Below are 90,302 nucleotides of genomic sequence, written 5' to 3' on the forward strand. Positions count from 1 at the left end.
GTATACGGCCGCCCCCGGCTACCTGATCCAGTCGGACGTGCTGGCGGTGCTGGGCAACATCCTGACGACGCGGGACGATACGTTTACGGTGCGCGCCTACGGGGAGCTGACCAACCGCGAAGGGGTGGTGCTGTCGCGCGCGTGGTGCGAAGCGGTGGTGCAGAGGGGGATCAACTACGTGGATCCGGTGAACAGCCCGGAAACTCCTGCCCGGAAGGTCAACATGAAGAGCGGAGCGCTGGAGGATACGGAGCTGAGCGCCGTGAACAAGGCGTTTGGAAGAAAGTTCAATATCGTCTCCTTCCGCTGGCTGTCCCCGGAAGAAGTGTAGCAAAGGGAGCGCGTTCCCATTCCGTTTCACGCCGCTTTTCCTTTCCCGGGAAAGCGGCGCTTTTGCGTCCGGAGAGCGGGGGAAGATATCAGGGCTGGATGAACGAAAGACGATTTTCCCCTGTTCCGGGGATAGTGGGGCTTTCTTCCCTTTTCCCCCTGCTTTGGACATCTTCGGGAGTTTCGATAAGCCCGGGAAAAACCGGATCGACTTATTGAATACGGAGCCGACGTTTATTTCCTTTTAAGTTCAACAATAGCTCCGTAATGCAACACATCAAATTCGGCCGGGGCAATTTCAACAAGCAGTTTCATATGCTCCTGTTCCCATACGGCCGTTTTCCTGAAATTCAGCCCCTGACCTGCATGGATGATCTGCGCCGCCTCTCCGCGCAACTAACCACAAACCTTCTTATCCGCGCGGCCGCCGTCCAGGCATTTGCTCCACCACGCATGGATAAGACTGACATTTGATGATGCTCCTTGCCTATATCCTTTCCTTAAAAAAGAAATCCCATTGTCTTTAGGAATTTTATCCCAGGCATCCCTACTTTGAGCTTGCACGGACATCTTCATTCATGTACTTCACAAAGGATATCAAAACTATTGGAACCATCAGCGCACGCTGCTGCACGGTTCAATGGATTTTCCCTCCGCCTTTTTCCCGCGCGGTTATCCTCCAAGGGTCACTGCCGGGGAAACCAAAACACTCTTTTCCTCATTCCACTTCCCAAAATATATGCGTATTTTACCCCTCCTGGCCTTTACCTGCCTTTTCGGAAGCATCTCCTTCGCCCAAGGACAAAGCCGCGCATCCTCCAGGCCGGAACCGGCCCAGCCGGCGGCCAATGCCCCGGCGTCCGATACTGTGGACAAATCCCTGTCCCCCGCCGCCGTCAACGGCATCCGGTTCGTCCTGAAGGAGCCCATGTCTCTTCCTTCTCCCATTTACATGCCTATTGATTCCAAAAGGCTGGAAAAAGTGGAAATCCGCGCCGCCCTTCCGGGACGCCGCAGCGTTTACCCCAGGAGCAAGATCATTACCCTGTTCGGTGGCCTGGACCAGAAAGGCATGCCGACCGATAAACTCGTCAGCAAGCCCCTGCCGGCCGATCTTGGCTCCAAAACCCTGGCTCTGGTGGGCAAAAACAGTAAAGGGGAATTGACGCTGGATTTTATTAATGAGTCGGAATTGCCGCTGAACTGCGTTTACATCCAGAACCTGACCGGCCGCACGTTCACCCTGGAGCTTCCCAAGCCTCCTTCAGGAGAAAAGAGCGCAATCGAACTGCCCAGCAAGTCCACTTACATTTTCGGCAAGAATGCCACAGACAGCAGTATTTCCCGCACTACCCCCGCCAATTTGACGTACATGACCCGTTTGAAGAACGGCAAAGTCGTCAAGGTGAAGGACAGAGGCATGATGCTGACGACCTACCCGGGACGAAAAGTAGTCATGATTATTTCCCCGGATTCCACCGGGCGCACCGTCGTTTTGACGGAATTGATGATTTTCAAGGAAAGACCGGGGGCAGCTTCCTCAGACAAGTAAGTTCTCTTCCAATATCCGGGAAGCCGGAAGCGGCTCTTGAGCATATCCGGATTATTCAGAAAAACGGGCATTTCTGCCCGTTTTTTATTTCTCGTTTTGCTTCCCCAGCCGCTACTGATCGAGGGAATAAACCACTCCGGACATTGTTCCGGCACGGGAACAACGCCCTCCATATTTCCCGCGGCTCCAATGCGGCAGGCGGACTGTTCCTGACGCCGGAAACGGTTCCCGCAAAAAAGCCAACGGAACCCCAATAGGGAGACAGGGCATTCCGCCTATGCTCCCATACGAAGAAAGAGGTCCTGAAGCCAGACGGTTCGCCGGAAGGTTCACTCGTTGCCCTCCGGCATCCGGGCAGGCTTAATAAACTTTGGGCACCAGGCCCTGACGGCTCATCTTATCTTCCACTTTTCGCCGGTTTTCCTCCAGACGCCGGGCGTCATAGGAATCATCCACAGGCTGGGCCTCCGGAATGTTTTCTCCGCGTCCCGCCTTGTATTGCTGCACCTGCGGGAGCACTCCTTCCACCAGTTCCCTGCATATCCAGGAAGGCAGGATATAGGTCTCCGTGCGTCCGGCCCGGCTCAGGGCCAACCCCACAAATTTTCCGTTGACGTCAATGACCGGGCATCCGGCCCGTTCCGGGAACAAGGTCATGTCCGACTGGATGACCAAAGGGAACTCATCCCTTTTCAGGCTCATCCGGTTGCCCATGGAGTTCATCATATCAAGGCGCTTTTGCGGGAATTTCACCACTTTGGGCCTGGGCCCCGTGAGGAGTTTTCCCTCCACCACCTGGTTCCGCCGCCTCACTTCCACGGGAACCGTCTCACCGGGACGCACCCCGACCATGGCGGCACGGATGGAGTACATTCCGTCCACCGGCTTTCCATTCAGCTTCATCAGCACATCGCCGGCCATCAATCCGCTGCGGTGCGCGCCGCTGCCGGCTTCCACGCCGCCTATCATGACCCCCTCCCCGTCCCAGCGGGGATCGGAAACGATGCCGAGATAAGGCTGGTCATCCGCCCTCAGGCTGCGCTGGGCCACGGAAACGACTCCGAAGTCGCTAACATGCCCCGTGGGCGATACGGCTGCAATCACGTCCCCTTCCTTCGCCTGCACATAGGAATTCAAGTCAATGGGAGGAGCGGGAAGCCCCGGCACATCCATCATCAGCAGATCATGCTCCGGAAGGGCAAAGAGCACCTTGGCGTCATAAACCCGCCCGGAAGAATCCACCAGCATGACCGGACGCCGCTCCTTCTGGAGATCGCTCAATTTGGTGAGGACCTTTCCCTTCCCCACAACCGTTCCCAAAGCCACCTGGGTATTGCCGGCAACCAGCGCCACCACGGACTGCCCCACCGGAACAGCCACTTTGTCCCATTCCCGGAAAATCTCCTTGGCCTGGCTGTCCAGCACGCTTTTGTCCTCCGGCGCAATCATCTGGTCCGGAGGCAGGGGAGAAGCTATTTCCTGGGCACACGCGGAAGCCGCCGCGAATGCCGCCCATAAATATTTCATCATCATCCTTGAGTTTGTTCCTGGTATTTCAGGCCGGACATCAGGTCGCCGCGCCTGCCGAATGTAAGATCCGCCTTGTAAGCCGTACCTTTCCTCACTACCACCAAGGGAACGGTTTCCCCCGGACGGTGCCTTCCCAGTTCACGGAGCATATCCCGCACGGAACGCAGGCTCCGGCTGTCCATGTGGGTAATGACGTCCCCCGGCCGGATGCCGGCGGCATCCGCCGGAGAATTCACCACAACATCTTCCACCACCACGCCGTCCACGCCCAGCACGTCCATCATGGCAAACCCGAGCACAGGAGATTCGGGGTCCGCCATGGGATGAAGGCCCAGCTGGCCCCAATGCCTGCCGGAGAGCAGTTTGTCCCAGTCTCTCCTGAAAACGGAAACAGGGACATGGTTGTTGATTTTCAACATAGGGCCAATGGAGGAATGGATGCCAACCAACCTGCCGGACAGGTCAAAGAGGGGACCGCCGGAATCTCCGCCAATCAGCGTGCATTCCGAAATAAGGAAGCGCTGCTTTCCGTCCGTGCACAATCTTCCCATGCGGATGGGCGCGCGGCGTTCCGGGTCAAATCCCTTGGAATGGCCCAGAGCCACCACAAAATCCCCCACATGAAGACTGTCGGATTCCCCCAGTTCCACATGGGGATAGTTTCCTCCGTCCATGATTTGCACCATGGCGGCATCCCGCGTGAAGTTGGCTCCCAGCACCCGGCCCTTGACTACGCGCCCGTCGGCAAAGACCACACGCATGATTTCATCGCCGCCCACTACATGGGCCGCAGTCAAAATCAGGCCCTGCGGAGTGACAATGACGCCGCTGCCCGTCTCCCCCCCGTCGGAAACCAGAGCCACTGTAGCAGCCGTAACGCTGGAGGCCACTTTATGCACATGTTTCTGCAAATCCGCCATGGAAGAAACATTCCCCGCAAGGCCCGCCCCTCCCAACAACAGGGACACAAGCCCCCCAACGACCAAGTAGCGAAAACTCGTCATTCTCAATAATGATATCATGAAATTACCGATAATCGAATGATAGGACATATCCTACTGTATAAACGTTCAAAACGGCAGAATTTTGTCTATGGATTGCGACATGACGCCTCATCTTTTGCTTAGACCATTCCGGTTATTTATGATAAAGTCCATCCCACGGATGGGGTTAAACGACAAATCAAGGAAACGACATGACGCCTCCTGGAGGGAACGCATCCAAGATGGAGAAATGTCTTCCCGTTCCCGGACGGAACGCAAAAAAAGGCCCGCTCCCCGTCCATCCTACCCCGGGCTGCCGCAGGAAGATCCTGAGCCGGCCGTCATTCCCGGCCCTACCCGCAGAACGGGGAATTCCCGCAACGATCCTTCCCGGTATGACACGCCGCCCCAGCGACGAGCCTCCCGCTCGTCTCCGAAGGAAGATTTTGAAGACAGTCCGGAAAGAGAAAAAGAAAGCCGTCCCGCGCGCGCAGGAACCATGCGCAAGCCGCGTTTCACGCTTTTCGGAGCCCTGCTGTTCGTCCTGCTGATGCCGTTCCGCTTCATCGGCTCCCTGACGCGGAATATCCGCTGGTTCATCTGCTGGCCTCTGCGCATCCTTCTGGGATGCTGCTTCGTCGGCATCGTGATCGGGTCCATCTTGGTGTTCCTTTACGGCGCCATTTCCAACCGCTATGACATTTCCGAGGTAAAGAGCAACATTCCGGAACGCACGGTGATTCTGGACCGTAAAAACCGCACCATCGGCACCCTGCACGGGGAAAACCGCAAGCGGGTATCCCTTCAGGAAGTTCCTCCCATTTTTATTGATGCCCTGCTCCTGCGCGAAGACAACCGCTTTTACGACCATGGCGGCGTGGACTGGATAGGCGTGGGTCGCGCCTTTGCGCAGGTGCTCAAGCACAAGAGAGCTACGCAGGGGGCTTCCACCCTGACGATGCAGCTCGCTAAAATTACGTACAACCACCGGGAGCGCAACCTGCATTCCAAACTGACGGAAGTAGCTCTGGCGAAACGCATTGAAGCCACTTACACGAAGGATGAAATTCTGGAGACTTACATCAACCGTATTTTCTGGGGGCACACCTTCCTGGGCATAGCGGCGGCGGCGCGGGGATATTACGACAAGGAACCCCGGGATTTATCCCTGGCGGAATGCGCCACCCTGGCCGGCATTATTTACGGCCCAAATGACTTCTCCCCCATCAAACACCCGGAAGAAGCCAAAAAAGTGCGCGATATCGTCCTTGGCCTGCTGAAAAACGAAGGCAAGATTACGGAAGTGCAATATCAGGCGGCCCTGGCGGAGCCTATCGCCACCCGGACGCCCCAGTCCCGGTCTGAGGAGAATTACGCCATGGGGCTCGTGCGCCGGGAGCTGGACGCCATTCTGGAGGAAGAAGACATCCGCCTGGGAGGGCTGGTGGTTCACACCACATTGGACCTTGATCTGCAGAACGCCACGCTGGACGCCATCAACAAGCACATGGACGCGCTGGAAGCCCGCAAGGATTTCAAGAAGCACCTGGCCTCCCTGCAGGCCAGGCGGGAAAAGAGAGGCATCCTGAAAAACAAGCTGACCACCAAGGCGGAATATGAGGCATCCCTGGCCGCCTGGAAGGCGCTCCCTGCGGAACAGAAGGAAAAGACGCAGCCGCCGATGCCTAATTACATCCAATCCGCCGCCGTAGTCATGGACAATGCCACAGGGGCTCTTCTGGCCGTCGTCGGCGGCCGGGACGCGGAAGAATCCAAGCTGAACCGCGCCATTCAGTCCAGGCGGCAGACCGGTTCCCTGTTCAAACCGTTCATTTACGCCACGTTTTTCCAGCAGGGCAATTCTGCGGATACCCGCATTTCGGATGACAGGATTGCGTACGGGGAAATACGCGGAGCCGCCAACTGGTCCCCCCGCAATTCGGACGGAACGTATCGGGGCATGAAGCCGGCCTCCTTCGGCCTCATCCTTTCCCGCAACACCATGTCCGTGCGCATCGGCAACCGCGCCGGCTTGTCCAATGTCATTCAATCCGCACAACTGGCGGGCTTTCACGGAAATATTTCCCGCACCCCGGCCCTTTATCTGGGCACGTGGGAAGCGTCCCCTCTGGACATCGCCAGCGCCTACAGCGTTTTTGCCAACGGGGGCGTACGCCCCACGCCATACATCATTGACCATATTACGGATTCGCAGGGCCAGCCGCGCTTCGCCATCACCAAAAGCAAGCGCACCGTCTATTCCCAGCGGGCGGCGAACATAACCTCTTCCATCCTCCAGCAGGTCTGCAAGCCCGGAGGCACGGCAGGAAAAATTACCGCGCTGGGCTTTAAATCCCCCTGCGGCGGCAAAACCGGAACCACGAATAATTATACGAACGCATGGTTCGCCGGATATACGTCCAACCTCACCTGCAGTGTCTGGGTGGGGTTCGATTCCTCCACCAAAATTCTGGAAAAAGGCTACGGAGGCACCCTGGCCCTGCCTGTCTGGGTGGATATTATGCTTGCCGCCCAGAAGGAAGGCTATCCCGCCAACGCCATCCGTACGCGTCCCGGTTCGGAAGGGCAGGCCGTACTCGTCTGCCGGGAATCCAATCAACTGGCCCATTCCGGCTGCCAGTACGCCAAGACTGCGTATTTTGAAACCTCCGCAGGCTACCAGGCCCCCGCCAACATGTGTGAACAGCACATTCCCATGGCGGAACCGGATTCGGAAGAAAGCATTCCCTATGCGGAACCGCTGGACGGCAGCGACGATAACATCCCCCTGGCCGAACCCGTGGAAGAAACGGACGGCATCCCCTACGCCACCCCCATTTAATTGCTTATTTTTTCCTTATGATTTCCCCATTTTTTCCCTGGTTCCTGGCCTTTTTGCTGCTGATCGCCTGCGTGGCGCTGCTGGTTTTGCTGCTGCGGTACCGGGACCGCTCCGTCCGCCTCGAAGCGGAATCCCGTTCCTGGCAGGAACGGGCGGAAGACAGAACACAAATGCTCCGCCGGGCGGAAGAAGTGCTGAAAGATTCCTTCGCCGGCATCAGCGCGGAAGTCCTCCGGAACTCGGAAAAACAATTCCTGAATCTGGCGGAAACGCGTCTGCAAAGCCAGCGCCAGCAGGCCAATCATGACCTGGATTCCCGCAAACAGGCTATTGAGTCCATGCTGAAGCCGGTGAGCGAATCCCTGAAACTGGTCCAGTCCCGGCTGGGAGAGATGGAAAAGGAACGCGTGGGTGCCTATACGGACCTGAAAACGCAAATCCGCTATATTCTTTCCGGCAATGAAGCCCTGAAAAATGAAACCGCCAGGCTTTCCCAGGCTCTGCACCACAACAGCGTTCGCGGCCAATGGGGGGAACTCCAGCTGCGCCGCGTGGTGGAACTGGCGGGAATGGTGGAGTACTGCGATTTCACGACTCAGGAAACCCGTTCCAGAGAGGAGGAACGGATACGGCCGGACATGGTCATTCACCTTCCTGGAGGCCGTTCCATCATCATTGACGCGAAAGCGCCCATGGCTTCCTACCTGAATGCCGGGCAGACGGAGAATCCGGAAGAGCGCAGCCAGTGGATGGCACGCCATGCCGCAGACGTCAGGAGGCATTTGCAGCAATTAAGCGCCAAGAATTACTTTGCCCAGTTTTCCCCATGCCCCGAATTCGTCATTATGTTCCTGCCCGGGGAATCCTTCTTCCAGGCGGCTCTGGAAGCAGACCCCACCCTGATTGAATTCGGCGCGGAGAATAGGGTCATTCTTTCCACTCCATCCACCCTGATTGCCCTGCTGAAAGCCGTCGCTTACGGCTGGAAGCAGGAGCAGCTGGCGGATAACGCCAAGAAAATTTCGGAAGCGGGCGCGGACCTGTTCAATACCTGCTCTATCCTTTCCGGCCATTTTTCCTCTCTGGGCAAGAGCCTGAACCAGGCGGTAGCCCAGTACAACAAAACCGTTTCCTCTTTTGAACACCGGTTCATTCCCCGGGCTCAGAAGTTGAAAAACCTGGGCGTCACCTCCACGAAGGAACTTCCCCGCGCCCTGGAAGACATTACCGAACAGGCCAAATCTGCGGACATTCCGTCCTGAAAGAGCAACAACCATGCGGCTTTCCCTCTCTGCCCATTTCCGGGCCGGGAAAATACAGCCCTAAAGAATCCCCCGCAGACGTTTTCCTGCGCCTGAAAGAATCTTGATGATACAGAGGAATTCGGTTTCCGGAACTCTGCCCCAGCCGGAAATTTCAAGAATTTTTATGAGCGGGAACGGGAGACGGCAGGCTGTTTTCATCATGCAGCCGGGCAGATAATTCCCCCGCAGAGGCGCACACCGGCACCCGGAAAGCGTCCAGAGCGGAACGGGAGCTGTAGCCCCACCCCACCAGAACAAGCCGTGTTCCGGCGTTCACGGCCGTGTTGCCGTCATGGGCGGAGTCCCCCACCATGCACACCTGCGCAGGAGCCCTGCCCCAGGAGCGGATGATGGACAACAGGGAGTCAGGGTCCGGCTTGCGCGGAAAACGTTCGGAAAATCCCATCACTTCCCGGAAGGGAATTTCAGGCAGGATATGGCGCACCAGCGGCACCGTAACCGCATGGGGCTTGTTGGATAAAACACCCAGAGGATGGCCTTCTCCGGCCAGGGACAGAAGCATTTCCCGGATGCCGGGGTACGGCACCGTACCCTCCTGCCAGGTGTGCGGGTATTCGCGCATGAATCCCCGGTGCACTGCTTCAAAAGCTTCCTCCGGCACATTTCCATTGAAATAGCCTTTCAGGGAAGCCAGGCAAAGCTCCCGGGCCCCCTTGCCCACCATTTCCCGGATGGCGTCCACGGAATGCTCCGGATACCCCAGCGCTTTCAAGGCCAGGTTCAGGCCGCGGGCGATACCGGGAATGGAGTCCACCAGCGTCCCGTCCAGGTCAAAAACAAAACCCGTTTTCATGGATTCAATGGCAGAACCCCCGTTCGGAAGTTTCCACGAACTGGATGATTCTCCTCAGGCAGGCATTTTCCGCATAATCCGAATGCCGCAGTTCCTCCAGAGCTTCATGAACGGTCAGCTTTTTATTGACGAAAAGCTTTTTATAGCACATGCGCACGGCTTTCAGGTCTTCTTCGGAAAAGCCGCGCCTCTGCATGCCGATGGAGTTAACGGACCGCGTTACGGCCGGATGGCCTTCCACGATCGTGTACGGCAGCACATCCTGGCTCACGCGGGCCATCGCCCCCACCATGGCATGTTCTCCAATGCTCACAAACTGGTGTACGGCGCAGCATCCCGCCAGAATAGCGTAATCCCCCACCGTAACGTGGCCGGCGGCAGTAGCGAACCCGGAAAAAATCACATGATTGCCGATCTGGCAATCATGCCCGGCATGGCAGGAAACCAGGAAAAGGTTGTTATTCCCTATCCGCGTTGCGCCGCCAATATCCGTAGCCCGGTTGATGGTGGCGTTTTCCCGGAAGACATTGTTATCCCCCACTTCCAGATAGGTCGGCTCCCCCTTGTATTTCAAATCCTGGCTTTTCAGGCCAATGACGGAAAACGGGAAAAATTCGTTGCCGCTGCCAAAGGAGGAAGGACCGTCGATAACCACATGGCTGTGCAGCACGCAGCCGGGCCCCAGTTTGACATGTTCCCCGACAACGCAAAAGGGACCGATTTTAACATCATCCGCGATCTCTGCAGTAGGATGCACTACTGCCGTTGGGTGTATTTCTGGCATAGCTGAAACAAGTATGAAACAAATTCAGGTGATTAAAAGCCTAAACCCCGCACGACCGCCTTTTTATCACATTTGGCCGGAAGCGGCCGCATAAGCCTCCATCTCAGGCAGCCAGGGAATCAGCAGAACGTAGATGAGTTGAAGGCACAGAATAACCAGCGCCAACGTCATCACCACTTTGCGGGGCGTCAGGGGGCTGTTCAGCACATCCGTAGTCCCCAGCTTCCTGTCCCAGGGAGTGAAGCCGAAGCGGCGCACCCACCACCAGGAAAAGAACAGGGCCAGCAGCATCAGGGAAGGAGCAAAACACCCCAGGCCAAGCACCATGACGAACAGGGAGCGCCGGAATGCCGTGGGGAAAGAAAGACGCCCTCCCCGGTAGTCCCTGACGGAAACGCCCAGCATGGCTTTTCCCGGGGTTGTTCCCAATGTACCAAGAAAGGCGGTTTCAACGAGAACCATCGGGAGGCAGAGGTAAAGCAGAGCTTCATAGGAACCAGGAAGGAAACCAGGATTGAAAGCCAGGCCGAAAACTCTGAGCACGGACAAATACAGCGTCATGTGCATCATGATATCCGCCATTCTGCCGAGAAAACGGACGTACGCATACGGAACCACCAGCGGCGCTCCCTCCTCCGAGGCCGTCCCCCCTTCTTCCTGCGGGCAATCCGCATCCGCGGCAAGCGCCGGAGCCTGCGCTTCCCCTGCGTTTTCCAGTCCCTCTTCCTCCCGGTTCCGCCGTTCTCCTTCTCCCCTGCTGACGGCGCCTGCCCCCTTCAATGCCGGAAGGTCACGGATACATACCCATTCCGGGCACCCGGCATGCCACGCCCGGGCGTTTTCCGGAATGAGGCCCGCCTCCAGCATGGAAATGACCTCCACTTCCGGCAGAGGCCCCTTCTGTTCATGACCCTGAATCCAGTAAATATCCATAGGCGATTCCTGTTACATGCTGCGCAGGGAGCGGGCCGGATCCTGGCGCGCCGTGATCAGGGCAGGAATGATGGATGCCACCACGACCATGACAAAAGCTTTCACCGCCTGCCATGCCAGCTCCGCCCAGTCAATCACCACCGGGATATTCGCCGTGCCGTGGAAGGCCACGGGGAACGGGTCAAAGCCTATTCCCGCCAGAAAACCCTGAATCTGCATACGGTATTCCAGTACCAGCAGCCCCAGCCCTACCCCCAAGAGGGCTCCCACAAAACCGATGATGACGCCCTGCCACAGGAAGACGCGCACCACCTGGAACGGCGTGGCTCCCAACGCCTTCATCACGGCGATTTCCTTTTTCCTCTGGATGGAAACGGTAAACATCACCGCCATAATGCAAAAAGCGGAAATCAGGGAAATGAAGGACAGGACAAAGCTCATCATCATGCGCTCCTTCTGCATCAGTTCAAACCACGCGTTAAAGCGGTCATGCCAGGTTTCCAGCGTCCATGCGGAAGAAGGCTTCTCCTTTTCCAGCGCCTGCATCACGGGGGCCAGCATTGTTTCCACATGGTAAGGGTCTTCCACGCGCAGGGCCACGGCCTGCACCACGTCATCCTCATACCCCAGCAATTCCTGGCCGATGACCAGCGGAATGAACAAGTCAGGGCTGGGCGTATGCTGGGAAGCCCGGTAAATTCCAATCACCTCCAGGTCCTTCGGCATCACCAGCTCCTTGATCTTGCGGAAACATTCCATATCCGCCTCATTCCTTGCCCCGGCCTTGAAACCGCTCAAAACGGTTTCCCATTCCTTCCGCGTGCCCTGCGGAAAGGCCACCCTGCCGTTGTCCGCAAGCTCTCCGTCGTTCAGCACGGCAAGCAGATCCATCAGGCAGGAACGTTCCGCATCCCTGCGCGGGACGGACAACAGCCCGTTAAGCAGGGAAAAGGCCCTGTCCACGGAGGCTCTGTCGGCCGTTTCACGCTCTCCCTCCGTCTTCAGGGATTTACCCCACTCCTTCAAATCCTTGAGTTCCTGCGCGTTTTTCTCCGCCAGCATCGGTAGCTCCGTCTGCTGGTAGGCGTGGGAAATTTCCTGGAAATTGCGGGTCGTATAAACCCGGATAACATCCCCCACCTTCAATCCCATATTCTCCGCCACAATGGAGGAAACCACAGCTTTTTCCCCCATGTCCAGTTCCGCATCGCCGGCGACCACCAAACGCTTCAAATCCTCCAACTGGGCGGCGTTTTCCGTATCAATGGCCCGGAAAAAGCAGGGCCTCTGCCGCCCCTGCACATCCGCCAGCGCATAGTCTTCTATCAGGGCGTAGGCGGACTGGACGCCGGGAACGTGCCTGAGTTTCTCCCCCAAATCCAGCCAGTCCGGAATCACTTCCCTAACGCCGAAGTCGTTCCGGTAACATACCTGGACGTGCGGGGAGTGCGCAAACAGATTCCCCTGAATTTCCTTCTGGAGGCCTCCCATGACGGACAACACGACGATGAGCACCATTACCCCCAGAGAAACGCCCAGCAGGCAAATCAGGGTAATAATGGAAAAGAAAGTCCGCAACGGGTTCAAATACCGCAGCGCCAGGCTCAGGCTGATGTACCGGCTCAATAGGTTCTTCATGAATAACGCGGCACACCTTGCCTGATTGCGCTCCCCTTTCCAAGCCTAAAACATGTTCCGGAAAACGGGCGGCCTTTCTTCTGCCGCGCAATCAGGCAGAAAAGGGACATCCCATCTTTTCCTGCGTTGGGAACTTTCCTGTGCCCCGCGCCCGGAAACCATCCCGCGCCAGAATTATTCCCTGCATGCAAACGGATGGGAAAAACAGGAGAAAATCATCATATCCTGTTGACTTCTATTTTTATAGGTGTATCCATAGGTTTAATTGCTAAATGGCGCACCTTATCACAAAATTATTGTTGATAAACAGAAATTATTTAAAGATAGCCAATTAGAATGAAATCTAACTTTTCCATCTGCAACAGCGTCCGGGGCAATCATCATCTTGGTTTTACCGTTACGCCGGTTTTACAGAAGAGGGAGGGCGAATCGTCCGTCTCCTTTTCCTATAATCATGCCGCTCCGTCCTATCCCGGAGACGTGATGCCGGAAACCTCCAAACAAATTCAAGTAGGGGAAGGCGGAGGGGATACCCGTCTATACGTACTGACGGCCACCGGCACGGTGGATGACCAGGCCACGATTTCAGTAGCGGGGCAAAGCTATACGTCACCCTCAGGCGCCGGAGTAAGAATTAACGGCAGCTTCCCCGGCATCAAGGCCGGGTTTTATACAGTGTCCGTCTCCCACATCAACATTGACTATCCTCCCAGGGGGAACGTCTCCTTCCTCAGTTGCACCGTAGGCCCAGCCAGCGCCATCTCCATCACGCCTGAAGAGAACGACCCGCCGCAGGAATGCGATTGCGACTGCCCGCCGTGCTCCTGCAATTCGGACGGTGAAACTGCTCCCGGAGGCGCCCCCTTCAGCAGCGGCGCCCCAGTCAGCGGCCGCTCCTCCCTGCGCCGTTTCTTTTCCGATCTGACCTCAACCTCCGGAGGCAGCGGGGTGATGCGGCAATCCTCCGTTAATGACATGGCCTGGTCGGCGCAGTTCGGCGTGTTCCGCGGCATATCCCACATGCCGGCGGGACGTCTGGAAATTTCAGCCCACCGCTCTTTCTCCCCGGATTTATCCTCCCCGGCAGGCTTGGCCCTGCGGCATCCGCTAGCCACCTTCCTCGCGCTGCCGGAAGGGGGCATGGCGCCCAACATGCTGGTTGCTCTGCTGGATGGGGCCAGTTACACCAACTACATGCTTGACGGCACGGGAAGCGCGTTTTTCCCGGTAGGCGCATCGGGCATCACAACGACCATCCTGGCCCCCGTCCCGGCCATGAGCAGGGAAGCGGAGGCATGCAGCCTTGAGCAGGCCGCCTTCATCCGCGCTTCTTATGCGGGCGGAGGCGCCGCCTTTTACTCTCTTTCCACAGGGCAATGCGAAGGCTATATCTCCGCGGGCGGGTATTTGATGACCGCATCGGAAGGCGAAAATTACCTGGCGATTGTTCGTGGCGAACACGGCGTTATCCGTCAAATATGGAACACCTGGGATGGGCTGGCGGATGTGCTCCCCCTGGAAGGAGGAGGGTATGCCATCAGCATTTATCCGCCCGCGCAGGTCATGGAACCGGAGGAAGAAGGAGCCCTGTTCACCGTTGAAGGGACTCCGGCGAAAATCTTCACAGTGACGGGAGACGAAGCTTTGCAAACCCTCGTCATCTCTGAACGCGACAACACGTTGCCGGCCACTGTACCCGACTTCGTGACCAAATGGACATGGTCGCAAGAAGCCTGGAGCATGGCGGAAGGAACAGGAGAAGATGCCGTTGAAACGCGGAGGGAACGTCTTCAACCGGAGGAAGATTCGCAGGAAAACCGCTACCGCGTCCTCACCCGTCTGATGAAAAACAATGTGGTGGCCTCCTGCACGCTTGAGGAATATGAAACGACCATCACCGGAGAACACCTGCTGAGCCGCACGGAAGGGTACGGAGCCGAAGGGGCGTTGACTACTGTTTACTCCTATGATGACTCCGGCCGGCTTATCTCCTCTGCTTCTCCCAACGCGGGGGAACATAAAACCGTCTACGATGCCGCAGGACGCCCGGTGCTGGAAAACAGCCCATGGGGAGCCAACGGATTGCGGACAGTAAGCACAAAGTACCGTGACAGCGCCGCAGGCTACACCAATGAACCGGCTGAAATAAAAATCCAGCTCTCTACCGTTTCCGCAGTCAACACGTTAAGCCTTGCGGTATATACCTATGCGGAAGAAAACCATGTCAAACGCGTGGAAAAGCGTGAAACGGCGGCAGGCTCTTCCGTCACGCAGCTCAGCGTTACGGAAACCTGGCTGGCCGGCGCGCCGAATGCCTTCGCGGCGGGACGCCTCAAGATGGAACAGGCCGTCAACGGCGTACAGACTCATTATACCTACGCCCCAACCACAGATCATGGGGCCCTCTACAGCGTCACGGCGGAAACGCGCATCAACGGAGAACCCGTTCCCGGCCAGTCAACCCGCCGCGTCAGCTACATCACCGCTGAAGGAAACACCGCAAGGGAAGAAAACCTCGTCCTGCTCCCCACGGGCGAGTGGAGGCAAACCGGCGGCGCTTCCTACTCTTACGACCTTCTCAACCGCCGTGTGGAAACGGTGCGCGACAATGGCCGCACTTCTTCCCGCGCCCTGACCTGCACAGGAGAACCCCTTTGGGAAGTTGACGAAGATGGCGTACGAACGGATTACGCTTATAACACCGCCCGGCAGCTCATTGAAACCACGCGCAGCGAAATAAACGACGGGACTGACGTCGTCACTCCGGAAACGATCACGGCGTATGAACGCGATGCGGCAGGACAGATAATAAGCGCGACGACCCACATCGGGCCGATGCGGACAACCGAGGAAACTGCCTATGACCTGCTGGGCCGCGTGACCCGCAAAACCGATGTGCTGGGCCGCGTCACAACAACCAGTTACAGCGAAGACGGACTGACGGTTACGACAACCACGCCATCAGGGGCGACGCTCGTCAATACATACAACACAGACGGGAGCATCGCGCATGAATCCGGCACAGGGCAAAGGGAGCTCTACCACATTTATGATTTTATCAGAGGCCTGCGCCACACTACCCGGCTGGCAGACAACACAACCATCCTGAAACAGGACATTCGGGACGGCCTCGGACAAACCATTACGCTGACTTCTCCCACCACCCTGGAAAACACCTATCTCTATACCCGCAGCGTTTACAATGCGCTGGGCCAGCTCACCCGCCGCACGGAAGGGACCCAGGCTCCGGTGGAGTATGAGTATGACAGCATGGGAAATCTGGCCAGACAAACCGTTGTGCTCGACTCGGCGTCTCCGGCGGATGCGGCAAAAAACCGCATCCAGACTTTCCAGACAGCCTGGGAAGAACGTGAGGACGGCGTCTATCAAAACGTCGCCGCTGCCCGCAACAATACGGCGGGCAACATGTTAAGCAGCGCTGTCAAACGGCTGGTTACGGAATCCGCCGTTCTGCAAAACAGGCAAATCACCATCGACGAACGCGGCCATGAAAGCATCCGGTGGACCGAATATGGGCAGGGCGCGGTGCGCGTGGAAAAAAGCAGCGTGCCCACCTCCGACATTACAGCTTCCTCTACCGTCGTGGACGGCTTCACAACTTCAGAAACGGATAATCGGGGAATCGTCACCGCCTTCACCCGCCGCTACACGGAAACCGGCCTCGTCCGGACGGTCACGGATGGCAGGGGGAACACTTCCACCACTCATACGGACATTGCCGACCGCCCGATTGCCGTAACTGATGCTGCCGGCAATACGACAACCACGACCTATTGCGCGACCAGCGACAATCCCGCTGTCGTCACAAATGCCCTGGGCAACACGGCCAACTATGCCTACGATATCAGGAACCGTAAAACAGCGGAATACGGCACGGCCATCCAGCCAGCCCTGTTCGCCTGGGACGATGCAGACCGCCTTATCAGCCTCACCACCTTCCGCATAGACGAAGAAACGATCATTTCCGACCCATCCGATCTTTCCGGCGGAGACACTACCGTCTGGACTTACCATGACGCTACCGGGCTGGAATTGGGCAAGACTTACGCCAACGGCCGGGGAACCGTCCGGACCTACGATGCCAACAACCGCCTTGCCACGGAAACGGACGCGCGCGGCATCGTCACTACCTATACATGGAACGCGGCGCAAGGCCTTCTCACAAGAATCGGCTTTTCCGACGGCACGCCGGAACAGGCCTTCTCCTACAACATCCTCGGCCAGCTCACGCAAGTGACGGACGCCTCAGGCATACGTACCTTCTCTTACAATGAATACAGCGACCCCGTACAGGACAGCGTCACGGTGAATGGCGCCGTCTTCCCTCTCGTGGAAACCCTGGACGACTACGGTCGCAGCATCGGCTACGTCCTCAAACGCGGCGCCAGCGGCAATGCCCAAATCGCCTCCTGGGGCTACGCGCCGGACGGGCGCATCAACAGCGCGGGCTTCATGCACAGCGGACAGAACCGCATCTTTGAATATAACTATCTGGCAGGAAGCAATCTGCTGGAAACCTTGACGATGCCCAACGGCATGACGCTGGAACAAAGCTATGAAGCCAAACGTGACCTGCTGGCGGACATGGACTATAACCGCGGAACAACCCTCGTCTCCCGCCGCGCCTATGCCTATGACGCCCTGGGGCGGCCAACCGCCCGCACCCTCATCCGCCAGGGAACCACACGCCGCGACGTCTTCTCCTACAACGGGAGAAGCGAGCTTGCCGCGGCCACCCTCGGCACGGACGCTTACGCCTATGACTATGACAACATAGGCAACCGTAAGACAGCGCGGGAAATAGAGGAGGAATTCGCTTACACGGCCAACGAACTCAACCAGTACACAAGTATTGAGCAATCCATTCCCAACTCTTCCCTCTCCCCCCGGGAACAGCCTTTTGTCCCCACCTATGACGCTGACGGCAACCAGACGAAAATCAGAACCGCTACCGGCGTCTGGACGGCGGAATACAACGCGCTCAACCGTCCCGTGCGCTTCACCCGCACGGCGGAGGACGGCACGGTGACCACTGTCACCGGCGACTACGACTACATGGGACGCAGGATCTTCAAAAAAGTGGAAACCACCGTCGCCGACCCTGAAACGGGAGAAAGCACGACATCCGTCATCCTGAACCACCGCTACCTTTACCGGGGCTATCTGCAAATCGCGGCCCTCGATCTCACGCGAACGACGCTCAACGCCTTATGGTACATCCTGTGGGACCCGACGGAACCTGTCGCCACGCGTCCGCTGGCTATCCAGACGGCGGGCAGCTGGTTTGTCTACGGCTGGGACTTGACCAAAAACGTGATGGAACTCTACAAGAGCAACGGAACCATCGCGAATTCCTACTCCTACGCCCCCTTCGGCGAAGTCACGCAAAGGGGCAACATCACCAATCCCCTTCAATGGAGCAGCGAGGCATATGATGCCGAGCTGGGGATGGTATATTACAACTTCCGGTTCTATAATCCCAGAGAGGGGAGGTGGATAAGTAGAGATTTCCTGACAACTCCCAATCTTGTCGATTTCGTGTTTAATTCACCCATCAGCATTATTGATGTACTTGGTGCATGGGGGAGTGGTACTCAAGGCGACCCTTCATCAAAAGAACTCCCTGGACATTCCGACTTAGGTAGTCTATCAGGATTTGATTACGCTAAAGAAGATGATGGGCTTACCAATCCTTATATACAACCATGGCGACACTTCAAGCACTTGGCAGAAGCAGAAAAGGAACTTCTCAATGCTACGCGAAGCTGCGATAAAAATAAGTTCGAAAGTTATATGCACCAAATGCAAGACTTTTATTCGCACTATGCTAATGGATATCGATGGTATTTGGGAGGGCACATACTGGATGGAACAAAACCCGATAATCCCCATAAACATTCAACAGCTTTTCAAGAAGCCAAGAATCGGACCCTTATGTGGGAAGGAAATTGGTTGGTATGTTGCTGCAAAAATGAAAAAGGAGACTGGATTAAAAATGAAAAAAATAAAACTCAATGCGAAAGGCTGGAAATTCCTGAATCGGCCTATCCCATCAAGGAGGAACCGCCCGGTCCCATTCAAAAGTTAGGAGAACGTATTGGAGAAGCTACAAGAACAATGCCTATAACGACTGGAAAGAACTTACTGATAACACGATAAATTCCTATGATTAAAGGTTTACTTGTTTATTTGAAAATTCATTTCATAGCCAGTCTTCTTTTTTGCTTGATTGGCAACATTCAGGGTGTTCTTTTCGGAATACCCCTTTATGGTGTATTTCAATCTTATATTTTGATTCTTGCAATCAAAAAAGAAATATGGAAGATTTATCCATGGATACACAAATCAGACTTATTGCTTGCCTCGTTTTTCATGGTTGTTTTCACTATTTCTATTATACTGAACATCTTATATATGTTCTGTAAAAATTATTTTCCAACTTTAGAAATGCTTAATTCGTGTACTCATGTGCTATACTTTGGATTATGGGGAACCGTGATTTACATACTTGTTACCCTTCCTCTGATTATTAGAATTTTTGTAAGGAAGTTAAATGATAACTTCTAGGCGTAATTTTCATCTTATGGAATAGATTCATCAAGAAGATTTGATTAATTTATTTTGTCAAGAATAACACCTCCAATGGCATTTCAAATATGTTAACATTGGAAACCTTCTCAGAATCAAGAAAATTATAGATTATTTCCGTGATACTTTCGAGTTACGTCGATATACTTGAGAAGGGTAATTGGAATTGGTATTCATAAATCTGAAAGCGAAGCTAATAATCTTGCAAAAAAGATACTCAAAAGAATACCCCTATGGAATGCCAAGAAAAAACACTTAAATGTTAAATGTATAAAACATTAATATGGAATTACTTAACGAATATCTTTTACTGCCTAGCTTAGAGACAGGGCAAATGGAGTGGCTCAAACTGGAACTTTATTTTGATCAAAAAAGTGGTTATATCTATCCAAAACTATACGCAAGGGATAAATTTCTCGTTAAACGTGATATTAATAAAACGAAAGAGACCAAAGAATGGCTTTGGTTTGAAGAATGTGGATGGTTCTTTCCTTTAGATTCGTATATTCTTACAGACTCCGAAACTGAAGCTTTGAATGTGGTTAAACAATATATAGAATGTAAATGGAATGGAAACAACATTCCGATAAACATAATTGATAAAATAAAAGAATCTACATGTTAATCTTAAAAAAGAAAGACTGTTGCATGAAGCTTCATGATGGTTGCTACATGCGAAACATTGTCTATGCAACTAATCGAGAACAAGAAGTTGTCGTAATAACAGAAGTTCTTGTGGATCTTCTTCTTTCGCCTACAAGTGTCTCCTATGAGAGTTCATGCCCCTGTTGGTTAACCAAGAGTATTCTAAAAAAGAAGATTTCTGACAAAGCGTATGGTTAACTAAAGTTTGTAAGGCTAATCTTCTTTCCGTAAGATTGATCTGAAACTTTCAATTACATTTCGATAAGTCGCCCTCCATATTCCGATATCTTGATAGGAACGCTCGTTATTGTAGTGATGTATATATGTACATCTAACGAGATTCGACGCCCCCCCGCTGGCTATCCAAACGGCGGGCAGCTGGTTTGCCTACGGCTGGGACTTGACCAAAAACGTGATGGAACTCTACAAGAGCAACGGAACCATCGCGAATTCCTACTCCTACGCCCCCTTCGGCGAAGTCACGCAAAGGGGCAACATCACCAATCCCCTTCAATGGAGCAGCGAGGCATATGATGCCGAGCTGGGGATGGTATATTATAACTTTCGGTTCTATAATCCCGTGGATGGAAGGAGGACTTCGAGAGATCCAATCGGGGAATTAGATGGAGGTGTAAATTTATATATCATAGCAGCAAATTCCATACTTAATGATTTTGATATATTGGGGAATTCTTGTTTTTCTGATTGCCTTAATGACCATGATTACACATCGTTAATAATAGATAGTTTATTGGCTTACATGCTGGGAGGACCATACCTAAATCATGGGTACCAGCTCTTTTCGATGTTATGGGTTATCCAAATTTAGCACGTCGAGCTAGGGTGGGCATAAAAATGGGGAAAAAGACTATAACGACAATACCAAGTACATTATCGGTTACCCTAAGGGCTGGTGGCAGAAGTTTATTGCGAACCATAGGCCGTGTGGTTTCTCCTATTGCCGTTCTTATGACGGCCTTGGACGCTATCATAGCTGGGTACTGTGGGTGGCATTGTTTTTGGAATGATTGTTATAATAAAAAGACTGATAACATGTGGGATAGGATTTATAATAAAATAAACGAAATATTTAGAAATATGTAAAACATTAGTATTTGATTCTTTAGATTCGTTATGAAAAAACACCGAAAAGTAATTTCATATTATATAGAACTTTTCAAGGCTAAACGTTTAGACCGCTGGTATAGGAGAACTCTGCAAAAAAGATCATACACTACTTTTATTGAACAATGGGAAAAACAGAATGGAAAAGCAGATTATGATCTTCTGAAAAAATTTGCAAACATAATGGAATTGCCTAATTATTATATTTTCCCGATGGATAGAATGCATATTCTTTTTTGTTCCCCTTATTCCGATCTGAGAGAAGTAGAAGCAATTATTCTTTTAGAAGAAAATGGCATTAAAGATTTAACAGTTGAAACAATAAACACAAAATATAAATATGCTAAATATATTTTTAGCAAATGCCAAATGCAATCATCGCAATAGCAAAACCACTTATTTTTTGTTATCTCTCCTCAAACCCATATGAGAAGAAAGCTTCTATTGGCGTGGGACAGAGACACTCATTCTCATCATCATTTTACGGAATTTTTTACTTCAGTATTATTTCACCAATCTCCCTCTGTTGCTCATCCAAGCAATGCGCTGAATATCAAAAGCCAGAATCTTTTGAAAATCTGACGCCAAGACTATTCTGCATTATTCCGTTATTCTTTTCCGGCGGCAGGCTTCCACTCCATGCACAGCCAGCGGGCCATGGAAGCGATCATCCGGTCACAAGCGGATTCAGAATCCTTTGAATCCCTGATGAACATGGAAACCGCCATTTTCCGTCCGTTGGGAAGAACAATGATTCCGACGTCATTGCGGGCGGTAACGCCACCCCCCGGAAGCGAGAATCCGGACCCCGTTTTATGCGCCACCACATAATCCCGCGGCAGCTGTCCTTTCAGACGTTCATGGCCCGTAGAACAACCGGCCATGATGTCCCAAAGAACATGTTGTGTGCCTTTTTTCAGAATTTTACCTTCGTCAAACGCGCGGAGAAGAGAGTTCATGGCCGACGGGCGGCTTGAGTTGGCATACTGCAAGTCGCGGTTCCGGTGTATTTCATCTTCCGTAAACCGGACATTAATGCCGTCAATACCCCATTCCGTCAAATCCTTCTGCACGGCCTGCGGCCCTCCAATAAGGCTAAACAGGAGGTCGCAGGTATTGTTGTCGCTTTCCTGGACAGTCACCTTCAGCAGTTCCTTCAGAGAAAAATCGCCGCCTTGCGGGGAACGCTCCCGGAGAGGGCTCCAGGTATCTTTCACCAGTTGTTCCGGACGGATGCGGATGATCTGTTCCAGATTCATGACGCCCTGGTCCACCCGCTTCAAGACGGACAAGGCCAGCACGAATTTGACGACGCTCTGCATGGGATAGGCCGCCTCATCCCCCACCGCGACGGTTTCCCCCGTATCCAGCATTTCCGCAGCCATGCCCACACGGGCTTTCAGGGAATGAGCCAGTTCTTGAACGGCGGAGGAATCCGCTGCGGAAACGGAAGCCGGAGAAGACATGCCCCCCTGAGAAAAAACACCAAAGAGCATGATGCAACCGCATAGATAAGCACCGGTGGAAATCATGGACACCATTCCATACCACGCCCACAGCAACCGCAACAACAATCTATCCCCCCTTTTTTCCTTTCCACGTCATCCGCAAGCCGGGCACAAACCTTGCCTCCCGCCCGGCTTCCTGATAAGAAGGAAAGCATGCCCCATCTCCTTTCGGAAACCCTCGTCTGGTGCGTCACCCTGCTGTTATTCGGCATGGGGCTGATCGGCACGCTCATCCCCATGCTTCCCGGCATTATCATCATTGCGGCCGGGTGCGTCTGGCAGGGAGTCATGGGAAAAGAGAATCTGGCGTGGTGGGAATGGACCGTCCTGGCGCTGCTGGTGGCGGGAGGCATGGTCATTGACAAGCTTTCCGGAGGCATGGGCGCCAAAAAATTCGGCAGCACTGCCGCCGGAATCTGGGGAGCCATGATCGGCGCCGTGGCGGGGAGCCTCCTTTTCTCCCCCATCGTAGGCCTTTTGTTCATGCCGTTCCTGGGAGCGCTGCTGGCGGAACTTACCTTTGCCAGAAAGGATATCATGGACGCCTTCAGGGCCGGTTCCGGAGCGGCGCTTGGGATGCTTGCCGGCCTGCTGCTGGAATTTACCTGCGGCCTGCTCATCATCGCCTGGTTCTGTTCCTGCTGTTTCCTGTTTTAATGTCAAAAAGAAACCGTAACCGTACCCTGCGGAAGCCGTCGGCAGGAACAACGGAGTTTCTCCGTCGCTGAAAGAAACACAGTTTCCCCAACGTATTCCGCAAAACGCCGCCTCTCCCGTCCGGTCGAACGGCTAGGTTCTCTCATTCCCCCATTTTGCCAGCTTATGGATGCACCTGTTCCTATACCCGTCGCCATGATGGCAGGTTTCATGATTCTTGGCGTCATTCTTTCCATGGGGAAATGTTCTTTCCTCATCACAGGCTGCAACATGATGAGCAGAGAGCAAAAAAGACAGTATGATGAACAGGCGCTGTGCCGGTTCATGGGGAAAATCATGTACTGCCTCGCCTTCACCATGCTGCTCTGGCTTGCCAGCATCCTTCTCCAGAACTCCGTGCTTCTGTCCGCATCCCTGTGCTTTCTGGCGGGAAGCATTGCGTTTGCGGTCATTTACGCCGGCACCGGAAGCCGATTAAAAAAATAACGCTTTTTACACCAGCTTTCTTTTACTTTTATCATACGCAATATTCATCTTCTCTCATGAACATCCCTGCAACCTTGAAACATTCCTTCCTCCTCTGCCTTTTCGCCGCAGCCGTCCCCCTCCGGGCCATTCCGGCCCCCATGCAGGTCACCGCCTCCACCCCCGCCCGGGTATGGACGGAAGGATACGGCACGGGCAACGGAAGGTTGGGCATCCTCTCTTTCGGCGTTTTCCCGAAGGAAACCGTCGTCCTCAATGAAGGAAGCATTTTCGCAAAGAAAAATTTCCAAATGAGGGAAGGCGCCGCGGAAGCTCTGGACAAGGCGCGCGAACTTTGCAAGGAAGGAAAATACCGCAGTGCGGACCAGCTATTCCGTAAGAATATCCTTCCCCCCGGCAACATTGCGGGGGATTACCAGCAGGGGGGGCGTCTCCAGGTGGAATTCCAGGGGCTCCCCTCACCTTCCTCCTATCAGCGTACGCTGGATATGCGGCGGGGCAAGGCAACCACCCGCGCCCAATTCGGCACTGGGGAATTGACCACAGAAATCCTGGCGGCTCCGTCCAGCGACTGCGCCGCCTACCACATTGCCTGCACAATGCCGTCCGGATGCCGCGTTTCCCTGAATCTGGAACACCCGGATCCGGCTTCCCGAATTGTTGCGCAGCCGAATGGCTGGACGCTGGAAGGACAGGGAAGCAACGGAGGCACCCGGTTTGAAAACACGGTGGTCATCCTGGCTCCCGGAGCCTCCATTACCCGCAAAGGCTCAACAATTATTCTTGATTTCGCCCGGGAAGTGCTGGTGCTTTCATCCATTTCCACAGATTACAATATCCGGAAGCCGGAAGCTCCCCTGACGCATTCCCTGGCGGCTAAAAACGCGCGAATCCTGGCAAAAGCGCAAAAGGCGGGATGGAAAAAACTGGCGGCGGAAACGGAAGATTATTTTTCCCGGCTCATGACGCGCTGCCAGGTGGATCTGGGAGATTCCCCAGCCGGGGTCTCCGCCATGACCACCGCCCAAAGACTGGAGCGGGTCAAACAGGGAAAGAAGGATCCGGATCTTCTGGAACAGCTTTTCCAGTTCGGCCGCTTCTGCACGATTGCCCACACCAGGCCGGGGCAGCTTCCCTGCGGTTTGCAGGGATTATGGAATCCGGAGCTGAGGGCGGCGTGGATGGGCTGCTATTTCCTGAACATCAACAGCCAGATGAACCAGTGGCCCTCCCATGTCACCGGGCTGGGAGAATTCCAGAACTCCTATCTTGATTTTGTCCGCAGCCTGCGCCCCCACGGAGAGGAATTCGCGCGCTTCATCAAACGGGACGGCTTCTGCTTCGGCCACTATACGGATTGCTGGAAACGCACCTATTTTTCAGGCAACAATCCGGAATGGGGGGCCAGCCTCATGAACGGGGCGTGGGCATGCGCCCACCTGGTGGACAGCTACCGTTTCACCGGAGACCGGGAAGACCTTAAAAAATCGCTGCCCATTCTGGAATCCAACGCGCGTTTCATCATGTCCTGGTTTGAAGATGACGGCGAGGGCCGTTACCTTTCCGGTCCCGGCGTATCGCCGGAGACCGGATTTTACGCGCCGGACGGCACAGGCCCCAACGTGCTTTCCTATGTTTCCAACGGCGCTTCCCATGACCAGCTTCTGGGCAGGGAATCCCTCCGCAATTACATTTACGCCTGCGGGGAGCTGGGCGTACAAACGCCTACTCTGGTTAAAGCCATTCAATTCCTCAGGAAAATTCCCCAGCCTGCCATCGGCCCCGACGGAAGGGTACAGGAATGGAGGCAGCCTTTTGAAGAAATGCAGAAGGGCCACCGACACATCAGCCACCTTTACGGCCTGTTTCCCGGCACGGAATGGGACGTTCTCAATACGCCGGAATACGCGGGGGCTGTACGCAAGTCCGCCGATTTCCGGCGCAAGTACGCGGATATGGGAAACAATGGCATCAGGACGGGATGGAGCACGGCGTGGCTCATCAATCTTTACGCCGCCCTGGGCGACGGAAACGCCGCAGAGGACAGGATGTACACCATGCTGAGGCACTACATCAACTCCAACCTTTTTGACCTCCATCCCCCGTTCCAGATAGAAGGAAACTTCGGCTTTTCCTCCGGCGTGGCCGAATGCCTGATCCAGAGCCGGGTCATGCAGGACGGGTTCCAGGTTATCCTGCTGGCCCCGGCCCTGGCAGACGACTGGAAGAAGGGTTCCGCCACGGGATTGCGCACGCGGGGCGGGCTTAAGGTGGATTTGTCCTGGCAAGACGGCCGGGTGCAGGCCACGGCTACCGCTACGCGTCCGGGCAAATTCCGGTTCATGCATCGAGGCCGGAAAAAGGATTTGTCCATGAATAAGGGAGAAACGGCGCGTCTTGATTTTCCTCCGCTTTCCCATTAGGATTTTCTTCCTGCATGACTTTTCCAACTTCCGCCATGCATTTCTTTTCCATGACCTTCAGGCTCAGTCTGCTCATGGCGGTGGTCTGCATCGCCCTCAGCTCCTGTTCCAAGCTTTTTTCTCCCCGCGGAAGCGGAGAAATACCGGACACGGACCAAACGGAAACGCTCCTGAAAGCGCATGTATTCCACCTGGCGGATTCCATTGGTGAACGGAACGTCTACCACCCCGGCGCCATGGAGCGTTCCGCCCGCTACATTGAACAAAAACTGGAGGAAATGGGTTATGCCGTCACGCGCCAGGCTGTCCATATCCCACCCTCCGGAGAATTCGGCGCCGTCAAGGACTGGACGGCATATAATCTCATCGCCATCAAGAAAGGGACCTCCCCCCGGCCAAAAACGCTCATCGTCGGCGCGCATTACGATACCAAAGTGGGCATGGACAACTGGCACGACCACGGCCCCGCCCGGCCTTCCCGCACCGGAACGCCGGGAGCCAATGACAACGCTTCCGGCGTAGCCGCCCTGCTGGAAACGGCACGCGCCCTTGCAGCAACTTCCACCCTCCACGATGTTTGCCTAGCGGCCTACGCCAATGAAGAGCCTCCCTTTTACCAGACGCCCGCCATGGGCAGCGCCGTGCATGCCAAATCCGTCTCCCTTCATCCGGGCAGGGAAAAAATCATCGGCATGATTGCTCTGGAAACGCTGGGCTGCTATTCTCCCCGGGTGAATAAAAAACGCCAATCCGCCGTAGTTGCCGGATTGGCCGGCCTGCCGGACCGCTGCGACTATGTTGCCTTCCTCTCCACCAACACGGGCCGCAAACTGGCACGCTCCTGCGCGGAGGAATTTTCCACTTTAAGCCGTTTTGCGGTGCGTTCCGCCGTGTTCCCGTATTACGCCCGCGGCGTTTCCTGGTCTGACGACTGGGGATACATGAAGGAGGGCATCCCCTCCTTTGCCGTCACGGATACGGCCTTCCTCCGTTGCGACGATTACCATGAAACCAGCGATACGGCTGAAAAGCTGGACTATCCCCAGTTTGCAAAAGTAGTGCAGGGACTTTCCAAACTCATCATTTCACTCGCCAACAAACCATGAACATGAACCCGGTATTCTTCTCCGCTTTTTTTCCGGCATTCGCCTGCGCCGCAGCCGTACCTCCTGAACCATCCGCGCTGGAGGCCATCTGCCCGCCCTCAGAGGGAAAAGCCTTTCACTCTGGATGGATTTCCCTGGGACTGAAAGCGGCGGATCTGAAAGAAAAACAAGTCTCCGCCGGACACATTACGGATGTGGGGGAAGCGCAGGTTCTGCTTCACTTCCCCGCCGGATGGAAGCCGCAAGACAGGCGCACGGCCCTGTGTATCTTTCCGGGAGGGGGGTATTCCATCCAGGCCATTGAAAAGGAAGGCAGCCGCATTGCCGGCTGGGCGGCGGAACACGGCATGGTGGGGGTTGTCGTGAAATACCGCGTTTCAGGAACCAGCAATGCCTTGGGGAAGTTTCCCGGTCCTCTGCTGGACGCCCGCCAGGCCCTGAGGACCGTGCGGGAAAACGCCTCCTCCCTGGGAATTGACCCTCTCCGCATCGGCGTCATGGGCTTTTCCGCAGGCGGCCATCTGGCGGCCATGACCTCTACGCTGTGGAACCGCACCCTGCCGGAAGAAGCGGAAAATCCGCTGAAAAACATTTCCGCCCGTCCGGATTTTTCCATGTTCATCTATCCCGTCATTTCCATGGCGCCCCATACAACCCACGGGGGAACGCGCAACAAAATATTGGGCCCCCATCCCTCCCCGGCCCTGGAGGAGATGTGTTCCGCGGAGCGGCAAGTGACGAAACAGACGCCCCCGGTCTTCCTCGTCCACGCTCTGGATGACGGCGTTTCCTGCGCCAATAGCAGGTTGATGGAACAGGCCTGCCGGAATAAGGGGGTTCCCGTCAGCCTTAATCTCTATCCCACGGGAGGCCACGGGTATGGCATGGAAAAACGCGGGCATCCCACGGATCAATGGCCGGATGCCGCCGAACAATGGCTCAGGGAACAGGGGTTTCTTCCTTCCCCGGCTTCTGCCCGCGGGGGCGCTCCTTCCGGCGCCGTCCCCTCCTCCGGAACACGGCGGGAATGAATGCGCTAGGACCCAGGTGTGCCGCACCGCAGGGTTGACCGGAACCGGGTCCAGTGGTACTTTTTCCGGGCATGAGTGCGCCCGAAAAGAATTATAAAGACACCATCCTGTTACCGGAAACCGGCTTCCCCATGAGAGGGGATCTGACGAAAAACGAACCCGTACGCCTGAAAAAGTGGGAAGACACCGGGCTGTACGAACGCATTTTGTCCCGCAGGATGGCCCAGGGCGCACCCCGGTTCCTCCTTCATGACGGGCCCCCCTTCGCCAACGGGGATGTGCACATGGGCACCGCCCTGAACAAAATTCTCAAGGATCTGGTCCTGAAATCCAAAACCATGGCAGGCTACGCCGCCCCCTATGTTCCGGGCTGGGACTGCCACGGCCTTCCCATTGAATTCAAGGTAGTTCAGAAGGCCCGTGACCTGGATGCGGCTGAAATCCGTCGGCGCTGTGCGGAATTCGCCAAAGGATTCATTGACATTCAGCGCACTTCCTTCCGCCGCCTGGGCGTGTTCGGCGACTGGGAGAATCCCTACCTGACCATGAAGCCGGCGTATGAGGCCAACATCCTGCGCGTGTTCGCCAAACTGGTGGAAGACGGAGCGGTGTACCAGAGCCGCAAACCCGTCCAATGGTCCTATGGGGCCTATACGGCGCTGGCGGAAGCGGAAATAGACTACAAGGAAAAGGTCAGCACCTCCGTTTTCGTGCGCTTCCCGCTTCTGGACAATCCCCTGGGGCTGAAAGCCTCCATGGTCATCTGGACCACTACTCCGTGGACGCTGCCCGCCAACGTAGGTCTCGCCCTCCATCCGCGTTTCACCTACGTGGCAGGCAGGTTCATGAAGAACGGCCAGACGGAAAACCTCGTCATCGTCAAAGAGCTGCTGGATGCCTTCGCTCAGAAAACGGGCTGGGCTCTTGCGGAAACCATCCGTGAATTCAAGGGAGCCGAACTGGAAAACTGCGAAGCCCGGCATCCCTTCCTTTCCCGAACGTCAACAATCATCCTGGCGGATTTCGTCACCACGGACACCGGAACCGGCATCGTCCACATCGCGCCCGGCCACGGCGCGGACGACTATAACGTGGGACGCCAATACGGATTGCCCGTCCTCTCCCCCGTGGACGACGACGGCAAATACACGGAGGAAGTGGGCGTGCCCTCCCTGGTGGGCAAACATGTCTTTGACGCCAATAAGGACATCATTTCCATGCTGGAACAGGACAACAACCTCTTCGGCGTGGAAGAATACCGCCACCAGTACCCGCACTGCTGGCGTTCCAAGACGCCTATTATTTTCCGGGCCGTGGAACAGTTCTTCATCTCCATGGACAAGCTCCGCCCGCAGGCCCTGGAAGAAATAGACAAGGTGCAGTGGCTGCCCTCCTGGGGCCGCAACCGCATTTACGGCACGGTGGAAGCCAGGCCGGACTGGTGCATCTCCCGCCAGCGCACCTGGGGCGTGCCGCTGCCCGTCTTCTTTGACGAAAACGGCAAAGCCGTCCTGGACGCCGCTCTGGTTCGCAAAATCGCGGATATGGTGGAGAAACACGGTTCCAACATCTGGTTTGAACTCTCCGATGAAGACCTGTGCGAACGCCTCGGCCTGCCGAAGACCTGGAAAAAGGGCAAGGATACGCTGGACGTCTGGATTGATTCCGGCAGTTCCCATATGGCCGTCATGGACAACCGCCCCGGGCTGGACGCGCCGGCGGACCTTTACCTGGAAGCTACGGACCAACACCGAGGCTGGTTCCAGAGTTCCCTGATGCTTTCCGTCGCCTGGCGCGGCAAGGCTCCGTACAAGGCCGTGATGACCCACGGCTTCGTCGTGGACAAAGACACCGGGAAAAAAACCTCCAAATCTGACGCCAAGAGCGGCAAACCCATTGACGCGGCCTATTACTACGACAAATACGGTGCAGACATCGTGCGCCTGTGGGCCGCTTCCGTGGATTGGCAAAATGAAGTCCCCTTCGGGGAAGACCTCTTCAAGCAGGTGACGGAACCCTACCGCCGCCTCCGCAACACCCTGCGCATCCTGCTGGGCAACATCAGCGGATTCGATTTCGCCGCGCAGGCAGTCGCCCCGGAACACATGCCCCTCCTGGACCGCTGGATTCTGGAACGCCTGAACGCCGTCATCAGGGAAACGCTGAAGGCCTATGAAGCCTATGACTTCCGCAAGGCGTTCAGCGCCATCAACCAGTTCTGCACCAGCGACCTGTCCGCCCTGTACGTGGACACCACCAAGGACCGCCTGTACTGCGACTCATCTTCCTCCGTTCGCCGCCGCGCCACACAAACGGCCATGACCATCATCTTCAAGGCTCTGTGCCGTCTGCTGGCTCCCATCCTGGCCTTCACGGCGGATGAAGCCTGGGAATACGCGGGATATGAAGGCAGCGTGCATGAGCAGGACTTCCCCGCCCCCATGCCGGAATACGATACCCAGGAGGCGACCTCCGTCATTTCCCGTCTCCAGGAAATCAAGTCCGTCATTCAGGTAGCCATTGAAGAACAGGTGAAGGCCAAGGTATTTTCCAAAAATAATGAGGCCTCCATCACTCTGAGCGTTCCCGTGAATGAGAGCGAAGACGTCGTGGCGCTTCTGGAAGACCGGGCGTTTGCCACGGAGTTCTTCATCATCGCGGACCTTGACGTGAAAACCGGTCCGGAACTGGCAGCCTCCGCCGCAAAAACGGAACATGCCATGTGCCCGCGCTGCCGCCGGTATGAACCGGCGGCGGAAGGCGGGGACGTATGCGAACGCTGCGCGGAAGTTCTTTCCTGAACCGCATCCACTCCATTTCCCGACCTTTATATGGACCCCCAGACGGAAAAAGAACCCGCCCCCCATAAAAAAACTCCCCCCGGCTGGCTCTGGTGGAGTTTGCTGGGCGCAGGGCTGTATGCGCTGGACCAGGCCAGCAAGCTGTGGATTATCCGCCGCTTCCCGCTGAACTACCTGAACGAAAAGCTCCATAAGTACGCCTATCTGCCGGACTTTCCGGGCTTCCAGCACATCAATGCGGACGGCACGCTGGACTTCGCCACGAACGGACGCATGCCGGAAGCGGAACTGGCTCGGCTCCCGGATCTGAATCCAAACACGGTGGACGCCCTGAACAAATTGAGGGAACTGGAACCCATTTCCTTCCTGGACGGGACCATGAACATTACCCGCGTGCACAACACGGGCGTTGCTTTCGGGCTGGGGAACGGCACCGTCTGGTCCAGCTATCTTTTCCTGGCGGTTCCCGTGCTCGCTATCGTGGTCCTGGTCGTGCTTTACCGGAAAAACTTCTTCCACACGGCATGGCTCAAGCTGGCCTATGTTCTGCTGCTGGCGGGCGTAGCCGGCAACCTGACGGACCGCCTGATTCAAGGCTTCCTGATTCCGTATGAGCAGCAGCACGGCTTCTTCACCAAGCTGATGAACGGTTACGTGGTGGACTTCATTGACGTCACCATCCCCCTCTTCAACTACCGCTGGCCCGCCTTCAACGTGGCGGACTCCTGCATCTTCGTAGCGGCAATTATTTTCTTCATCGCCAGTATTTTCTCCGCCAGGAATAAAGAAGAAAAAACATCCTGAAACGCCCATGACCACCCGGCTCGCCATTCTGTCAGGACTGCTTTTGTGCGGGAGCCTCGCCTCCGGCAAAAATGAATTGTCCTTCAAGGAAACGGTAGTTCCGGTAAAGGCGGCTCCGGACCAGGACAGCATCACCGCCACCTTCCCCTTCACCAACACGTCCGGCACCCCGGTCACTATCAGTAAAATCCATGTTTCCTGCGACTGCACCACCGCCGGAGCGAAGGATAACAAGCTGACGTATGCCCCTGGGGAATCCGGCGTCATCAGTGCCGTGATGAAAACCGGCAATTTTTCCGGTACCGTGGACAAGGACATGACGGTGCATGCCAACGGCTCCGCCTACAAGCTGGTGATACGCGCGCAAATCCCGGACATCATCCGGATGGAGCCCCGCAAGCTGGAATGGGCCAGGGGAGAAGCCGCCGCGCCCAAAACCATTAAAATCACCATCTCCAAAGAACTGCCCGTCAACCTGACCACGGTGGATTTGACGGGAGACGCCTTTGACTACGAACCTGTGACCGTGAAAAAAGGCAGGGAATATAAAATCATCGTCACCCCCAAATCCACGGCCAAACCGGCCTTCAACACCATCTGGGTGCGCACGGATTCTACCGTGCCGCGCTACAAGCGCCAAATGGGGTTCCTGGCCATCAAAGAAAACTGACATCCGCCCTTCCTTCCATGAGAGACGCTTTTTCCACCGCTCTGAAACTCCTGCTGGCCGTATTTCTGCTGGCCGTAGGCGTCGCCGCGCTGGACCTGCGCGTCATCCAGCCGTTCCGCACGCCGCCCTGCAACCCGGAAACGCTGGTGGAAGGGCACGTGTGCCTCTCCCAGATATTAAAGGAATGGCCGGGGAAAATCCTCTGGATAGACGCCAGAAAACAGGACGACTTTGAACGCCATACCGTCACACAGGCTCCCGTTTACCCCATCCGCCCGGCAGATGCCAATTACCAGGAACTCCTGGCGAATGCCATGGAAGCCCTGATGACGGCAGAGGACAGGGGATTCTGCATCGTCATCTTTTGCAGCAGGGACTGCACCTCCAGCGCGGCCGTGGCCAATGAACTGAAAAAGCCGGAATACGGCATCCGAGCGCCCATTTTCATTCTGGAAGGGGGCTGGGATGAATTGCGCAAAGAACCCTCACTCGTACCATAGCCATGCTTGACACAGCAACCATTCGCCCGCAGTTCCCCATTCTGGAAACCAGCGTGCACGGCAAGCCTCTCATTTACCTGGACAATGCGGCCACCACGCAAAAGCCCCTGGCCGTACTGGACGCCATCCGCCATTACTACGATACGGAAAACGCCAATGTGCACCGCGGTTCCCACTACCTGAGCCAGCTCGCGACGGAAGCGCATGAAGAATCGCGGGAAACGGTGGCGCGGTTTATCAACGCGCCGGAAACGGCGGAAGTCCTGTTCACCTCCGGCTGCACGATGGGCATCAACCTGGCGGCGGATACCATCGCCGGGTCCGGCATGGTCAAACCGGGAGACGAAGTCATTGTTACCGCTTCCGAACACCATTCCAACATCGTTCCCTGGCAAATGCTGTGCGAACGCACGGGCGCCGTCCTGAAAGCGGTTCCCCTGACGCCGGGCCAGACCCTGGACATGGAAGCTTACCGGAACATGCTTTCCCCCCGCACCCGCATCGTAGCCGTGGGACACGTCTCCAACACGCTGGGGACAGTCAATCCCGTGCGGGAAATGACCGCGCTCGCCAAAGCGAACAGGCAGGAAACCATCGTGCTGATTGACGGGGCCCAGGCTGTCTCCCATATGAATGTGGATGTTCAGGAACTGGGCTGCGACCTGTATGCCTTTTCCGGCCACAAGCTGTACGCGCCCACCGGCATCGGCGCGCTGTGGGGGAAAAGGGAGCTGCTGGAAAAACTGCCGCCGTGGATGGGCGGCGGGGAGATGATCAAGGAAGTCACCTTTGAAAAAACCGTTTACAACGACATTCCTTTCAAATATGAAGCGGGAACGCCCAACATAGGCGGGGCTGTGGGTCTGGCGGCCGCCATCCGCTACGTCTCCGGACTGGGCCTGGACAACATCGCCGCCCATGAACAGAAACTGACGGATATGGCGGTGGAAGGCCTGAAAGCCATGCCGCGCCTGACCGTACTGGCGCCGGACGTGCCGCACAGCGCCGTGGTCTCCGTTCTGGCGAAGGGCATCCACCACTATGACCTGGGTACGCTGCTGGATCAGATGGGGATTGCCGTAAGAACCGGGCACCATTGCTGCCAGCCGCTCATGTGCGCCCTGGGCACCACCGGGACAACCCGCGCCTCCTTTGCCCTGTACAATACGGAAGAGGAAGTGCAGACCTTCCTCAAATCCATGAACCGGGCGCTGGACATGCTCTCCTGAACCACCCTCCCTTCCCTTTTTATTTACACCGCTCATCATGAAAACGGTTTCCATCCTTCTTTTAGGACTGGCCATAGGCCTTTCCGGCTGTTCCCTGCACCAGCGGCAGGAAATGGAGTACGCCCATTACCAGGATGACGCCGCAGCCATCCGGGAAGCCCATGCCGCATGGCTCATTCTTTCCTCTCCCCAACGCAGCCGGGAATGGCCGGAAGCCCGGAAAAAATATAACGCGTGCATTCGGGAGCTGGCCTCCCACTTGAAGGAAGCCAAACGCAAAGGGGGCATGAATGAGGCGAAGCGCCTGAGCCTTCCCTTCGTCATTGAAAAATCCTCCTACGCCAGGGACAGCAATCCGTGGTTCTATGAGGCCATTTTCATGTCCGATGAAGTGGACCCCACCTTCCGCCTGCGGGAAAGCGTAACCGTGGAGGGAATGGGCATACCGCTGGCGGGGCTGGCGCCCCGGGGCGGCTCCCTCCCACATGCCAACGTGCTTAAGGACAACGGCAACGTGCACACGCTGACAGCCATTCTGGACTTTGACCGCATGGTGGACGGCAAACCTACCCTCCGCACCATTCCGCGCCTGATGAATGAACATATTTTCATTGGCAAAAACAAGGTGCGGCAGCCGCTGGCGGCCAATTTTTCCGTCCCTATCGCCCTGTTCTGGAAGCTTTCCGACGCAGACGGGACGGAACTGCTGGGGGCATTCCGCCCGAAAAAGGCCATCAATACGATGGGGCTTTATTTTTCCGAACCCTATGACCCCCGGAAAATACCCGTGGTTTTCACCCACGGCCTGATGTCCGGCCCCGCCACCTTCGCCAACCTGACCAACCGTCTCCTAGTGGATCCGGTCATCCGGGAAAACTACCAATTCTGGTTCTTCGGCTATCCGTCCGGGCTGGCCTGGACCATTCCGGCCAGCAGGCAGCGGCAAGCCCTGAAGGAGCTCATGCAGGAATACAATCCCCGCGGCACATCCAGGGAAATGAACAATATCGTCATGGTGGGGCACTCCATGGGCGGCCTCATCACCCGCTTCAACAATTCCACCAAACCCTGGACGCTGATGAAGGGAGTATTTGAGCTTTCTCCGGAAACGTTTGAGGGAATGACGCTGGAAAACTGGAAGAAAGGGCTGGCCCCCCTCCATTATGATGAACAAACGCTTGAACGGCTCCAGAATAATTTCATCTTTTCCCCGCCCCAGGGAGTCACGCGCATCGTGTACATGGCCACCCCGCACCGCGGTTCCACTTTCGCGGACAACTGGATAGGAAGACTGGGCCAGCGCCTGATTGACCTCCCCTCGGACATGCTGGAAGAAGTCACCCGCATCGCTACACTCAGCCGCGGCATGTTCCTACTCAATCCGTTGAAAATGAAAGACGAGCTAACCAGCATCCGCCAGCTTTCCCCGAACTCATCCCTGGTCAAATACATGTCTGAACTGCGCGGTTCTCCCAATGTTCCCGTTCATTCCATCATCGGAGACAGAGGCAGGAATGACACGCCCAATTCCTCCGACGGAGTGGTCAAATACCAGTCCTCCCATCTGGACTGGAGCGCCAGCGAAAAAATTGTTCCTTCCGGGCACAGCGTGCAGGATGACCCGGCATCCGCCGTGGAACTGCGGCGCATCCTCCGGGAACACCTAGTCAAGGTCAAAGGCCGTAAAACGCTGGAAGAAGCGGACGCACGGGCCGCTACCCCGGTATGGCAAACCAATCCCTCGCCTCCCCTCATTCTGAAAAGGCCCTGATGCAGGAAATCAAATGCTCTTGTCCATGCAAGACTTCCTCTCCTCGCTCCTCTCATCCATCATATACGGCGAAATAACGTCCAAAACAAAAAAGGAAGAACATTTCCTGAATAAAAAGAAGACCCGGGAAACCGTCAAAAAATATCAACTCCCCGCGGGGATCATCGCTTACTCCTTCAGCCTTTTGCTGCTCCTGCTGATAGCAGCAGCGATTTTCCAGTCAAAAGGCCAACCCATAACGGCTCTGTTTCTGGGGTCCCTGTATGTCCTGACGTTAACAGAGGGGACGGCATTATTCATCCGCCTTCTCTGCCGCTGCCGGAAAAGCTGGAACGAACAGGATTTTTACCTCTCCGTGGCCGTCTGCGGCAACATGCCGCCGCGTCGGTTGAAACAACTGAAATTCCTTCTGATCATTACGGCCTGCTCCGGTCTGGCCTGTTCAGCCTTCCTTTTCCTGGCTACCCTGATTTAACCGGCCGGTTGAGGAAAAGGGAATGCCGCGGACGGACATGATTGGCGCCCGTCCAGCATCAGGACATCCCCTCCGCCAAAATATGCCTGCCTATAGAGTTGCTCCCGGTGGGGAATTTAAGGTAGAGTGGAGACCGATACTATTCCACCTGCCTTTTTCCATGCCTGCCGACGATTCCCTCCCCTTGGACCAGCTTTCCTCTCTCTTTCCCCAATTGGAAAATATCCAGCTTGTCGGAGCCAAAGGCCCCCAGCAAATCTTTACGGCTACCCTGAAATCCAACTTTGCTCCCGTCATGCTGCGGGTAGTTCCCACGGAAGAAGCCGGCATCTTCGGCTGGGATCCAGAATTCATCGTCCGCTCCCTCACCATCGTGGAACAATCCCATCAGGGGCTTCTGCGCGTTTATGAAACAGGACAGGCGGGACCGTTTACTTTCATCATTTCCGAGCACTCCCCCTACCCGCGTCTGGCGGATATGGCCACCCTTCCCCAAATATCTCCCCAGGCGGCGCTCAACCTGGTGCGCAACATGGCGGAAGGACTGCTGACGCTCCACCGGAAAAACATTTTTCACGGGGGCATTACGCCCAAGCTGATTTGCCTGCGCGAAGACGGCGGAGACGCCCTGCTGCTGCCCATCAACATTTATCCCGCCCAATCTCCGGTGGATATGGGGGACTTCGCCTCTCCGGAGTGGGTCACCGGGGCGGAAACCACGTTCACGCCGGGCATGGATATTTACGCGCTGGGGCTGGCGCTCTACATTCTGCTTACCCGCAAAACGCCGATGGAAGCGGGTTTTGCCATGCCCTCCTCACTGATCAAATGCAGCGATGCCGTGGATTCGGTAGTCTCCCGCGCCATCAATCCGGATACCCGGGAACGCTACCGGGACCTGGGGAATTTCATCACGGATCTGGATAAAGCCATTGCCCATCCTTCGGGAAGAAACGCGGCAGCCATCCCTCCGCCGCCATCTTCCCCGGCCATTCCGGTTCTGAACATGCAAAAAGGGCAGTCCAATATCTATTACTATCTCATTCCGGCCCTGATCATAGGCATTGTGCTGACCTATACCTGCATCCTGTATAAGAAGGATGTCGTCAAAATGCGCAATGATTATAATGAGCAGGTGCAGAAGGAAAATAACGCGAAAGCGGAAGCGGCAAGACAGGCGAACAGGGAAGCGCTCCGCCACGCCCCGTCCGCCGCGAAACACGCCGCTGCGGCCATTCCTTCACCTGTTCCGTCCGCACGTCCGGAGCAGGCGCCGGCAGTTCCCAAAGTTTCCGGGGAACCCGGCAAAGTCAACTGGAGCCTTCAGCCCGGCGTCAAGGTGCGCCAGAGTTCCAACCGCAATATGCTGGCAGCTTACGGTCCGGAAAAGGCCGTTGACGGCAATACCAGCTCCAGGATTTCCGATGTTTCCATCAGCGCCACAGGCGTGGTTGAAGGAAAAACCGCCTGGTTCGGCATTGACTTCGGCAGGGAAACCAACCGCACTATAGAAAAGGTGGTCATTTACACGCCGGCCAATCTGACGCTGCTGGGCACCATGGAAAACTTCAAGGTCATCCTCTACGACAATGACAAAAACGTGCTGGCGGAAAAAACCTTCAGCACTACTCCTTCGGAAAAATCCACCAACATCACTTCCTGGGAACTGGACGCTCCAGTCAAAGCGCGCGCCTTGCGCGTGGAATCCTCAAATCCGTCCCACCCGCTGGCGTTGACGGAAGTGGAAGCGTACGGACCGGAAGATGCGGAGGACACACCGGTTCCCGCATCTGCGGAAAAATAATGATTCGGCAGCGCTGTCCCCGGTCGGAAACACCTCCTGGAGCCAAGCAGAAGGCCATCGCCTCCTTTCCTCCTCCCGAAATGAGAGTTGGGCGGCGCCGGAAGGAAAGTCACGCGCTGCGTTCCGGAATTGGCTTCGCGTATGAAACTGTCCGGCTCCTGCTTTCTTTTCTTGAAGACCTTTAGATCCAGTGCGGGAAAATCTGAAAGAACGCATTCGCTCCGGGCCCGCCCTCTCTCCTCACCCCCGAAAAAGCGCTTCCACCCCATATGAACTGCGGGAAAATATCTTGAAGCGGCTGTTGCTCCAGCGTCCTTTTCCCCATTCAGAAAGAGCAACACTCCGAAAATAAAAAAACCCGGCGCCGCCTCACGGCGGGCCGGGCCAGCAAAATAGCAATTCTTCCGATTACCGGTTGGCGGACTTCACAATCATGGCATCCTTGCCGATGCGGCCGCGCAGGTAGTGAAGTTTGGCGCGGCGGACTTTGCCGCGGTTCACGACTTCAATCTTGGCAATGCGGGGAGTATGCAGGGGGAATACGCGTTCCACGCCTTCGCCGTAGGAAATCTTGCGGACGGTGAAAGCTTCATTGATGCCGGAACCGCGCTTGGCGATCACAATGCCCTGGAAAATCTGGATACGTTCCTTGCCGCCTTCAATAACACGAGTGTGAACCTTGATGGTATCACCTACGTTAAATGGGGTCACATCCGCCTTGAGTTGCTCTTGCTCGATTTTATTGATAATGTTCATCTTGTGTTATCTATTGCTGGTGAATATCAGTAAAAGGAAAACTTACGGGACGCAGAATATGAGCCATAATCCCCTAAAAGGCAATCCAAATTTGCCATACGTCCTTAATTTATTTTTTCGGCGGGGCCGGCGGCGGAGCCACTCTGGCGAGCCACTCCTCCAGCGCCGGAAGAAAAGCGGAGGAAGACATGAGGCCCCGGATGCCGTCCGCCCGCTGCAGAAAGGCCTTGTTCCCGCCCCGGGCCCGTTCCGCCAGCAGGATTTCCAGCAGCAGGCGCGCGCGGGTGCGGGCATTGGCCGCGCCGTCCAGGGCGGAGGAAAGAAACTCTCCGGCGCGGGCCGGTTCCTTCCGGTACAGGCATTCCAGAGCCAGAGCTTCATAAAGGCAGGAGAAAGGGGCTTTCCGGGCGGACTCCGTCAGACGCGCTGAACGGTCCTTCCAGCGGTCTCCAAACTGCACGGAGGAAGCCCACCACCCCTGGAAATAACGGTCTTCTTCCGTCGGCTCCACGTCCATATCCTTCATGCGGGCGTATGGACGGTACAGGGGGTCTCCGAACACCACCCCCTGCCAGGACAGCACAGGCATGCTCATCCAGGAGGCCTCCGCCACGGTATAGCCGTCCAGGAGGCGGTCCACAAAAATATCAAAGCGGTGGCAGGCGCCCAGGAACGGCTCATACACGTTTCCCACCGTCACAGCAGCCCCCTTTTCCAACAGGGCGGAACTCCACCCCTTGCCGGGAACCTTGAAATCGGCGGCGCTGAAAGAATGCAGGTGCATGGCTATCGCCCCGGGCCGGAAGCGGAACGAAGGGTCTGAAAACGGTCCGTTCGCCTTCCCCGCATACCACCCGCAATAAAGAGCCGTATCCCGGCTCAGGGGGAATTTTTCCGGCAGAGTCTGAGGCCAGTCGTCCAGATAAACGGGAATGCCCGCCTCCCTCACGCGCTTGAACACGTCATCCATCCACCGGTCCCCCTGGGCATAGGGGCCGCCCCGGTCCACAACAGCCCACCCCCATAAACCCTGTTTCTCCACCTTCGCCGGCTCCGTCACCAGCCGCATGCAGGTATCGGGCGTCAGGCCGTCCAGGCGGCATACCAGAAACGAAGGAAGACCGGCCCCCACAAAATCCTCCCTCTTATTAAAATAGGGATTCACCTGCCAGGATTTCCTTTCATAACCGCTCACCGCCAGCAGCGCCAGTTCGGAATCCACCGCCGCCCGGTCCGTCTGCATCTGGTTGACCCCTTTCCCGGGCTGGGGAGCGGGCGTTTCATGCCGAATCTTCATCGGCAGATCCGCCATCAGCGCCAGCACAAAAATCTTCCGGTCCATCAAGGGGGAGGACGCAATGCCGGAAGGCGTCCACCACCGTTGTTTCCGCGCCGTCTCCAGCAGCGGGACGCGAATCGTCTCCTCATACTCCTTCCGCGAAATTTCGCCGGTCATGGGGCAATCCAGAGAAACAAGGTTCCCTTCCGGAACGCCGCGCACCCGCGCATATTCCCTGGCCATGCGGCGGCTCAACTCGGATTTTCCGTTATAAACCACGGCCACATGAGCAGGCAGCAGCTCATAGGCACACGCGGCGGAAAACCACGACGCCAGCAGAAATAACACGGCTAATCCACTCCTGTACATGCCCCTACCATACCTCATCTCCCGGGGCAATCAAGCAGGTGAAAAGGACGGCCGCGAATTCGCCATTTTTCCGCTTTTCGCTTCACATCCTAAAAAAATCCGCTTTAATAACTCTTGATGTATTGCAGGCCTCCCCCCTGCATTCCCCTATAACCATCACACGCATATGATTCAGCAAATTGACCATATCGGCATCGCCGTCAAGAGTCTTGACGCCACCGTTCCCTATTACCGCGATGCGCTCGGGCTCGGCGAGCCCCACATTGAGGAAGTCCCCACTCAAAAGGTCCGCGTCGCCATGTTTGACGTTGCCGGCGTCCACATCGAACTGCTCGAACCCACCTCTCCGGAAAGCGCCATCGCCAAGGCTATTGAGAAAAAAGGGGAAGGCATCCACCACATCGCTTTCAAGACCAATGACATCGCCGGAAATATCTCCCAGGCCAAGGAAGCGGGCCTTACCGTGCTGAACGATCCGCCCGTCCCCGGCGCCCACAACACGCAGGTCACCTTCCTGCATCCCAAGTGCACCTTCGGCGTCCTGACCGAGTTCTGCCAGCACCCCGGCGGCTGCGAATGCGGCAAGTAACATTCTCCCTATTCACCATACCACTATACCAATGGCTATTGATCCCAAATTGATTGACGATCTGAACAGCCGCCGCAAGAAGGTGATCCTCAGCGGCGGTCAGGAAAAGATCGACAAGAGACACGAAAAGGGCGAAATGACGGCCCGCGACCGCATGGGGTACCTCTTTGAGGAAGGCACCTTCTCGGAAATCGGCATGCATGTGCGCCACAACTGCCACAACTTCGGCATGGGCAAGAAGGAAATCCCCGGCGACGGCGTCGTTTCCGGCTTCGGCCTGGTGGACGGCCGTCCGGTGGCTTGCGCTGCCTCCGACTTCCTGGCCCAGGGCGGATCCCTCGGCTACATGCACGCCATGAAAATTGCGGATGCCCAGAAGTACGCCCTGAAGGCCGGCATCCCGATGGTGACCGTGAACGACTCCGGCGGCGCGCGCCTCCAGGAAGGCGTGGCGGCCCTTTCCGGTTATGCCCAGGTGTTCTACAACAATGTGCTTGCCTCCGGCGTGGTTCCGCAAATCTCCATGATCCTGGGCCCCTGCGCGGGCGGCGCGGCCTACTCCCCCGCCCTGACGGACTTCATCATCATGCGCAATTCCGGCAACGCCGGCATGTACATCACCGGCCCCAAGGTGATTGAACAGGTCACGTATGAAAAATGCACGATGGACGACATCGGCTCCGCCGCCATTCACGCCACCGTGTCCGGCAACGTCCATTTCGTAGCGGACAGCGACGCGCACGCCATGGACATCCTGAAGAGGCTGCTTTCCTTCCTTCCTTCCAACAACACGGAAGAACCGCCTCACAAACTGGACACCCCGCTTGACCTGAGCGCAGACGAAGGCATGAGCGACCTGATTCCCGGCGACAACCGCACGCCGCTGGACGTCCAGCCCATCATCAGCCGCCTGGTGGACAACGGGGACTTCCTGGAAGTGCATAAGGACTTCGCCAAAAACGTCGTCGTCGGCTTCGGCCGCATCTGCGGCGTAGTAGTCGGCATCATCGCCAACCAGCCCAACGTGAAAGCCGGCTGCCTGGATATCGACTCCTCCGACAAGGCCGCACGCTTCATCCGCTTCTGCAACGCATTCAATATTCCGTTGGTGAACCTGGTGGACGTGCCCGGCTTCCTGCCCGGCAAGAACCAGGAACGGGGCGGCATTATCCGCCACGGCGCCAAACTCATCTTCGCCTATTCCCAGGCCACGGTGCCCAAAGTCACCCTGATCATGCGGAAAGCCTACGGCGGCGCCTACATCGCCATGTGCTGCAAGGATCTGGGCGCTGACGCCGTCTTCGCCTGGCCCGGCGCGGAAATCGCCGTCATGGGCGCGGAAGGCGCCGTTCCGGTGCTCTACGGCCGTGAATTGAAGGCTGTGGAAGACCCGTCGGAAAAAGCCAAGCGCCAGGGAGAACTCCTTGAAGAATACCGGGAAGCCTTCTACAACCCGTATGTGGCGGCCGGCATGGGGCAGATCACGGAAGTCATCAATCCGGAAGAAACCCGCGCCAAAATCGCCTTCGCCCTGCGCACCCTGCTGAACAAGAAGGAAGTGCGCCCGGCCAAGAAACACGGCAACATTCCGCTCTAACATCCATCTCGACGGATCATATGTTACTCACAACACTCGCCTTTGCACAGGGCATCGCCAACGTCATGAACAATCTGAACTATCAGATTGTCGGCATTATGGTGGTCATGATGTGCCTGGGTGGCCTGGCCGTCATTCTGACCATCAGCGGCTCCATCGCCGCCGCCATTCAGAACAGGGTCAAAGCCAAAACCGCCGCTCCCGTAGCCGCGCCTGCCGCCGCCCCCGCTGCGGCGGGCAAACCGGGCATGACTCCGGAAATGCTCGCCATCCTCTCCGCAGCGGTGGACTCCGCCATGACGGAGCTCACGCCGGAAATGGTGGCCGTCATCTCCGCCGCCGTGGACGCGGGCCTGGACGGCATGAGCCACCGCATTGTGGAAATCAAGCAATCCCCGGGCTCCGGCTATGCGGCCGCAGGCAGGGCGGAAATCTTCGCCTCCCACCGCATTCGGCCTTCCCGTTGAACTACAGCATTATTCACCCTTACCCCCGCCCCGGCGGGAACCATTTAACTTAATACTCCATACCATACATTATCATGAAGAAACTTCGCATCACCGTAGACGGCAAGGTATTTGACGTATCCGTAGAACTCCTGGACCAGGTATCCTCCACTACCGCAGCCCCGGCCCCGGCTCCCGCGGCCGCTCCCGCTCCTGCCGCATCCGCCCCCGTAGCCGCCCCAGCCCCGGCTCCCGCACCTGCGCCCGCTCCGGCCGCCGCCGGCGCCGGAGACGTGCCCAGCCCGCTTGCCGGCAAGGTTGTTTCCCTGGACGTGGCCGCTGGCGCCTCCGTGAAGGCCGGCGACCAGATTCTGACGCTGGAAGCCATGAAGATGAACACCATCATCTACGCTCCCGCCTCCGGCACGCTCACCGCTTTCTGCGTAAACCCGGGTGATACGGTTCAGGAAGGACAGGCTCTGGCCAAGATCGGTTAATCCCGGCGGCAACCGCCCGGGACCTCCAACAGTTCCGGGCTCCGACTCAGATAACAAACCGCTACAATAACATTCCGTATGAGTCTTTTTGATTCATTAATCACCTTTTTACAGGGGATGGGCGTCTTCTCCCTATCATGGCAAATGGTAGGGATGTGGGGCATTGCCATCCTGCTCCTGTATCTGGGTGTAGCCAAGCAATATGAACCTCTCCTGATGGTTCCCATTGCTTTCGGCGCCCTCATCGCCAACATTCCGGACAACGGAATGCTCATCACCCAGCTGAACCAGCAGGTCATTTCCTCCAATGAACAGGGGGAAGTAACCTCCACGTCCCTGAACAACGTGGGCTACCTGCGCGTTCATGTGGCTCCTCTGCAGCAGGCGCCCGCCAAGGTGCCGGCCAATCTGACCACGCCGGAAGCCCGCGCCCAGTATCTGGAAACCATGCAGCAGCCCATGCAGGTTTATCCCGGCAGCCAGCTGACCGTTTCCAAAATCAAGTCCGTGCGGGAATCCCAGGAAAAAGCCAAAGCTGACGCCGCCCGTCTGGGAGACGACAGTCTGACGGTGGATCCCAACCTGAAGGACTTCCAGAACGTGACGGAGGACAACGGCAATGAGCCGGTCTTCCTGCTCACGAACGGAGAAGGAACCACCGTCGTCCGCCAGCAGGGAGTCAATTACTTTGACACCACCGGCAACCGTGTTCCCGTGAACCTGAAAACGCAGAAGCTGGAGCCCCTGGTGGTTTCCGCCGCAGGCAAATACGTGGCCGTAGGACAGCATACCCAGGAACTTCTGGTCACCTCCATCCACGGGGGCCTGTATGACTGGATCGGGCTGGGCATCAAGGCTGAAATTTTCCCGCCCATCATCTTCCTGGGCGTAGGAGCCCTGACGGACTTCGGCCCGCTGCTCGCCGCACCGCGCACCCTGCTTCTGGGCGCGGCGGCCCAGGTGGGCGTAGCCGCCACATTCTTCATGGCCCTGTTCATGGGCTTCAACCCGAATGAAGCCGCCTCCATCGGCATCATCGGCGGAGCTGACGGCCCCACCTCCATCTTCCTGACGATGAAGCTGGCTCCGCACCTGCTGGGCGCCGTGGCCGTGGCCGCATACACGTACATGTCCCTGGTTCCGCTGATACAGCCGCCCATCATGGCGTTGCTGACGACCAAGAAGGAGCGCCTCATCCGCATGAAATCCCTGCGGACGGTCAGCAAGAGCGAAAAACTGTTCTTCGCCGTGCTGGTAACCATTGTCACCATTCTGCTGATTCCGGACGCATCCCCGCTCATCGGCATGCTGATGCTCGGCAACTTCCTGCGCGAATGCAAGGTGACGGAACGCCTGGTTCAGGCCTCCCAGAATGAAATCATCAACATCGTCACCATCTTCCTGGGAACCTCCGTGGGTCTCACGATGCAGGGAGACCGCTTCCTGCAGGCGGAAACGCTGCTGATCATTCTGCTGGGCATTGTCGCCTTCGGCGTGGCCACTGCGGGCGGCGTCATCGCCGCCAAGCTCATGAACCTCATCTGGCGCAAGAATCCGGTCAACCCCCTCATCGGGTCCGCAGGCGTCTCCGCCGTCCCGATGGCGGCCCGCGTCTCCCACAATGTGGGCCAGAAGTACGATCCCTCCAACTATCTGCTCATGCACGCCATGGGTCCGAACGTTGCAGGCGTGATCGGCACCGCGGTCATCGCGGGCTACTACATCGCCACGCTGGCGAAATAACCAGAATTAAAATTATTACCGGCCTCGGCCCGTCCCATGAATTCGGCAGCCCCATTTTCCAGCCCTCCGGAGGAGGAAGGACCATGCGGCGACTGGACTTATCATGAATGGGCCGAGGCTTTTTCCACCAATGACCTGGCCCGCTCCCTGCCCCCGGGGCATATTGCCGTCTGCCGCGTCCAGACAGGAGGCCGGGGCAGATTCAACCGCAAATGGATAGGGGATAAAGGCGGCCTGTGGGCATCCTTCACCGTTCCCCTGACCGCTCCCGCGGATGCAGCGGCCGGCGTGCACTGGGGCCATTTGCCCCTGGTTGCGGGACTGGCCCTGTTCAACATGCTCCGCGGCATGGGGCTGGATTCCGTACGCCTGCGCTGGCCGAACGACCTGCTGGCGGGCAAATCCAAACTGGCGGGAATACTGGTGGAACGCCCGGCGGAGCACATGGCCGTCATCGGCATCGGCATCAATGTTTTCAATGATGTAGCCTCCATCGCCGGGGAAATCAAGGACCCTCCGGCAAGGCTGTCGGATCTTGTTCGGAACTGCCCTTCGCTTCATGCCGTCATGGCTTCCCTGGGCAGTCATTTGAACCAGGTTCTCTCCGTCTTTTCCCGCGGCGGCATCCCCGCTCTCCAGGAGGGTCTGGCCCGGGCATGGGCCGGAGAAAGGCCGGTTTCCATTCTTACGGATGATGAAACCGTCCGGGGCATTTTTACAGGGATTGACGATCAGGGCAATCCTGTGCTATCCCTGCCGTCCGGCGCCGTCCGCGCCGTGCCGGCGCACCTGATCAACAGGCTTCTCGAAGAATGAGCCTGCCGCTCCGTTTTTACACGGGGTTTCTTTCTTTTTCATCCAACAAAAATCACTGACATGAGTTACAAGGTACTGACACCAGAAGAAGCAGCAAGCCTGATCAAGCATGGCCACCATATTGGGCTGAGCGGATTCACTCCCGCCGGAACGGCCAAGGCCGTTACGGCCGCGCTGGCAAAAATTGCAGAAGCGGAACACGAAAAGGGGAACCCCTTCCAGGTGAGCGTTTTCACCGGCGCTTCCACCGGCGATTCCTGCGACGGGATCCTTTCCCGGGCCAAGGCGATCCGCTACCGCGCTCCCTACACCACCAACGTTGACTTCCGCAAGGCGGTGAACAACGGGGAAATCGCCTATAATGACATCCATCTGTCCCAGATGGCCCAGGAAGTGCGCTACGGGTTCATGGGCAACGTGGACGTCGCCATTATTGAAGCCTGTGAAGTCACGGCTGACGGCAAAATTTATCTGACGGCCGCGGGCGGGATCGCTCCCACCATCTGCCGCCTGGCAGACAAAATTATCGTGGAATTAAACGCCGCCCACAGCAAGAGCGCCATGGGCCTGCATGACGTTTACGAACCCCTGGATCCTCCCTACCGCCGTGAAATTTCCATCTTCAAACCCAGCGACCGCATCGGCAAGCCGTACATCCAGGTTGACCCGAAGAAGATTGTGGGCGTGGTGGAAACCAACTGGCCGGACGAAGCCCGCTCCTTCGCCGCAGCGGATCCCCTGACTGATAAAATCGGGCAGAACGTGGCCGATTTCCTGGCCGCCGACATGAAACGGGGCATCATTCCCTCTACATTCCTGCCTCTCCAGTCCGGCGTAGGCAACATCGCAAACGCGGTGCTGGGCGCCCTGGGCCGCGACAAGACGATTCCCGCGTTCGAGATGTACACGGAAGTCATCCAGAACTCCGTCATCGGCCTGATCCGGGAAGGCCGCGTAAAGTTCGGCAGCGCCTGCTCCCTGACCGTAACGAACGACTGCCTGGAAGGCATTTACAGGGATATGGACTTTTTCCGCGACAAACTGGTGCTCCGCCCCTCGGAAATATCCAACAGTCCGGAAGTTATCCGCCGTCTCGGCGTCATCTCCATCAACACCGCCATTGAAGCCGACATTTACGGGAACGTCAACTCCACGCACATCGGCGGCACGAAGATGATGAACGGCATCGGCGGCTCCGGCGACTTCACGCGCAACGCCTACATCTCCATTTTCACCTGCCCGTCCGTTGCCAAGGACGGCAAGATCAGCGCCATCGTCCCCATGGTTTCCCACCATGACCATACGGAACATGACGTCAATATCATTATTACCGAGCAGGGGGTCGCGGACCTGCGCGGCAAGAGCCCGAAAGAACGCGCCCAGACCATTATTGAAAACTGCGTCCACCCGGATTACAAAAACATCCTCTGGGATTACCTGAAGCTGTCTGACGGCAAAGCCCAGACGCCGCAATCTATCAAGGCCGCTTTGGGCATGCATGCCGAACTGGCCAGGAGCGGAGACATGAAGAATGTCGACTGGGCCCAGTATAAGTAATTCCCGCATGCCGTCATTCGCATTGGCATCCATGAATTCACGCTGACTACTCAGGACCGCTTCCGCAAAGGGAGCGGTCCTTTTCCTTTTTTCCGTTCCCCGCTCCCCCGTCTCTTCATCATGAACTGGATGATTTACCCCGCCGCCAAGGCTTTCATCAAAGTCTGCGCCGTCCTTTTCGGCGCGGGCGTCGCAACGGCTGTCCTTATCCATCTGTTCATGCCCTGGTTCCTCCGCTCTCCCCGGACAGCCGCGCCCTTCCTGCTTTTGGGGACAGGGGCGGAATTGCTCTCCATCCTTTCCCTGTCCCTCCTCCTATTCTGGGGCGCCAGAGTTCTGCTGGCCTCCCGGGGAAGCAGGATAACAAGAAATCTGAGCGTGCTGGCCTTGCTGCCCGCCCTGTACGCGCTCCTCATTCCCTTTGCGGGCATGCCCGCCCCATCGCAATACACGGAAATGGACAGGGTTTGGGAGATCCTCCTCCTTCTGGCGGCCGTCACTTCTTTTTTTTCCTTCCCTTATACGGCGGGATACGGCGCCGCAGGCAGAAAATTATTCCTGTCCTGGGGAATTGCGGCGGCGGGCTGCGGGTTGCAGAGCGCCCTGTTCTTTCTCGCCGTCCTGTTGCGGCAGTTCCTGTCCACCGCGGTTCCCTCCCTGGCTGCGCCAACTGCATGGCTGGCCGTTCTCCTGTCCTGCGGCCTGGAAATCATGCTGGCGGCCCTTTCCGTCATTCTGGCGCGGCGCCTGTTCAAAAATGTCATGTCCATAGCGTCCATGCCGGAACCGATGGATCCCGCCATGCCGGGCAACCGCCCCTGACTTCCTCCCTGCCTTCATGTTTACAGCCAGTTGGAAGGGGTTACCCCCAGTCCGCGGCATGAATACGTGAACCGCTCACGGCATGAAAGGCTTTTACGGCCTTGAGCAGACAACGTCCGGAAATTTCCGCCGGCACGGCCACCGCATGGAAAACATCGCCGGGAAGCAAACCGCCCCCTCCCACGAAAACCAAGGGATTTGCAGGGTCGCCCCTTCCAGTTCCCTTGCTGACCTCAGACAGCCCTATTTCACCAATTCATCCAAATACCGGCCATAACCGTTATTGTTCATGGCTCCGGCCTGGGAACGCAGCGTCTCCGGGGAAATCCAGCCGTTATTAAAGGCTATCTCCTCCAGGCACGCCACCTTGAACCCCTGGTGATGCTCCAACGTGCGAACGAACATGGAAGCCTCCAGAAGGGTATCGTGCGTGCCCGTATCCAGCCACGTATAGCCGCGCGCCAGCTTTTCCACGCGCAACAGGCCCTGCTTCAGGTATTCCTGATTCACGGAGGTAATTTCCAACTCGCCCCGGGAGGACTTGGGAATCCTTTTGGCGATCTCCACCACCCGGTTGTCGTAAAAATAGAGGCCCGTCACCGCCATGTCCGATTTGGGCCTCAGCGGTTTTTCCTCAATGGATACCGCCTTCCCCTCATCATTGAATTCCACTACCCCGAAACGCTGCGGGTCATGCACCTGGTAACCGAAAATGGTCGCTCCGCTCGTCAGTTTGGCGGCCCGCCTCAGCTTCTCCGTCAGGCCGCGCCCGTAAAAAATATTGTCCCCCAGCACCAGGGCTACGGAATCCTTTCCGATGAACTCCTCTCCAATAATAAATGCCTGCGCCAGCCCCTCCGGCCTGGGTTGCTCCCTGTATTCAAAGGAGACGCCGAACCTGCTGCCGTCCCCCAGCAAATCCCGGTACAGGGGCAGGTCCCGGGGCGTGGAAATGATGAGGATTTCCCGTATTCCGGCCAGCATCAGCACGGAGATGGGATAATAAACCATCGGCTTATCGTAAACGGGCAGCAGTTGCTTGCTGACGGAAAGCGTAACGGGATGCAGCCGCGTGCCGCTTCCCCCGGCCAGAACAATACCTTTCATATCAACCTCCTAGCCATTGGTTCCAAGACGTTCCAGGCGGTATTCCCCGGACAGGATGCCCCGCCACCATTCCTCATGGTCCAGATACCACTGAATGGTCTTTCTGAATCCGGAAGAATGGTCCTGGCGCGGAGCCCATCCCAATTCCCTCCGTATTTTGGAAGCGTCAATCGCATAGCGCAGGTCATGGCCCGGCCTGTCCTGAACAAAGGTGATTTGCTCCCGGTAGCTCCGGCCGTCCGTTCGCGGCCGCAATTCATCCAGATGGGAACACAGCAGCTCCACCAGTTCCAGATTGGTCTTCTCGTTATTGCCGCCGATGTTGTACGTCTCTCCGGGTTTTCCGCAGGAAACGACCTTCAGCAGCGCCTCGCAGTGATCCCCCACATACAGCCAATCCCTCACGTTTTCCCCTTTGCCGTATACAGGGATGGGGTCCCCGCCCAGCGCTTTCAGGATAACGACGGGGATCAGCTTTTCCGGGAACTGGTAAGGGCCGTAATTGTTGGAACAGTTGGTGATCAGCACGGGCAGCCCGTACGTATCGTGCCAGGCGCGCACCAGGTGGTCGCTGGAAGCCTTGCTGGCGGAATACGGGGAATGGGGGCGATACGGCGTGGATTCCGTGAACAGGCCTTCCTTTCCCAGGGAGCCGTACACCTCATCCGTGGAAATGTGATGGAAGCGGAAGCGCTCCTTTTTCTCCCCTTCTAGGGAGCGATAATATTCCAGGGCGGCCTGAAGCAAGGAAAAAGTGCCCATGACGTTGGTGGTCATAAAGTTTCCCGGATCGTCAATGGAACGGTCCACATGGGACTCCGCCGCCAGGTGCATTACCCAGTCCGGCCCGTACTCCCGCAGGGTGCGGCTCATCAGGGAAGCGTCCCGGACGTCGGCGTGCAGAAAGCGGTATGCCGGGGAATCCGCCAAACCGTCCAGGGAATGGATGTTGCCGGCATAGGTCAGGGCGTCAATATTCAGGACTTCATGGCCGCGCTCCAGCAGCAGCCTGACCAGATTGGAGCCAATGAATCCGGCGCCGCCCGTAACGATAACTTTCATAGCACTGTTTTCAGGGAAAGATGCGGCGCCATTATACAACAGCGGCGTTTTTTTTCAAAACAAATCCGCCCATGCCGCGGGAACGCAGCGGCATGGGCGCGGAAAAGCGGGGATCCGTAACCGCAGAGACGGCTAGCAGCTCAGCTCCCGGCAAAGGTTGATGATATCCTGGTTCACGGAGTACTGCTGCCCGGCCACGGAATCCAGGGAGGCATAGCCGTACTGGCCGTCATGATACACCATGATCTGGTTGATGTCCCCATTGTTAAGAGCTTCCACGGCGCGGGTGGCAAAACGGGTCCCCATCAGGCGGTCACGGGCGGTGGGGGAACCGCCGCGCTGCACATGGCCCAGCACGGTCAGGCGGGTATCCATGCCGGCGCGTTCCGTCAGCCAGCGGGTCAGGTACTGCGCCACGCGGGTGCCTTCCGCCACCACGGCAATGATGCAGCTTCCCTCCTCATTGATGACAGGCTGGAGGCGCTTGTAAATGGATTCCAGGTCATACGGAATTTCAGGGACAATGCAGATGTCCGCCGCGCTGCAAAGAGCGGTGGTCATCGCCAGATAGCCGCAGTCCCGGCCCATCGTTTCAATCACGAAAGCGCGGTGATGGGAACGGGCCGTATCACGAACGGAATCAATGCAGTCCAGAATCACGTTCTGGGCCGTGTCCACGCCCAGGCAGTAGTCCGTACCGGCAATGTCGTTGTCAATCGTGGCCGGAATACCGGCGAAAGGCACTTCAAAATCATTGAAAAAGTCGTTCAGGGCGCGGAAAGAGCCGTCTCCGCCCATAATGATGAGCTTGTCGATGTTGCGTTCCTTCAGATGCTCGTAGGCCTGCCTGCGGAATTCGTAGTCGAAAAAGCGCTTGGACCGTGAAGAACGGAGGAGAGTTCCGCCCCTGTAGATCATGTCGCTGGTCAGCTCCCGGGTAGCTTCCTTGATTTTTCCATCAATCAGTCCTTCCAAACCGTCATAAACAACGTACGGATTCATTCCAAGCTGGCGGGCATGGTCCACTGCCGCCTTGATCGCCGGGTTCATTCCGGCGGCGTCGCCGCCAGATGTCATAATGGCTATTCCACTCATAAGTAATAAGGTTAACTTGTCCGGGGGGAAATGTTACCGGGCGGAACAAATAATGCAAGCGCGGAGTTTTTACTGGCGCAATAAACGGTAACGCTTCATGATGCGGAGGCATGAACGACACTGCAGCAGCCATTCTGAAAGCCACGGCCGCCCTCCGGGACGGCACGGAACGGCTCCGGTTCGGAGCTCCGGTCCATGTTACCTACAACCCTCTTACTTATGCATGGAACCCGCATGAACAGTATGTGCGCACCTATGGAAACGGGGAAAAGGGCCATTTGTTCCTGGGCATGAATCCCGGCCCCTTCGGCATGGCCCAGACGGGCGTCCCCTTCGGGGAAGTGGATGCCGTCGTCAACTGGCTGCACATCCGCGGAGAGGTGGGGCGTCCGGAACATACCCATCCCAAACGTCCCGTGGAAGGCTTCGGCTGCCCCAGGTCGGAAGTCAGCGGCCGCCGCCTGTGGGGACTTTTCGCGGAAGCTTTCGGCACCGCGGAAAACTTCTTCCGGCACAATTACGTGGCCAATTACTGCCCGCTGATCTGGATGGGCGCCACCGGGGCCAACATCACGCCGGACAAACTGCCGGCGGAACAGCGCGCCGCCGTGGACGCGGTATGCATGGAGCACCTGCTTTCCCTCATCACCATCCTGAATCCCCATACGCTGGTAGGGGTGGGAGCCTACGCCACGCAGAAACTGCGGGACGCCGCCTCCCGGCTCCCCGGCAAGAACTTCACCATCGGCACGTTGCTCCACCCAAGCCCCGCCAGCCCCATCGCCAACAAACTCTGGCCGGAACGCCCCATCCAGCAGCTTAAGGAACTGGGCATTTTATAAAGAATGGGGAGGTTAGAGCGGAGAGTTCCGTGACATGAAAGGAATCACCGGAGCAACAAGCCGGAAATTTGCGGTTCATGCTGTTCACCTGCGGCAATTCCCGCGCCACGGCGGGAGCGGGCCCGTGTTTTCAAACAATGATTGAGACGCGGCGCCGGCGTCACCGGGGCGGAGAAGGACATAAACGCCTCCCCGCCTCCATTGCAAAAACAGCCTTCCGCCAGACCAATCATCATCTTTAGCCGGAAAACCCTCCGCTCTCCCCCGCAGGCCTTTTTACTGGACAGGGAGAAAAGGGTTCCGTACAGTTTCCGCGATCTTCAAGCGTTCCGAATTTATGGCAATTTCAGATTACATCGTGACCATTGGCCTGGAAGTCCACTGCCAGATCAAGACAAAGAGCAAAATGTTCTGCTCCTGCGAAACCGGCTTTGGCTTTGAACCCAATACGCGTGTGTGCCCCACCTGCCTGGGGCTGCCGGGCGCCCTGCCCGTCCTGAATGAATTCGCCATTGAACGCACGCTGCTGACCGGCCTGATGCTGGGATGTTCCAGCCCGGAGATTTCCCAGTGGGACCGCAAGAATTATTTCTATCCGGACATGGCTAAAAATTACCAGACCTCCCAGCTGGATCTTCCGCTGTGCCTGGGCGGGGAAGTGCCCCTGTACCCCTGGTCCTATCCTAATGACGTAATCAAAGCCGGCGTCCCCCCTTTCCGCACCGTGAAGCTGACCCGCATCCACCTGGAAGAAGACGCGGCGAAGATTACCCATCACGCCAATTATTCCCTGATCGACTACAACCGCGCGGGGTCCGCCCTGATGGAAATCGTTTCCGAGCCGGACATCGACACCCCGGAAGAAGCCTACGCCTATCTCAAGTCCCTCCAGCAGATTCTGAATTACGGGGATATTTCCGACGCGGACATGGAAAAGGGCCAGATGCGGTGCGATGTGAATATTTCCCTGCGTCCCCACGGACAGAAGGAACTGGGAGCCAAGGTGGAAATGAAGAACATCAATTCCATGTCCGCCGTCCGCAGAGCCCTTCATGATGAAATCCGGCGCCAGGCGGAAGAACTGGACATGGGCATTCCTCAAATCCAGTCCACCCGCCGCTGGGACGACGAACGCGGAGAAAGCGTCGTCATGCGCACCAAGGAAGACGCGCACGATTACCGTTATTTCCCCTGCCCGGATCTGGTTCCCGTATGCACGGCCCCCCTGGTGGAGAAGGTGCGCGGACAGATTCCCGAGCTGCCCCAGGAACGGCAGAAACGCTTCATGGAGGAATATGGCCTGAGCGAGTATGACGCCAACGTGCTGGTGGGGGATCTGGAGCTGGCGCGCTTTTTTGAAGAGGCGGCGCGGGGAACCGCCAGCGGCAAAAAAATCGCCAACTGGGTTATCAACAACATTTCCGCCGTGCTGAACGAAAAAGGCATGAGGCCGTCTGAATGCCCGGTAAAACCCGGCGCCATCCGGAAGCTGATCGCCATTATTGACGACGGCACCGTTTCCAACAACCAGGCCAAGGACGTATTCGCCAAGATGTGGGATGAACCGGCCCTCGCCGCAGCGCAGGCCGCCAAGCTGCTGGGCTTTGAAAAGGCGGATTCCTCTTTTCTGGACGGCATCGTGCGGGAAGTTATTTCCGCCAATCCGGACAAGGTGGCGGAAATACAGGGAGGCAACGAGAAGCTCCTGAACTGGCTCACCGGCCAGGTCATGAAGGCCGCCAAAGGCAAGGCCAACCCGAAAATCGTAACGGAAGCGCTGAAACAGGCCCTTTCCCTGAAGTGACCCCAAACAAAGAGCCGCTTTCCTTCCCGGTTTCCGGCTCCAGCCCGCAGGGCATCACGGTTTGAACAGCTTCCTGTTCCCGGCCAGGGTATTCCATACCTGCTTCACTTCCCCGGCCAGCGTCTGCTTCATCATGGCAAGGGAAAAGTCCGCGGCCTGGCCCATGCTGATGTAAGGAGGCAGGGCAATGGCGTCCCTGTCCACATGCGCGTCGAGCAGAGCGGCGCCGGGATAATTCAGGAACATGTCCACCATCTGATCCACCTGGCTGGATTTGTCCAATAAAAATCCCTTGATGCCGACGGCATCCGCCACGGCGGCAAAAGAGGGATTATTCAGATTGATCTGCCATGGGATCAGCCCGGCCGCCTGCATTTCCAACTGGATGAAATCCAGACAGTCATTGTTATACACCACGATTTTCACCGGCAGCCTGTACTGCACGATCGTGATGAGATCCCCCAGCAGCATGGACAGGCCGCCATCTCCGCACAGGGCAATTACCTGACGTCCGGGGTATTCCATCTGCGCCCCGATGGCCATCGGCATGGCATTGGCCATGGAGCCATGATTGAAGGAAGCCAGCGTCCTCCTGCCCGGCGTAGCGCACAGGAACCTTGCGCTCCAGATGCAGGGGGTGCCGGTATCTACCGTAAATACGGCGTCGGATGCCGCATGCCTGTTCAAGGCGGTCGTGAGCTGTTCCGGACGGATGGGAGACTCCTTGTCATTTCCTTCCATATAGGCGTTCATATCCCTCACGTCCCTGGCGTGGCGTTTCAGGGAGGCGTCCAAATGCCCGGAATCCGTTTTTTCCTGCACCATGTTCAGCAACGCCTCCGCCGTGACGGAAACATCCCCGCAAATGCCCAGGTCCAGGCGGCAGCGGCGGCCCAGCACTTCCCCGCGCCTGTCAATCTGCACGATTTCAGGTTTGGTGGGGATGAAATTGAAATAGGGAAAGTCTGTTCCCCACAACACGATCATGTCGCTTTCATGCATGGCCTTGTAGGCGTCTCCCCACCCCAGCAGCCCCGTCATGCCGATGCCCAGGGGATTGTCATGCTCAAAATAATCCTTGCCCCGCCAGGTGTAGGCAATCGGGGCTTTCAAACGGTACGCGAGCTTGACAACCTTGTCTTCCGCGCCCGCGCACCCGGCGCCGCAGAAGAAAGTGATACGGCGGTGGTCATCAAGCATCCGCGCCAGAAGGGATACGGATTCATGCTCAGGAACAACACTCTCCCGGGTATAAGAAGGAGGATGAACCATGTGCTTCATCTCCGCGGGGGCATCCGCAATGTCTCCGGGCAGGACGACGACGCCTACGTCGCGCCTGGCCCACGCGTGCTGAATGGCGGACATCACTATGCCCGGAGCCTGGGAAGCTTCCGAAACCAGTTCCGCATATGCGCTGCATTCCTTGAAAAGCTGTTCCGGATGCGTGGCCTGGAAATATTCCATGCCCACCTGGCTCTGCGGGATGTGGGAGGCGATGGCCAGCACCGGAGCATGGTTCCGGTGGGCGTCAAACAGGCCGTTGATCAAATGGAGGTTGCCGGGGCCGCTGCTGCCGCAGCATACAGCCAGGTTCCCGCTCAGCTGGGCTTCCGCGCTCGCGGCAAATGCCGCCGCTTCCTCATGCCGCACATGAATCCATTCAATGGTCTTCCTCCTTCTCAAAGCGTCCGTAACGGGGTTCAGGCTATCCCCCACAATTCCGTAAATTCGCTTAATTCCCGCCTTTTCCAAAATTTCAACGATCTGATCGGCTACCCTGTGCATGTAGCTTAGACACCGTCCAATCTCCCACGGATTCATTCTTATGTGTCATCCTCCCGCCTTTTCCGTACCGGAGAAAATACCTGCGGTTACCCTCCCGATATAAGAAACAATAAGGCCGCCGCCTTTGTCAGGCAGCGGCCCATGAATTGACGGGTTTTCCGGTGGGAAACCGTCAGGAACGGCGGCGGCGCATCATCAGGGCGGCCAGGCCCAGGATTCCCAGAGAAGCGGAGGCCGGCTCCGGAACCTGAAGCCCGGCAAAACCGGCAATCTGTTCCGCGCCAAGTTTTTCATCCGTCCATTTAACTTCACCCCATGTAAGGTTGGGATTAATCCAGCTGCTAATGGGGTTGGCGTTGCCGTTCATGTTGCCGTTGTAGGACAACGTGTCAAGCAGAGAACCATTCACATAGACATCCACAGACTGTCTCTGGTCTGCGCCCGTGACGGACAAAGTAACGTTAAGAAGACCTCCACCCAAAACAACGGAAGTTTCAGAAACGTCCCCACGGTCTTGAGTAAAAGACCCGTTAGAAGTATTCAAGTTTCCATCTCCCATGCCAAGCTTGGCATCTGAAGTCAGATACAGGGCATTTGCCCCGTAGCTTTGATTTGCGTTGCGTCCATAATAACCGAACAGAGCGGTTTGGGCTCCTTGCGTTAAGGAAGAGGTGTCCAGCCAGAGGGAGATCGTGTAACTGGAAGCATAAAAATTAGCACCATAAGGAATGGAACCAGCAGGAATAGCGTTGCTTGAAAGACTTCCGAACGTCATCTCTTTTCCCAGAGCAACACCTTCAGTTGTTGTCATCGTACCGGAATTGTAAAGCGTTCCGGACTCCGGAGCAACAGAGCCGGGGTCCGCCAATGCCGGCACGGAGCAACAAGCAGCAATAACCATTAATGCTAAAGTCTTTTTCATTTTTATGTATGATGGACTGATTTGTTAGAGGAATATTCTCTGCCCTTCATATATCGGATTCCTAATCCGCCCTTTTTTCTCTCAACTGGGAAAGATGGAAAGAACTCTTTTTTATTCTCTAAACAAATTTTCAATATGCTTATTTTCTGCAACTTATGAAAAAATATAAATGAAGCGCAGAATAATTTTTTTTTGCAGCCGCTTTGAAATTGCTGTTTAGAAACAGAAATCCTTTTTCTCAGAAGAGAAAAATCGTGATAATATCTTCATATCTGAAATGTTAGGTTGACCTCGGATTAGGAATTCGGTTGTCTTTTTCCAGCCCTCAAAAAAACAACATAATATTTTCATATTCAATAAGAATCACTCTTCTCCCCCTCCACTTCCAAGACCTTTTTCTTGAAAAAGAACCTGCCCCAAATTATGCTCCCGCTAGCTGTAATATCATTTCATCATGAAATTTTTCAAAACAACCATTGCCATGGCAACCCTGCTGGGCTGTCTGCCCACGTCTCCGGCAGAAGTTGCCTTTCCGGGGCCTGCTCCCGGAACAGCCAACGCGGAACAATCCGCTTCCGGCTATACTCTTTCCAATAATATCCTGACGGCCAAATTTATCCTTCGGAACGGCAGTCTTTCCTTCGGGGGAATGACTTCCAAACTGGGGCCCGTCGCCAAGGCAGGGGGAGACTTATTTATCATCAATCTTCAGGATGGACGGAGCATTAAATCCTCCGATCTGAAAGCGGGAAACGTCAAGTTCACCGCCCTCCAGCCCAATCCCAAAGCGTTCAGGCTGGCTGACCGCTTCCCGGGAAAAGCCGTCAGCGCCACGTTTCAGGCTCTGAACGGCGCCCTTCGCATCTCCTGGCGCGCCGTGCTCAGGGATCATTCCCATTACCTGCGGCAGGAACTCCGCCTGGCATGTACGAAACCCATCCAGATGAAAAACATCATAGCGATGCAATATGACCTGGTAGAAGGGAAAGCCGGAGCGCCCTCCGTCTCCGGCAACGCCAGAGGCGCGCTCATCGTCAATGACCTGGCGTTCACTGCCCTGGAAACTCCCATGGGCATCAATACTGTGGGGGGCGCCGGAAATACGGCAGGGGGAGAAACCGCCAGCTGGAGAGCGGACAAGTGGTCCACAGCTTCATGGACAGGAAATTTCAATGTTCCCCAGGAACTGAAAAAGCAGTACGGAGAACAGGTTTCCAGTGCGGAAGGCCCGGTTTCCATTGACGGCAAAGGCGTATGCGCCGTCACCTTCCAGTATAAGGGAGGGGACAAGGGCAACAACAAGCTGAACCTCGCCGGCGTGCAGCTCCTTTCCTCCAAGGGGGCCGTCCTTGATTCCGATTTCCACAACGGCAACACCGGAGATTCCAATGCCGGCAACACTTACACGGTGCAAGTTCCCTCCAGGGGAAATTACATTCTGCGCTACTGGGCCCAGACCAAGAGCGAACCGATTGCCAGCAAGGGGGAAATCACCTTTTCCCTGCCCGTGCGCACGCTGGAGGAAAAGCAGGAAGCCCAGGCGGGCGAATCCCGGCTGGCCCAGGGTCTCTGGAGCCGTAAAACCACCATGCAGCCCGGGGAAATATGGGACGTATCCTCCGTTCTCGGAATCTTTGCCCCCGGCCAGCAACGCCGCTCCTTCCTGGCCTATATGGAACGGGAACGCGTGATGCCCTACCGCCCCTTCATCCATTATAATTCCTGGTATGAACTGAACATCAACCGCAACAATGATTCGGACCCCGCCAAGCGCATGACGGAAGAACAATGTCTGGCCGTCCTGAAAGACTGGCAGGAACAGTTTTTCCAGAAACGCGGCATGTCCATTGACGCCTTCGTCTGGGACGACGGCTGGGATGAATTCAACAGCCTGTGGGATTTCCACAAGATGTTCCCGCAGGGCTTCAAGCGCATTGACGCCGCCGCCGGAAAACAAAAGGCCGGCATCGGCACGTGGCTGGGGCCGGTGGGGGGCTACGGAGCCTCCAAGGGCAAGCGTCTCGCCCACTGGAACGTGAAGCATCCGGACAACAAAATCGGCAACTTCCAGCTCTCCAACAAGGAATATTTTGACGCCTTTGTGGGCCGCTGCTCCCAGATGGTGAAGGACTACCATATGAAGTACTTCAAATTCGACGGCATCAGCACCCACTTCCATGCCAAGGGGCCCGGCAACGAGGAGGATGCGGAAGGCATCATCCGCGTGCTGAACGCCCTGCGCAAGAAAAAGGGGGATCTTTACATCAACTGTACCGTAGGGACCTGGGCATCCCCCTTCTGGTTCCGTTACGCGGATTCCGTATGGAGGCAGGAGAATGACTTCGGCACCATCGGAACGGGCGACAACCGCGACAAATGGATTACCTACCGCGACCGCCTGGTGCATGAAGTCTTTGTGCAGGGCTCCCCGCTGATGCCCATCAATTCCATGATGACTCACGGCCTGATGGTCACTAAATTCGGCCCTCCGGCATGCATGCCCCGCGACCCGGAAAACGTCAAGAAAGAACTCCGCTGCGCCACCGCCTGCGGCACTTCCCTCCAGGAGCTTTACGTGGATCGGGACCTGATGAACGCCAACGGAGGAGTCCTGTGGGACGAACTGGCCAAGGGGATCAAATGGATCCGCCGCAATGCGGACGTTTTGGACGACGTGCACTGGGTAGGCGGCAATCCGTGGAACAGGGAAACTAACGAAGGGTCCGTATACGGCTGGGCCGCATGGAATAAAAACAAGGCCACCCTGGCCCTCCGCAATTCCTCCGACCAGGAAAAGAGCCTGACCGGCACCCTGCGCAGCATCCTGGATATTCCCGCGAACGTCAAGGGCTCCATCACCTTCAAGGATTCCTATGACGACCAGCGGACGCTGGACGGCTTCTCCGGCAGTTCCGTAAATATTGACAAGGAACTCTCCTTCACGCTGAAGCCCTTTGAAGTGCTGGTGTACGAAGGAGGCAAGGTCAAATAAAACCGGCCGGCCCGCACGCCCGGCCAAGCCGGAACGGCGCTGGAAAAACATGTTGAGGGAGGCGGGTATCCCGCCTCCCTTCTTTTTTCCCGCCCGCACAGAGCCCGGGTCAGAATGTTTTTTCAAACGTCACCGCTTCCAGCGGATTGGCAGGGTTGACCGGCATCACCAGGCATTCCGCACCTTCCCCGCCCGGGTACAGCGTCAGGCTGCCGCCGGAGGAATAGACGATGGAGATGCCGTAATATCCCCCTTTTTTCACCAGAGACCAGGTGCCGCGGCAGGAAGAAACGAGGTCCTCCTCCAGCACGGAAAGGTTCTCCCTCTCCTCCGGGCGGGAAATCCACCTGCCCCATGCCTCCGGACGGGGAAAGGAAGAAATCTCGCACGTCCCGTCTTCATTCAGGAGAAGCGTGGAAGAACTGACCTGGAAAAAACGCTTCAGCTCCGGAGGGCGGAAAAACCACCGCTCCCTGGGGGAGGATTCCACCTCATACTTTCCGGACAGGTCCCGCAGGTCCGGCTTCTGAATCCACAGGAAAGTTTGTTGACACGCCGCCTGGCGGCACGCCAACCCCACCACGGCCAGCAGGGAAAGGAACGCCAGAACAAACGCCCACAGAGCCAGCCGCTTCCTCCACCACGCATAAACGGCGGCCAGCCCCGCCACGCTGCCCGCGCAAACCCAGAACCCCCAGGAACGGGAAAGGAAGGTCAGGGCATCCGCCAGCACGGAAAATCCATGAGAAAGATCATTCCACATAGGCGCTCCAGAATCTCCGGAACATGGTTAAAGTCAAGACAACAATGCCGCCTTTCAAAGCACGGCCCGCGGGCCGCGCCCCGCGGAAAAACTCCCGTCATGACCCCGGAAAATATTCCTCCGCACTTTTCTCACGGACTCCAATCAGGTAAAGAAGCATCTGAACCATGAAAAGCGCAGCACATCATCAGGGGCTTTCGGAACAGCAGGTTCTGGAAAACCGGACCAGATACGGAGTCAACATCCTGACTCCCCCGGAAAAGGAGCCCCTGTGGAAGCAATTTCTGGAGAAATTTTCAGACCCCATCATTAAAATTCTGCTGGTGGCCCTGTTCCTGTCCGTAGGCGTGGCCTGCTATCAGTTCCTTACCGGAGCGGAACCGGCCAGCGTCTTTCTGGAGCCCGCGGGCATCCTGGCGGCCATCCTGCTGGCCACCTGCGTGGGCTTCGCCTTCGAGGTAAGCGCCAACAAAAAGTTTGAAATCCTGAACCAGGTCAATGACGACACCATGGTCCAGGTCATCCGCGGCGGCAATATCTGCGAATTGCCCCGCCGGGACGTGGTGGTGGGCGATATCGTCATCCTGAACACAGGGGAGGAGGTTCCGGCGGACGGCGTCCTGCTGGAAGCCGTTTCCCTCCAGGTCAACGAATCCACGCTGACGGGGGAACCCCTCATCGGCAAAACCACGAATGAGGCGGAATTCAAGAAGGACGCCACCTACCCCTCCAACCACGTTCTGAAAGGAACAACCGTGGCGGACGGCCACGGCGTCATGGAAGTGACGTCCGTGGGGGACAGGACGGAATACGGCAAGGTTTATGAAGGCTCCCAGATCGACAACAAGGTGCAGACGCCCCTCAACCGCCAGCTTTCCAGGCTGGGCGACCTCATCACCTGGGCCAGCTACGCTATCGCCGCCCTCATCATCATCGGGCGGCTTACCCTGTACTTCTCCCACCTGCCCGGCCCCGTGGAATGGCTGGGCGCGGGGACCTATATTCTGAATACCGTCATGATCGCCGTAACCGTCATCGTCGTCACGGTGCCGGAGGGGCTGCCCATGAGCGTCACCCTGAGCCTGGCGTTGAGCATGAAGAGCATGCTTGCCAACAACAACCTGGTGCGCAAGATGCACGCCTGCGAAACCATGGGGGCCGCCACCGTCATCTGCACGGACAAGACGGGCACCCTGACGCGCAACCAGATGAACGTGTACAAGGCTGACTTTTACGGGTTGGGGGACGCCGCCCCGGCGGAAAACGAGCTGGGGAAACTGATCCGGGAGGGAATCGCCGTCAACTCCACCGCCTTTCTGGATTACGCGGACCCGGAACATATCAGGGCCCTGGGCAATCCCACGGAAGGAGCGCTCCTCCTGTGGCTGCACGGGCTGGGCGTGAATTACCTGGACCTGCGGGAAAACGCCCGCGTGCTGGAACAGCTTACTTTCTCCACGGAACGCAAGTACATGGCCACCGTGGCGGAATCCCCCCTGCTGGGCAAAAAAGTCCTTTACGTGAAAGGCGCGCCGGAAATCGTGCTGGGCCTCTGTTCCACCGTCCTGACTCCGGAAGGCCAGGTTCCCGCCGCGGACATGCGCCCCTCCATTGAGAAACAGCTCCTGGCCTATCAGAACCAGGCCATGCGCACGCTGGGCTTCGCGTACCGCGTTCTGGAGGATGACGCCCCGGTATTCGAGGACGGCCGCATCATCCGCAAGGATCTGGTTTATCTGGGCATCGCCGCCATTTCCGACCCCGTCCGGGACGATGTGCCCCAAGCCGTGAAGGACTGCATGGACGCGGGCATCCGCATCAAGATCGTCACGGGGGACACCCCCGGCACCGCACGGGAAATAGGGCGCCAGATCGGCCTGTGGACGGAGGAGGACACGCCGGACCGCCTGATGACGGGAGTGGAGTTTGAGCAGACCCCGGATGCGGAACTGCTGGACCGCGTGATGGACCTGAAAATCATGTGCCGCGCCAGGCCCATGGATAAGGAACGGCTGGTCAAGCTGCTCCAGAAGAAGGACCAGGTAGTGGCCGTCACCGGGGACGGCACCAACGACGCCCCCGCGCTGAACGCCGCGCAGGTGGGGCTTTCCATGGGGGACGGCACCACCGTAGCCAAGGAAGCCAGCGCCATCACCATTCTGGACAATTCCTTCATGAGCATTTCCCGCGCCGTCATGTGGGGGCGTTCCCTGTACAGGAATATCCAGCGCTTCATCGTCTTCCAGATGACTATTAACGTGGCGGCCTGCCTCATTGTGCTCATCGGCGCGTTCCTGGGCACGGAATCCCCCCTCACCGTCACGCAGATGCTCTGGGTGAACCTCATCATGGACACCTTCGCCGCGCTGGCGCTGGCCTCCCTGCCGCCGGACGAACGCGTGATGCGGGACCCGCCGCGCAAGACGACGGACCACATCATCACCCGCCCCATGGGGCGGAACATTCTGGGCGTGGGCATCCTGTTCGTCGCTTTCCTGTTCGGCCTGCTGCAATATTTCAAGCATGCGGACATTACCAGCCTCACGCAGTTCAGCCTCAGCGGCTACTTCCACAGCTACCTGGACTTCTCCACCCCGGAACATGAACTGACAGGTTATGAACTGTCCCTGTTTTTCACCATTTTCGTCCTGCTCCAATTCTGGAACATGTTTAACGCCAAAGCATTCAACACGCACCAGAGCGCCTTTGCACGCATGGGCGCCAGCATCGGGGGCTTCGGGGTGGTGGCTTTGCTCATCCTGGCCGGGCAATACCTCATCGTCACCTTCGGCGGCAAGATGTTCAACGTGGTGCCCCTGAGCTGGACGGACTGGGGCCTCATCTTCGCAGGCACCTCCCTTGTCCTGTGGTTCGGAGAACTGGCGCGGGCATTCACGCCGGACAAATCCGCAGGCCGCCCGTAAACCGTCCGGAAGCAACCTCCCGCGCATGACACGGACGGCGACGCCGCCCGGAAAACCTTCTTTCAACAAAGAAGCCCGCGGGCGTGTCACTCCCTGCATGGACCTGACACGCCTGACGGGCTCTATCTCCGGCCCCGCCGTTTTCCTCTGCCTGCTTTCCCTCTTTTTTTCCGCGTGTAAAAAGACGCAACAGGCGCCGCATGAAACGCCCACGATTATTTACGAACACCCCGTTACCATGGATATTCCGGTGACGGGCAGCTGGGTGGGCCACCTGGACGGCGTGGACAACGCCTCCATCGTCCCCCAGATTACGGGCTACCTGCAAACGCAGAATTACGCCAATGGCGCTATTGTGAAGAAAGGGGAAGTTCTCTTCCGCATTGACGATTCCACATTCAGGGACCAGGTATCCAAGGCCAAAGCCACCCTGGCGCAGGCGCAGGCCCAGCTCCAGCAGTTGAATTACGACGCGGAGATTTACAGGCCCCTGGCCGCGGAGAACGCCATTTCCAAACAGAAATACGAGGATACGCGCCTCTCCGCCCTGGCCGCGGAAGCGCAGGTGCAGCAGGCGGCGGCGGCCCTGGCCCTGGCTGAGAAAAATCTTTCCTATACGGTGCTGTACGCGCCTTTTGACGGAATAGCCGGCATTTCCAGGACAAACATCGGCGACCTGGTCAGCCCGGAAAGCGGCCCCCTTGCCGTCGTCTCCTCCGTCAATCCCATCCGCGTCAATTTCGCCGTCACCCAGCAGGAATGGATTCAGCAGGCGGGCAAGAACGGGAATGAGGGCGTCCAGACGGGCAGCAAGCTGGACATCACGTTGAAAGACGGGACCAAATACCCGGAACAGGCCACGGTAGTGGCCATTGACCGGGCGTTTAATCCCCAAACAGGCACCATCCGCGTACAGGCCAACCTTCCCAATGCGGACTACCTGCTGCGCCCCGGCATGTTCATCATCGCCACGGCCCGGCTGGCCACCGTCAAGAACGCGCTGACCGTTCCGGCGAAATCCCTTCTTTCCACGCAGGGGCGCTTTTTCGTCATTGTTCTGGATGAGGGCAGCCACCCTTCCATCATTCCCGTACAGGCCGGGACGCAGCTTGGAGACCGGCAGCAGGTTATTCCCCTGAAACCGGATTCCCTCACCCCTCAAAGCAAAGTGGTCGTGGACGGCCTTCTCCAGGCGGAAGCGGCCTCCAGAAATCCGGCCGCCCGCCTGAAAGCGGTACCCTCCAGCAACCAATAAGCTCCTCCCGCCATGGCTGATTTCTTCATCAAGCGCCCCATTCTTTCCATCTGCCTCTCCGTCATCATTGTCCTGCTGGGGGCCTTTTCCATTCTGCGCCTGCCCATCTCCGAGTACCCGGACATCATTCCCCCCTCCATCCAGGTGACGGCCACTTATCCCGGGGCGGACTGTGAAACGGTGGTCAAATCCATCGCATCCCCCATCGAACAGCAAATGTCCGGCGTGGACGGCATGTCCTACATGACTTCCGTCAACACCAACAACGGGCAGATGAGCATGATGATCCTTTTTGAAATCGGCACGGAAGCCAACATGGACCAGGTGCTTTCCTACCTGCGCTACGGGCAGGCCACCTCCCAGCTGCCGTCGGAAGTCAGCGCGCTGGGAGTCTCCCTCCGCAAGACAAGCGGGCTGCCCGCCCTGGTCGTCAGCCTCTATTCTCCCCAGGGGACTTATGACGGCCTCTGGCTGGCCAATTACGCCTATATCAATATGGTGGACGCCATCAAGCGCGTGCCCGGAGTAGGAGACGTGCAGGTGTTCGGAGCCGGCCGCTACGCCATGCGCATCTGGCTGAACCCGGAAAAGATGGCCGCCCTGAATATTACGGCCCGTGACGTGATGCTGGCCGTTCAGGCCCAGAACGCCGTGAATCCCGCGGGCAAGATAGGCGCGCAGCCCGCCCCGCCGGACCAGCAGCTTTCCTTCACCGTAAAAGCGCCCGGACGCCTGACCAGCGTGAAGGAATTCGAAAATATCGTGGTGCGCGGGCAGGACAGTTCCATCGTAAGAGTGGGAGATATCGCCCGCGTGGAACTGGGTTCGGAAACTTACAGCCTCAGTTCTTCCGTAAACGGCATGCCCGCCGCTTCCATCGGCATTTACGAGGCGCCCGGCGGAAACGCCATCCAGCTGGTGGACAACATCAAAGCCCTGCTGAAAAATACGGATATGCCGCCCGGCATGGATTACCTCGTTTCCCTGGACTCCACGCTGGCCGTCCGCGCCGGGATTGAAGACATCGTCAGCACGCTGGTGATTGCCCTGGGACTGGTGGTGCTGGTCGTCTTCATTTTCCTCCAGGGCTGGCGCGGCACGCTGATTCCGGCCTTTGCCGTTCCGGTATCTATCGTGGGCGCCTTCATCGCCTTTCCATTGTTCGGCTTTTCCATCAATACCATCTGCCTGATGGGGCTGGTGCTGGCCATCGGCCTGGTCGTGGACGATGCCATTGTGGTGGTGGAAGCGGTGAAGAACCATATTTCCAACGGAGAAAAGCCCCTCCAGGCCACCATTGCGGCCATGAAGGAAGTATCCGGCCCCATCGTCAGCACGGCGCTGGTGATTTCCTGCGTCTTTATCCCCACGCTGCTGCTGCCCGGCGTCACAGGCAAACTGTTCGAACAGTTCGCCGTTACCATCGGCATGTCCATCATCATTTCCGCCTTCTGCGCCCTGTCCCTCAGCCCCACCCTGTCCGCCGGGCTGCTGAAAGGGGGAAAAGCGGACTCCATTCCCCTGCTGGGGCCCTTTTTCAAATTGTTCAACAAGGGGTTCAACAAGGCGCGCGACTGGTACGTGGAAATCTGCGCCGGGCTTATCCGGCACATGTGGCTGTCCATCCTGCTGCTGGCCGTCATGACCGCCCTTCTCTTTCCCCTGGCCAGGCTTATTCCCAGCGGATTCCTACCCAATGAAGACCAGGGTTACCTGTTCGGCGGCGTGGAACTGCCGGACAATACATCCCTGAACGTCACGGCGGACACCGCCGCGCGGATTGAGCAAATCATCAAGGAGGATCCGGGCGTGGACGTAGTCACCACCGTAAACGGCTTCAACCTCATCAGCTCCGTCCAGAGCTCATCCAACTCCTTCTTCTTCATCTCCCTGAAACCGTGGTCCGAACGGACTGCTCCGGGCATGACGGCGGACGGCATCGCCGCGCGCCTGAAAAGCAGGCTGAACGTGGAAATTTCCTCCGGCGTGGCGTATGTGGTCCCGCCTCCGCCCCTGCCTGGCGTAGGAACGTCCGGGGATGTCACGTTCCTGCTGGAAGACCGCCAGGGCATCGGGGAAAAATTCCTGGCCGCCAATACGTCCAAATTCATCGAGGCGGCGGAAAAGAGGCCGGAAATAGCGGACATCAGCAATTTCATGTCTCCCTCCAACCTTCAGTACAACCTGAATGTAAACACGGAGCAGGCCACCCTCCAGAATATGGACGTGGATGAAATTTACGCCACCATCCAGGCCTACATGGGAAGCGCCTTCCTGAACAACTTCAATATTTACGGGCAGGAATGGCAGGTGTACATGCAGGCGGACGCGCCGTACCGGGACAGCATCGACAAGCTTTCCATGTTCTACGTGCGCAACAATGAAGGAGATCCGGTTCCCCTGGATTCCGTAATCAACGTCACGCACGGCTGGGCCCCGGAATTCCTGATCCGCCAGAATATGTTCAACAGTTCCCAGCTCAACGTCACCCCGGCTCCGGGCTATTCCTCCGGCCAGGTCATGAACGCCCTGGAAGAAGTTTTCGCCCAGACCATGCCATCCGGCATGGGATACGACTATTCCGGAATGAGCTACCAGGAAAAACAGGCGCAGAAAGGCATCACCATCGGCATGATTTTCGCGGCATCAGCCGTGTTTGTCTTTCTGATTCTGGCCTCCCTGTATGAGAGCTGGTCCCTGCCCGTAGCCGTCTTCATGACTGCCCCCATTGCCATCCTGGGAGCATTTCTGGCCCTGTGGATTACCGGGCTGGACCTCAACATTTATTCGGAAATCGGCCTCATCGTCCTAATTGCCCTGGCGGCCAAAAACGCCATCCTCATCGTGGAATTCGCCGTGCTGGAGCTCCGGCAGGGCACGGACCTGCTCACGGCCACCCTGGACGCGGCCAGAATCCGCCTGCGCCCCATCCTGATGACCAGCATCGCCTTTATCATGGGCTGCCTTCCCCTGGCCGTCGCCACGGGAGCGGGCGCCGCTGCGCGGCAGGTGGTGGGCGTCGGGGTCATCGGAGGCATGTTGACGGCCGTCTTCATCGGGGTATTTTTCATTCCTTCCTTCTTCTACCTGATTGCCAAGCTCGCCGGGCTGGATAAAAAAGCGGCGCGGAAACTTCAGGAAAAGGAGCAGGGAGCCCCCGCCCCTGCGAAGCTGGCCGAATGACGCTCCCGAAACGGGCAAACCGGCTCCCGCACAGCTTCCCGTCCCCTTACATCCAGAATATCCAGGCCCAGAACGCCTTCACGAACACGAGCACCACGTTAATCAGCAGCCCCACTTTTACCATGGTCATCTGTGGGAATCTCCCCGTAGCGAAGGCCAGGGCGTTGGGAGGAGTGGAAACGGGGAGCATGAAGGCGCAGGAAGCTCCTATGCCCACCAGAAGCACCAGCGGCGTAGCAGACATGCCCATGGCGGAGGCCACCGTGACCATCAGCGGGGCCACCAGGGCCGCGCTGGCCGTATTGGAACAGAATTCCGTCAGCGACGTGATGAAGAGGCTGATGATGAGCAGGATGATGATGGGGCTCTGCCCCATGGCGAGAGAAGATACCTGATCCGCCAGGAATCCTGCCGCCCCCGTCTGGACGAGGATGCTGCTGAGCGTGATGCCGCCTCCGAATAAAAGCAGGACGCCCCAGTCCGTATTTTTGGCGATGCCGCCCCAGTTGATCACCCCGCACAGCGGCAGCAGCACCGCAGCGCTCAGCGCGATGAGCGTGTCCATGGACGGAATGCCGCCCAGAGCAGAGGAAAGGAAACTGCTGCACATCCAGCTCCCGGCCACCAGCACGAAGAGAATAAGAACACGCACCTGCCTGGCATTCAACCGGGCCTCCGCGTTTTCCCCTTCCGCCGGCTCCATATCCACATGCATCCCCAGATTCGGGCGGAGGAACAGATACATCAGGAAGAAAACAATCACCCCGAACACCAGGACAATGGGCATGGCAATCCGGAACCATTCTGCAAACCCCATGCCGAGTTCATGCGCCGCAATGGCGTTGGGAGGAGACCCTACCAGCGTTCCCATGCCGCCGATGGAGGCGCTGTACGCCACCCCCAGGATGGCAAAAGGAGCCGTCGTTTTCAGTCTTTCCGCCGGAATGCGGTCCAGAAGGCCGATCACCAGAGGGAGCATCATCGCCGCCGTGGCCGTATTGGACATCCACATGGAAAGAAACGCCGTAGCCAGGAAAATCAGAATCAGAGCCATCCCCAGACTCCCGCGGGCCATCCGGAGGATTTTTCCCGCCAGCCAGGCATCAATTTTCTGTTCGTGGAGAGCGCCGGCCAGGGCAAAGCCCCCGAAAAACAGGAAAATGGTGGGATCCGCAAAACCGGACAGCGCCTTTGCCCCCGGCAGAATCCCCATGAACATGGCAAGCACCGGCACCAGCAGGGAAGTTACGGTTACGTGCAGGGCTTCCGTCAGCCACAGGATGCCGATAAAGGTGAGAACAGCCAGCCCCCTGGCTACCTCCGGTTCCACGGGAAGCCACTTGAGCATGGCCAGGAAAAGAAGCACGTCACACGCAATGATGATGTAATTGCGGTGCCCTTTGGGAGTGTCTGTAGTACGATGGCGCATAAAGTAAAGATAAACGACGCTATTTTCTTTGTACGCATCAGAAAAACAGTGTCAATCCTTTTCCATAAAACCCCGGAAAAAGCCTTCCCCGGAAACAGGGAAACACGAATCAACCGCCGGCTTGAGAATACGCACGGCGCGCATCACCGGGAAAGCCGCGCCACCTCTTCCCGCTCCTGAAAAATGCAGGAAATCCAGATATGCAAAAAAACCGCCGTGCCATTGCACGGCGGCTTGTAAAAACTGTTTGATTGACGCGCGAAGGGACCACCTCCGCCCGGGCAATTATTCGGCGGCGGGTTCAGCAGCCTTCTTGGCAGCCGGCTTTTTGGCGGGAGCCTTCTTGGCGGCGGCAGCCTTGGTTTCAGTCTTTTTGGCCGGGGCCTTGGCCGCAGTCTTTTTGGCGGGAGCTTCCTTGGCGGCAGGCTTGGCATCCTTGGCAACGGGAACGGCCAGACGGATAGGCGCATTGGAATTCAACTTGGACTGTTCCTTCTTACGCTTGAGGTATTCAATACGTCTGCGGCGCTTGGTGACTTTGCGGATTTGCTGTCCCATAGTGATGATTGCTATGATATTTACTAATTCTTACGAGCTCCATGTGGCACATGGGCGTGGATACAACTACCAACCCCACCTCCCTTACGCAAGCACAAAGCGTTATTAAGGCACAGAAAGGCGGAGGCAGTCCCCGGGTTCCCCAATCCGTGCGGGAGAGGAAGACAACCGGGGCGAAGGAGGTTTTACCACAATTTCAGCGCATCCACCCGGACCGGCTGTTCCCAGCGCAGATGGTTCCGGATGGCGGAAGCGATGAATTCCAGGCCGCGCTCCACCGCCGCAACCAGTCCATCCCCGGCAGCCAGCCGCGCCGCGACGGCGGCGGACAGGGAACAACCCGTTCCGTGAGTGCTCACATCCTGTACGCGCGGGCGCTCCCATTGCCCCAGCAGACAGCCGTCCGGGCCGACCAGCACGTCCCGGCAGTCCCCCTCCAGATGGCCGCCCTTCAGAAGGACGGGGCATCCGTACCTGACGGCGAGGCGCGCGCCGGCCTCCGGCAGTTCATCCCTTCCCGGATTCACGGAAGAGCGGAGCAGGACGGCAGCCTCATCCAGATTGGGAGTAAGCAACGCCGCTCCCGGCAGCAGAAGCTCTTCATAAACAGCCACCGCCTCTTCCCGCATCAGGCGGTCGCCCGCCGTAGCGATCATAACCGGGTCCACCACAACGGGAACATCCGCCCCGGCCAGCACCTCATGCACCGCACGAACGATAGCCGGGGAATACAGCATGCCCGTCTTCACGGCGCGCACGGGAAAATGTTCCAGATTGATGCGCACCTGGTCAGCCACCAGCGCAGGGTCCACCTCCTGAATGCCGCGCACTGTCCCGGGCGCCTCGGACACGACGCAGGTAACGGCCGTAAGCGCAAACGCCCCCATGGCATGGGCCGCTTTCAGGTCAGCCTGGAGACCGGCCCCCGCGGAGCAGTCGGAACCGGCAATCGTCATCATTACGGGAATACTCATGGCCCTGTTTTTAATCGGGAAGAAAGCTCTTGAACATCCAAAAATCCGCACGCGCCGCCTCAATGTCACAAATCCGGGTGGGAAAACAAGGAGGGAATGCCACAATCATCTCATGACGCACGCCTCCCCCGCCCCGGATGAACAGGAATTCTGGCTTTTCATTCAGGATGCCCCTCTGCCGGCCGCAGAGGAATTGCAGGAGAGCATGTTTCGCCTGGACGGCTGTTTCCGGCTGAACCTTTCCGGTGCGCCGGAAAACGCTCCGGACCATGTGCTGGAAGGAGAATATCTGGATGAAGAGGGAGAATCCCAGCTGGACGTATTCTGGGTCATGGAAACGGACGACGCGCGCCAGGCGTTCAAAAGGGACAACGCGGCCCTCCGGCAGATAGGGAACCGCACCAAAATGCTGCGCTTCATTCTGGAGGACGAATATGCCCTAGGCCATGTATTCGCCATGATTCACGCCATACTGGAACAACGGGACGGCCTGCTGGTCATTCCGGACTCCCGGGGGAACGTTATTCTGGAACGGAAGAAAGCTTTGGATTTCCTGAACAGGGAAATCCGGGAAAGTTAACGTTTCTGCGTCTGCGGAGCAGAACCGCCCTCACGCTCCGCATTCAGTTGAAGCGCCTTCTTTTTCCAGACTTCCGCCATATCCGCATCCTGAGAGGTTCCCTTTCCGGTGCTGTAGCAGACGGAAAGCATCAGCATGGCGTTGACGTGATTCTGCCCGGCGGCCAGCCGGAGCCAGTTGAACGCCTTTCCCTCATCCACAGGCACGCCGGAACCTTCCAGATAAGCCAGTCCCACGATATACTGGGAATGGGCGTCTCCGGCCGCAGCCGCCTGTTCATACCACTTCATGGCTCGCTCCATATCCCGCGCCACTCCCTGCCCCTTTGCATAAATGTTCCCCAGATAGACGGACGAAGGCGTATTCCCTCCGTTGGCGGCCTTCTCCAGCAGCGCCAGGCCGGAAGCGGCATCCTTCTCAAAACCCATCTTCCCCTCCATGTAAGCCCGGCCCAGCAGCCCCATGGCAGCCGGATGTTCCTCATCCGCCGCCTTGCGCCACAGCCCCAGCGCCTTGTTCAGATCCTGATCCGCGCCATCCCCCTTGAAATACATCATTCCCAACATGTACAGGGCGTTCCCCCGCTGGGTTCCCGGGCGGCCAAGCCCGTACTCAAACCACTCCCTGGCCGCTACGGCATCACGCTTGATTCCCGTCCCATACAGGAACATGGCGCCGATAACCGTTTCCCCGGAGTACCCGGAACCGGTCTCCGCCACGGAATCACACCAGGAACGCACGTCCAGCGGATGAACCCAGCCATTCTGCAACCCCTCCGCATACAGAGCGGCCACATCATTGAGGGCTTTTACATGCTCGCTGCCATTTTCTTTCTCGCGGCCGGCGCCGGCCACAGCAGCGTCCAGGCGCTCTCTCCATATTTCCGCCTCTTTCCGCACCGCAGACGGCTTTTCCCGTTCCGCTGAAGGAGCAGCCCGCTTTTCCCTGGAAGAAGGGGCGCGGTCACATCCGCTCAAAAAAAAGAAGGCGAAGGAAGCCGCCCATAAAGAGACAATTTTTTTCATCATGGCCATTACCATAAGACAGCCTCATCAGGCTGCCAAGAAGAGAAATGACGGAAACGCCGCATCCGCACGCCGCGGAAGGGAGAAGCCGGAGAGCCGGATTTCCTCTTTTTGCATTGAATATTTTCCTCTTTTTGCTCTACTGAAACCAGTTCAACCTCTGATGAAATTCGTTCTGCCCCTGTATCTCTTGACATGCCTGGGCCTGGCGTTCCTGGTAAGTTTTTCCTGCCGGGGTTCCGCGACGGAACTTCCCGTAAAATACGTCTTCGAGCTGTCGGATGAGCCGGTGAAAGTGCATCCCGGCAAAATAGATACCAAAAGCGTTTTCTTCCCCAAATACGCGCGCGGCACGTCTCCGGAAACCCTGAAGCGGCAGGCCGCCCTCTTCCAGTCCAAGGCCTCTCACGAGGCCTCCAAAAGCAAACCGGCCATCAGCATCCACATGAATGACGACAAAACGGAAAGGGACGTCCATGAGCGGTCAGGCTATGAATTTCACCATGCGGAAAACCAGGAAGACATTGTCATCACAACCGAGACGCCGGACGAGGAAGTCTGGCTGAACGCCGGGGATCCGGACAGTCCCTTTTTCCATACGCCCCGTTCCGCCGCCAATACGGGAATTCGCGGAACCGCTACACCTTCCGATTCCTGGCCCGCCTGGAATGAAGAAGAAGTCAACCTGCACATGAACCTTCCGGAATCGGCGCCGCGCCCCCTGGTAGTGCAGCCGGCTCCATCCGGAGCCATCCGCACCATCATCAAATCCTTTAACGGAACCGTTTTTGAAGCGGATGCGCAGCCCATGCATCCCGTCTGGGATCAGCTTCCGCCCGGATACGTTCCTATTCCGGCTCTTCCGGCCTATCAGCCCGCTATATTGAAGAAATTACAATAGGAGGGGGGCAGAAAGCCTCAGAACTTGAAGCGGACAGCCCCGAAAACAGACCATCCGTTAAAGGCTTTGGCCGTTGCCGAATCCACATGGCTGGTGACATACTCTACAGCCAGCATCAGCTTGACTGCATTGACGGCCTCCGGACACAGATAGCAATTCAGCCCCAGGTAAAAGGAATGCATGCTGTCCACCCATGCGGGGTAATGGGTGACGCTGGGCACATAACGGGTATTCAGCTTCACAGAACGGTTCCCAAAGGAGCACTGGTATTGAAAGACGCCCTCAAGATGCGGGGAAATCCGGTAAATGGGCTGCAACACCAGTCCGTACACATTCTTTGCGCCAGGCTGACCTACAATTCCCACGCCTGCCAGTAAATTCCCCATGATGGAGAAAGCGCCGCGGCTGGCGTCCCAGCTCAGGGAAATCACGTCCTGCGCCCCCGTTCCGCAGTAATCGGACGAGGAAGGGATTTTCCTTCCCCGCCATTCCGTAAAATTATGGGCATACTGGTACCCCAGAAACTGGCTGTCCCACATGGGAGAAGCCACCTTCCACTTCATGGCGTTCAGGAGAAACAGGTTGTCCGCGGAATGGAACTGGATTTCATCCTTCAAATCCGTACCGTTCGCATTCAGGTAAACGCCGTAGGAATGGTACAGGCTCTTGGCATCCTTCTGAAAATTGGCCTCCAGCCCCCAGTTGGAAATAGGGATTAATTCATTGCACAGGGCGGACCTTTCCACTGTTTTAATCCGTGAGGAAGCCAGGCAATATTCCGACGTCAGGTGAGGCGTCAGCTTGCCGGCCCTGAGCTTGACGCCGGACATGGTCTTTTCCAGATAAAGTTCATACAGGGACCACTCCGTGTGGCTGCCTATCCATTCTCCCCGCACTTCGCGGTGCCGGCCTTCCAAATCCCCTACATTCGTCAGATTGGACAGACGCCAGGAACCGTCCCCCATCAGGATGTCGCCGCCCAGGTAAGCGCGCCTCCACCCGTTGTTATGGCCGCCGGAAGAAGCGCAGAATTTATTGGCTCCATTGGGGCTGACGGCTGCTGCCTGATACTGGCCGATCAGCGTCAGCTTCACCTTCCTGATCCATGAGGAATCATTCCGGTACAGCACGGGACCGCGGTCCAGCACCCGGCACAGGGACGGCAGAGATTCCCCGGAAACCGGCTGGAACTGAGTTGCTCCCACACCGGCTTCCGCCGAAGGAAAGGCGGCACACCAGCAAGCGGCCAACAGGGACATCCCCGGAAAAACAAGCTTCATCATAGGTTAAACAAACAAATTGGGCGCACATCTTAAGGAGCCGCCTTTGAAAATCAAGCCCGGATGTTCCTTTCGACATCACAGGTTTCTGAAAGGGTTGTTACAAAGAACGGCAATGGTGAACGCAGCGGTACGCCCTTACGGAGCGCACTATCAAAAGGCTTAGGGACGCAGGTTTCGGCACGGCCTGGAGTTATGGCGACATCAGCCTGCGTATCATCGGCCTGACGAATGGGGGCCATTCCTCATCATTCCCGACGCGATGGAGAAACCATAATGAAGTTCCCTGGCATCATCGCTAACGTTTACCGGCTCCAGCGCATCATTCCGGCAAGCTTTCCCTCCCGGCCCGCATGGAGGAACATGCCTGAATAACAACCTCCCGCTCCTGCGGGGAAAGGCCGTAAATGTCTTCCATCAGCACATTCATCCGCTCATCCCCTTCCGGACAATAGCGAACCGCGAGCGCGTCCGCCAGCCTTTCCGCCTCCCGCAACAGGGGAAGGCCGGGCACGCGGATGGGGGCCCGGAGGATAGGGGCGGTATCCATCTGGAAAAAATCCCCCTGCATTTTTCCCCGGCGGAGAAACCAAAACTGCATCAGGCGCGAATTGAACAGAGCCGCCAGATATTTCATGCTCACGCGTTCCGAGCGAATCACGTTGAATGCCATCATCACATAAGCCTCCTTTTCCGTATAGGAGAAGGTTGGACGGGCACACTTCCTGACGGCCAAGATTTTGGGGCCGGGACGGAAAAAACGCTCCTGCCGGGGCCAGTGCACATGGTAGTATTTCATGCGGCCCATGCGTGTTTCCCGCCGGGCCTCCATCAGGGGACGGAACTTTTCCAAATGGCGCAAAAGCGTAACGGCCTGCTCCGCTCCGTTGGACGGGGTCAGATATAACAACACCTTCTCAGGATCGTTCAGCGCATGCCGCCCTGCCTGAACAGGTTCATACAGAGGCTTGAGAAAACGCCGCTCCCGTTCCGGAAGCAGGTCAACATACCCCTTAGGCACGACGAATACCCCATCCCCCCTCCGGATTCCGAACCGCCGCACTGTTTCCGGCCCCAGATTCTCCAGAGCGCGGGAGGAAACGACGTCTGGATTCGGCACAATCCCCTGCGTCATTTCCTTTGCGGCGTCCAGCCTGAAATTCCGGCACGCCTCCATCTTTTCCAGAAGACGCCGCTCTGCTGAAGAGCAGAAGGACAATCCTTCCCTGACGCACGTTTCGACATCTTCCGGCAGGGGAAACCGACGGTACGGCTCATGTTCCAGAAATGATTCCACTTCATTCACGGAGCCGCCAAAACGGCGGTATTCCGGAACCAGACGCTCGCCTCCCTCTCCCTTTTTCTCCGCCAGAACAGTCATGGTATGGACGCGGGCGGATTCAAACACGCGGCAGGCTCCGAAATCCGATAAGCGCAGCAAACCGCAATCTTCCAGCAGCTTGCGGCGGAGAAAGGCGGCTCCGGCATTAGCCATCCACTTGTTGGGAACGACCAGATGCATCACGCCCCCCCGCTTCAGGGCATCCAGCCCCACACAGGCAAACACGTACCAGTAATCCATGCGGGAAGAACAGTAGGAAGCAAGAGAAGAACATTTCAAGCGGTCAAATAATTCCTTGTTCCCTTTTTCCCCGACAAAAGGGGGATTGCCGATCACCAGGTCAAAGCCTCCTTCCTCCATGACCGTTGAAAGGCCCTGCCGCCAAACGCCGGAAGCGGACATATCCAGACTGTCCCCGCACAGCAGGCGATCCCGTAACTCCCCCTTTCCTCCGGCGGCGAGCCATGCGCAACGAAAACGGAAACGGGCCACTTCCAACGCCTCCGCACAGACATCCACTCCGTAAATATTCTCTTCCAAAACGGAGCGGATTAAATCGGACTCCGGACACCCCGGTTCCAGACGCTTTCTGCGGGAGACAAGCTCCCGGAGCATTCCCATGGTGAATGCTCCGGCCCCGGCGGATAAATCCAGCACACGGATACTTCCCAGCAACCCGGCTTCTTCATCACCGCTCCTGGGAGCAGGCAATCTGGATTCCAGCCAGGAAGATACCGCTTCCCGGGCCATCCAGCGAACAAGAAAGCCGGGGGTATACACCGTCCCGGAACGGCGGGCATCCGTCAGGAAACGCCCCAGCAATCCTTCCAGCACGGCAGGAGTAACAGCCCGGCAGACATCCTCTTCCCTCAAGGAAAAAGCGAATCCCCCCGGCAGCCGGCCCTCACGGCCAGCCTGCCGTTTCAGCAAATTATTCATCACCGCCTCTTTCAACCGCCCCCAGGTTTCAGGACGGCCCCCGCTGCCCTTCTCCACGGCGAAACACTGAGCTATAAAACAATCCTGAACGTTCCGCTCCTTCACTGCGGCATTCGTACACTACTGGAACGGGCCGCGCAATCAAAAGGAGAAATTGTCCGGGAAGCCAGCTTCAGAACATTCATGCCAGGAATGCCCTTTCCTGGACAATCCCGGCACGCTTACACCGGCAATGCCTGTTTCCATGGAGGCAACACCCATTTCATAAATCAGGTTTCTCAATTCGTTCCTCTATTCCCTTATTTTGGAATAAATAAAATCCGGCTTTGCCATCAGCAAGCCGGACTAAAAAAGAGATGGTACCCCGTCACGGGCTCGAACCGTGGACAAACTGATTAAGAGTCAGCTGCTCTACCAACTGAGCTAACGAGGCACTGGAATAACGGCATCCCTTGCAGGAACAACCGGATGGTACCCCGTCACGGGCTCGAACCGTGGACAAACTGATTAAGAGTCAGCTGCTCTACCAACTGAGCTAACGAGGCATGTATCCGGTGATTCCCCGCGACAAGCACCACCCATGAAGATGGAGCCACTGGTCGGAATTGAACCGACGACCCACGCATTACGAATGCGTTGCTCTACCCCTGAGCTACAGTGGCATCGCGAGAAGCGCACGAGCAAGTAATCATAAGAGTCCCCTTTTAGCAAGTCTTTTTTGCAATAAGACCGTTTTTTTACTCCTTGAATGCGGAATAGAAGCCAAGAGCGGCAGGTGACAGTAGAAGAGCTTGCATAGGCGCGGGAAACATGGTGGAGTTCATGTCCTCAAAGAGCTTTTCTTTCCCTACTTATCATGAAGGCATATTACATTTTCCAGCAGGCGGACGAAGAAACAATCAGCAACATTCTGGACTGGATGCGCAACCAGGAACGCGCCATTTACCGCGCCGCCGTGCGTGAACTTGGAGCCCTGAAAAAACTGCGCCCCGAATTTATCCAGCGCAAACCTCTTCAGGAACAATTTTCCTTCATCAAGAAAATGCTGTCGTGGAAACCCAGCAATGAAATCGGTGACCATCTGCTTCAGGTCTGGCTGTTGCGCAAACACCAGGACATGCTGATTACGTTCCTGAATACCCTGGGCATCCCCCATGACGGCAACGGCATTGTCAATGAACTGCCGGAAACGCTGGACAAGGACAAACTTGCCAAAGCTGTGGACGAACTGTTTGAAAAATACCCTGCCGGCGTAGCGTCCGTATACCTCCAGATGTTCCAGCTCCAGACGGAAGACGGCTGGGATGAACTGGCCGAAGTTCTGGCGAACGACCCCCGCGTCACGATTCGCTGACGTTATTCTCCTCCGAGGCATAACAGGGCCGCTCCGTCCCGGAGACGGCCCTTTTTTATGGAGGCAAACGGCCTGCCTGCCGCTGTTCTCCGGGTTCCTGGAGAAATAAGCGTAGGAACGCGCGGAACCTGTTTGAAACAGCTGTAATGGAAAGCATGCCGGAAGCGCAAGCCCATCAGGAGGAGGCGCTGTCCGTCTGTTCCGGATGAAATGACCACCCCTCATCCCCGTGGTACACCATCATACGGGACATGCCGCCGTCAATGACCAGATTCTCCGCATTGACAAAGCCGGAGCTGCAGAGAAAGAAAACGGCCTTCACGATATCTTCCGGCGAACCGACGCGTCCGGAAGGGTGCTGAAAACCGTCTTCCGGAGACAGGACGCCGAAAGCCCCCGTGTCAATCCAGCCAGGACTGATGCTGTTCACACGAACGCCGAAAGGGGCGAGGCTCATGGCGAGAGCATGAGTTAAAGAAGTGAGGGCGCCCTTGGCCGCGCTATAGCTTTCCGTATCCTTCTGGGACATGGATGCGCGGGTGGAAGCAATATTCACGATGGAAGCGCCGCGGGAAAAATGGTCGCGAAATAAAAGGCTTAGCAAATAGGGAGCGGAAACTCCCACGCGCAAAACTTCATTGAATTCCTCAAAGGAACAGCCGGACAGAATGCCGCGACGCGTGATGCACGCATTATTTACCAGCACATCCACATGCCCAAAGCATTCCAACACCTTTTCCGCAAAAGACCGCACGTCCTCTTCCACGCCCGCATTGCCCGTCACGCAAAGATGCCCCTCTCCCGGCAGTTCCTCCAGCAGGGAGGCCGTTTCCTCATGCTTCACATCCAAAACCGCCACCCGGGCTCCCGCCGCAGCGCAGGCTTCCGCAATGGCGCGGCCAATGCCGCAGGCTCCTCCCGTCACCACCACGGTACTGCCGGAAAAATCAACATCCTTCATAGGCTGATTGTCATATCCCGCCCAAGAAAGTCAATCATCGCTTTCCGCGCATACGGCGCTCAATGCGCGTACATTACATCGCGGTAAAGTCCCATGGCCCTGAAAAGAAGAGGAGAACGGGTTACTACGTCCGTCTCCGCAATAAGACGGGCTATGGTGCTGGAAACGGCCATTTCCGCTTCCTCCGCACGGCGGCTGATACGCTCCATGTCCCTGGTTTTCACCAGATTCATACGTCCAGATTTCTGAAAATCATCAACAACATAGCGCAGCCTTTTCAACTTGGCCACCACTTCCACCAACTCCATGGCGCACCGGTCAGCCGTTCCGGCATCCTTGATGCCGCGAAGAAGAAAGTCAACTCTCTCCAGGCACAGGCAGAACTCCTCCATGGTCACGACAGGGTCGGACCAGAACTCCTGAAAATCGATCAGCCTGGGCTGCTCTATTTTAAGCCCCGCCACAGCCTTTTGCATGGAAGGGGAACCATACATCCTGGCCGTCGTCAGCTTCAGGAGCGCCCGGAAAGCGCGTTTGCGCTCATCCTCCGCCTGCTTTCTCATCTTTTCCAGCCCCTCATGGAAATGCCGTTCAAAACCGGGAATCCAGTCACCATACTTCTTCTCCATTCTGGCAATGTTGTTCATCTGTTCCCTGACCATTCGGCCCTGAAGGGCTACAGATACGGCATAGGCTTCCGCGGCAACTTTATTGTCAATCCCCTCCAGCATGTCCACCATGGTGGAATACTGTTCCAGATAAGCTTTCAGAAACGGCTTTATCTTGTTATTCAAATACAGGGCCACCCGTTCGTCCGTCAGACTGAGACCGCACTTTTCCAGATCATTCCTGATGACATCGGAATCATAATACCTGAATTCATGGAGCTTCAGTATTCCCGACATCATCCGGTCGCGGGCCTTGTCCACGCGTTCCCGGAGAATGGAATGAAAGGCGGGATGCATTTTACGCGATTCTTCATGCACGCGCGGATTCAGAGCCATCAGGCGCCCGCAATTCATATCGTAAAATTTAAATTTCTCCGTCAGGCGTCCAAGTTCATCCATCAGGGCCTCTCCTGCGGCACGGTCCTGGATGGAAATAACCAGATCCGTCATCTGTTCCACTTCCTTCAGTCGCAGGGAAAGCAGCTCTTCATAAGATTCCACCGGGGAAAGCTCTTCAGAAGCCCCTGCTTCCGCAGACCTGGCATCTTTTCCCTTATCTCCGCAGGAACACAAACACAGCGCCAGCGGGAGCGCGCCTCCCATCAACGGCAAATTCAGGAACAGAGAAAAACAGGAGCTAAACTTCATAAGAAAGCAGCATTGAAGAAGAAGAATGAAACTCCGGCCCGCACCGCGGCGCCGAAGCTACCGTAAAAAAGCGTCATCAAAGTTCAAGGTCTTTTCATTTCATCCGGGAAAAACATTCCCGTTCCTTCGACAGGAAGAAATATTTATTTAATATGGTGAACACTTTTCTGATTCGGGATGTCACACTTTTTTATCCATATCATCCTGTCAGCCGTGATTCTTGATATTCTTCAATACGGACATCCTCTTTTGAGAAAGGAATGCGGGCCTGTGGTTCATATCAACAGAGATATCCTTTCCTTCCTGGACGATATGCAGGAAACCCTGGCCCAGGGAGGCATAGGCCTGGCCGCGCCGCAGGTAGGCCGGCCCATTCAGATGGTCACCATCAACATCCCCTTCACAGATGCAACCACTACCTGGCTGGAAGTGGACGGACGCCCCGCTGCTTTGTCCCAAATCATGCCCTTGAATTTCATCAATCCCATCCTGCATCCCTTCGGCAAAAAAGTGCCGTACCGGGAAGGGTGCCTGAGCATCACCAAAGTATATGCGGACGTAATGCGCCGTTCCTGCGTACGGGCAATTTTAACCATGATGGACGGACGGACTGTGACTGTGAAATGCAACGGACTGCTGGCGCGCTGCCTGCAACACGAGGTAGACCACCTTCACGGAGGCCTGTTTACGGACCTGGTTTCCCCCGGCGACCATGACAAGGTAATACGAAGGCTCAGATTGACTCATCCGGACGCTTTTGAAGAAGACGACGACAGCTATGCACGCCGCATGAAAGAAGAACGCCGCGCCCATGCCCGGGAAGCCCGGATGCCGCATCCTCCCGGAAAAACAGCCTGACGTTTCAACAACATCCCTATCCCCCTTTATCCCTGTTCCCTAAAAAATGCCCCGGTTTCCTGAAGGAAAACCGGGGCATCCACAATCACATGGAAAGAAAAAAGGGAATCAAACAATCCAGTCCAGAACAACCTTGCCGGATTTTCCCGAATTCATGGCTTCAAACCCTTCCCGGAATTCCGTATAGGGCAGACGGTGCGTGATGATGGGCGCTATATCCAGGCCGCTGCGGATCATGGAATCCATCTTATGCCACGTTTCAAAGATTTCACGGCCATAAATTCCTTTCATCTTCAGCCCTTTCCAAATGAATTTATTCCATTCGATGCTGGAACCGTCGGGTTGAATTCCCAGCAGGGAAATGTTGGCTCCGTTGCGGGAATTGTCGATGATGTCCTTCAGGCAGGACGGAGCTCCGCTCATTTCCAGGCACACGTCAAAACCCTCCGTCATTTCCAGTTCCTTCATCACGTCTTCCAGCTTTTCACGGGTCACGTTCACGGTCCGGTCCGCACCCAGCGTTTTGGCAAGGCCCAGGCGGAAATCATTGATATCCGTAATGACCACCGTCTTGGCTCCGGCCTTCTTGCAAACGGCGGCGGCCATGCAGCCGATCACTCCGGCCCCGGTAATCAGGACGTCCTCGCCTACCAGGTCCCAGGACAAAGCCGTATGGACGGCGTTGCCCAGCGGGTCGAAGATAGAGGCGATTTCCATCGGAATACTCTTGTGGATGCGCACCACGTTATCCTGCGGAATGGAAAGGTACTCCGCAAAACAGCCGGGCCTGTTGACCCCCACTCCCTTTGTGTTGGGACACAAGTGCTTCTGCCCTGAACGGCAGCTGCGGCAATGGCCGCAGACAATGTGCCCCTCACCGGAAACAATCTCCCCGGGCTTGTATTCCGTCACGGAAGAGCCTACGGACTCAATCACGCCGCAGAACTCATGGCCCACATGCATCCCCACCGGAATAGTCTGCTGGGCCCATTTATCCCAATTCCAAATATGAAGGTCCGTGCCGCAAATGGCTGTTTTATGAATTTTAATCAGAACATCATTCGGGCCGACTTCCGGCATAGGAACATCCATCAATTCCAAACCGGGGCCAGCCTGCGTTTTTACAAGAGCTTTCATGCCCCCCATTCATGCTCTTTTTCCCCTGCGGCGGCAAGCTCAAAATTCATTTCGGAACGCCGAAAAACCCAGGGAACGGAGGCTCCCGCCTCTCCTTCCCTTCTCAGGAAAACGCCTCGGAACAACTGCGGACGGCAAACGCCGGAAAAACGTTCCTGTTCAATCGACAATTCAAAAACACACGCAATTTGCCCTTTCCAACGGGAAAGAATCATGATACCAAGGCGTGCGAGTTCTCCTTTTGAACACTTTACTCTATTTACAGAACCATGGCGAAATCATTTTTACCCACCATTTTCGAGCACCCGTATGAAATAGACCCCAAATATGGGAAAAGCGTTGCGTACTTCTCCATGGAATACGCCATTGATAATTCATTTAAAATCTATTCCGGCGGTCTGGGCTACCTGTCCGGCTCCCATATGCGCAGCGCGCATGACCTGCGCCAGAACCTCGTAGGCGTCGGTATTCTGTGGAGCTACGGCTACTATAACCAGATCCGTGCGGAAGACGGGTCCATGGCTACGCAATACATGCGTAAAAACTACCCGTTCCTGGAAGATCACAACATCAAATTCCTCATTCATGTCTGCGGAGCGCCCGTCTGGGTAAAAGCCTACTTCCTGAATCCGGAAACATTCGGCACCGCGCCCATGTTCTTCCTTTCCACGGACCTGGAGGAAAATGACGAGGAAAGCCGCAACATCTCCCGCCGCCTGTACGACGCCAACGGATTCACCCGCATCGCCCAGTACGTGCTGCTGGGCAAGGGAGGCGCCCGCCTTTTTGACGAACTGGGCGTTGAACCGGAAATCTACCATTTAAACGAAGCCCACGGCCTGGCTGCAGCCTTCCACGTGCTTGCCAAGACCGGCAGCGTGGAAGAAGTGCGCAAGCGTTTCGTTTTCACCACCCATACCCCGGAAGAAGCCGGCAACGAAAAGATGGACGTAAACACCATGAATACGTTCTCCTTCTTCGACGGGCTCTCCATGGAACAGGTGCGCGCCGCCGTAGGCATGACGGACAATACGTTCAACTACACGCTGGCCGCCTTACGCCTCTCCCACATCGCCAACGGCGTCTCCAAACTCCATGGAGAAGTGTCCCGCCAGATGTGGAAGGACTATGAGGGCATATGCCCCATCATCCATATCACGAATGCCCAGAACCAGAAATACTGGCAGGACCCGGAACTGGCGGAAGCCTTCCAGGCCCGCAACAAGGAAGCGTTCATCCGCCGCAAGCGGGCCCTGAAAAAAGCCCTCTTCCGCATGGTGGGTGAACAAACGGGCCGCGTTTTTGACCCGAACTGCCTCACTATCGTATGGGCGCGCCGTTTTGCGGCCTACAAGCGTCCGGACCTGGTCACCGGCAATCCCACGATGTTCGAACGCATGCTCCAGCGCACCAATTATCCGGTGCAGTTCATCTGGGCCGGCAAACCCTACCCGATGGATCATGGCGCTATTGAAATCTTCAACCGCCTGAACGACATGACGGCCAAATACCCCCGTTCCGCCGTGCTCACCGGCTATGAACTGGGCTTGAGCCGCTACCTGAAAAACGGTTCCGACGTATGGCTCAACAACCCCGTGGTAACCCGGGAAGCCTCCGGAACCTCCGGCATGTCCGCCGCAATGAACGGCTCCATCTCCGTCTCCACCAATGACGGCTGGATCTGCGAATTCGCCAAGGATGGGAAAAACTGCTTCGTCATTCCGGAAGCTCCCGCCCATCTCTCCCCGGAAGCCCGCGACCGCTCCGACCGCGATAACTTCTACAATATTTTGGACGACAAGATTCTTCCCCTCTACTACGATCACAACGACAAGTGGATGGACATCGTTTTCAATGCGATGACAGACATCTATCCCGAATTCGACTCCGACCGCATGGCGGATCAGTACTACACGGAAATGTACAACAGCTAGGATACAACCTTGCTTTCCCTTATGCAACGGCCGCCTTTCTTCAAGAAAGGCGGCCGTTCTTTTTGAAACCGTTGTCAACAATCCACGGGAAGCGGAACAAGCCTATTTGGGAACTTCTTCCTCCCCTCCGGCCTCAGACGCCACCTTATCTGCGCCCCTTTTATGGCGGTGCGCAAAAACATTCTCCTGCTGCCATACGCGGGAAAAAGCAGACGTGATCAGCCCTGTGGAAATAGCAATGATGGACACGGCAATAAACATAATTACCCCGGTAAAAATACGCCCCATGGGAGTAATAGGCACCAGGTCTCCATATCCAACCGTGCTTAAAGTTTCCACGGCAAACCAGAGAGCGTCAAAAAAGGAACGGAATTTCTCGGGCTGGGCATCGTGTTCCGCAATATAGATTCCCAGGGAAGTGACGTACAGCATGAACAGGATCACGGAGAAGAACAGAAAAAATTCATCCCGGATCAGGTAAAAAGCTTTTTTGAAACTGGCGGCGGTTTCATTAAACCGGGCCAACTTGAAAATAGCCAGTATGCGGACAATCCTCAGGGAATAAAGAATCTGCCAGTCCGTCCCGAAAAACATGGCCAAAAACGGCACGCAGACAATAAAATCCAGAATCCCCATGCCGCTGAAAATATAAGTCTTCCGGGGCTTGGAGCACAGCACCCTCAGGATATACTCAAACATGAAGAAATAACTGATCCAGTAATTCACCTTGACCGCAATACGGCCAACCAGAGGATGAATATCCGGGATGGCATTCAACGTGTACAGCATGAACCATACCAGAATCAGAACCCTGACGATGTTCTCCCAGGGGCCGAAATTGGCAGAGCCCGGCTTGGTGCGGGTAATCAGCGGCATGGCAGGAATCAGGAATGATGAACGGCCTTCCACTCGTCAGCCTTGAAACCGACGCATATCTTTCCGTTGGCAATAAAAATGGGGCGTTTAACCAGCATGCCGTTGGAGGCCAACAGGGCTATCTGCTCATCCAGGCTCATGCCGGCAAGCTTGTCTTTCAGCTTCATGCTCTTGTAAAGCAGTCCACTGGTATTAAAAAATTTCCTGGCTGGCAACCCGCTCTCTTCAATCCACCTCCGCAGTTCTTCTGCCGTGGGGTTCTGTTCCACAATGTGGCGATCCTCATAAGAAATTCCCTGGTCATCAAGCCACTTTTTTGCTTTCTGGCAGGTCGTGCATTTGGGATATTCAATAAATAATGAAGACATACCTGCACGCTAGCCCCGTAAACACACCGGGTCAAGCGGCCAGAGCAGCCATCCCGGAGTCATGACTTGATTGGAATACTAGGACCGTATCCGCCGTTGAACACAAAACCAGGGAAAGAGAGCCCGGACCACGTGCGGATACTGCAACAATTCTGCATTCCGGCACATTAAAGCACCATGGCGCTTCCCAACTGTGCGATAGAAACGGGATTGCTCTGACGCCCCCTGAGCGCCTCCGCCAAAGCCTGGGTAGCCTTCTTCTCCCCATGCACCAGAATGATATTTTTCTTGGGCCCCCCGGTCCTGTCAAAATACTCCAGCAGTTCTCCATGGTCCGCATGGCCGGAAAAGGAATCCATCTCCCGTATTCTGGCCCGGACAGGATATTGTTTACCCAGGATGGGAACCTCTTTCCACCCATCCATAATCTTGCGGCCCAGCGTATGTTCAGCACAATAGCCTACAAAAAGAACCGTATTTTTCGGATCGCCGATGTTATTCGCCAAGTGGTGAAGAATGCGCCCAGCCTCACACATTCCTGAAGCGGAAATAATGATAGCCTGCCCGTTCATCTTATTCAACTCCTGGGACTCGCCCACGGAACGGATCAAACGCAACTGTTCGAAACAAAACGGATCCTTCTCCCGGAACAGGAAATCGTACACCTCCTTATTGAAACACTCCGGATGAATGCGGAAAATCTCCGTCGCGCCTACTGCCATGGGGCTGTCCACATATACAGGCAACAAGGGCAGAGTGCCTTCATGGTAGGCCCTGTTCAGCAGATAAAGCAGCTGCTGGGTGCGCTCCACCGCAAAAGCCGGAATATAAACGCGGCCGCCCAGTTCCAGAGCCTCCTTGATATCCCGGCAGAATGTCTCGTCATCACGGGAGGGAGCCTCATGGAAACGGCCGCCGTAAGTGCTCTCCATCAGCAAAATATCCACATCCGGAACCGGAACGGGATCGCGCAGTAATTCGTTATCTCCCCTCCCTACATCCCCGGAAAACAGGAAACGCTTTTTCCGCCCGTCTTCCCTGTCCTCAATATCCAGACACACCTGTGCAGCGCCCAGAATATGGCCCGCATCATAAAACGTGAGCGTCACCCCCGGAACAACGGGAATGGGCCGGTCATATCCGATATTCACGAACTGGCGCATGCACCGCTCCGCATCCTGTTCGGAATAAGTAGGATAAACGTCTGGCTGATGAATACCGCGGCGCTTGTTCATCTTATTGATGAATGCGCAGTCATGCTCCTGAATGCGGGCGGCGTCCGCCAGCATGAGCTGGCAGAGATCTCTGGTTGCAAATGTACTGTAGATATTTCCCTGAAAACCCTGCTTCACTAAATTGGGAAGATTGCCGGAATGATCAATATGAGCGTGGGAAAGAACCACTGCGTCCACCTCCGCCGGAGAAAAATAGGGGAAATCCTTATTGATATGCCATGCCTCCTCACGCCGCCCCTGGTACATGCCGCAATCCAGAAGAATCCGGTATCCGTTCACCTCCAGCAAATGCTGGGATCCCGTCGTCGTTCCCGCCGCTCCGCAAAAATGAATCTTCATTAGTACATGTGTACAACAAGCCAACGGGCAACGCAAGAAATCAATACTTCACGCCCTGCATTCAATATACCCTTTGAAAGACGAGAAACACCCGCCGTAAAAAAATCCATGCCTTTTCTTTTTTCCAGGCCCTGAAGAAAGAACCGCGATAAACTGAACAGCTCCCCACTCTGCACAGTATTCCTGTGAACATTCAATTTCTCTTCTTTCCCGCCCGTATCCTGCCGGAAAATCAAAACCTGCAGGCTATTAAAAAAATTCCGTTCTAATTGCTCCCGCCTTCTGAACAAAGCGGCCGGCAAAAAAAGTCCCGCTCCATTTTAATAAAACCTTTCAACCGAAATAAACAGGACAGGAAATTCCCGCCCTGTTCTTATATTGCCGTCAAACTGCAACAACTTACTTGCCTTCCGGTTTGGAGTCCGTCGTCTTCTCCACCTCCACATCAATGGGCCGGGAAAGCTCGGGAGAAGGCCGGACCTCCATTTTGGAGGCGGAGACATCATTCATGGTTTCCTTCTCCGTCTTTAACAGTTCTTCCTCAAATTCAGATTTGGCTTTCTTGAATTCTCCCAGGCTCTTGCCCAGTCCGCGGGCAAATTCCGGAAGTTTCTTAGCGCCGAACAGAAGGAAGACAATCACCAGAATGGCGATAATTTCCGGTGTTCCCAGTCCAAAAATAGCTAACATGTTCATCATGGAGTACTACAGTATTTTTAACAGATTTTTTTCATGCCGGATACCTCATAATACGCTTCATGCGTCATCAGAGGCCCGCTGTTCCTGTTTCTGCTGTTCCGTAAGCCTTCTGGCGGCGAAACGCTGGAAACGCCAAACAATAATCAGTATCGCCAATAAAAAGATGCCTGAGCCGCCCCACAACAGCCAAAAAGCGGCGGAAGCCGCCTTTTCATCCCCCATTTCTCCAGCCTGGTTCCAATAATAATAGGATAAAAGAGGATTCCAGGGCAGTGAACTGTCCGGCAGAAGATGGAGCCGCGCCATGCGGTTCATGGCCGGCAGATAGGCCGCCTGGGCGGATGCTTTCATCAGGGAATCTCCCTGAACCTCGTCACCCCGTGTATAATATACCTGAGCCAGCATATACATGGCCTTGGGATCCCCTGTAGCGTCAGCCACACGCCGCAGCAGCCTGTAGGCTTCGTCCGCATCCAGTTCCCCGCCCTTTCCGTTCTGGAGCAGCTCCGCGGCCTTTAGGGCCGCAGGGAAATACCCGGTGGCGGCAGCTTCACGATACAGAGCCAGGGCCCGGGCCGCCTGTTCTGCGGAAGGAGCTCCCTCCAGCAGCATATCCGCCAGGGCAGCCATGCTGTACGGATCCTTCCATTCCGCCCCTTTTTCAAACCAGTAAAGGGCCTTTTCCCGGTCAGGGGGCAAATACTTGCCGTCCCGGAACATCATGCCCAGTTCCATCACGGCTCCCAAATCTTTACGGGAGGCCGCCTTTTCAAACCATTCCACGGCCCTGGACGCATTCTGCGGCACTCCCAGCCCATCCCGGTACTTAAATGCCAGAAGTCCTTGTGCCGTCAGATTGCCGCTTTCCGCTGCCTGAAGAAGATATGGGACTGATTTTTCCGGAGAACTATCCGGAACCAGCTTTCGTTCATAAACAAGAGCAGCCCATAACGCTGCCTTGGAGTCGCCGTCATCAGCCTCCTTCTTCCACGTCTGGAGAGATTTTTTATAATAACGGGCTGCCGTTGCCTCATCCTTCGGCCCTCCTGCTCCCTGGGAAACCATTACAGCCGCCTGGTACTGTGCCGCGGCATTACCGTTGTCAGCTGCGCGGGTAAACCAGTACCGGGCCTTTTCCAGATTTTTTGGGTACAGGCGGCTGCCTGCATAAAACAGCTTGCCCAAGGCCAGCATGGAATCCACATCTCCGTTATTGGCCTCTTTCTCCGCCAGGGAAACATACTCGGACATCCATTTGGACGTTTCCGCCGCATTACCCTCCACGTCATAATGCACAGCCAGCTCCCGGGCGGCAGCTGGATCCCCATGCAGAGCTTTTTCGCGGAGACCGGACAGGTAAACCTCAAAATTTTCCTCCCCGGCAGGCGTCGGAGAGGAAATATCCTGAGAAGCAAGAAGTGGACACTGAACAAGAGACAGTCCCCACAATCCGGCAAAAAGCCACCTTTTGCAATGTTTCTTCATACCGGAACAAGTCATTCATTAATGGCCTCTGTTTCCGCGGGAAAAACTGCCGGAAGACCTGCCTCCAAAGCCCGGTTTACGAAAACCGCCTTCACGGCGCTGAAAACCTCCTTCGCGGCGGTCTCTACCAAAACCGCTTTCACGGCGTTGGAA

At 56.5% G+C, this 90,302-nt stretch carries 68 protein-coding genes, 3 tRNA genes and 2 pseudogenes; 40 read left to right on the plus strand and 33 right to left on the minus strand.

Features of this window, described 5'->3' with window-relative positions; translation table 11 throughout:
* Positions 1-331, plus strand: a pseudogene (locus tag CI070_RS00195) (hypothetical protein); the annotation flags it as partial.
* A 233-nt stretch (positions 332-564) separates the two neighbouring features.
* On the opposite strand, the pseudogene CI070_RS14245 reads toward CI070_RS00195, so the two are convergent.
* Positions 565-663 (minus strand): annotated as a pseudogene (locus CI070_RS14245) (class I SAM-dependent methyltransferase); the annotation flags it as partial.
* Between the two features lie 406 nt (positions 664-1,069).
* Between CI070_RS14245 and CI070_RS00205 the strand changes: the two are divergent.
* Entirely contained in the window at positions 1,070-1,882 is an 813-nt protein-coding gene (locus tag CI070_RS00205) for a hypothetical protein (protein WP_143245633.1), read from the plus strand.
* A gap of 360 nt (positions 1,883-2,242) precedes the next feature.
* On the opposite strand, the gene CI070_RS00210 is transcribed toward CI070_RS00205, so the two are convergent.
* Together CI070_RS00210 and CI070_RS00215 are read right to left on the minus strand one after the other, a co-directional pair.
* Positions 2,243-3,409 carry a PDZ domain-containing protein gene (locus CI070_RS00210; RefSeq protein WP_218824866.1) on the minus strand — a complete coding sequence of 389 codons (1,167 nt, stop codon included), beginning with the start codon at positions 3,407-3,409 and terminating at the stop codon, positions 2,243-2,245.
* Positions 3,410-3,411: 2 nt separating this feature from the next.
* The gene (locus CI070_RS00215; protein ID WP_179218413.1) at positions 3,412-4,332 is read right to left on the minus strand and encodes a S1C family serine protease; all 921 of its coding nucleotides are present in this window, start codon (positions 4,330-4,332) and stop codon (positions 3,412-3,414) included.
* A gap of 223 nt (positions 4,333-4,555) precedes the next feature.
* On the opposite strand from CI070_RS00215, the gene CI070_RS00220 reads away from it, so the two are divergent.
* Positions 4,556-7,237: a transglycosylase domain-containing protein gene (locus CI070_RS00220; RefSeq protein WP_179222813.1), complete on the plus strand. Its 2,682-nt coding sequence runs from the start codon at positions 4,556-4,558 to the stop codon at positions 7,235-7,237.
* Between the two features lie 17 nt (positions 7,238-7,254).
* Positions 7,255-8,499: a DNA recombination protein RmuC gene (locus tag CI070_RS00225; protein WP_094136565.1), complete on the plus strand. Its 1,245-nt coding sequence runs from the start codon at positions 7,255-7,257 to the stop codon at positions 8,497-8,499.
* 154 nt (positions 8,500-8,653) lie between these two features.
* On the opposite strand, the gene CI070_RS00230 is transcribed toward CI070_RS00225, so the two are convergent.
* From CI070_RS00230 to CI070_RS00245, 4 genes are all read right to left on the minus strand, one after another.
* Positions 8,654-9,355: an HAD family hydrolase gene (locus CI070_RS00230; protein WP_094136566.1), complete on the minus strand. Its 702-nt coding sequence runs from the start codon at positions 9,353-9,355 to the stop codon at positions 8,654-8,656.
* Between the two features lie 4 nt (positions 9,356-9,359).
* A complete protein-coding gene (lpxA, locus tag CI070_RS00235) occupies positions 9,360-10,139 on the minus strand; it encodes an acyl-ACP--UDP-N-acetylglucosamine O-acyltransferase (protein ID WP_094136567.1) in 780 nt (259 codons plus the stop codon).
* 66 nt (positions 10,140-10,205) lie between these two features.
* On the minus strand, positions 10,206-11,072 hold the full coding sequence (locus tag CI070_RS00240) for an RDD family protein (RefSeq protein ID WP_094136568.1): 867 nt from the start codon (positions 11,070-11,072) through the stop codon (positions 10,206-10,208).
* A gap of 12 nt (positions 11,073-11,084) precedes the next feature.
* A complete protein-coding gene (locus CI070_RS00245) occupies positions 11,085-12,710 on the minus strand; it encodes an ABC transporter permease (RefSeq protein WP_094136569.1) in 1,626 nt (541 codons plus the stop codon).
* Between the two features lie 336 nt (positions 12,711-13,046).
* Here CI070_RS00245 and CI070_RS00255 point away from each other — a divergent pair, with 336 nt between their 5' ends.
* The 4 genes from CI070_RS00255 to CI070_RS00275 all read left to right on the plus strand — a co-directional run bounded on the left by CI070_RS00255 (position 13,047) and on the right by CI070_RS00275 (position 21,476).
* Complete coding sequence (locus tag CI070_RS00255) at positions 13,047-18,890, plus strand: RHS repeat domain-containing protein (RefSeq protein ID WP_094136571.1); 5,844 nt, start codon at positions 13,047-13,049, stop codon at positions 18,888-18,890.
* Between the two features lie 712 nt (positions 18,891-19,602).
* A complete protein-coding gene (locus CI070_RS00265; protein WP_094136573.1) occupies positions 19,603-19,944 on the plus strand; it encodes a hypothetical protein in 342 nt (113 codons plus the stop codon).
* A gap of 435 nt (positions 19,945-20,379) precedes the next feature.
* Positions 20,380-20,793 (plus strand): RHS repeat domain-containing protein, encoded by a 414-nt coding sequence (locus CI070_RS14400; protein ID WP_143246886.1) that lies wholly within the window; start codon positions 20,380-20,382, stop codon positions 20,791-20,793.
* 305 nt (positions 20,794-21,098) lie between these two features.
* The gene (locus tag CI070_RS00275; protein ID WP_094136575.1) at positions 21,099-21,476 is read left to right on the plus strand and encodes a hypothetical protein; all 378 of its coding nucleotides are present in this window, start codon (positions 21,099-21,101) and stop codon (positions 21,474-21,476) included.
* Between the two features lie 221 nt (positions 21,477-21,697).
* Here the strand turns inward: CI070_RS00275 and bla are convergent, their stop codons facing one another.
* On the minus strand, positions 21,698-22,585 hold the full coding sequence (bla, locus tag CI070_RS00280) for a class A beta-lactamase (RefSeq protein WP_218824867.1): 888 nt from the start codon (positions 22,583-22,585) through the stop codon (positions 21,698-21,700).
* Positions 22,586-22,750: 165 nt separating this feature from the next.
* Here bla and CI070_RS00285 point away from each other — a divergent pair, with 165 nt between their 5' ends.
* From CI070_RS00285 to CI070_RS00345, 13 genes are all read left to right on the plus strand, one after another.
* Positions 22,751-23,254, plus strand: coding sequence for a DUF456 domain-containing protein (locus CI070_RS00285; RefSeq protein ID WP_143245637.1), 504 nt, complete (start codon positions 22,751-22,753; stop codon positions 23,252-23,254).
* A gap of 165 nt (positions 23,255-23,419) precedes the next feature.
* The gene (locus CI070_RS00290; protein WP_094136578.1) at positions 23,420-23,740 is read left to right on the plus strand and encodes a DUF3784 domain-containing protein; all 321 of its coding nucleotides are present in this window, start codon (positions 23,420-23,422) and stop codon (positions 23,738-23,740) included.
* 56 nt (positions 23,741-23,796) lie between these two features.
* A complete protein-coding gene (locus tag CI070_RS00295) occupies positions 23,797-26,163 on the plus strand; it encodes a glycosyl hydrolase family 95 catalytic domain-containing protein (protein ID WP_094136579.1) in 2,367 nt (788 codons plus the stop codon).
* 14 nt (positions 26,164-26,177) lie between these two features.
* Positions 26,178-27,269: a M28 family peptidase gene (locus CI070_RS00300; protein ID WP_094136580.1), complete on the plus strand. Its 1,092-nt coding sequence runs from the start codon at positions 26,178-26,180 to the stop codon at positions 27,267-27,269.
* Entirely contained in the window at positions 27,266-28,300 is a 1,035-nt protein-coding gene (locus CI070_RS00305) for an alpha/beta hydrolase (RefSeq protein ID WP_094136581.1), read from the plus strand. Before CI070_RS00300 ends, CI070_RS00305 begins: the two co-directional genes overlap by 4 nt.
* 71 nt (positions 28,301-28,371) lie before the next feature.
* Positions 28,372-31,101, plus strand: coding sequence for an isoleucine--tRNA ligase (gene ileS, locus CI070_RS00310; RefSeq protein ID WP_094136582.1), 2,730 nt, complete (start codon positions 28,372-28,374; stop codon positions 31,099-31,101).
* A 30-nt stretch (positions 31,102-31,131) separates the two neighbouring features.
* Entirely contained in the window at positions 31,132-31,905 is a 774-nt protein-coding gene (locus tag CI070_RS00315; protein ID WP_065529542.1) for a signal peptidase II, read from the plus strand.
* 7 nt (positions 31,906-31,912) lie between these two features.
* Positions 31,913-32,575, plus strand: a complete 663-nt coding sequence (locus CI070_RS00320) for a DUF1573 domain-containing protein (RefSeq protein WP_094136583.1) — start codon at positions 31,913-31,915, stop codon at positions 32,573-32,575.
* 17 nt (positions 32,576-32,592) lie between these two features.
* Positions 32,593-33,075 carry a rhodanese-like domain-containing protein gene (locus CI070_RS00325; protein ID WP_094136584.1) on the plus strand — a complete coding sequence of 161 codons (483 nt, stop codon included), beginning with the start codon at positions 32,593-32,595 and terminating at the stop codon, positions 33,073-33,075.
* A gap of 2 nt (positions 33,076-33,077) precedes the next feature.
* Positions 33,078-34,304 (plus strand): aminotransferase class V-fold PLP-dependent enzyme, encoded by a 1,227-nt coding sequence (locus CI070_RS00330; RefSeq protein WP_094136585.1) that lies wholly within the window; start codon positions 33,078-33,080, stop codon positions 34,302-34,304.
* Between the two features lie 37 nt (positions 34,305-34,341).
* Positions 34,342-36,075 carry an esterase/lipase family protein gene (locus CI070_RS00335; RefSeq protein WP_094136586.1) on the plus strand — a complete coding sequence of 578 codons (1,734 nt, stop codon included), beginning with the start codon at positions 34,342-34,344 and terminating at the stop codon, positions 36,073-36,075.
* A gap of 25 nt (positions 36,076-36,100) precedes the next feature.
* Positions 36,101-36,550 (plus strand): hypothetical protein, encoded by a 450-nt coding sequence (locus CI070_RS00340; RefSeq protein ID WP_143245638.1) that lies wholly within the window; start codon positions 36,101-36,103, stop codon positions 36,548-36,550.
* Positions 36,551-36,710: 160 nt separating this feature from the next.
* The gene (locus tag CI070_RS00345; protein ID WP_179218417.1) at positions 36,711-38,354 is read left to right on the plus strand and encodes a protein kinase domain-containing protein; all 1,644 of its coding nucleotides are present in this window, start codon (positions 36,711-36,713) and stop codon (positions 38,352-38,354) included.
* 408 nt (positions 38,355-38,762) lie between these two features.
* Here the strand turns inward: CI070_RS00345 and rplS are convergent, their stop codons facing one another.
* Both rplS and CI070_RS00360 read right to left on the minus strand, forming a co-directional pair.
* A complete protein-coding gene (rplS, locus tag CI070_RS00355) occupies positions 38,763-39,110 on the minus strand; it encodes a 50S ribosomal protein L19 (RefSeq protein WP_012419257.1) in 348 nt (115 codons plus the stop codon).
* A gap of 109 nt (positions 39,111-39,219) precedes the next feature.
* Positions 39,220-40,737: a TIGR03790 family protein gene (locus tag CI070_RS00360; protein ID WP_179218418.1), complete on the minus strand. Its 1,518-nt coding sequence runs from the start codon at positions 40,735-40,737 to the stop codon at positions 39,220-39,222.
* A gap of 187 nt (positions 40,738-40,924) precedes the next feature.
* Between CI070_RS00360 and mce the strand changes: the two genes are divergently transcribed.
* The 8 genes from mce to CI070_RS00400 all read left to right on the plus strand — a co-directional run bounded on the left by mce (position 40,925) and on the right by CI070_RS00400 (position 48,825).
* Positions 40,925-41,347 (plus strand): methylmalonyl-CoA epimerase, encoded by a 423-nt coding sequence (mce, locus tag CI070_RS00365; RefSeq protein WP_022197871.1) that lies wholly within the window; start codon positions 40,925-40,927, stop codon positions 41,345-41,347.
* Between the two features lie 31 nt (positions 41,348-41,378).
* Positions 41,379-42,944, plus strand: a complete 1,566-nt coding sequence (locus tag CI070_RS00370) for an acyl-CoA carboxylase subunit beta (RefSeq protein ID WP_094136591.1) — start codon at positions 41,379-41,381, stop codon at positions 42,942-42,944.
* 20 nt (positions 42,945-42,964) lie between these two features.
* Positions 42,965-43,411, plus strand: a complete 447-nt coding sequence (locus tag CI070_RS00375; RefSeq protein WP_094136592.1) for an OadG family transporter subunit — start codon at positions 42,965-42,967, stop codon at positions 43,409-43,411.
* A gap of 74 nt (positions 43,412-43,485) precedes the next feature.
* Positions 43,486-43,887 carry a biotin/lipoyl-containing protein gene (locus CI070_RS00380; RefSeq protein ID WP_179218419.1) on the plus strand — a complete coding sequence of 134 codons (402 nt, stop codon included), beginning with the start codon at positions 43,486-43,488 and terminating at the stop codon, positions 43,885-43,887.
* 153 nt (positions 43,888-44,040) lie between these two features.
* Positions 44,041-45,630: a sodium ion-translocating decarboxylase subunit beta gene (locus CI070_RS00385; RefSeq protein WP_094136594.1), complete on the plus strand. Its 1,590-nt coding sequence runs from the start codon at positions 44,041-44,043 to the stop codon at positions 45,628-45,630.
* A gap of 36 nt (positions 45,631-45,666) precedes the next feature.
* Complete coding sequence (locus tag CI070_RS00390; RefSeq protein WP_094136595.1) at positions 45,667-46,446, plus strand: biotin--[acetyl-CoA-carboxylase] ligase; 780 nt, start codon at positions 45,667-45,669, stop codon at positions 46,444-46,446.
* Between the two features lie 60 nt (positions 46,447-46,506).
* Positions 46,507-48,003: an acetyl-CoA hydrolase/transferase family protein gene (locus CI070_RS00395; RefSeq protein WP_094136596.1), complete on the plus strand. Its 1,497-nt coding sequence runs from the start codon at positions 46,507-46,509 to the stop codon at positions 48,001-48,003.
* A gap of 120 nt (positions 48,004-48,123) precedes the next feature.
* The gene (locus CI070_RS00400) at positions 48,124-48,825 is read left to right on the plus strand and encodes a hypothetical protein (protein WP_143245640.1); all 702 of its coding nucleotides are present in this window, start codon (positions 48,124-48,126) and stop codon (positions 48,823-48,825) included.
* 243 nt (positions 48,826-49,068) lie between these two features.
* Here CI070_RS00400 and rfbA read toward each other — a convergent pair whose 3' ends face one another.
* From rfbA to CI070_RS00415, 3 genes are all read right to left on the minus strand, one after another.
* Positions 49,069-49,932, minus strand: coding sequence for a glucose-1-phosphate thymidylyltransferase RfbA (rfbA, locus tag CI070_RS00405; protein WP_094136598.1), 864 nt, complete (start codon positions 49,930-49,932; stop codon positions 49,069-49,071).
* A 9-nt stretch (positions 49,933-49,941) separates the two neighbouring features.
* Complete coding sequence (gene rfbB, locus CI070_RS00410) at positions 49,942-50,994, minus strand: dTDP-glucose 4,6-dehydratase (RefSeq protein WP_094136599.1); 1,053 nt, start codon at positions 50,992-50,994, stop codon at positions 49,942-49,944.
* Positions 50,995-51,126: 132 nt separating this feature from the next.
* Positions 51,127-52,089 (minus strand): 6-phosphofructokinase, encoded by a 963-nt coding sequence (locus CI070_RS00415; protein ID WP_046434818.1) that lies wholly within the window; start codon positions 52,087-52,089, stop codon positions 51,127-51,129.
* Positions 52,090-52,199: 110 nt separating this feature from the next.
* On the opposite strand from CI070_RS00415, the gene CI070_RS00420 reads away from it, so the two are divergent.
* Both CI070_RS00420 and gatB read left to right on the plus strand, forming a co-directional pair.
* The gene (locus tag CI070_RS00420; protein WP_094136600.1) at positions 52,200-52,931 is read left to right on the plus strand and encodes a uracil-DNA glycosylase family protein; all 732 of its coding nucleotides are present in this window, start codon (positions 52,200-52,202) and stop codon (positions 52,929-52,931) included.
* 337 nt (positions 52,932-53,268) lie between these two features.
* A complete protein-coding gene (gatB, locus tag CI070_RS00425) occupies positions 53,269-54,735 on the plus strand; it encodes an Asp-tRNA(Asn)/Glu-tRNA(Gln) amidotransferase subunit GatB (RefSeq protein ID WP_094136601.1) in 1,467 nt (488 codons plus the stop codon).
* Between the two features lie 54 nt (positions 54,736-54,789).
* On the opposite strand, the gene CI070_RS00430 is transcribed toward gatB, so the two are convergent.
* Positions 54,790-56,520 (minus strand): thiamine pyrophosphate-dependent enzyme, encoded by a 1,731-nt coding sequence (locus tag CI070_RS00430; protein ID WP_256943562.1) that lies wholly within the window; start codon positions 56,518-56,520, stop codon positions 54,790-54,792.
* Between the two features lie 172 nt (positions 56,521-56,692).
* Entirely contained in the window at positions 56,693-57,331 is a 639-nt protein-coding gene (locus CI070_RS00435) for a PEP-CTERM sorting domain-containing protein (protein ID WP_143245641.1), read from the minus strand.
* A 565-nt stretch (positions 57,332-57,896) separates the two neighbouring features.
* Here CI070_RS00435 and CI070_RS00440 point away from each other — a divergent pair.
* On the plus strand, positions 57,897-60,434 hold the full coding sequence (locus CI070_RS00440; protein WP_094136604.1) for a hypothetical protein: 2,538 nt from the start codon (positions 57,897-57,899) through the stop codon (positions 60,432-60,434).
* Between the two features lie 109 nt (positions 60,435-60,543).
* Here CI070_RS00440 and CI070_RS00445 read toward each other — a convergent pair whose 3' ends face one another.
* The gene (locus CI070_RS00445; protein WP_094136605.1) at positions 60,544-61,197 is read right to left on the minus strand and encodes a hypothetical protein; all 654 of its coding nucleotides are present in this window, start codon (positions 61,195-61,197) and stop codon (positions 60,544-60,546) included.
* Positions 61,198-61,364: 167 nt separating this feature from the next.
* Here CI070_RS00445 and CI070_RS00450 point away from each other — a divergent pair, with 167 nt between their 5' ends.
* The 3 genes from CI070_RS00450 (at position 61,365) to CI070_RS00460 (ending at position 68,559) form a co-directional block, all read left to right on the plus strand.
* A complete protein-coding gene (locus CI070_RS00450; RefSeq protein ID WP_094136606.1) occupies positions 61,365-64,121 on the plus strand; it encodes a calcium-translocating P-type ATPase, PMCA-type in 2,757 nt (918 codons plus the stop codon).
* A 97-nt stretch (positions 64,122-64,218) separates the two neighbouring features.
* Complete coding sequence (locus CI070_RS00455) at positions 64,219-65,376, plus strand: efflux RND transporter periplasmic adaptor subunit (RefSeq protein WP_179218420.1); 1,158 nt, start codon at positions 64,219-64,221, stop codon at positions 65,374-65,376.
* A gap of 12 nt (positions 65,377-65,388) precedes the next feature.
* Positions 65,389-68,559 (plus strand): efflux RND transporter permease subunit, encoded by a 3,171-nt coding sequence (locus CI070_RS00460; RefSeq protein WP_094136608.1) that lies wholly within the window; start codon positions 65,389-65,391, stop codon positions 68,557-68,559.
* A 46-nt stretch (positions 68,560-68,605) separates the two neighbouring features.
* Here CI070_RS00460 and CI070_RS00465 read toward each other — a convergent pair whose 3' ends face one another.
* From CI070_RS00465 to thiD, 3 genes are all read right to left on the minus strand, one after another.
* Positions 68,606-69,988: an SLC13 family permease gene (locus CI070_RS00465; protein WP_094136609.1), complete on the minus strand. Its 1,383-nt coding sequence runs from the start codon at positions 69,986-69,988 to the stop codon at positions 68,606-68,608.
* Between the two features lie 285 nt (positions 69,989-70,273).
* Complete coding sequence (locus CI070_RS00470) at positions 70,274-70,546, minus strand: hypothetical protein (RefSeq protein WP_012419280.1); 273 nt, start codon at positions 70,544-70,546, stop codon at positions 70,274-70,276.
* Between the two features lie 185 nt (positions 70,547-70,731).
* Positions 70,732-71,520, minus strand: a complete 789-nt coding sequence (gene thiD, locus CI070_RS00475) for a bifunctional hydroxymethylpyrimidine kinase/phosphomethylpyrimidine kinase (RefSeq protein WP_094136610.1) — start codon at positions 71,518-71,520, stop codon at positions 70,732-70,734.
* Here thiD and CI070_RS00480 point away from each other — a divergent pair.
* Complete coding sequence (locus tag CI070_RS00480) at positions 71,519-72,100, plus strand: hypothetical protein (protein WP_094136611.1); 582 nt, start codon at positions 71,519-71,521, stop codon at positions 72,098-72,100. The two genes, thiD and CI070_RS00480, sit on opposite strands and share 2 nt — an antisense overlap.
* On the opposite strand, the gene CI070_RS00485 is transcribed toward CI070_RS00480, so the two are convergent.
* On the minus strand, positions 72,097-73,128 hold the full coding sequence (locus tag CI070_RS00485; protein ID WP_179218422.1) for a tetratricopeptide repeat protein: 1,032 nt from the start codon (positions 73,126-73,128) through the stop codon (positions 72,097-72,099). The genes CI070_RS00480 and CI070_RS00485 overlap by 4 nt on opposite strands.
* Before the next feature lie 160 nt (positions 73,129-73,288).
* Between CI070_RS00485 and CI070_RS00490 the strand changes: the two genes are divergently transcribed.
* Positions 73,289-74,026, plus strand: coding sequence for a hypothetical protein (locus tag CI070_RS00490; protein ID WP_143245643.1), 738 nt, complete (start codon positions 73,289-73,291; stop codon positions 74,024-74,026).
* Between the two features lie 17 nt (positions 74,027-74,043).
* Here CI070_RS00490 and CI070_RS00495 read toward each other — a convergent pair whose 3' ends face one another.
* From CI070_RS00495 to CI070_RS00515, 5 genes are all read right to left on the minus strand, one after another.
* The gene (locus tag CI070_RS00495) at positions 74,044-75,309 is read right to left on the minus strand and encodes a hypothetical protein (RefSeq protein WP_094136614.1); all 1,266 of its coding nucleotides are present in this window, start codon (positions 75,307-75,309) and stop codon (positions 74,044-74,046) included.
* A gap of 319 nt (positions 75,310-75,628) precedes the next feature.
* Positions 75,629-77,644, minus strand: a complete 2,016-nt coding sequence (locus CI070_RS00500; RefSeq protein WP_094153257.1) for an Eco57I restriction-modification methylase domain-containing protein — start codon at positions 77,642-77,644, stop codon at positions 75,629-75,631.
* A 300-nt stretch (positions 77,645-77,944) separates the two neighbouring features.
* A tRNA-Lys gene (locus tag CI070_RS00505) sits at positions 77,945-78,020 on the minus strand.
* A gap of 36 nt (positions 78,021-78,056) precedes the next feature.
* Positions 78,057-78,132 (minus strand) — tRNA-Lys (locus tag CI070_RS00510).
* Positions 78,133-78,174: 42 nt separating this feature from the next.
* Positions 78,175-78,249 (minus strand) — tRNA-Thr (locus CI070_RS00515).
* 194 nt (positions 78,250-78,443) lie between these two features.
* Between CI070_RS00515 and CI070_RS00520 the strand changes: the two genes are divergently transcribed.
* Entirely contained in the window at positions 78,444-78,941 is a 498-nt protein-coding gene (locus tag CI070_RS00520) for a hypothetical protein (RefSeq protein ID WP_022197832.1), read from the plus strand.
* A 175-nt stretch (positions 78,942-79,116) separates the two neighbouring features.
* Here CI070_RS00520 and CI070_RS00525 read toward each other — a convergent pair whose 3' ends face one another.
* Positions 79,117-79,902, minus strand: coding sequence for an SDR family oxidoreductase (locus CI070_RS00525; protein ID WP_094136616.1), 786 nt, complete (start codon positions 79,900-79,902; stop codon positions 79,117-79,119).
* Positions 79,903-79,961: 59 nt separating this feature from the next.
* The gene (locus CI070_RS00530) at positions 79,962-81,218 is read right to left on the minus strand and encodes a hypothetical protein (RefSeq protein WP_094136617.1); all 1,257 of its coding nucleotides are present in this window, start codon (positions 81,216-81,218) and stop codon (positions 79,962-79,964) included.
* 213 nt (positions 81,219-81,431) lie between these two features.
* On the opposite strand from CI070_RS00530, the gene def reads away from it, so the two are divergent.
* Positions 81,432-82,076 (plus strand): peptide deformylase, encoded by a 645-nt coding sequence (gene def, locus CI070_RS00535; RefSeq protein ID WP_094136639.1) that lies wholly within the window; start codon positions 81,432-81,434, stop codon positions 82,074-82,076.
* Positions 82,077-82,184: 108 nt separating this feature from the next.
* Here def and tdh read toward each other — a convergent pair whose 3' ends face one another.
* Positions 82,185-83,222 carry an L-threonine 3-dehydrogenase gene (gene tdh / locus CI070_RS00540; RefSeq protein WP_094136618.1) on the minus strand — a complete coding sequence of 346 codons (1,038 nt, stop codon included), beginning with the start codon at positions 83,220-83,222 and terminating at the stop codon, positions 82,185-82,187.
* A gap of 260 nt (positions 83,223-83,482) precedes the next feature.
* On the opposite strand from tdh, the gene glgP reads away from it, so the two are divergent.
* Positions 83,483-85,147, plus strand: a complete 1,665-nt coding sequence (gene glgP, locus CI070_RS00550) for an alpha-glucan family phosphorylase (protein WP_094136620.1) — start codon at positions 83,483-83,485, stop codon at positions 85,145-85,147.
* A gap of 102 nt (positions 85,148-85,249) precedes the next feature.
* Here the strand turns inward: glgP and CI070_RS00555 are convergent, their stop codons facing one another.
* The 5 genes from CI070_RS00555 to CI070_RS00580 all read right to left on the minus strand — a co-directional run bounded on the left by CI070_RS00555 (position 85,250) and on the right by CI070_RS00580 (position 90,149).
* Positions 85,250-86,023 carry an ion transporter gene (locus tag CI070_RS00555; protein ID WP_143245645.1) on the minus strand — a complete coding sequence of 258 codons (774 nt, stop codon included), beginning with the start codon at positions 86,021-86,023 and terminating at the stop codon, positions 85,250-85,252.
* An 8-nt stretch (positions 86,024-86,031) separates the two neighbouring features.
* Positions 86,032-86,391, minus strand: a complete 360-nt coding sequence (locus CI070_RS00560; RefSeq protein ID WP_094136622.1) for an arsenate reductase family protein — start codon at positions 86,389-86,391, stop codon at positions 86,032-86,034.
* A 167-nt stretch (positions 86,392-86,558) separates the two neighbouring features.
* Positions 86,559-87,965: an MBL fold metallo-hydrolase RNA specificity domain-containing protein gene (locus tag CI070_RS00565; protein WP_094136623.1), complete on the minus strand. Its 1,407-nt coding sequence runs from the start codon at positions 87,963-87,965 to the stop codon at positions 86,559-86,561.
* Between the two features lie 399 nt (positions 87,966-88,364).
* Positions 88,365-88,664 carry a twin-arginine translocase TatA/TatE family subunit gene (gene tatA / locus CI070_RS00575; protein WP_094136625.1) on the minus strand — a complete coding sequence of 100 codons (300 nt, stop codon included), beginning with the start codon at positions 88,662-88,664 and terminating at the stop codon, positions 88,365-88,367.
* A gap of 57 nt (positions 88,665-88,721) precedes the next feature.
* Positions 88,722-90,149, minus strand: coding sequence for an SEL1-like repeat protein (locus tag CI070_RS00580; protein WP_179218423.1), 1,428 nt, complete (start codon positions 90,147-90,149; stop codon positions 88,722-88,724).
* Positions 90,150-90,302: the final 153 nt, after the last annotated feature.

Source organism: Akkermansia muciniphila (assembly GCF_900184965.1).
GTDB lineage: Bacteria > Verrucomicrobiota > Verrucomicrobiia > Verrucomicrobiales > Akkermansiaceae > Akkermansia > Akkermansia muciniphila_A.

Coding starts and splice junctions, on each gene's coding strand:
- CI070_RS00335 (WP_094136586.1), top strand. CDS start 34,342: ATGAAAACGGTTTCCATCCTTCTTTTAGGACTGGCCATAGGCCTTTCC.
- CI070_RS00240 (WP_094136568.1), bottom strand. CDS start 11,072: ATGGATATTTACTGGATTCAGGGTCATGAACAGAAGGGGCCTCTGCCG.
- CI070_RS00295 (WP_094136579.1), top strand. CDS start 23,797: ATGAACATCCCTGCAACCTTGAAACATTCCTTCCTCCTCTGCCTTTTC.
- glgP (WP_094136620.1), top strand. CDS start 83,483: ATGGCGAAATCATTTTTACCCACCATTTTCGAGCACCCGTATGAAATA.
- CI070_RS00265 (WP_094136573.1), top strand. CDS start 19,603: ATGGAATTACTTAACGAATATCTTTTACTGCCTAGCTTAGAGACAGGG.
- CI070_RS00445 (WP_094136605.1), bottom strand. CDS start 61,197: ATGTGGAATGATCTTTCTCATGGATTTTCCGTGCTGGCGGATGCCCTG.
- CI070_RS00220 (WP_179222813.1), top strand. CDS start 4,556: ATGATAAAGTCCATCCCACGGATGGGGTTAAACGACAAATCAAGGAAA.
- CI070_RS00520 (WP_022197832.1), top strand. CDS start 78,444: ATGAAGGCATATTACATTTTCCAGCAGGCGGACGAAGAAACAATCAGC.
- CI070_RS00300 (WP_094136580.1), top strand. CDS start 26,178: ATGACTTTTCCAACTTCCGCCATGCATTTCTTTTCCATGACCTTCAGG.
- CI070_RS00205 (WP_143245633.1), top strand. CDS start 1,070: ATGCGTATTTTACCCCTCCTGGCCTTTACCTGCCTTTTCGGAAGCATC.
- mce (WP_022197871.1), top strand. CDS start 40,925: ATGATTCAGCAAATTGACCATATCGGCATCGCCGTCAAGAGTCTTGAC.
- CI070_RS00495 (WP_094136614.1), bottom strand. CDS start 75,309: ATGATGAAGCTTGTTTTTCCGGGGATGTCCCTGTTGGCCGCTTGCTGG.
- CI070_RS00565 (WP_094136623.1), bottom strand. CDS start 87,965: ATGAAGATTCATTTTTGCGGAGCGGCGGGAACGACGACGGGATCCCAG.
- CI070_RS00340 (WP_143245638.1), top strand. CDS start 36,101: ATGCAAGACTTCCTCTCCTCGCTCCTCTCATCCATCATATACGGCGAA.
- CI070_RS00485 (WP_179218422.1), bottom strand. CDS start 73,128: ATGATGAAAAAAATTGTCTCTTTATGGGCGGCTTCCTTCGCCTTCTTT.
- CI070_RS00215 (WP_179218413.1), bottom strand. CDS start 4,332: ATGGCGGATTTGCAGAAACATGTGCATAAAGTGGCCTCCAGCGTTACG.
- thiD (WP_094136610.1), bottom strand. CDS start 71,520: ATGAGTATTCCCGTAATGATGACGATTGCCGGTTCCGACTGCTCCGCG.
- CI070_RS00275 (WP_094136575.1), top strand. CDS start 21,099: ATGAAAAAACACCGAAAAGTAATTTCATATTATATAGAACTTTTCAAG.
- lpxA (WP_094136567.1), bottom strand. CDS start 10,139: ATGCCAGAAATACACCCAACGGCAGTAGTGCATCCTACTGCAGAGATC.
- CI070_RS00580 (WP_179218423.1), bottom strand. CDS start 90,149: ATGAAGAAACATTGCAAAAGGTGGCTTTTTGCCGGATTGTGGGGACTG.
- gatB (WP_094136601.1), top strand. CDS start 53,269: ATGGCAATTTCAGATTACATCGTGACCATTGGCCTGGAAGTCCACTGC.
- CI070_RS00345 (WP_179218417.1), top strand. CDS start 36,711: ATGCCTGCCGACGATTCCCTCCCCTTGGACCAGCTTTCCTCTCTCTTT.
- CI070_RS00370 (WP_094136591.1), top strand. CDS start 41,379: ATGGCTATTGATCCCAAATTGATTGACGATCTGAACAGCCGCCGCAAG.
- CI070_RS00395 (WP_094136596.1), top strand. CDS start 46,507: ATGAGTTACAAGGTACTGACACCAGAAGAAGCAGCAAGCCTGATCAAG.
- CI070_RS00285 (WP_143245637.1), top strand. CDS start 22,751: ATGCCCCATCTCCTTTCGGAAACCCTCGTCTGGTGCGTCACCCTGCTG.
- CI070_RS00460 (WP_094136608.1), top strand. CDS start 65,389: ATGGCTGATTTCTTCATCAAGCGCCCCATTCTTTCCATCTGCCTCTCC.
- CI070_RS00465 (WP_094136609.1), bottom strand. CDS start 69,988: ATGCGCCATCGTACTACAGACACTCCCAAAGGGCACCGCAATTACATC.
- CI070_RS00470 (WP_012419280.1), bottom strand. CDS start 70,546: ATGGGACAGCAAATCCGCAAAGTCACCAAGCGCCGCAGACGTATTGAA.
- ileS (WP_094136582.1), top strand. CDS start 28,372: ATGAGTGCGCCCGAAAAGAATTATAAAGACACCATCCTGTTACCGGAA.
- CI070_RS00385 (WP_094136594.1), top strand. CDS start 44,041: ATGTGGGGCATTGCCATCCTGCTCCTGTATCTGGGTGTAGCCAAGCAA.
- CI070_RS14400 (WP_143246886.1), top strand. CDS start 20,380: ATGGAACTCTACAAGAGCAACGGAACCATCGCGAATTCCTACTCCTAC.
- CI070_RS00230 (WP_094136566.1), bottom strand. CDS start 9,355: ATGAAAACGGGTTTTGTTTTTGACCTGGACGGGACGCTGGTGGACTCC.
- CI070_RS00450 (WP_094136606.1), top strand. CDS start 61,365: ATGAAAAGCGCAGCACATCATCAGGGGCTTTCGGAACAGCAGGTTCTG.
- bla (WP_218824867.1), bottom strand. CDS start 22,585: ATGCTCTTTGGTGTTTTTTCTCAGGGGGGCATGTCTTCTCCGGCTTCC.
- CI070_RS00435 (WP_143245641.1), bottom strand. CDS start 57,331: ATGACAACAACTGAAGGTGTTGCTCTGGGAAAAGAGATGACGTTCGGA.
- CI070_RS00555 (WP_143245645.1), bottom strand. CDS start 86,023: ATGCCGCTGATTACCCGCACCAAGCCGGGCTCTGCCAATTTCGGCCCC.
- CI070_RS00430 (WP_256943562.1), bottom strand. CDS start 56,520: ATGCACAGGGTAGCCGATCAGATCGTTGAAATTTTGGAAAAGGCGGGA.
- CI070_RS00325 (WP_094136584.1), top strand. CDS start 32,593: ATGAGAGACGCTTTTTCCACCGCTCTGAAACTCCTGCTGGCCGTATTT.
- CI070_RS00375 (WP_094136592.1), top strand. CDS start 42,965: ATGTTACTCACAACACTCGCCTTTGCACAGGGCATCGCCAACGTCATG.
- CI070_RS00225 (WP_094136565.1), top strand. CDS start 7,255: ATGATTTCCCCATTTTTTCCCTGGTTCCTGGCCTTTTTGCTGCTGATC.
- CI070_RS00380 (WP_179218419.1), top strand. CDS start 43,486: ATGAAGAAACTTCGCATCACCGTAGACGGCAAGGTATTTGACGTATCC.
- CI070_RS00440 (WP_094136604.1), top strand. CDS start 57,897: ATGAAATTTTTCAAAACAACCATTGCCATGGCAACCCTGCTGGGCTGT.
- rfbA (WP_094136598.1), bottom strand. CDS start 49,932: ATGAAAGGTATTGTTCTGGCCGGGGGAAGCGGCACGCGGCTGCATCCC.
- CI070_RS00420 (WP_094136600.1), top strand. CDS start 52,200: ATGAACGACACTGCAGCAGCCATTCTGAAAGCCACGGCCGCCCTCCGG.
- CI070_RS00530 (WP_094136617.1), bottom strand. CDS start 81,218: ATGAAGTTTAGCTCCTGTTTTTCTCTGTTCCTGAATTTGCCGTTGATG.
- rplS (WP_012419257.1), bottom strand. CDS start 39,110: ATGAACATTATCAATAAAATCGAGCAAGAGCAACTCAAGGCGGATGTG.
- CI070_RS00490 (WP_143245643.1), top strand. CDS start 73,289: ATGAAATTCGTTCTGCCCCTGTATCTCTTGACATGCCTGGGCCTGGCG.
- CI070_RS00415 (WP_046434818.1), bottom strand. CDS start 52,089: ATGAGTGGAATAGCCATTATGACATCTGGCGGCGACGCCGCCGGAATG.
- CI070_RS00210 (WP_218824866.1), bottom strand. CDS start 3,409: ATGAAATATTTATGGGCGGCATTCGCGGCGGCTTCCGCGTGTGCCCAG.
- CI070_RS00560 (WP_094136622.1), bottom strand. CDS start 86,391: ATGTCTTCATTATTTATTGAATATCCCAAATGCACGACCTGCCAGAAA.
- tatA (WP_094136625.1), bottom strand. CDS start 88,664: ATGATGAACATGTTAGCTATTTTTGGACTGGGAACACCGGAAATTATC.
- CI070_RS00315 (WP_065529542.1), top strand. CDS start 31,132: ATGGACCCCCAGACGGAAAAAGAACCCGCCCCCCATAAAAAAACTCCC.
- CI070_RS00480 (WP_094136611.1), top strand. CDS start 71,519: ATGGCCCTGTTTTTAATCGGGAAGAAAGCTCTTGAACATCCAAAAATC.
- CI070_RS00390 (WP_094136595.1), top strand. CDS start 45,667: ATGAATTCGGCAGCCCCATTTTCCAGCCCTCCGGAGGAGGAAGGACCA.
- CI070_RS00400 (WP_143245640.1), top strand. CDS start 48,124: ATGAACTGGATGATTTACCCCGCCGCCAAGGCTTTCATCAAAGTCTGC.
- CI070_RS00245 (WP_094136569.1), bottom strand. CDS start 12,710: ATGAAGAACCTATTGAGCCGGTACATCAGCCTGAGCCTGGCGCTGCGG.
- CI070_RS00330 (WP_094136585.1), top strand. CDS start 33,078: ATGCTTGACACAGCAACCATTCGCCCGCAGTTCCCCATTCTGGAAACC.
- CI070_RS00255 (WP_094136571.1), top strand. CDS start 13,047: ATGAAATCTAACTTTTCCATCTGCAACAGCGTCCGGGGCAATCATCAT.
- rfbB (WP_094136599.1), bottom strand. CDS start 50,994: ATGAAAGTTATCGTTACGGGCGGCGCCGGATTCATTGGCTCCAATCTG.
- CI070_RS00455 (WP_179218420.1), top strand. CDS start 64,219: ATGGACCTGACACGCCTGACGGGCTCTATCTCCGGCCCCGCCGTTTTC.
- CI070_RS00320 (WP_094136583.1), top strand. CDS start 31,913: ATGACCACCCGGCTCGCCATTCTGTCAGGACTGCTTTTGTGCGGGAGC.
- CI070_RS00290 (WP_094136578.1), top strand. CDS start 23,420: ATGGATGCACCTGTTCCTATACCCGTCGCCATGATGGCAGGTTTCATG.
- CI070_RS00305 (WP_094136581.1), top strand. CDS start 27,266: ATGAACATGAACCCGGTATTCTTCTCCGCTTTTTTTCCGGCATTCGCC.
- CI070_RS00525 (WP_094136616.1), bottom strand. CDS start 79,902: ATGAAGGATGTTGATTTTTCCGGCAGTACCGTGGTGGTGACGGGAGGA.
- tdh (WP_094136618.1), bottom strand. CDS start 83,222: ATGGGGGGCATGAAAGCTCTTGTAAAAACGCAGGCTGGCCCCGGTTTG.